The organism is Longimicrobium sp. (assembly GCA_036389135.1).
In the GTDB taxonomy this organism is placed as follows: domain Bacteria; phylum Gemmatimonadota; class Gemmatimonadetes; order Longimicrobiales; family Longimicrobiaceae; genus Longimicrobium.
Map to the genome: position 1 here is coordinate 1 of DASVQP010000117.1, position 114,003 is coordinate 114,003.

109 protein-coding genes, 1 other RNA gene and 1 pseudogene (1 of these 111 only partly in view) are annotated in these 114,003 nt (G+C 70.4%); 52 read left to right on the forward strand and 59 right to left on the reverse strand.

Annotation, left to right across the window (positions count from 1 at the left end):
* Positions 1-514 precede the first annotated feature (514 nt).
* The 29 genes and pseudogenes from era to VF584_23315 all read left to right on the forward strand — a co-directional run bounded on the left by era (position 515) and on the right by VF584_23315 (position 34,232).
* A complete protein-coding gene (gene era, locus VF584_23175) occupies positions 515-1,435 on the forward strand; it encodes a GTPase Era (protein ID HEX8213097.1) in 921 nt (306 codons plus the stop codon).
* Entirely contained in the window at positions 1,432-1,614 is a 183-nt protein-coding gene (locus VF584_23180; protein ID HEX8213098.1) for a Trm112 family protein, read from the forward strand. Before era ends, VF584_23180 begins: the two co-directional genes overlap by 4 nt.
* Before the next feature lie 83 nt (positions 1,615-1,697).
* Positions 1,698-2,636, forward strand: coding sequence for a diguanylate cyclase (locus VF584_23185; protein HEX8213099.1), 939 nt, complete (start codon positions 1,698-1,700; stop codon positions 2,634-2,636).
* Between the two features lie 37 nt (positions 2,637-2,673).
* Positions 2,674-3,213, forward strand: a complete 540-nt coding sequence (locus VF584_23190) for a zinc-ribbon domain-containing protein (protein ID HEX8213100.1) — start codon at positions 2,674-2,676, stop codon at positions 3,211-3,213.
* A 272-nt stretch (positions 3,214-3,485) separates the two neighbouring features.
* Positions 3,486-4,529, forward strand: a pseudogene (gene prfB, locus VF584_23195) (peptide chain release factor 2).
* Complete coding sequence (lysS, locus tag VF584_23200) at positions 4,526-6,067, forward strand: lysine--tRNA ligase (GenBank protein ID HEX8213101.1); 1,542 nt, start codon at positions 4,526-4,528, stop codon at positions 6,065-6,067. Before prfB ends, lysS begins: the two are co-directional and overlap by 4 nt.
* Positions 6,064-7,332: a lipoprotein-releasing ABC transporter permease subunit gene (locus VF584_23205; GenBank protein ID HEX8213102.1), complete on the forward strand. Its 1,269-nt coding sequence runs from the start codon at positions 6,064-6,066 to the stop codon at positions 7,330-7,332. The genes lysS and VF584_23205 overlap by 4 nt, the downstream gene beginning before the upstream one ends.
* On the forward strand, positions 7,325-8,083 hold the full coding sequence (locus tag VF584_23210) for an ABC transporter ATP-binding protein (GenBank protein ID HEX8213103.1): 759 nt from the start codon (positions 7,325-7,327) through the stop codon (positions 8,081-8,083). The genes VF584_23205 and VF584_23210 overlap by 8 nt, the downstream gene beginning before the upstream one ends.
* On the forward strand, positions 8,080-8,592 hold the full coding sequence (locus VF584_23215) for a UvrB/UvrC motif-containing protein (protein ID HEX8213104.1): 513 nt from the start codon (positions 8,080-8,082) through the stop codon (positions 8,590-8,592). The genes VF584_23210 and VF584_23215 overlap by 4 nt, the downstream gene beginning before the upstream one ends.
* 600 nt (positions 8,593-9,192) lie before the next feature.
* A complete protein-coding gene (locus VF584_23220; GenBank protein ID HEX8213105.1) occupies positions 9,193-10,284 on the forward strand; it encodes a protein arginine kinase in 1,092 nt (363 codons plus the stop codon).
* 54 nt (positions 10,285-10,338) lie between these two features.
* A complete protein-coding gene (locus tag VF584_23225) occupies positions 10,339-12,834 on the forward strand; it encodes an ATP-dependent Clp protease ATP-binding subunit (GenBank protein ID HEX8213106.1) in 2,496 nt (831 codons plus the stop codon).
* Between the two features lie 7 nt (positions 12,835-12,841).
* The gene (gene bamA, locus VF584_23230) at positions 12,842-15,316 is read left to right on the forward strand and encodes an outer membrane protein assembly factor BamA (GenBank protein ID HEX8213107.1); all 2,475 of its coding nucleotides are present in this window, start codon (positions 12,842-12,844) and stop codon (positions 15,314-15,316) included.
* 19 nt (positions 15,317-15,335) lie between these two features.
* Positions 15,336-15,908, forward strand: a complete 573-nt coding sequence (locus tag VF584_23235; GenBank protein HEX8213108.1) for an OmpH family outer membrane protein — start codon at positions 15,336-15,338, stop codon at positions 15,906-15,908.
* Between the two features lie 431 nt (positions 15,909-16,339).
* Positions 16,340-17,356: a UDP-3-O-(3-hydroxymyristoyl)glucosamine N-acyltransferase gene (lpxD, locus tag VF584_23240; protein ID HEX8213109.1), complete on the forward strand. Its 1,017-nt coding sequence runs from the start codon at positions 16,340-16,342 to the stop codon at positions 17,354-17,356.
* Positions 17,357-17,428: 72 nt separating this feature from the next.
* Entirely contained in the window at positions 17,429-18,718 is a 1,290-nt protein-coding gene (locus VF584_23245; protein HEX8213110.1) for a bifunctional UDP-3-O-[3-hydroxymyristoyl] N-acetylglucosamine deacetylase/3-hydroxyacyl-ACP dehydratase, read from the forward strand.
* Positions 18,718-19,506, forward strand: a complete 789-nt coding sequence (gene lpxA / locus VF584_23250) for an acyl-ACP--UDP-N-acetylglucosamine O-acyltransferase (protein HEX8213111.1) — start codon at positions 18,718-18,720, stop codon at positions 19,504-19,506. The genes VF584_23245 and lpxA overlap by 1 nt, the downstream gene beginning before the upstream one ends.
* Positions 19,503-20,486 carry a Gfo/Idh/MocA family oxidoreductase gene (locus VF584_23255; protein HEX8213112.1) on the forward strand — a complete coding sequence of 328 codons (984 nt, stop codon included), beginning with the start codon at positions 19,503-19,505 and terminating at the stop codon, positions 20,484-20,486. Before lpxA ends, VF584_23255 begins: the two co-directional genes overlap by 4 nt.
* Positions 20,461-20,619 (forward strand): hypothetical protein, encoded by a 159-nt coding sequence (locus tag VF584_23260; protein HEX8213113.1) that lies wholly within the window; start codon positions 20,461-20,463, stop codon positions 20,617-20,619. The genes VF584_23255 and VF584_23260 overlap by 26 nt, the downstream gene beginning before the upstream one ends.
* A 130-nt stretch (positions 20,620-20,749) precedes the next feature.
* Positions 20,750-21,880, forward strand: coding sequence for a lipid-A-disaccharide synthase (gene lpxB / locus VF584_23265; protein HEX8213114.1), 1,131 nt, complete (start codon positions 20,750-20,752; stop codon positions 21,878-21,880).
* A complete protein-coding gene (locus VF584_23270; protein HEX8213115.1) occupies positions 21,877-22,530 on the forward strand; it encodes a lysophospholipid acyltransferase family protein in 654 nt (217 codons plus the stop codon). Before lpxB ends, VF584_23270 begins: the two co-directional genes overlap by 4 nt.
* Positions 22,531-22,675: 145 nt before the next feature.
* Positions 22,676-23,749 carry a tetraacyldisaccharide 4'-kinase gene (gene lpxK / locus VF584_23275; protein ID HEX8213116.1) on the forward strand — a complete coding sequence of 358 codons (1,074 nt, stop codon included), beginning with the start codon at positions 22,676-22,678 and terminating at the stop codon, positions 23,747-23,749.
* Positions 23,746-25,317 carry an L-aspartate oxidase gene (gene nadB / locus VF584_23280; protein HEX8213117.1) on the forward strand — a complete coding sequence of 524 codons (1,572 nt, stop codon included), beginning with the start codon at positions 23,746-23,748 and terminating at the stop codon, positions 25,315-25,317. The genes lpxK and nadB overlap by 4 nt, the downstream gene beginning before the upstream one ends.
* Positions 25,314-25,793: a 23S rRNA (pseudouridine(1915)-N(3))-methyltransferase RlmH gene (locus VF584_23285; GenBank protein HEX8213118.1), complete on the forward strand. Its 480-nt coding sequence runs from the start codon at positions 25,314-25,316 to the stop codon at positions 25,791-25,793. The genes nadB and VF584_23285 overlap by 4 nt, the downstream gene beginning before the upstream one ends.
* 52 nt (positions 25,794-25,845) lie before the next feature.
* Complete coding sequence (bshC, locus tag VF584_23290; protein HEX8213119.1) at positions 25,846-27,468, forward strand: bacillithiol biosynthesis cysteine-adding enzyme BshC; 1,623 nt, start codon at positions 25,846-25,848, stop codon at positions 27,466-27,468.
* A 24-nt stretch (positions 27,469-27,492) separates the two neighbouring features.
* The gene (gene murJ, locus VF584_23295) at positions 27,493-29,223 is read left to right on the forward strand and encodes a murein biosynthesis integral membrane protein MurJ (GenBank protein HEX8213120.1); all 1,731 of its coding nucleotides are present in this window, start codon (positions 27,493-27,495) and stop codon (positions 29,221-29,223) included.
* A gap of 441 nt (positions 29,224-29,664) precedes the next feature.
* Positions 29,665-31,506, forward strand: coding sequence for an excinuclease ABC subunit UvrC (gene uvrC, locus VF584_23300; GenBank protein ID HEX8213121.1), 1,842 nt, complete (start codon positions 29,665-29,667; stop codon positions 31,504-31,506).
* A gap of 65 nt (positions 31,507-31,571) precedes the next feature.
* Complete coding sequence (locus VF584_23305; GenBank protein ID HEX8213122.1) at positions 31,572-32,567, forward strand: D-alanine--D-alanine ligase; 996 nt, start codon at positions 31,572-31,574, stop codon at positions 32,565-32,567.
* Between the two features lie 97 nt (positions 32,568-32,664).
* Positions 32,665-33,540, forward strand: a complete 876-nt coding sequence (locus VF584_23310) for a rhomboid family intramembrane serine protease (protein ID HEX8213123.1) — start codon at positions 32,665-32,667, stop codon at positions 33,538-33,540.
* Between the two features lie 260 nt (positions 33,541-33,800).
* Positions 33,801-34,232, forward strand: coding sequence for a hypothetical protein (locus VF584_23315; protein HEX8213124.1), 432 nt, complete (start codon positions 33,801-33,803; stop codon positions 34,230-34,232).
* 411 nt (positions 34,233-34,643) lie between these two features.
* Here VF584_23315 and VF584_23320 read toward each other — a convergent pair whose 3' ends face one another.
* Together VF584_23320 and VF584_23325 are read right to left on the reverse strand one after the other, a co-directional pair.
* Positions 34,644-36,437 carry a HEAT repeat domain-containing protein gene (locus VF584_23320; protein HEX8213125.1) on the reverse strand — a complete coding sequence of 598 codons (1,794 nt, stop codon included), beginning with the start codon at positions 36,435-36,437 and terminating at the stop codon, positions 34,644-34,646.
* On the reverse strand, positions 36,434-37,198 hold the full coding sequence (locus VF584_23325) for a polyprenol monophosphomannose synthase (GenBank protein HEX8213126.1): 765 nt from the start codon (positions 37,196-37,198) through the stop codon (positions 36,434-36,436). The genes VF584_23320 and VF584_23325 overlap by 4 nt, the downstream gene beginning before the upstream one ends.
* A gap of 93 nt (positions 37,199-37,291) precedes the next feature.
* On the opposite strand from VF584_23325, the gene VF584_23330 reads away from it, so the two are divergent.
* From VF584_23330 to VF584_23350, 5 genes are all read left to right on the forward strand, one after another.
* Positions 37,292-38,500: a glycosyltransferase gene (locus VF584_23330; GenBank protein ID HEX8213127.1), complete on the forward strand. Its 1,209-nt coding sequence runs from the start codon at positions 37,292-37,294 to the stop codon at positions 38,498-38,500.
* A gap of 289 nt (positions 38,501-38,789) precedes the next feature.
* Entirely contained in the window at positions 38,790-39,995 is a 1,206-nt protein-coding gene (locus VF584_23335; GenBank protein ID HEX8213128.1) for an Ig-like domain-containing protein, read from the forward strand.
* A gap of 134 nt (positions 39,996-40,129) precedes the next feature.
* Positions 40,130-41,275, forward strand: coding sequence for a glycosyltransferase family 4 protein (locus tag VF584_23340; protein HEX8213129.1), 1,146 nt, complete (start codon positions 40,130-40,132; stop codon positions 41,273-41,275).
* Entirely contained in the window at positions 41,272-43,665 is a 2,394-nt protein-coding gene (locus VF584_23345; protein HEX8213130.1) for a YfhO family protein, read from the forward strand. Before VF584_23340 ends, VF584_23345 begins: the two co-directional genes overlap by 4 nt.
* Positions 43,662-44,591, forward strand: a complete 930-nt coding sequence (locus VF584_23350; GenBank protein ID HEX8213131.1) for a lysylphosphatidylglycerol synthase domain-containing protein — start codon at positions 43,662-43,664, stop codon at positions 44,589-44,591. Before VF584_23345 ends, VF584_23350 begins: the two co-directional genes overlap by 4 nt.
* On the opposite strand, the gene VF584_23355 is transcribed toward VF584_23350, so the two are convergent.
* The 3 genes from VF584_23355 to VF584_23365 all read right to left on the reverse strand — a co-directional run bounded on the left by VF584_23355 (position 44,575) and on the right by VF584_23365 (position 46,471).
* Positions 44,575-45,075: a hypothetical protein gene (locus VF584_23355; GenBank protein ID HEX8213132.1), complete on the reverse strand. Its 501-nt coding sequence runs from the start codon at positions 45,073-45,075 to the stop codon at positions 44,575-44,577. The genes VF584_23350 and VF584_23355 overlap by 17 nt on opposite strands.
* A 97-nt stretch (positions 45,076-45,172) precedes the next feature.
* Entirely contained in the window at positions 45,173-45,841 is a 669-nt protein-coding gene (locus VF584_23360) for a class I SAM-dependent methyltransferase (protein ID HEX8213133.1), read from the reverse strand.
* A gap of 18 nt (positions 45,842-45,859) precedes the next feature.
* Entirely contained in the window at positions 45,860-46,471 is a 612-nt protein-coding gene (locus tag VF584_23365; protein HEX8213134.1) for a methyltransferase domain-containing protein, read from the reverse strand.
* Between the two features lie 198 nt (positions 46,472-46,669).
* Here VF584_23365 and greA point away from each other — a divergent pair, with 198 nt between their 5' ends.
* Positions 46,670-47,161, forward strand: coding sequence for a transcription elongation factor GreA (gene greA / locus VF584_23370; GenBank protein ID HEX8213135.1), 492 nt, complete (start codon positions 46,670-46,672; stop codon positions 47,159-47,161).
* A gap of 578 nt (positions 47,162-47,739) precedes the next feature.
* Here greA and VF584_23375 read toward each other — a convergent pair.
* The 12 genes from VF584_23375 to VF584_23430 all read right to left on the reverse strand — a co-directional run bounded on the left by VF584_23375 (position 47,740) and on the right by VF584_23430 (position 61,418).
* On the reverse strand, positions 47,740-48,705 hold the full coding sequence (locus VF584_23375; GenBank protein ID HEX8213136.1) for a glycosyltransferase family 2 protein: 966 nt from the start codon (positions 48,703-48,705) through the stop codon (positions 47,740-47,742).
* Positions 48,706-48,755: 50 nt separating this feature from the next.
* Entirely contained in the window at positions 48,756-50,249 is a 1,494-nt protein-coding gene (gene rpoN, locus VF584_23380) for an RNA polymerase factor sigma-54 (protein ID HEX8213137.1), read from the reverse strand.
* A 145-nt stretch (positions 50,250-50,394) separates the two neighbouring features.
* Positions 50,395-51,789, reverse strand: a complete 1,395-nt coding sequence (lptB, locus tag VF584_23385) for an LPS export ABC transporter ATP-binding protein (protein ID HEX8213138.1) — start codon at positions 51,787-51,789, stop codon at positions 50,395-50,397.
* A complete protein-coding gene (locus VF584_23390; protein ID HEX8213139.1) occupies positions 51,789-53,426 on the reverse strand; it encodes an OstA-like protein in 1,638 nt (545 codons plus the stop codon). Before VF584_23390 ends, lptB begins: the two co-directional genes overlap by 1 nt.
* Complete coding sequence (gene lptC, locus VF584_23395) at positions 53,426-54,007, reverse strand: LPS export ABC transporter periplasmic protein LptC (GenBank protein HEX8213140.1); 582 nt, start codon at positions 54,005-54,007, stop codon at positions 53,426-53,428. Before lptC ends, VF584_23390 begins: the two co-directional genes overlap by 1 nt.
* Positions 54,008-54,081: 74 nt before the next feature.
* Positions 54,082-55,068 carry a KpsF/GutQ family sugar-phosphate isomerase gene (locus VF584_23400; GenBank protein HEX8213141.1) on the reverse strand — a complete coding sequence of 329 codons (987 nt, stop codon included), beginning with the start codon at positions 55,066-55,068 and terminating at the stop codon, positions 54,082-54,084.
* Entirely contained in the window at positions 55,065-55,649 is a 585-nt protein-coding gene (locus VF584_23405) for an HAD hydrolase family protein (GenBank protein ID HEX8213142.1), read from the reverse strand. The genes VF584_23400 and VF584_23405 overlap by 4 nt, the downstream gene beginning before the upstream one ends.
* On the reverse strand, positions 55,646-56,488 hold the full coding sequence (gene kdsA, locus VF584_23410) for a 3-deoxy-8-phosphooctulonate synthase (GenBank protein ID HEX8213143.1): 843 nt from the start codon (positions 56,486-56,488) through the stop codon (positions 55,646-55,648). The genes VF584_23405 and kdsA overlap by 4 nt, the downstream gene beginning before the upstream one ends.
* Positions 56,485-58,158, reverse strand: a complete 1,674-nt coding sequence (locus VF584_23415) for a CTP synthase (protein HEX8213144.1) — start codon at positions 58,156-58,158, stop codon at positions 56,485-56,487. The genes kdsA and VF584_23415 overlap by 4 nt, the downstream gene beginning before the upstream one ends.
* Complete coding sequence (gene kdsB / locus VF584_23420) at positions 58,155-58,937, reverse strand: 3-deoxy-manno-octulosonate cytidylyltransferase (GenBank protein ID HEX8213145.1); 783 nt, start codon at positions 58,935-58,937, stop codon at positions 58,155-58,157. Before kdsB ends, VF584_23415 begins: the two co-directional genes overlap by 4 nt.
* Positions 58,938-59,352: 415 nt before the next feature.
* A complete protein-coding gene (locus VF584_23425) occupies positions 59,353-60,843 on the reverse strand; it encodes a hypothetical protein (GenBank protein ID HEX8213146.1) in 1,491 nt (496 codons plus the stop codon).
* Positions 60,840-61,418 carry an aminodeoxychorismate/anthranilate synthase component II gene (locus VF584_23430; GenBank protein HEX8213147.1) on the reverse strand — a complete coding sequence of 193 codons (579 nt, stop codon included), beginning with the start codon at positions 61,416-61,418 and terminating at the stop codon, positions 60,840-60,842. The genes VF584_23425 and VF584_23430 overlap by 4 nt, the downstream gene beginning before the upstream one ends.
* Positions 61,419-61,612: 194 nt before the next feature.
* Here VF584_23430 and sugE point away from each other — a divergent pair, with 194 nt between their 5' ends.
* Positions 61,613-61,924 (forward strand): quaternary ammonium compound efflux SMR transporter SugE, encoded by a 312-nt coding sequence (sugE, locus tag VF584_23435; protein ID HEX8213148.1) that lies wholly within the window; start codon positions 61,613-61,615, stop codon positions 61,922-61,924.
* A gap of 280 nt (positions 61,925-62,204) precedes the next feature.
* Here the strand turns inward: sugE and xerD are convergent, their stop codons facing one another.
* Genes xerD through ispF form a run of 3 tightly spaced genes read right to left on the reverse strand, consistent with a single transcriptional unit; the run spans position 62,205 to position 64,291 of the window.
* Positions 62,205-63,164 carry a site-specific tyrosine recombinase XerD gene (gene xerD / locus VF584_23440; protein HEX8213149.1) on the reverse strand — a complete coding sequence of 320 codons (960 nt, stop codon included), beginning with the start codon at positions 63,162-63,164 and terminating at the stop codon, positions 62,205-62,207.
* Positions 63,137-63,757 carry a DedA family protein gene (locus tag VF584_23445; GenBank protein ID HEX8213150.1) on the reverse strand — a complete coding sequence of 207 codons (621 nt, stop codon included), beginning with the start codon at positions 63,755-63,757 and terminating at the stop codon, positions 63,137-63,139. The genes xerD and VF584_23445 overlap by 28 nt, the downstream gene beginning before the upstream one ends.
* Before the next feature lie 12 nt (positions 63,758-63,769).
* Complete coding sequence (gene ispF / locus VF584_23450) at positions 63,770-64,291, reverse strand: 2-C-methyl-D-erythritol 2,4-cyclodiphosphate synthase (GenBank protein HEX8213151.1); 522 nt, start codon at positions 64,289-64,291, stop codon at positions 63,770-63,772.
* 176 nt (positions 64,292-64,467) lie between these two features.
* On the opposite strand from ispF, the gene VF584_23455 reads away from it, so the two are divergent.
* Positions 64,468-64,986, forward strand: coding sequence for a protease complex subunit PrcB family protein (locus tag VF584_23455; GenBank protein HEX8213152.1), 519 nt, complete (start codon positions 64,468-64,470; stop codon positions 64,984-64,986).
* A 423-nt stretch (positions 64,987-65,409) separates the two neighbouring features.
* On the opposite strand, the gene fabF is transcribed toward VF584_23455, so the two are convergent.
* The 26 genes from fabF to VF584_23585 form a co-directional block, all read right to left on the reverse strand.
* Positions 65,410-66,657, reverse strand: coding sequence for a beta-ketoacyl-ACP synthase II (gene fabF, locus VF584_23460; GenBank protein HEX8213153.1), 1,248 nt, complete (start codon positions 66,655-66,657; stop codon positions 65,410-65,412).
* A gap of 139 nt (positions 66,658-66,796) precedes the next feature.
* Positions 66,797-67,036, reverse strand: a complete 240-nt coding sequence (locus VF584_23465) for an acyl carrier protein (protein ID HEX8213154.1) — start codon at positions 67,034-67,036, stop codon at positions 66,797-66,799.
* Positions 67,037-67,117: 81 nt separating this feature from the next.
* On the reverse strand, positions 67,118-67,855 hold the full coding sequence (gene fabG / locus VF584_23470; protein HEX8213155.1) for a 3-oxoacyl-ACP reductase FabG: 738 nt from the start codon (positions 67,853-67,855) through the stop codon (positions 67,118-67,120).
* Positions 67,855-68,802: an ACP S-malonyltransferase gene (gene fabD / locus VF584_23475; protein ID HEX8213156.1), complete on the reverse strand. Its 948-nt coding sequence runs from the start codon at positions 68,800-68,802 to the stop codon at positions 67,855-67,857. The genes fabG and fabD overlap by 1 nt, the downstream gene beginning before the upstream one ends.
* Positions 68,799-69,794 carry a beta-ketoacyl-ACP synthase III gene (locus VF584_23480; protein ID HEX8213157.1) on the reverse strand — a complete coding sequence of 332 codons (996 nt, stop codon included), beginning with the start codon at positions 69,792-69,794 and terminating at the stop codon, positions 68,799-68,801. The genes fabD and VF584_23480 overlap by 4 nt, the downstream gene beginning before the upstream one ends.
* Entirely contained in the window at positions 69,794-70,786 is a 993-nt protein-coding gene (gene plsX / locus VF584_23485; GenBank protein HEX8213158.1) for a phosphate acyltransferase PlsX, read from the reverse strand. The genes VF584_23480 and plsX overlap by 1 nt, the downstream gene beginning before the upstream one ends.
* 25 nt (positions 70,787-70,811) lie before the next feature.
* The gene (rpmF, locus tag VF584_23490; GenBank protein ID HEX8213159.1) at positions 70,812-70,994 is read right to left on the reverse strand and encodes a 50S ribosomal protein L32; all 183 of its coding nucleotides are present in this window, start codon (positions 70,992-70,994) and stop codon (positions 70,812-70,814) included.
* Between the two features lie 24 nt (positions 70,995-71,018).
* Positions 71,019-71,528: a DUF177 domain-containing protein gene (locus VF584_23495; GenBank protein HEX8213160.1), complete on the reverse strand. Its 510-nt coding sequence runs from the start codon at positions 71,526-71,528 to the stop codon at positions 71,019-71,021.
* Positions 71,529-71,715: 187 nt separating this feature from the next.
* Complete coding sequence (locus tag VF584_23500) at positions 71,716-72,297, reverse strand: RES family NAD+ phosphorylase (protein ID HEX8213161.1); 582 nt, start codon at positions 72,295-72,297, stop codon at positions 71,716-71,718.
* Between the two features lie 81 nt (positions 72,298-72,378).
* Positions 72,379-73,044: a hypothetical protein gene (locus tag VF584_23505; protein HEX8213162.1), complete on the reverse strand. Its 666-nt coding sequence runs from the start codon at positions 73,042-73,044 to the stop codon at positions 72,379-72,381.
* A 523-nt stretch (positions 73,045-73,567) separates the two neighbouring features.
* Positions 73,568-73,927, reverse strand: a complete 360-nt coding sequence (locus VF584_23510; protein ID HEX8213163.1) for a phage holin family protein — start codon at positions 73,925-73,927, stop codon at positions 73,568-73,570.
* 102 nt (positions 73,928-74,029) lie between these two features.
* Positions 74,030-74,446, reverse strand: a complete 417-nt coding sequence (gene ndk / locus VF584_23515; protein HEX8213164.1) for a nucleoside-diphosphate kinase — start codon at positions 74,444-74,446, stop codon at positions 74,030-74,032.
* A 155-nt stretch (positions 74,447-74,601) separates the two neighbouring features.
* Positions 74,602-75,501 carry a CBS domain-containing protein gene (locus tag VF584_23520; GenBank protein ID HEX8213165.1) on the reverse strand — a complete coding sequence of 300 codons (900 nt, stop codon included), beginning with the start codon at positions 75,499-75,501 and terminating at the stop codon, positions 74,602-74,604.
* A gap of 5 nt (positions 75,502-75,506) precedes the next feature.
* Positions 75,507-76,376, reverse strand: coding sequence for a succinate--CoA ligase subunit alpha (gene sucD, locus VF584_23525; protein ID HEX8213166.1), 870 nt, complete (start codon positions 76,374-76,376; stop codon positions 75,507-75,509).
* Positions 76,373-77,515, reverse strand: a complete 1,143-nt coding sequence (gene sucC / locus VF584_23530; GenBank protein HEX8213167.1) for an ADP-forming succinate--CoA ligase subunit beta — start codon at positions 77,513-77,515, stop codon at positions 76,373-76,375. Before sucC ends, sucD begins: the two co-directional genes overlap by 4 nt.
* A gap of 123 nt (positions 77,516-77,638) precedes the next feature.
* On the reverse strand, positions 77,639-77,827 hold the full coding sequence (locus VF584_23535) for a hypothetical protein (protein ID HEX8213168.1): 189 nt from the start codon (positions 77,825-77,827) through the stop codon (positions 77,639-77,641).
* 177 nt (positions 77,828-78,004) lie between these two features.
* On the reverse strand, positions 78,005-79,390 hold the full coding sequence (locus tag VF584_23540) for a phosphomannomutase/phosphoglucomutase (GenBank protein HEX8213169.1): 1,386 nt from the start codon (positions 79,388-79,390) through the stop codon (positions 78,005-78,007).
* An 8-nt stretch (positions 79,391-79,398) separates the two neighbouring features.
* On the reverse strand, positions 79,399-79,791 hold the full coding sequence (locus VF584_23545) for a RidA family protein (protein ID HEX8213170.1): 393 nt from the start codon (positions 79,789-79,791) through the stop codon (positions 79,399-79,401).
* A gap of 48 nt (positions 79,792-79,839) precedes the next feature.
* Entirely contained in the window at positions 79,840-80,838 is a 999-nt protein-coding gene (locus tag VF584_23550) for a bifunctional ADP-heptose synthase (protein ID HEX8213171.1), read from the reverse strand.
* A gap of 391 nt (positions 80,839-81,229) precedes the next feature.
* Positions 81,230-81,601, reverse strand: coding sequence for a response regulator (locus tag VF584_23555; protein HEX8213172.1), 372 nt, complete (start codon positions 81,599-81,601; stop codon positions 81,230-81,232).
* 82 nt (positions 81,602-81,683) lie between these two features.
* Positions 81,684-82,265, reverse strand: a complete 582-nt coding sequence (locus tag VF584_23560; GenBank protein HEX8213173.1) for a hypothetical protein — start codon at positions 82,263-82,265, stop codon at positions 81,684-81,686.
* Between the two features lie 108 nt (positions 82,266-82,373).
* Positions 82,374-82,895, reverse strand: a complete 522-nt coding sequence (locus tag VF584_23565; GenBank protein ID HEX8213174.1) for an O-acetyl-ADP-ribose deacetylase — start codon at positions 82,893-82,895, stop codon at positions 82,374-82,376.
* Entirely contained in the window at positions 82,892-83,614 is a 723-nt protein-coding gene (locus VF584_23570) for a cysteine hydrolase family protein (protein HEX8213175.1), read from the reverse strand. Before VF584_23570 ends, VF584_23565 begins: the two co-directional genes overlap by 4 nt.
* The gene (gene nadE / locus VF584_23575) at positions 83,611-84,498 is read right to left on the reverse strand and encodes an NAD(+) synthase (GenBank protein ID HEX8213176.1); all 888 of its coding nucleotides are present in this window, start codon (positions 84,496-84,498) and stop codon (positions 83,611-83,613) included. The genes VF584_23570 and nadE overlap by 4 nt, the downstream gene beginning before the upstream one ends.
* A gap of 103 nt (positions 84,499-84,601) precedes the next feature.
* On the reverse strand, positions 84,602-85,804 hold the full coding sequence (locus VF584_23580; protein ID HEX8213177.1) for a hypothetical protein: 1,203 nt from the start codon (positions 85,802-85,804) through the stop codon (positions 84,602-84,604).
* Positions 85,805-85,901: 97 nt separating this feature from the next.
* Positions 85,902-87,077 carry an NUDIX domain-containing protein gene (locus VF584_23585; protein HEX8213178.1) on the reverse strand — a complete coding sequence of 392 codons (1,176 nt, stop codon included), beginning with the start codon at positions 87,075-87,077 and terminating at the stop codon, positions 85,902-85,904.
* A gap of 143 nt (positions 87,078-87,220) precedes the next feature.
* On the opposite strand from VF584_23585, the gene VF584_23590 reads away from it, so the two are divergent.
* The 3 genes from VF584_23590 (at position 87,221) to VF584_23600 (ending at position 89,225) form a co-directional block, all read left to right on the forward strand.
* Entirely contained in the window at positions 87,221-87,535 is a 315-nt protein-coding gene (locus VF584_23590; protein HEX8213179.1) for a hypothetical protein, read from the forward strand.
* Between the two features lie 43 nt (positions 87,536-87,578).
* Positions 87,579-88,046 (forward strand): hypothetical protein, encoded by a 468-nt coding sequence (locus VF584_23595; protein ID HEX8213180.1) that lies wholly within the window; start codon positions 87,579-87,581, stop codon positions 88,044-88,046.
* 141 nt (positions 88,047-88,187) lie between these two features.
* Positions 88,188-89,225: a DUF3667 domain-containing protein gene (locus VF584_23600; GenBank protein ID HEX8213181.1), complete on the forward strand. Its 1,038-nt coding sequence runs from the start codon at positions 88,188-88,190 to the stop codon at positions 89,223-89,225.
* 58 nt (positions 89,226-89,283) lie between these two features.
* On the opposite strand, the gene ssrA is transcribed toward VF584_23600, so the two are convergent.
* From ssrA to dusB, 4 genes are all read right to left on the reverse strand, one after another.
* Positions 89,284-89,659: a transfer-messenger RNA gene (gene ssrA, locus VF584_23605) on the reverse strand.
* A gap of 396 nt (positions 89,660-90,055) precedes the next feature.
* Complete coding sequence (locus VF584_23610) at positions 90,056-91,978, reverse strand: sensor domain-containing diguanylate cyclase (GenBank protein ID HEX8213182.1); 1,923 nt, start codon at positions 91,976-91,978, stop codon at positions 90,056-90,058.
* Positions 91,979-92,004: 26 nt separating this feature from the next.
* Positions 92,005-92,766, reverse strand: a complete 762-nt coding sequence (gene larB, locus VF584_23615) for a nickel pincer cofactor biosynthesis protein LarB (GenBank protein ID HEX8213183.1) — start codon at positions 92,764-92,766, stop codon at positions 92,005-92,007.
* Entirely contained in the window at positions 92,763-93,758 is a 996-nt protein-coding gene (gene dusB / locus VF584_23620) for a tRNA dihydrouridine synthase DusB (protein HEX8213184.1), read from the reverse strand. Before dusB ends, larB begins: the two co-directional genes overlap by 4 nt.
* Before the next feature lie 286 nt (positions 93,759-94,044).
* Here dusB and VF584_23625 point away from each other — a divergent pair, with 286 nt between their 5' ends.
* Entirely contained in the window at positions 94,045-94,434 is a 390-nt protein-coding gene (locus tag VF584_23625; protein HEX8213185.1) for a hypothetical protein, read from the forward strand.
* Positions 94,435-94,738: 304 nt separating this feature from the next.
* On the opposite strand, the gene VF584_23630 is transcribed toward VF584_23625, so the two are convergent.
* Entirely contained in the window at positions 94,739-94,960 is a 222-nt protein-coding gene (locus tag VF584_23630) for a hypothetical protein (protein HEX8213186.1), read from the reverse strand.
* Between the two features lie 13 nt (positions 94,961-94,973).
* On the reverse strand, positions 94,974-96,089 hold the full coding sequence (locus tag VF584_23635; protein ID HEX8213187.1) for a glycosyltransferase: 1,116 nt from the start codon (positions 96,087-96,089) through the stop codon (positions 94,974-94,976).
* 202 nt (positions 96,090-96,291) lie between these two features.
* On the opposite strand from VF584_23635, the gene VF584_23640 reads away from it, so the two are divergent.
* Together VF584_23640 and VF584_23645 are read left to right on the forward strand one after the other, a co-directional pair.
* Positions 96,292-96,993: a hypothetical protein gene (locus VF584_23640; GenBank protein HEX8213188.1), complete on the forward strand. Its 702-nt coding sequence runs from the start codon at positions 96,292-96,294 to the stop codon at positions 96,991-96,993.
* Between the two features lie 4 nt (positions 96,994-96,997).
* Complete coding sequence (locus tag VF584_23645; protein HEX8213189.1) at positions 96,998-98,302, forward strand: hypothetical protein; 1,305 nt, start codon at positions 96,998-97,000, stop codon at positions 98,300-98,302.
* A gap of 97 nt (positions 98,303-98,399) precedes the next feature.
* On the opposite strand, the gene VF584_23650 is transcribed toward VF584_23645, so the two are convergent.
* Entirely contained in the window at positions 98,400-98,735 is a 336-nt protein-coding gene (locus VF584_23650; GenBank protein ID HEX8213190.1) for a hypothetical protein, read from the reverse strand.
* A 123-nt stretch (positions 98,736-98,858) separates the two neighbouring features.
* Here VF584_23650 and VF584_23655 point away from each other — a divergent pair, with 123 nt between their 5' ends.
* Complete coding sequence (locus VF584_23655) at positions 98,859-99,047, forward strand: hypothetical protein (protein HEX8213191.1); 189 nt, start codon at positions 98,859-98,861, stop codon at positions 99,045-99,047.
* A 155-nt stretch (positions 99,048-99,202) separates the two neighbouring features.
* The gene (locus tag VF584_23660; protein ID HEX8213192.1) at positions 99,203-100,252 is read left to right on the forward strand and encodes a trypsin-like peptidase domain-containing protein; all 1,050 of its coding nucleotides are present in this window, start codon (positions 99,203-99,205) and stop codon (positions 100,250-100,252) included.
* Positions 100,253-100,360: 108 nt separating this feature from the next.
* Here VF584_23660 and VF584_23665 read toward each other — a convergent pair whose 3' ends face one another.
* Positions 100,361-100,525, reverse strand: a complete 165-nt coding sequence (locus VF584_23665) for a hypothetical protein (GenBank protein ID HEX8213193.1) — start codon at positions 100,523-100,525, stop codon at positions 100,361-100,363.
* 152 nt (positions 100,526-100,677) lie between these two features.
* Between VF584_23665 and VF584_23670 the strand changes: the two genes are divergently transcribed.
* Positions 100,678-102,036, forward strand: coding sequence for a dipeptidase (locus VF584_23670; GenBank protein ID HEX8213194.1), 1,359 nt, complete (start codon positions 100,678-100,680; stop codon positions 102,034-102,036).
* Positions 102,033-103,649: a M2 family metallopeptidase gene (locus VF584_23675; GenBank protein ID HEX8213195.1), complete on the forward strand. Its 1,617-nt coding sequence runs from the start codon at positions 102,033-102,035 to the stop codon at positions 103,647-103,649. The genes VF584_23670 and VF584_23675 overlap by 4 nt, the downstream gene beginning before the upstream one ends.
* A gap of 130 nt (positions 103,650-103,779) precedes the next feature.
* Here VF584_23675 and VF584_23680 read toward each other — a convergent pair whose 3' ends face one another.
* Entirely contained in the window at positions 103,780-105,369 is a 1,590-nt protein-coding gene (locus VF584_23680; protein ID HEX8213196.1) for an FAD-dependent oxidoreductase, read from the reverse strand.
* 121 nt (positions 105,370-105,490) lie between these two features.
* On the reverse strand, positions 105,491-106,387 hold the full coding sequence (gene asd, locus VF584_23685) for an archaetidylserine decarboxylase (GenBank protein ID HEX8213197.1): 897 nt from the start codon (positions 106,385-106,387) through the stop codon (positions 105,491-105,493).
* 137 nt (positions 106,388-106,524) lie between these two features.
* Between asd and VF584_23690 the strand changes: the two genes are divergently transcribed.
* The gene (locus tag VF584_23690) at positions 106,525-107,832 is read left to right on the forward strand and encodes a pitrilysin family protein (GenBank protein ID HEX8213198.1); all 1,308 of its coding nucleotides are present in this window, start codon (positions 106,525-106,527) and stop codon (positions 107,830-107,832) included.
* Positions 107,822-109,138: a pitrilysin family protein gene (locus VF584_23695; protein ID HEX8213199.1), complete on the forward strand. Its 1,317-nt coding sequence runs from the start codon at positions 107,822-107,824 to the stop codon at positions 109,136-109,138. Before VF584_23690 ends, VF584_23695 begins: the two co-directional genes overlap by 11 nt.
* A gap of 72 nt (positions 109,139-109,210) precedes the next feature.
* Here the strand turns inward: VF584_23695 and VF584_23700 are convergent, their stop codons facing one another.
* Positions 109,211-109,528 carry a hypothetical protein gene (locus tag VF584_23700; protein ID HEX8213200.1) on the reverse strand — a complete coding sequence of 106 codons (318 nt, stop codon included), beginning with the start codon at positions 109,526-109,528 and terminating at the stop codon, positions 109,211-109,213.
* A 198-nt stretch (positions 109,529-109,726) separates the two neighbouring features.
* On the opposite strand from VF584_23700, the gene VF584_23705 reads away from it, so the two are divergent.
* The 3 genes from VF584_23705 to VF584_23715 all read left to right on the forward strand — a co-directional run bounded on the left by VF584_23705 (position 109,727) and on the right by VF584_23715 (position 112,710).
* Entirely contained in the window at positions 109,727-110,782 is a 1,056-nt protein-coding gene (locus VF584_23705) for an L-threonylcarbamoyladenylate synthase (GenBank protein ID HEX8213201.1), read from the forward strand.
* A 104-nt stretch (positions 110,783-110,886) separates the two neighbouring features.
* Entirely contained in the window at positions 110,887-112,227 is a 1,341-nt protein-coding gene (locus tag VF584_23710) for a radical SAM protein (protein ID HEX8213202.1), read from the forward strand.
* Between the two features lie 213 nt (positions 112,228-112,440).
* Positions 112,441-112,710 carry a toxin-antitoxin system HicB family antitoxin gene (locus tag VF584_23715; protein HEX8213203.1) on the forward strand — a complete coding sequence of 90 codons (270 nt, stop codon included), beginning with the start codon at positions 112,441-112,443 and terminating at the stop codon, positions 112,708-112,710.
* A 131-nt stretch (positions 112,711-112,841) separates the two neighbouring features.
* Here VF584_23715 and moaA read toward each other — a convergent pair whose 3' ends face one another.
* Positions 112,842-113,894, reverse strand: coding sequence for a GTP 3',8-cyclase MoaA (gene moaA, locus VF584_23720; protein HEX8213204.1), 1,053 nt, complete (start codon positions 113,892-113,894; stop codon positions 112,842-112,844).
* Positions 113,891-114,003, reverse strand: partial view of a molybdenum cofactor biosynthesis protein MoaE gene (locus tag VF584_23725; protein ID HEX8213205.1) — the 3' end only. The gene runs 325 nt beyond the window's last position; the window shows 113 of its 438 coding nt (coding positions 326-438); its start codon lies off the right edge, out of view; the stop codon is at positions 113,891-113,893. Before VF584_23725 ends, moaA begins: the two co-directional genes overlap by 4 nt.

Consider the following 114,003-nt stretch of genomic DNA (forward strand, 5'->3'; position numbering starts at 1 on the left):
TAAGCCCCACTCGCGCGGATGGTACTGCCGGGGCCACCCGGTGGGAGAGTACGGCGCCGCCGGCCTACGTATCAAGCCCCCCGATGCTCAGCGATGAGCGTCGGGGGGCTTCTGTTCGTGGAACAGCCTCACACAGAGCACACAGAGGGAACTGCAAGCCACGGAGAACCCAATTTCCTGAACGGAGCGCCCCACCCCGTGCACGGCTTCGCGGCGCCAGCCTGCCGGCGCGGAAGTGAAGGAGACGGGCTCTGCCGCGCACCGGGATGGCGCCCATGCTCAGTAGCCCGCGGGTGGCGACCGCCATTCACTTGCACCTGAACATGGGATACGACGGTGCCACACCGCAGAGCCCGTCTCCTTCACTACGCGCCCGGCGATCGTCCTGGCCGCCGGTACGGTGCACGCGCTTCGTTCAGGAAGTAGGGTGCTCTCCTCCGTGTCTCTGTGGCTCCGTGTCTCTGTGTGAGGCCATGCAGTTGCAGCGCCTGCGGGTGCCCACTAGCTTCCGCACATGACCGATACCGAATCGACCGTCGAGACTCGCGCGGGGCTCGTGGCGCTGGTGGGCTTCCCCAACGTCGGCAAGTCGTCGCTGATGAACCGGCTGGTGGAGCAGAAGCTCAGCATCGTAACGCCGTTCGCGCAGACGACGCGCGAGCGGGTGCTGGGGATCGACTCGCGCGACGGCGTGCAGATGGTGTTCGTGGACACGCCCGGCCTCGTGGACCCGCGCTACCTGCTGCACCGGGCCATGATGCACATCGCCCTGGACGTGATCGGCGACTCGGACGTGGTGCTGCTGCTCATCGACGCCTCCGCCGGCGTGCCGGAGTTCGGCGAGGACGTGATGGAGCTGCTGGACCGCGCGCCGCGCCTGCTGGTGGTCAGCAACAAGGTGGACGTGGCGGCCGCGAACCAGCGCGAGCGGGTGCGGGAGTGGAGCCGCGGGCGCTTCAACGTGGAGCCCATCGAGGTCTCCGCCGTAACGGGGGAGGGGACGGAGACGCTGCGCGCCGAGATCGCGCGCCGCCTTCCCGTGTCGGAGTTCCTCTACCCGGAGGAGGACGTCTCGTCGCAGCCGGTGCGATTCTTCGTGGCCGAGCTGATCCGCGAGTCGGTGTTCGAGCTGTACTCGCAGGAGGTGCCGTACAGCGTCGCCACCAAGGTGGAGGAGTTCCGCGAGAGCGGCTCGCCGCTCTACATCCGCGCCGTGGTGTTCGTGGAACGCGCTTCGCAGAAGGCCATCGTGGTGGGGAGCGGGGGGCAGGCGATCAAGAAGCTGGGGCAGGTCTCGAGGGAGAAGATCGAGGAGTTCGTGGGCGCGCCCGTGTACCTGGACCTGTGGGTCAAGGTCCTCCCCCGCTGGCGCAAGGACCCCGTGACGCTGCAGCGCCTCGGGTTCAAACTTCCGGACGCGGAGCAGAGAACGTGATCGAGCCGTGGCTGCTGGAGCTGCTGGTCTGCCCCCGGTGCAAGGGCGAGCTCCGCTACGAGCAGAGCCCCGAGTCGCTGGTGTGCGAGCGCGACCGGCTGCGCTTCGAGGTGCGCGACAACATCCCCATCATGCTGATCGACGAGGCCACTTCCCTGGACGCGCAGCCCGCGCGCTGAAGCGGCGCCGTTTGACACCGCGCCCGGCCCCGGCTACAATCCGCCCCGCACGCCCCTCCTCCCTCCGCGCCTGATCTCCCGGCATGCTTCCACGCGTACTGCTGCACTACTCGCCGCACGGCCGGGCCACGCCCGACCTGGTCCGCGAGTTCGCGTCGGCGCGGGAGTACGGGCTGATCGAGGTCCACTCGCCCACCGAGCTGGAGCAGCGCGCGTCGCACAGCCACGCCGTGGCGCTGATCGTGGACGGCTCCGAGCCCGCGGACGGGGCGCTGGAGCTGTGCCGGGGGATCAAGCGCGAGGTGTTCACCTCCGTGCTCCCCGTCATCATGTACGTGGCCACCGAGGCGGCGGACGACGAGACCGCGTCGCGGGCGCTGGAGGCGGGGGCGGACGAGGTGCTGAACCCGGGCCTCTCCGCGCGCGAGTGCGAGCTGCGGCTGGCGATGGCGCTGCACCGCGCGGATCGCGACGTGGGGGTGCACCCCACCACGCTCCTGCCGGGGACGGTGCAGATCGAGCGCGACATCACGGAGCGGTTGGGGTCGGGGGAGAAGTTCGCGGTGTGCTACGCGGACCTCGACCACTTCAAGGAGTTCAACGACCGCTACGGCTACAACCACGGCGATCGGGTGATCCTGATCCTCTCGCGGATCCTGCGCGAGGTGGTGCGGGCGCGCTCGCCGGGCGCCTTCGTGGGGCACATCGGCGGCGACGACTTCATCTTCATCGCCTCGCTGGCGGACTTCCGCGTCTGCTGCGAGGAGGTGCTCTCGGTGTTCAGCGAGCTGATCGACCTGCAGTACACCGGGGAGGACCGCGCGCGCGGCTTCTTTTTAGGAAAGGACCGGCGCGGCGGCGAGCACCAGGTCCCGCTGATGACGCTCTCCATCGGCGTGGTGACGAACGAGCACCGGAACTTCACGCACACGGCGCAGATCAGCGAGCTGGCCACGGAGATGAAGGCGTACGCCAAGACCTTCTCCGGCTCCATCTACGTGGTCGATCGCCGCTCGGATTAGCCTGCGGCTCACTGCCGAACCTCTCAAGCGGGTATCCATGAACGCCCAGTGTACGCACTGCAACACGATCTTCCGCGTCGATCCGGCCAAGGTGCCGGCGGGCGGGGTGCGCGCTCGCTGCTCCATCTGCCGCAACGTCTTCGAGATCGCCGGTGCGCGGCCCGCGCCTGAGCCCGCCCTCGCCGCCGTCAGCGCGCCCGCTCCCGTGGCAGCGCCCGCACCCGCACCCGCGCCTGCACCGGTCGCCGCGCCGGCTCCTCCGCCACCGCCGGCTCCCACGCCCGCGCCGGCACCTGCGACGACCCCCACCGCCCGCCCGAACCCGTTCGGCGCGAACGATCCGGGGGCAAAGGCGCGGCGGCTGGCGAGGGCGCTCGTGTCGGACATCGTGACGTACCATCCCGAGCGCCGCGACCAGGCCCTCGCGAACGGCACGCTGAAGCGCGAGTTCATGGACGAGATCAAGAAGAGCTGGGAGGAGTACGTCGCGCAGGTCGGCGCCGAGATCTCGCGCGGCACGCCCCACTTCCGCGAAGCGCTCAACGAAATCCTGGCCAAGGGTCAGCCCGTGTTCTAACAGCGGGGCCCACACAGAGACACAGAGGGGTACGGAAAGAACGGCAAGAGAAGTTCTCTGCGCCTTGTAGTTCCCCTCCGCGCCCTCTGTGTGATGGTTTTGCAGTTGGTACCTGGCAGGGTTATATTTCGGGGACGCGAATACCGCGAACCTGGGCCGTCCCAGCCGGACGGCCCTTGTCGTTGCTGTCAGACAGGGGAAGATGACGATGGAAGAGCTGCGTACCGCCCTCGGCGCCCACCGCGACCGGCTCGAAGAGCTATGGGGGTTTCTTTGACATCCCTGCCAAGCAGGAGAAGCTGAACGGCCTCGAAGCCCGCATGGGCGATCCTTCGTTCTGGAACGACCAGATGAAGGCGCGCGAGGTGATCGACGAGGCCAACAAGGTCAAGCAGTGGGTGGCGCCGTGGGCCGGGCTCACCGCCCGCGCGGCCGACGCCGCGGAGATGCTGGACCTGCTGGAAGTGGAAGAGGACCCGGGGATGCTGGCGGAGGTCACCGCCGAGATCGAGCGGATCGGCACCGAGCTGGCCAGCCTGGAGCTGCGAAACATGCTCCAGGGGCCGGACGACCACCGCGACGCCCTGGTGACGCTGCAGTCCGGCGCCGGTGGCACCGAGTCGCAGGACTGGGCGGAGATGCTCCTGCGCATGTACACCCGCTGGGCCGAGCGCCACGGCTTCGACGTGGAGCTCCTCGACCAGCAGGAGGGCGAAGAGGCGGGGATCAAGTCCGCCACGCTGGAGGTGCGCGGCGAGTACGCGTACGGCTACCTGCGCGCCGAGCGCGGCGTGCACCGCCTGGTGCGCATCTCGCCCTTCGACAGCCAGGCGCGGCGGCACACCTCCTTCGCCTCGGTCTTCGTGTACCCGTCGGTCGACGACACCATCGAGATCGAGGTGCGCGAGGAAGACATCGAGATGGACGTCTTCCGCGCGTCGGGCGCGGGCGGGCAGCACGTCAACAAGACGTCGTCCGCGGTGCGGCTGCGGCACCTTCCCAGCGGCATCGTGGTGGAGTGCCAGCAGGAGCGGTCGCAGCACAAGAACCGCGCGACCGCCATGAAGATGCTCAAGGCCCGGCTCTACCAGGCCGCGCTCGAGGCGCAGGAGAAGGAGAAGGCCAAGCTGGAGTCCACCAAGACGGACATCGGCTTCGGGAGCCAGATCCGCTCCTACGTCTTCCAGCCCTACACCATGGTCAACGACCACCGCACGGAGCTCAAGCTGCCGGACGTGGGCAAGGTGATGGACGGCGACGTGGACCCGTTCATCAACGCGTACCTGCGGGAGTTCGGGGGAGAGAAGCAGCTATGAGCGAGCCGGTAGCGCCGGAAGGCGGCGAGCGCATCGTCGCCGAGCGGACGGAAAAGCTCCATGCCTTGCGCGAGCGGGGGGTGGAGCCGTTCGCATACGGGTACGATCCCACGCACTCCGCCACCGACGCCCGCGCGCTCTTCGAGGCGTGGGAAGGGCAGGGCATTGAGGGAGATGGCCCCGCGGAGCCGGTGCGCGTCGCCGGGCGCGTCGTCGCCAAGCGGGTGATGGGGAAGAGCACCTTCGTCCACCTCGCCGACCGCACGGGGCGCATCCAGCTCTACCTGCGCGTCAACGACCTGACGGACACGTACCCGCTCCTCGACCTGATCGACCTCAGCGACTGGCTGGGCGCCGAGGGGACGCTCTTCCGCACGCGCACCGGCGAGGTGTCGCTGCGCGTGACGTCGTTCAGCGTGCTCGCCAAGGCGATCCGTCCGCTGCCGCTGGGGAAGGAGGAGATCGACCCGGAGACGGGGGAGCGGCGCGTGTACTCGGGGTTCAGCGACGTGGAAGCGCGCTACCGCCAGCGCTACGCCGACCTCGCCGTGAACCCGGAGGTGCGCGACGTCTTTGTGCTGCGCGCGCGGGTCAACAGGGCGCTGCGGAGCTTCCTGGACGAGCGCGGTTTCGTGGAGGTGGAGACGCCCGTGCTGCAGCCGCTGTACGGCGGCGCCGCGGCGCGCCCCTTCACCACGCACCACAACACGCTGGACATGCAGCTCTTCCTGCGCATCGCGGTGGAGCTGTACCTCAAGCGGCTGATCGTGGGGGGGATGGAGCGCGTGTACGAGATGTCCAAGAACTTCCGCAACGAGGGGCTGAGCCGGTTCCACAACCCCGAGTTCACCATGCTGGAGTTCTACGCCGCCTACCTCGATTACGAGGGGGTGATGCGCCTCACCGAGGAGATGCTCGTGCACGTGGTGGAGACGGTGACGGGGGGGACGGAAGTACGCTTCCGTGAACACACCATTAGCTTCGCCCCTCCTTACCCAAAACTCACCATGTACGACGCACTCCGCGAGATCGGCGGTGTAGACGTGGAGGCGATGTCCGACGAGCAGATGGCGGAGCGGGTGCGCGCGCAGGGCGTGGCGCCGGCCGAGGTGGCGAAGATGGGGCGCGGCAAGCTGATCGACGAGCTCTTCGGCGAGCTCGTGGAGCCGAAGCTGATCCAGCCCGTCTTCATCACCGACTACCCCCGCGAGATGTCGCCGCTGGCGAAGCCCAAGCGCGGCAACCCGGAGCTGACGGAGCGCTTCGAGCTGATGGTGGCGGGCAAGGAGCTGTGCAACGCTTACAGCGAGCTGAACGACCCCTTCGACCAGCGCGGCCGCTTCGAGGCACAGGAGCGCCTCGCCAGCGCCGGCGACGAGGAGGCGCCGCCGATCGACGACGACTACATCCGCGCGCTGGAGTACGGGATGCCGCCCACCGGCGGCTTCGGGATGGGCGTGGACCGCCTGGTGATGATCCTGGCCGGCCAGCCGTCCATCCGCGACGTGATTCTCTTCCCCACCATGAGGCCGGAGTGAACGAAGCGAAGGGGCGGGGCGGGGCTGGGCTGGACTGGTTCATCGGGCGGCGCTACCTGGCGTCGCGCCGCGGCACCCGCTTCCTCTCGCTGATCACGCTGATCGCCATCGGCGGCGTGTCCGTGGGCGTGATGGCGCTGATCACCGTGATCGCGGTGATGACGGGGCTGCAGAACGACCTGCGCAACAAGATCCTGGGCGTCAATCCGCACATCTGGGTGATGACGTACGGCGAGGCGATGCGGATGGACGAGTGGCCGCAGGTGCTCGCCCGCGTCCGGCGCGTGCCCGACGTGGTGGCCGCCGCCCCCTTCGTGCACACGGAGCTGGGGCTGCGCAACCGCGCCGGCTACTCCGAGGCCGCCATCCTGCGCGGGATCGACCCGGGGACCAGCGGCGCCACGGTGACGGCGATCACCGATTCGTTGCGCAAGGGCGGGCTGCTGTCCAAGCCCACGCGCACGGGGCTGCCGCCGCTGGTGCTGGGCGCGCGGCTGGCGGAGCGCGCCAACATCCTGGAGGGCGACACGGTCACGCTCATCTCCTTTCAGGCCGGCTCGGTGAGCCCCATGGGCGGCCTGATGCCGAAGCTCAAGTATTTCGAGGTGGTGGGGAAGTTCCAGACGGGGATGTACGAGTACGACAACAAGTTCATGTACACCAACATCCGCTCCGCGCAGGAGCTGGCCAACCTGGGCCCCGCCGTCACGGGGATCGAGGTGCGCGTTCCCGATCCCAACGAGGCGACGGAGGTCGGCGGCCAGATCACTCGCGCGTTGGGCGTGCCCTACCGCACGGACGACTGGAAGACGATGAACGGCGCCCTCTTCTCCGCGCTCAAGCTGGAGAAGCTGGCGATGACCATCATCCTCCTCCTGATCGTGGTGGTGGCGGCGTTCAACATCGTCTCCACCCTGGTGATGGTGGTGACGGACAAGACGCGCGAGATCGGCATCCTGAAGAGCATGGGGATGACGGCGCGGCGCATCCTGCGCATCTTCGTGATGCAGGGGCTGGTGATCGGCGTGGTGGGGTCGCTGCTGGGGACGGCGGGCGGGGTGCTGCTGACCTGGATCATCGACCGCTACGAGCTGATCAAGATCCCGGGCGACATCTACTTCGTGAGCAGCCTCCCCGTGGCGTACGACCCGGCGGACCTGGCGACCATCGTGGTGAGCACCATCCTGATCTCCTTCGTGGCCACCATCTACCCGGCGCTGCAGGCGGCCCGGCTGGCCCCGGTGGAGGCGATCCGCCATGAGTAGCCCCGCCGAAGTGTGGGAGCGGCTCCCGCCCGACGCGGCCGAGGTGCCGGCGCTCTCCGCCCGCGGCGTGCACAAGCACTACGTGGGCGGCGACGGCGGGCGCATCTGCGTGCTGGACGGCGTGGATCTTGACGTCAACCGCGGCGAGTCCGTCTCCATCATCGGCGAGAGCGGCACGGGAAAGTCCACCCTGCTGCACGTGCTGGGCGCGCTGGACCGGCCGGAGGCGGGGCAGGTGCGTGTCGGCGGCCAGGAGGTGGGGAAGCTGTCGGAGGACGCGCTGGCCTACCTGCGCAACCGCAGCGTCGGCTTCGTCTTCCAGTTCCACCATCTGCTGCGCGAGTTCACGGCGCTGGAGAACGTGATGATGCCGCAGCAGATCGCAGGCACCTCCCCGCGCGCGGCACGCGACCGCGCCCGCGAACTGCTGGAGTCGGTGGGGCTGGGGGCGCGGCTGGAGCACACGCCCGCCCGCCTTTCCGGCGGCGAGCAGCAGCGCGTGGCGGTGGCGCGCGCGCTGGCCAACCGTCCGCTGGTGCTGCTGGCGGACGAGCCCTCCGGCAACCTGGACCCGGAAACGAGCGAGCGCCTGCACGACCTGCTCTTTGGCGTGAGCGAGGAGCAGGGCGCGGCGATGGTGCTGGTGACGCACGACCTTGGGCTCGCGGCGCGTGCGGGGCGCGTGCTGCGCCTTCACGGCGGCCACCTGGTGCACGCCCGGCCCGATGCCGGCCCCGAACCCGCGGAATGAGCATGCTGTGCGACCGGTGCGCAAAGAACGAGGCTGCGATCCACCTCACGCAGATCGAGGGGACGCAGAGCACTACCCGAAACCTGTGCGAGGGGTGCGCCGAGGCGCTGGGGCTCAACCCCGGCACCTCCGCGCAGCAGGGAAGCGCCCCGCTGGCCGACTTCCTGGCGCAGATGGGGAAGGGCTTCGCGTCTTCCGAAGCCGTGACGACGGTGGGGACGTGCCCGGGGTGCGGCCTGACCATCACCGACTTCAAGAAGACGGGGCGGCTGGGGTGCGCGCGCTGCTGGACGGCGCTGGACAACTCGCTGCGCGGGCTGCTTCGCAAGCTGCACGGCGGCACGCAGCACGCGGGCAAGGTGTACCTGGCCGCCAACCCCGCCGCCAGCGACCGAACCGCGCGGCTGACCTCCCTGCGCCGCTCCCTTGCCAAGGCCATCGAGTCCGAGGACTTCGAGCGCGCCGCCGCGCTTCGGGACCAGATCCGGCGGCTGGAGGCGGCGGGGTAGAACCGCCCCACTTCCTGAACGAAGCGCCCCCGGGGCGGTCGCGTCCGGCCGCTGGCCTTCTGGCGCGCAGTGAAGGAAACGGACTTTGCTGCTCGCGATGATCTATCCCATGTTCGGCCGCACTCGCGGACCGATCGAAGCCACGGGGATTCGGTGGCGAAGCGGCCGCAGAACCCCTGGTACAAAACATGGGACAGTGCGGTGTGTGCGGCAGGGCCCGTCTCCTTCACTACGCGCTCGAGGATTGCGAACACGCGCGGGCTGTGGCGCAGGCGCTCCGTTCAGGAAATGGTGGGGCAGACGTGGTGTTGGTGCGGTGGCAGGGACGCCGTCCAGGAGCGAATGAATTCGCCGCTGGAACCACACGAAGTCCGCCTCCGCCGACTGGCCCGCGAAGCACGAGACCGCTTCAGCGGTCTTCCCGTGGTTCCAGCCGGGGGATTCATCCCCCGGTGCCGCGTGATCCGGCGCGGATCCGGTCCGTTTGCGGCACGGCGACGGGCGACAGGCGATGGAGCGGCGGCGGGCACGGGCGCGATGAATCGCGCCCCTTCGAGGCCCCAGGCAGTTTTGCAGGTTTTCTCGCACGGATATAAGCGAATGCCGCAGCTCCCACACGAATCCGACGCTGGCCTCGGGTGGATCGAGGCGGACGGTCCGCACGCGGACATCGTCCTCTCGACCCGCGTGCGGCTGGCGCGCAACCTACAGGGGTTCCGCTTCGGGACGAGGGCGGACGCGGGGGACCGGCGCGAGGTGCTGCGCCTGGCCCGCGGCGCCGCCGAGGGGTCCGCCGCGCTGGGCACCGGCCGCGCGTACCTGATCCCCGATCTCCCCTCCACCGAGCGCCTCCTGCTGCTGGAGCGGCACCTGGTGTCGCGCGAGCTGGTGTCCGGGCACGGCGGGGAGCCGCCCTCGGACGCGGCGCTGCTCACCGGGAGCACCGAGCCGATCAGCGTCATGGTCAACGAGGAGGACCACCTCCGCCTCCAGACGCTGCTGGGCGGCTTCCGGCTGCACGACGCCTGGCGCTCCATCGACCGGCTGGACGACGAGCTCGGCGGAAAGCTGCCGTACGCGTACCATCCCGAGTTCGGCTACCTGACGTCGTGCCCCACCAACGTGGGGACGGGGCTGCGGGCGTCCGTCCTCATGCACCTGCCGGGGCTCGTGCTGACGCAGGAGATCGGCAAGGTGCTGCAGGGGATCAGCCAGGTGGGGCTCACCTTTCGCGGCCTGTACGGCGAGGGAAGCGAGGTGGTGGGGAACTTCTTTCAGATCTCCAACCAGACCACGCTGGGCAAGACGGAAGAAGATCTGATCGACCACCTGCAAAGAATCGTGCAGCAGGTGGTGCAGTACGAGAGCTCCGCGCGCGACGTGCTCACCCGCGACGCGCCCCTGGTGATCGAGGACAAGGTGTGGCGTGCGTACGGCCTGCTGAGGCACGCGAGGTCCGCCTCGTTCGAGGAGCTGATGAACCTGCTGAGCGGCGTCAGGCTGGGGGTTGGGCTGAAACTAATCCCCCGCGTGAGTGTACACACGCTCAACCGGATCATGATCTTCGCGCAGGCCGCGCACCTCGACCGGGTGGCGGACCAGGCGCTCCCGAAAGGGGACCCGGACGTACGACGCGCAGCCTACGTGAGAGGTGTTCTCGCCGCGGAGGAGTCTGGCTCGTCACATGCGTAATACAGAGGGTAGCAAGCCGGTCCCCGGTCCAGCCCGAACTAAGGTCACGCCACAATGAATTACAACTTCACCGACCGCGTCCGGAAGGTGCTCGCGATGGCCCGTGAGGAGGCCATCCGGCTCCAGCACGACTACGTGGGAACGGAACACATCCTCCTCGGCCTGATCCGCGAGGGCGAGGGCGTGGCCGCCGCCGTGCTCAACAACCTGGCCGTGGACCTGGAGCAGGTCCAGGAGAAGGTGGAAGAGTCCGTGCGCCGCGGGAAAGCCACCATCGCGCTCGGCGAGCTTCCGTATACCTCGCGCGCCAAGAAGGTTCTGGAGTTCGCCATGGCCGAGGCGCGCGAGCTGAACCACTCGTACGTCGGCACCGAGCACCTGCTGCTGGGCCTCCTCCGCGAGGAGAAGGGGATCGCGGCCGAGGTGCTGGGGCAGCTGGGCGTTGGGCTGGAGGACGCCCGCCGCGAGACGCTGAAGCTGCTGGGCTCGGAGCCCAACACGCAGACCACCGCCTCGTCGTCGCTGGGGAGCGGCTCCGGCGCCACGCCGGCCGGCGGCAAGGGCGAGAAGAAGAGCAAGACGCCCGCGCTGGACCACTTCTGCCGCGACCTCACGGAGCTGGCGCGCCAGGGCGAGCTGGACCCCACCATCGGCCGCGCGGAAGAGATCGAGCGGGTGATGGAGATCCTGAGCCGCCGCAAGAAGAACAACCCCGTGCTCATCGGCGAGCCCGGCGTCGGCAAGACGGCGATCGTGGAGGGGCTGGCCCAGCTCATCGCGGACGGCAAGTGCCCGGACAGCCTGCGCGACTTCCGCGTGCTGTCGCTGGACATGGCGGCCGTCATCGCGGGCACCAAGTACCGCGGCCAGTTCGAGGAGCGGCTCAAGGCGGTGATGAACGAGATCTCGCAGAACAAGCAGATCATCCTCTTCATCGACGAGCTGCACACCCTGGTGGGCGCGGGCGCGGCGGAAGGCGCCATCGACGCCAGCAACATGCTGAAGCCGGCGCTGGCCCGCGGCGAGCTCCAGTGCGTGGGCGCCAGCACGCTGAACGAGTACCGCAAGTACATCGAAAAGGATGGCGCCCTCGAGCGCCGCTTCCAGACGGTGTCGGTGGACCCGCCCTCCATCGAGGAGGCGATCCAGATCGTCACGGGGCTGCGCGGCCACTACGAGGACCACCACCGCATCCAGATCTCGGACGAGGTGATCGAGGCCGCGGTGAAGCTGTCGGAGCGCTACATCACCGACCGCTTCCTGCCGGACAAGGCGATCGACGTCATCGACGAGGCCGGCGCGCGCGCCCGCCTGGCCACCCAGGTGCCGCCGCCCGAGGTGAGCGACCTCAAGCGCGACCTGGAGCTGCTGGGCGACAAAAAGGACGAGGCGATCCGCGACCAGGACTTCGAGCGCGCCGCCGAGCTCCGCGACAACGAGCGCGAGCTGCAGCGCAAGATCCAGGAGCGCGAGAAGCTGTGGGAGGAGGAGCGCCGCACCAACCGTCCGGCGCTCACCGAGGAGAACGTGGCGTTCATCGTCAGCCGCTGGACCGGCATTCCCGTCACGCGCCTGAAGCAGGCGGAGACGGCGCGCCTGGTGGGGATGGAGGACGAGCTGCACCAGAAGGTGGTGGGGCAGGACCGTGCGATCACGGCCATCAGCCGCGCCATCCGCCGCAGCCGCGCGGGGCTCAAGGACCCCAAGCGCCCCATCGGCTCCTTCATCTTCGCGGGCCCCACGGGCGTGGGCAAGACGGAGCTGGCGCGCGCCCTGGCGGAGTTCCTCTTCGCGGATCGCAACGCGCTGATCCGCGTGGACATGAGCGAGTACATGGAGAAGTTCTCCGTGTCGCGGCTCATCGGCGCCCCTCCGGGGTACGTGGGCTACGAGGACAGCGGCACGCTCACCAAGGCCGTGCGCCGCAAGCCGTACTCGGTGGTGCTGCTGGACGAGATCGAAAAGGCGCACCCGGACGTCTTCAACATCCTGCTGCAGGTGCTGGACGAAGGGCACCTGACGGACAACTACGGGCGGGTGATCGACTTCAAGAACACGGTCATCATCATGACCTCCAACCTGGGCGCGCGCGACCTGGGGAAGGGAAAGGGGCTCGGCTTCTCCACGGGGACGCAGCAGAGCAACTTCGACCGGATGGAGGAGAAGATCCGCGACGAGATCGAGCGGACCTTCAACCCCGAGTTCATCAACCGTCTCGATGACTCGATCGTGTTCCACCCGCTGACCCGCGAGCAGATCGCCAGCATCATCGGCAACCTGCTGCGCGACGTGGAGGACCGGCTCAAGGAGGAGGAGCTTACGCTTAAGCTCACCGACGACGCCGTGGACTTCATGATCGAGCACGGCTACGACGAGAAGTTCGGCGCGCGTCCCATCAAGCGCGCCATCCAGCGCTACCTGGAGGACCCGCTCTCGGAGAAGATCCTGATGGCGGAGTACTCCCCCGGCGACGAGATCGAGGTGACGGTGGCGGAGGATCGCCAGTCGCTCGCGTTCCGGGCACTTTCCCCCCAGAACACCACGACGTAGGGATCAAGTGCAACCAAAGAACCGGGGGGGACGGGCCGCCGCTGCGGCCCTCCTCCTTCTCGCCTTCGGCGGCGCACTCCCCCGCGCCGCCCACTCCCAGGATCCCACGACGCCGGCTCCCGCGGCCCCCGCCCAGCCGGGGGTTCGCGTGGACACGGTGCTCGTGCGCGGCAACGTGCGCCTCACCGAGGCGCAGGTGCGCGGCGCGGGAGCGATCCACAGCGGCGCGTACATCACGCCCACCCAGATCCCCGCGGCCATCAACCGGCTGATGGCCACGGGGCAGTTCGAGACGGTGGACGTGCTCTTCCGCCCCGTAGCGGCCGACCACGGCGCCATCATCCTGCAGGTTCGCGAGCGCCCGCTGCTGGGCGAGGTGACCTTCCAGGGGCTGAAGAGCGTGAGCGGGGGCACGGTGCGCGACTCGGCCAAGCTCAAGTCCGGCGAGCCGCTCAACCCGCAGCGCGTGCGCGACGCGGAGAAGCTGGTGCGCGACCTGCTGGCCAAAAAGGGCGTGCAGCTCACCTCCATCGACACCACGCTGCGCCCCATGCCCAACGCGGCGCAGGGGGTGCGGCTGACCTTCAACGTGCGCGAGGGCGGCCGCCTGGCGATCGCCGACGTGGACTTCCGCGGCAACCGGGCCTTTGGCGACGACAAGCTGGAAGGCGCCATGGACACCAAGGAGGAAGGCTTCTTCTGGTTCCGCGGCGGGCGGTTCGATCGCGAGGTGTTCAACGCGGACCTGCGCGAGAACCTGCCCGCCTACTACGCGAAGCACGGCTACATCGACTTCGCCGTGGTGCGCGACACGCTGGAGGTGGACCCGTCCACTGGCAAGGCGCGCCTGGTGATCGAGGTGAACGAGGGGCCGCAGTACCGGCTGGCCGAGCTTTCGGTGGTGGGGAACTCCCGCTTCCCGACGGACGACCTGCGCCGCCTGCTGACCACGCAGCGCCGCTCGGTGCTGGGGCTGCCCTTCGGCGGCACGGACACGCAGGAGGCGGGCGAGGTGTTCGACCGCGCCGCGCTGGACGCCGCCGTGCGGCAGGCGCAGCAGCTGTACCGCAACGAGGGCTACCTGTACGCGCAGGTGGAGCCGGTGGTGGAGCGGATTCCGGCGCAGCCGGGGCGCGCCCCCACGGTGAACGTCACCATGGCGGTGAGCGAGCGCAGCCCGTTCTACATCCGCAACATCGCCATCGAGGGGAACACCACCACGCACGAGTCGGTGATCCGCGACCGCCTGTGGCTGCTCCCGGGCGACGTGTACAACGAGGAGCGCGTCCTCCAGAGCTACCAGAGCATCAACGGCCTGGGCTTCTTCGAGAGCCCCATGCCGATGCCGGACATCAACCCGGACCCGGAGACGGGGCAGGTTGACCTGGTGTTCCACGTCAAGGAGAAGCAGACGGGGAACCTGAACTTCGGCACGGTGTTCGGCGGCGGGTACGGCGGCAACTCGGGGCGCGTGGCCGGCTTCATCGGCTATCAGCAGCCCAACCTCTTTGGGCAGGGGAAGCAGGCGGCGCTGCGGGCCGAGTACGGCTACGGGCGCAGCACCTTCGAGGCGAGCTACACGGACCCGGCGCTGGCCGGCACGCGCAACTCGGGGAGCTTCTCGGTCTACCGCCGCGGCGACCGCTACGTGCGCTTCGGCAACGGGCGGCGGCTGGTGACGGGCGGCAGCGTGAACTTCGGCATCCCGGTGCCGGGCTCCACGCGCACCCGCGCCTTTTTGGGCTACTCGCTCTCCAATACGTCGTACAACGCGTCGGACAACGAGGAGTGCGGCGGCGGCGAGAACCAGAGCATCTTCTGCCTTGAAGACGCGCTGGCGAGCCGCCTCTCGGCGTCGCTCACGCGCGACACCAAGAACCACCCGCTCTTCCCCACGCAGGGCGTGCGCGAGTCGATCTCGCTGGAGCAGACGGGCGGCCCGCTGGGCGGCACCGGCAACTACCAGAAGGTGATGGGCGAGGCGGAGTGGTGGGCCCCGGTGGCGGCCATCGGTGGCGGCCCGCGCCCCATCCGCATGGCGCTGGGGGTGCGCGCCAACGCCGGCACCATCTTCGGCGAAGTGGGGCCGTTCCCCTTCGAGCGGTTCTACATCGGCGGCGTGCAGACGAGCCAGCCGCTGCAGCTTCGCGGCTACCAGGAGTTCAGCATCGGGCCGCGCGGCTACGACGTGAACTGCCGCAGCCGCTTCCTGCAGGGGTGCCTGGGCGACTCGTTCCTCACCATGAGCGGCGAGCTGGCGGTGCGGGTGAGCGACATCCTCTCGGTGCACGCGTTCAGCGACGCCGGGAACGTGTACGACGACGTCTCGCAGTTCGACCCCACGCGCCTCTTCCGCAGCGCGGGTGTGGGCGGCACGCTGGTGACCCCGTTCCTGGGCGCCATCGGCGTGGACGCGGCGTACGGGTTCGACCGGGCGCAGCCCGGGTGGCAGGTCCACTTCCGGCTGGGCAACCAGTTCTAACTTTTCTCGGAGCAGTGTGATGCGACGTTTTCTTTCGATCGGTTTCCTGGGCGCCGCCGCGGCGCTCGTGCTGGGTGCGGCGCCTGCTGTGGCGCAGCAGGGTCAGTTCCGGATCGGGGTGGTGAACACCCAGCGCGTGCTGGCCGAGCTCCCCAGCGTGGGTGCCGCGCAGCGCTCGCTGGAGAGCGAGCTGGGCCGCTACCGCACCGAGGTGGACACGCTGGAGCGCTCGCTCCAGCGCCGCCAGGAGGCGCTGCAGGCCAACACCACGCTGACGGCGGCGGCGCGCACGCAGCAGCAGCAGGCGCTGCAGCAGAGCGTGGCGGCGTACCAGCAGCGCGTGGCGCAGCTCAACCAGCTCGCCGAGCAGCGCCAGCAGGCGGTGGTCGCCCCCGTGATGCGCCAGGTGACGGAGGCGATCGAGCGAATCCGGCGCGAGCAGGGCTTCTCGATGATCTGGGACGCCGCGGCGCAGTTCGTGGTGGCGGTGGACCCGGCGTTCGACATCACCGACCGCGTGATCGCGGCGGTGCGTGCGCTCCCGGCTCCGGCGGCCACCCCGGCCCCGGCGGCGCCCGCGCCCCGTCCGTAAAGGCGCGCGCGGCGTTTGCCTCCGGGCGGCGTCTCCCGCTAAACTGAGTGCGCCCGCGGCTTCGGCCGCGGGCGCGCTTGTTTTGGGGGGGCGGATGCCGGCACCGGCGGCGGGCACCGGCGCCGGTGCACCGGGGGATGAATCCCCCGGCTGGAACCACGGGAAGGCGGCTGAAGCCGGCTCGTGCACACCGGCATCGGACCCGGAGTCCGCGCAGGCGGACTTTGTGCGGTTGTTGCCGCGAGTTCACTCGCCGACCCCCTGGGGCCGGTGCGGTGGCGGGCAAGGGCGCGATGAATCGCGCCCCTACAATGGCATCCGCGCGCACGCGTTGTTCTCCCCCTCCCCCACGCTCCCCCGCGTGCGGGGGAGGGGGCCGGGGGGGCCTTGCGAAAACACATGAGACGGGAAGGCGGAACGACATGCCGCACATGACGATCGACGAGATCGCGCGCATCGCGGATGGGGTGGTGGAGGGCGACGGGAGCCGCACGGTGAGCGGGGTGGCGCCGCTGGAGGAGGCGGGGGCGGACCAGATCTCGTTCGTTGCCGAGGCCCGCTACTTTCCCTACATTCAGGCGTCGCAGGCCGCCGCGGTGCTCGTCGCGCGCGACGCAGACGTCCCCCTTCCGGCGCACATGGCCGCGGTGCGGGTGGACGACCCGCGCCGCGCACTTGCGCGCGTCCTTCCCGCGCTGTACCCGGAGCGGGTACCGGCGCCCGGCGTGCATCCCACCGCGGTGATCGGCGAGGGCGCCGAGGTCGCCGCCTCCGCCACCGTCGGCCCCTACGCGGTGATCGGCGAGGGGTCGCGGGTGGGCGAGCGGGCACGGGTGGGGGCGCACACGGTGCTGGGGCGCGGGTGCACGGTGGCGGAGGACGCGGTGCTGCACGCGCACGTCACCCTGTACGACGGTGCGCAGGTGGGCGCCCGCTCCGTGATCCACAGCGGCGCGCGGCTGGGGGCGGACGGCTTCGGCTTCGTGTGGGAAGGCGGCGGGCACCGCAAGGTGCCGCAGGTGGGCGGGTGCCGCATCGAGGCCGACGTGGAGATCGGGTGCAACACCACCATCGACCGCGGCTCCATCGGCGACACCGTGGTGGGGCAGGGGAGCAAGATCGACAACCTGGTGATGATCGGGCACAACTGCCGGATCGGCCGCCACGTCATCATCATCTCCCAGGTGGGGATCAGCGGGAGCACCCGCGTGGGCGACGGCGCCGTCCTTGCCGGGCAGGCGGGAGTGGGCGGCCACCTGGAGATCGGCGCCGGGGCACGCGTCGGAGGGCAGGCGGGGGTCACCGCGAGCGTGGCGGCGGGGGAGACCGTCAGCGGCTACCCGGCCCGGCCGCACCGGGAGGCGATGAGGGCGCAGGCCGCCTTCTTCAAGCTTCCCGAGCTGATGAAGCGGCTGCGCGAGGTGGAGCGCGCCGTGCTGGGGAAGTGACCGCGCCGCCGCCACGCGCGTCGGAAAGCTGAAACGTGAACCGGGCCGGTACGCCGCCCCCCTGACCGATACATGCCGAGCACACCCCGACAGAACACCATCGTCTCCCCCGGCGAGGCGCAGGGCGTGGGGCTCCACACCGGCGAGCCGGTGCGGATGCGCGTCCTTCCCGCCCCCGTGAACACGGGGATCGTCTTCCGCCGCACCGACCTGGAAGGCTCCCCCTCCATTCCCGCCCACGTGAGCCACGTGGTGGGGACGGACCTGGGGACCACCATCGGGCTGGGCGAGGCGCGCGTGCACACGGTGGAGCACTTCCTGGCCGCCGCGGTGGCGCACGGCGTGGACAACGCCGTGGTGGAGCTGGACGCCTCCGAACCCCCCGCCGGCGACGGGAGCGCCCGCATCTTCGACGAGATGCTGGCCGCGTGCGGGGTGGAGGAGCAGGACGCGCCCGCCAAGATCCTCACGGTCGACGCGCCGTTCCAGGTGAGCAAGGGGGTGGCGCAGTACGTGGTGGCGCAGGCCGACGCGCTGCGCGTTTCCACGACCATCGAGTTCGACCATCCGCTGATCGGGCGGCAGTTCGGGTCGTTCGGGCTGGGCGAGGCGCTGCGCCGCGAGGTGCTCACCGCGCGCACCTTTGGCTTCCTGCGCGACGTGGAGGCGATGCGCGGCCGCGGGCTGGCGCAGGGTGGCTCGCCGGACAACGCGGTGGTGCTCACGGAGGACGGGCTGGTGGACGGGACCGAGCTGCGCTTTCCCGACGAGTTCGTGCGCCACAAGACGCTGGACGTGATCGGCGACCTGTCGCTGGTTGGCGCTCGCATCCAGGCGCACATCGTCGCGGAGAAGCCGGGCCATGCCGGGAACGTGGCGCTCGCGCAGCAGCTCATCGCCCGCGCGGAGAAGAAGGCGCTCACGCGGCCGATCCTGAACATCGAGCAGATCATGCACTACCTTCCGCACCGCTACCCCTTCCTCCTGGTGGACCGGGTGGTGGAGTTCGAGGAGCGGAAGCGGATCGTGGGGCTCAAGAACGTGACCATCAACGAGCCCTTCTTCCAGGGCCACTTCCCCGGCCGTCCCGTGATGCCGGGGGTGATGATCATCGAGGCGATGGCCCAGGTGGGCGGGCTCCTGGTGCTGGAGAACGTGGAGAACCTGGAGGACAAGGTGATCTACTTCATGGCGCTCGACAACGTGCGCTGGCGGCGCCCGGTGACCCCCGGCGACCAGATCCGCTTTGAGGTGGAGCTGGTGCAGGTGCGCGGCGCCACGGTCAAGATGCGCGGCACGGGAACCGTCGACGGCCAGCTCGCGGCCGAGGCGGACATGATGGCCCGGGTCGTGGACCGGTAATGGCGACCGTTACCGAGACCCAGGTGCACCCCACCGCGCTGGTGGACGAGTCCGCCGAGCTGGGAGAGGGTGTGGTGGTGGGGCCGTTCTGCATCGTGGGCCCCGGCGTGTCGCTGGGGGCGCGCACGCGGCTGGCCGGGCACGTGGTGATCGAGCGCGACACCGCCGTCGGCGACGATTGCCAGATCTCGTACGGCGCCGTGCTGGGCACCGACCCGCAGGACCTCAAGTACGCCGGCGAGCGCACCTACCTGCGCGTAGGCGACCGCACCGTGGTGCGCGAGTACGCCACCCTCAACCGCGGCACGGCGGCCTCCGGGCTCACGCAGGTGGGGAGCGACTGCATGCTGATGTCGTACGTCCACGTGGCGCACGACTGCCGCCTGGGGAACCACGTGATCCTCTCCAATGCCGTGAACATGGCGGGGCACGTGAGCATCGACGACTGGGCGATCGTGGGCGGGATGACGCCGATCCACCAGTTCGTCCGTATCGGGCAGCACGCCTTCGTGGGCGGGCAGTCGCGCATCTCCAAGGACATCCCGCCCTACGTGAAGGCGGCGGGGATCCCGCTGGAGCTGTACGGGCTGAACTCGGTGGGCCTCCAGCGCCGCGGCTTCAGCAAGGAGGTGCGTGACGAGCTGAAGAAGGCGTACCGCATCTTCTTCGCGTCCAGCCACAACACGACGCAGGCGCTGGCGCGGGCCCGCGAGGAGCTGCGCGCGCTCCCCGAGGTGGAGGTGTTCCTGACCTTCTTCGACGGCTCGGAGCGCGGGGTGAGCTTGTGAAGCCGTTGCGCGTCGGGGTGCTGGGGGTTGGGAGCCTGGGGTTCCACCACGCCCGCATCCTGCGCGACGTGCCGGGGGCGGAGATGGCGGGGGTGTTCGATGCGTCGCCCGAGCGCACGGCGCAGGTCGCGAACGAGCTGGGGGTGCGCGGCTTCGCGTCGCGCGACGAGCTGCTGGCGGAGTGCGACGCGGCGGTGATCGCCGTCCCCACCACGCTGCACGCGGAGGTGGCGATGGCCGCGCTGGATGCCGGCGTCCACCTCCTGATCGAGAAGCCGATCGCCTCCACGCTCGAGGAGGCGGACCGCATCGTGGCGCGCGCGGCGGAGCAGGGCGTGGTGGTGGCGACGGGGCACGTGGAGCGCTTCAACAGCGCGCTGCGTGCCTGCGAGCAGTGGCTTGAGGGGCCGCAGTTCATCGAGAGCCACCGCCTGGCACCCTTTGGCCCGCGCGGGACGGACGTGGCGGTGGTGCTGGACCTGATGATCCACGACATCGACCTGGTGCTGGGGCTCGTCGGTCGGCCGGTGGAGTCGGTGGATGCGGTCGGCGTGGGCGTGCTCTCGTCGAACGTGGACATCGCCAACGCGCGCTTCGTGTTCGAAGGCGGCGTGGTGGCCAACGTCACCGCCAGCCGCGTGTCGCTGGAGCGGATGAGAAAGATCCGCTTCTTTCAGCGCTCCGGCTACATCTCGCTCGACCTGGCCAAGGGGACGGGGGAGTTCCTCCGCCTGCGCAAGGGCGCCACGATGCCGGAGGGGGAGATCAACCCGCTCTCGCTGATGAGCATCGTGGAGCGGATCGAGCTGGCCGGCGACGGGGCGGAGCCGCTGCGCGCCGAGCTGGAGGCGTGGGTCGCCGCCGTGCGCGGCGAAGGACCGCTGGTGGTGAGCGGCAGCGACGGGCGCGACGCGCTCGCCATCGCCCTTCGCGTCATGGACCGGATCGAGCACCATGCGGCCGCTGCCCAACCCGCATAAGCTGCGCGGCTCCACCGACCCGCGCCGTCCCCTCCCGCGCGTGCGGCCGCCGTCGCCGTGGCGGCTTTTCCTGCTGTTGGTGGTGACGCTCGGCGCGATATTCGTGCTGCTGCGGCGGGCTGGGGCGCTGTGATGGAGGCTACCGCAGGGCTCACGCGGAGACGCGGAGACGCAGAGGAACTGCTTGGCTCACACAGAGACACAGAGACACAGAGAGAGGGCTTCTCCGTGGCTTCGTGTCTTTTGTCGTTGGGGAGGGTGGGATGAAGGGGCCGACGATCTTCATCTCGGCGGGGGAGGAGTCGGGGGATCTGCATGGGGGGGCGCTGGCGGCGGCGCTGCGCGAGCGGTTTCCGGATGCGCGGCTGCTGGGGCTGGGTGGGGCGCGCATGGAGGCTGCCGGGGTGGAGCTGATGGCGGGGCTCCAGGAGCTGGCGGTGATGGGGCTGGCGGAGGTGATCCGGCACCTGCCCTTCTTCTACCAGCTGCGCAAGCGCGTGTGGGCGGCGCTGGCGGCGGAGGGGGTGGATCTCGTCATCCCCATCGACTATCCCGGCTTCAACCTGCGCCTTGCACGGCACGCGCGGGAGAGCGGGATTCCCGTGCTGTACTACATCGCGCCGCAAGTGTGGGCGTGGCACAAGAGCCGGGTGCGCGACCTCGCCCGCGACGCGGACCGGGTGGCCGTGGTGCTCCCGTTCGAGGAGGAGTTCCTGCGCGGCGCGGGGGTGAAGGCGAACTTCGTGGGGCATCCGCTCCTCGATCGCGAGCCGCCCGCGCACGATCGCGATGCGCTGGTGCGCGCGGAGGGGCTGGATCCGGCGCGGCCCATCCTGGGGCTCTTTCCCGGCTCGCGCGCGCAGGAGGTGAGGCGGCATCTCGCGCTCTTCTCCGAGGCCGCGCGGCGAGTGGTGGAGCGGCGGCCGGAGGTGCAGCCGGTGATCGGGACGCCGGGGGGGATCAATCCCACGGTGTACGACGGCGCTGCCTGGCCGCGGGTGCAGAGCGCGGGCGGGCTGCTGCGGTACGCGACGGCGGCGCTGGTGAAGAGCGGCACCACCACGCTGGAGGCCGGCATCGCCGCGACGCCGATGGTGGTCGTATACAAGATGAACCCGGCGAGCTACGCCGTCGCCAAGCGGCTGGTCAAGGTGCCGCACATCGCGCTCGCGAACCTGATCGCGGAGGAGCGCGTCGCACCCGAGTTCGTGCAGGACGCGGCCACGCCCGATGCCCTGGCCGATGCGCTGCTCCCGCTGCTCGACGAGCGCTCGCCGGAACGCGTGGTGATGGTGGAAGGGCTGCGCAGGATCCAGGGGAAGCTGGGCGGGGCGGGGGCGTCGCGTCGCGTCGCGGAGATCGCGGGCGAGCTGATCGGGCGGGTGGCGCGGTGAGCGGGACGAGGCTGACGCGGACGCAGGACTTCACCGCGGCGCTGGGCGGCACCGCGCTGGACGCGCTGATGCGCACCACCTCGGTGCGAACCGAGGGCGAGGAGAACTTCCGCCAGTTCTGGCGCGAGAAGCGGCCGGTCGTGTTCACGCTGTGGCACGGGCGGCTGCTCCCCTGTACCTACCACCACCGCCACCAGGACGTCGTCACCCTCGTCAGCCATCACCGCGACGGCGAGTACATCACGCGCCTGGTGCAGAAGTGGGGGTACACGGCGGTGCGCGGCTCCAGCAGCCGCGGCGGGCTGGACGCGCTGCGAGAGCTCGTGCGCCACCTGCGCAACGGCCGCTCGCTCGCCATCACTCCAGACGGCCCGCGAGGACCGCGCGAGAAGCTGAAGCCTGGGCCCCTGCTCGCCGCGCAGCTCACCGGCGCGCCGATCATCCCCGTGGCTTCGGGGGCGAGCCGCGCATCGTACTTCGGCGGATGGGACCGGTTCCTGATTCCGCACCCTTTTGCGCGCCTCCAGATCGCGTACGGCGAGCCCGTCTACGTGCCGCGCCGCGCGGACGAGGCGGAGCTGCAGGCGGTGGCGGACGAGGTGGAGGGGCGGCTGGGGGGGCTGATGCGGCGGGTGGACCAGGCGTGGTGAGGGCCCTCACCCTGGGCCCCCTCTCCCCGGCCCCCTCCCCCGCACGCGGGGGAGCGTGGGGGAGGGGGGGAACTGCATGCGGGGTCCGCCGCTCCCGTCCGCGCAGGCGGACTTTGTGTGGGTCCAGCGGCGAATTTATTCGCTCGTGGACGGACTCCTGGACGGGCTCGTGGACATCGCTCCTCCCACGCTGCTCGGTGCGGCCGTGAGCTTGCGGACGTGGGTGCCGCGGTGGTGGGCGGGGGACGCGGGCGCGGCGGGGGCGGTGCTCAGTGCGGCGCTGCTGCCGGCGGAGGGGGCGTTTCGCGGATTGGCGGCGCTGAGGAATGCGGCGTACGATCGGGCGGTGCTGCGGACCGAGCGGGCGCCGGTGCCGGTGGTGAGTATCGGCAACCTCGCGGTGGGCGGGGCGGGGAAGACTCCCGTTGCCGCCTGGGTGGCGGCGCGGCTGCTGGATGGCGGACGCAGGCCGGGGATCGCGCTGCGGGGGTACGGGGAGGACGAGGTGCTCGTGCATCGCGAGCTCAATCCGGAGGTGCCGGTGTTCGCGGCGGCGCGGAGGATCGAGGCGGCGACGGCGGCGGCGCAGGCAGGGTGCGACGTGGTGGTGCTCGATGACGGGTTTCAGCATCGGGCGCTGGCGCGGGATCTGGACGTGGTGCTGATCGCGGTTGAGGGGTGGCAGGCAAGCCCGCGCGTGCTCCCGCGCGGGCCCTGGCGCGAGGGGCCGGGGGCGTTGGGGCGCGCGGACGTCGTGGTGCTCACGCGCAAGTCCGCGCCGCGCGCGCGGGCGGAGGCGGTCGCGCACGAGGTGGAGCGGTGGGCGGCGGGGAAGACGGTCGCATCGTGCCACCTGGCGCCGGGGAGGCTCGCGGCGCTTCATGGCGAGGGCCATCTTGAGCTGAACGCGCTCGGCGGGCGCGAAGTGCTGGCGGTGGCGGCGCTTGCGGATCCGGCGCCATTCGTGGAGCATCTGCGCGCGGCGGGGGCGACCGTGGAGGAGGCGCTGTTCGGGGACCATCATGCGTTCACGAGCGCGGAGGCGGCGGGGCTGGCGACCCAGGCGGGGGAGCGGGTGGTGGTGATGACGCGCAAGGATGCCGTCAAGCTTCGGGGGCTGCTCCCGGCTGGCGCACTGGCGTACGTGCTGGAGCAGACGGTCCGTTTCGACTGGGGCGAAGAGGCGCTGCTGGCGGCGCTGGAGAGGATGCCGGGATGATGCGCACCGACGTGGTCGTGGTGGGGAGCGGGATCGCGGGGCTCTTCTTCGCCCTCAAGGTGGCGAAGTACGGCACCGTCACGCTCGTCACCAAGAAGAGCCGCCCCGAGTCCAGCACCAATTGGGCGCAGGGCGGTGTTGCGGCCGTCTTCGGCGCGGACGACTCGGTGGATCTGCACGTCGAGGATACGCTCGTCGCCGGCGCGGGGCTCTGCCATCCGGATGCCGTCAACGTGCTGGTGCGCGAGGGGCCGCTGCGGGTTCGCGAGCTGATCGAGCTGGGGGTGCGCTTCACCCAGGAGGGCGAGGACCTCTCGCTGGGGCGCGAGGGCGGGCACTCGCGGCGGCGCATCGTGCGCGCGGCGGACCTCACCGGGCGCGAGATCGAGCGCGGGCTCCTCCACGCCGTCGCCGAGAGCCCCAACATCACCATCCTCGAGAACCACGCCGCCGTCGACCTGCTGACCGCTACCGACCCCGGGACGCTGGGCGAGCGCTGCTGCGGCGTGCTGGTGCTCGACACGGAGGCCGGCGAGCTGAAGCCGTTCCTGGCGCGCGCGGTGATGCTGGCCACCGGCGGCTGCGGCCAGGTCTACCGCCACACCACCAACCCCTCGATCGCGACGGGCGACGGGGTGGCGATGGCGTACAGGGCGGGCGCCAAGGTGGCGAACATGGAGTTCGTCCAGTTCCATCCCACGGCACTGTACCCCGCGCGCGACAAGACTTTCCTGATCTCCGAGGCGGTGCGCGGCGAGGGCGCGGTGCTGCGGCGGAGGGACGGGACGGCGTTCATGGACGGCTACCATCCGCTCGCCTCGCTGGCGCCGCGCGACGTGGTGGCGCGCGCCATCGACAGCGAGATGAAGCGGAGCGGCGACCCCTTCGTCCACCTCGACTGCTCCGCCCTCGCGCCGGATGAGATCCGCGAGCGGTTCCCCAACATCCTGCGCGAGACGGCGGAGCGGGGGATCGACATGCTGCGCGAGCCCATCCCCGTCGTCCCCGCGGCGCACTACCTTTGCGGCGGCGTGCTGACCGACACCGATGGCCGCAGCTCCGTCCCCGGCCTGTACGCGGCGGGGGAGACGGCGTGCACGGGGGTGCACGGCGCCAACCGGCTGGCCTCCAACTCGCTGCTGGAGGCGCTCGTCTTCGCCCACCGCGCCGCCGAGCGCATCGGGCCGCAGCTTGCGGTGACGCGGATGCTGGAGCCGGCCGCGCTCCCCCCGCACCCCGCGGGCGACCCAGCTTCGGTGGAGGGGCTGGATGAGGAGCGCGAGCGGATCCGCGACATCATGTGGGACCTGGTTGGGATCGTGCGCTCCGCCGCGAGGCTGGCCGAGGCGGAGGCGCGCCTTCGCCCCATCTACGCGCTGCTCAACGGGTTGTGGGCGGCGGCGCGTCCCACGGCGGAGCTGGTGGAGGTGCGCAACGTCATTCAGACGGCGCTCCTGATCGTGCGCTGCGCGGCGCAGCGCCACGAGAGCCGCGGGCTGCACTTCGACGAGGATCGCCCCTTCCGCGACAACGAGCACTCGCTCCGCGACACCATCATCGTGCGATGAAGGTCACGGTGGCGGCGGTGGGGAAGGTGCGCGGGATGCTGGCGGATGCCCTCGCCGAGTACGAGACGCGCGCCCGACGCTACTTCGCCTTCGACGCCGCCGAGGTCAAGGAGGAGCCGTACCGCCGCTTGGGCGACGCCGGCCGCGTGCGCGACGAAGAGGGGAAGCGCCTCCTGGCCCGCGTCCCGCAAGGGGCGCAGGTGGTGGCGCTGCACGAGACGGGGAAGCAGTGGACGTCGGTGCAGCTCGCGGAGTACCTGTCGGAGCTGGCGCTGCAGGGGAGCCCGGGGGCCGCGTTCCTGATCGGCGGGGCGTACGGGCTGTCGGACGAGGTGCTGGCGCGCGCGGCGGTGCGGCTTTCGCTCTCGGCGATGACGCTGACGCACGAGCTGGCGCGGCTGGTGCTCATGGAGCAGCTCTATCGCGCCGGGACCATCCAGCGCGGCGAGCCGTACCACAAGGGGCGCGAAGCTTGATGCGGGGCGACCCAGCGGGTCCGCACCGAGTGATTCTCATAGGGAGAGGCCGTTGAGCCTGCGCATCGAAGCCGGGCCCATCCGTGGGTCGCGGCTGGTGGACGACTACCTGGCGGGAGCGCCCGGGATCTCCGCGTTCTACGCCGGGCACCCGCTGGACCCCGCGGCGTACCGCGCAAAGCTGGCGGAGGTGCAGCGCCGCTTCGACCGCCCGGCGCGCGGGCGTACGGCGGCCGCGCTGCGCCCCACGTCGGCTGGCGCGGCGGAGCGGCTGCGGCGCTTCGTGGAAGAGGGCGGGGCGATGGTCACCACGGGCCAGCAGACCGGCCTCTTTACCGGCCCCCTCTACACGATCCACAAGATCCTCTCCGCGATCCGCCTGGCCGAAGCGCTGGAGGCGGAGCTCGGCGTGCTCGTCCTCCCCGTCTTCTGGGCCGCCTCCGAGGACCACGATTTCGCCGAGGTGAACCACGCCTGGGCGGTCGATGGAGCCGGCGAGCTCCACCGTTTCGGCATCCAGGCCACGGACCGGCGCGCCGTGCCGATGAGCGAAATGAGGCTCGGATCGAACGTAGAAAGCGCCTTCGATGGCTTTGCGCAAGCGATTGATCCCGATGGCGATGCGTTACGCGTTCTCACACGTATTCGAGCCGCTTACCAGCCCGGCCGCACGATGGCGGAGGCGTTCCGCGACACGATCGCCGAGCTCTTTTCAGGCTTCGATCTCCTGGTGACGGACGCCGCCGATCCGGCGCTGAAGGCAGCCTCCGCGGAGATCCTCCTGGCCGAAGCGGCGAACGCGGCGGAGCACGAGCGGCTCGTCGCGGAGCAGACTGCAGCGCTCGAAGCCGCTGGCTATCCGTCGCAGGTCGTCGTGGCTGAAGGGGCGACGAACCTCTTCATCCAGGGCGTGGAGGGCGCGCGCGGGCCCGGCGGTCGCGAGCGGCTCCAGCGCGACGGCGACGGCTTCATCGCCTCCGAGATCCGCCGCCGTTTTACCCGCGCCGAGCTGGAATCGCTGCTGCGCGATCAGCCGGGCGCCCTGAGCCCGAACGTCTTCCTGCGCCCCGTGGTGGAATCCGCCGTCTTCCCGACGCTGGCGTACGTCGGGGGCCCGGCGGAGACGGCGTACTTCGCGCAGATCGGCCCGCTGTTCGAGGCGTCAAACATCCGCATGCCGCTCGTCTTCCCACGCTTCGCCGCGCTGATCGCGCCCGCGGAGGCGGAAGAGGCGCGCGCCGCCCTCGCCATCACGGACGAGGAGCTGCGCCTTCCGGAGCACGAGCTAGTCGAGCGTGTCGCGCGGCGCCGCATTCCGCCCGAGGTCGCGGAGCAGCTGCGGGCACTCCGGGGCTCCATCGTAAGCGGCTTCGGGAGCGTGATCGATGCGGCGCACGCCATCGATCCCAACCTGGATCTGGCTATCGGGGCGCGCCGCAACCGGGCGATCATGGAAGTCGCAAAGGCCGAACGAAAGGTTGTCCGTCACGTGAAGCGCAACGACGCGGAGCTGCGGCGCGGGACGAGCCTTGCACGCAACCACCTGCGGCCACGTGGGTTGCCCCAGGAGCGCGTGCTCACCGTCTTCCAGTACCTGATACGCCAGCCGTCGCTCCTGCACGATCTGGCAGCGGCCATGCATGTGCAGCTCCGCCCCGCGGCAGTGCCCGCGTGAAGCGATCCCCAACCTGGTGCGCGCATGAGTGAGAGCGACGACGAGACCCTGCTGTATCCCAAGCGCGACCGCGGCGAGGCGCAGTTCAATCCCGAGCCCGACGATCCCGGCGCCGTAGATCCCGACGCCGTACCGAAGTCGCCACGCGCCGCACCCTCCGGCAACCGCGCGTCGGCGATGATCGCGGCGGGCATCCTGCTGAGCCGCATGGCCGGGCTCCTGCGCGAGGCGGTGAGCGCGCAGTTCCTGGGCACTTCGCTGTACGCCGACGCGTTCCGGGCCGGGATACGCATGCCCAACGTCCTCCAGAACCTGCTGGGGGAGGGGACGCTGAGCGCGTCGTTCATCCCGGTGTACGCGGAGCTGGTACACCAGGGGCGCAAGGAAGAGGCGGGACGCGTTGCCGGCGCCATCTTCGCGCTCCTTTTCGCCGTCGCGGGCGCGCTCGCGCTCTTCGGGTTCCTGCTGGCGCCGGTGCTCACCAGCATCTTCCTCCCCGGCTTCGAAGGGGAGCGGCGTGAGCTGACCATCTCCATTGCCCGCATCATCTTCCCCATGACGGGGGTGCTGGTGCTCTCGGCGTGGTCGCTGGGGATCCTGAACAGCCACCGCAACTTCTTCGTCCCGTACGTCGCGCCGGTGCTGTGGAACGCGTCGATCATCGGCGCGCTCTTCATCTTCGGCGGGCGCGTGCCGCCGGACGAGCTGGTGATCGCGGCGGCGTGGGGCGCACTGCTGGGCGGAGTCCTTCAGTTCGCGATCCAGCTTCCCTTCGTGCTGCGGCTGGAGCGATCGCTCAAGATCCGCTGGGACATGAAGATGGAGGGGGTGCGGACCGCGGTGCGCAACGCCGTCCCGGCGATCATGGGGCGCGGCGTGGTGCAGGTGAGCAGCTACGCGGACATCGTGCTGGCGAGCTTCCTGGCCGCGGGCGCCGTCTCCACCTACACGTACGCGCTGACGCTGTACATCCTCCCGGTGAGCCTCTTCGGGATGTCGGTGGCCGCCGCGGAGCTCCCGGAGCTCTCACGCCAGCGCACCGCCGCCATCGAGGTGCTGCGCGACCGGGCCAAGGCCGGGCTGCAGCGGATCGCGTTCTACGTGGTCCCGTCGTTCGTCGCCTTCATCGCACTGGGCGACGTGGTGGTCGCCACGCTCTACCAGCGCGGCCAGTTCACGCGCAACGACACGCTGGCGGTGTGGGTCACGCTCGCCGGCCTCACCCTCGGCCTCCTGGCGACGACGACCTCGCGCCTCCTTTCGTCCACTTTCTTCGCCCTGCGCGACACCAAGACGCCGGCGCGCATGGCCACCATCCGCGTGGTGCTTTCCATCGTGCTCGCCATCGTGCTGATGCTGAGCTTCGAGCGCATCACCGTGGGCGGGGTGCTGCTTCCGGGCGGGTGGCTGTCGTGGATGACGATCGGCGGGAAGCCGATGGGGACGGTGGGGCTGGCGCTCGCCTCCGGGATCTCCGCATGGGTGGAGTGGGCCCTGCTGAAGCGCGCGCTGCGCAAGCGGATCGGGCCCGTAGGTGCCGGCGCGGGGCCGCTGGCGCGGATGTTCGGGGCGGCGCTGGCGGGGTGCGCCGCGGCGTTCGGCGTGCGCATGCTGGTGGGCGACTGGCACCCGATTCCGCTGGGCGTGGTGGTCGGGGGGACGTTTGGCGCGGTGTACTTCGCCATCACGGCGATGCTGGGGCTGGAACAGTCCGGCGCGCTGTTCAAGCGCTTCGGGCGGATGCTGGGGCGGTAGGGCCCCCACCCCCGCTCGTCACCTCGCGGCCCCTCCCCCAATAACTGCCTGGGGGAGGGGCGTGGGCGTGGATCGGCGCGGGCGGGCCGGGGTGGCGCGGGGGCGGGCACGGGCAGCCACGCGGGGCGGCCCCTACAGGTTTCGTGATGGGCGGTGGTAGAGCCGGGGCGGAGGGTGGGCGCGATGAATCGCGCCCCTACCGGATCGGTGTGGACGGGTGGGCGGCGGAGCGACGTTGGACACGGGCGCGATCAATCGCCCCCCTACGGGCATCGCGACCCGCACGGATCCGTGCGTACGCCCCTCCCCCAGGTTGTTTTGGGGGAGGGGCCGCGAGGTGACGAGCGGGGGAGGGGCCCGGCCGCCCCCCAGGGCTCCCCGCCGCCCTCGCGGTGTATTAACCCGCCGAACCATCCCCGAAGCCCAGAGCAGCCGCGCACGATGTCGATCAGCTCCACCGTTGAAGCAAAGCTCCGCCACCTTCCGGCCAGCCCCGGCGTGTACCTGTACAAGGACGCGGCGGGGGAGATCATCTACGTGGGCAAGGCGAAGTCGCTGCGCTCGCGGGTGAGGTCGTACTTCCAGGCGGGCACCACGCACTCCATCAAGACGCGCGAGCTGGTAAGGCGCGTGGAGGACCTGGAGACGATCGTGGTGGACTCGGAGCCGGAGGCGCTGATCCTGGAGAACAACCTGATCAAGGAGCACCGCCCCCGCTTCAACATCAGCCTGCGCGACGACAAGACCTACCCGTACATCAAGGTCACCGCCGAGCGCTTTCCGCGCGTGTACGTCACGCGGCGGCTGGAAAAGGACGGGTCCCGCTACTTCGGGCCGTACACGGACGTGCGGCGGATGCGGCAGTCGCTGGAGCTGGTGAAGAAGCTGTACACCGTGCGCTCGTGCCGCCACGACCTGCCCAGCGCCCGGGTGGACCGGCCCTGCCTGGACCACGCCATGGGGCTGTGCATGGCGCCGTGTGTGGGGCTCCAGTCACAGGAGGAGTACGGGGCCATGATCGCCGAGATCCTGGACGTGCTCGGCGGGCACACGCGCAGGGCGGCGGCGCGCATCAAGGAAGAGATGGCGGCCGCGGCGGCGGATATGAACTTCGAGAGGGCAGGGGAGCTGCGCGATGCGCTCCAGCGGATGGAGTCGATGGAGCAGCGCCAGCGCGTGCTGGACATGGCGGGCTCGGACCGCGACGTCGTCGGCTTCGCGCGCGACGGGGCGGAGGGGTGCGGCGTCGTGCTGCAGATCAGGGAAGGGAAGCTGCTCGGCCGCGAAGCCCAGTTCCTCGCCAACCTCACCGACGAGAGCGACGAGGCGGCGCTGGGCGCGTTCGTCACCGCGCTCTACGCCGGGCGCGGGCAGCGCGATCCGGAGGGGATCCCGGGCGAGATCCTCCTCCCGGCGGACATCGAGGACCGCGCGGTGCTGGAGGAGTCGCTGCGCAGGCTGTGCGGCCGCGTGGTGAAGGTGAACACCCCCGAGCGCGGCAAGAAGGTCAGCCTCGTGGAGCTCGCCGCCCAGAACGCCCGCCACCTCCTGGAAGAGCGCAAGCTGATCGGCAACCGCGCCGCGGAGCGCGCTCCGGACGCGCTGTACGAGCTGCAGGAGAACCTGCAGCTCCCGCAGGTGCCGCGCACCCTGGTCTGCTTCGACATCTCGCACACGCAGGGGACGGAGACGGTGGCCTCGGCCGTCTTCTTTGAGAACGGGGAGCCGAACAAGGGCGAGTACCGGAAGTTCCGCATCAAGGGCGACTGGGGGAACGACGACTTCGCGTCGATGCACGAGGTGGTCACGCGCTACTTCGGCCGCCGCATCGACGACGGGCGGCCGCTCCCGGACCTGGCGGTGATCGACGGGGGGAAGGGGCAGCTCGGCGCCGCGCTCAAGGCGCTGGCGGAGCTGGGGCTGGACGAGCAGACGGTGATCTCGCTTGCCAAGAAGGAGGAGGAGGTGTTCCTCCCCGGCCGCCCCGACTCCGTGCGCCTGTCCAGACGCGGCCAGGCGCTGCGGCTGCTGCAGCGGGCGCGCGACGAGGCGCACCGCTTCGCCATCAGCTACAACCGCAAGCTGCGGAGCAAGCGCACCATCCGCTCGGAGCTGTCGGAGATCCCGGGCGTGGGGGCGTCGCGGCAGAAGGCGCTGCTGGCTCGGTTCGGGTCGATGCGGGCGGTGGCGGGCGCGTCGGAGGCGGAGATCGCGGCGCTTCCGGGGTTCGGGCCGGCGCTCGCCAGAAAGGTGCTGGAGCACGTGCGCGGGCGGGCGGCGTAGGGCGCGCTTCGTGCGTTGCCCGCGGGCGCACGACGAGCGAACACCGAACCGGATCTGGAGGGGGAATGAAGATAGCCGTGCTGATGGGGGGAACGAGCGCCGAGCGCGAAGTGTCGCTGGCCTCGGGGCTGGCGGTGGTGAAGGCGCTGCGCGAGAGGGGCCACGACGTGCGCGCCGTCGACACGGCACGGGGCTTCATCCCGCAGGACCAGGAGGGCGGCCTCCTTCCCGAAGGCGTGCACTCCGCGCCGCCCACCGAGCTGGGCTCCACGCTGGAGCTGATGGCGCTGGCCAACGTCCCCGAGCTGCGCGACTCCGACGTCGCCTTCCTGGCGCTGCACGGCGGCACCGGCGAGGACGGCACCATCCAGGCGCTGCTGGAGACGGCCGGCGTGCGGTACACGGGCTCGGGTCCGCTGGGCTCGGGGATCGCGATGGACAAGGACATCTCCAAGCGCCTCCTGCGCGACTCGCAGGTGCCGACGCTGCCCTGGCGCGTGGCGCGGGCGCCGGACTTCACCTACGACGCGGACACAATCGAGGACCTGATCGGCTTTCCGCTGATCGTGAAGCCGTCGAAGCAGGGCTCCAGCGTGGGCCTCTTCGTCGTCAACGATCCGGACGAGCTGGCCAGCGCCGTTCGCGAGGCGTCGCAGTTCGACACGGAGGTGATGATCGAGCGCTACGCCAAGGGCCGCGAGCTCACGGTGAGCGTGATCGGCGACCAGGCGCTGCCGCCGGTGGAGATCCGCCCCAAGAAAGGGATCTACGACTACCACTCCAAGTACACGCCGGGGATGACGGAGTACCTCTGCCCGGCGCCGCTTGAGGAGGAGCTCGTGGCGCAGATGCAGGCGTACGCACTGCGCGCCTTCCGAGTGCTGAAGCTGCGCGGCTACGGGCGGATCGACTTCATCCTCGCCAAGGAGCAGCTCTGGTGCCTGGAGGCCAACACCCTTCCGGGGATGACGGCCACCAGCCTCTTCCCCAAAGCCGCCGCCGCGGCGGGGATGGACTTCGGGGAGCTGTGCGAACGGATCGTAACGGCCGCAGCAGGGTAACTCGATAAAGGGGTGCCCGCGCGGCACCCCGAGCGATCCGGCTCCGCCCTGCGGCACTCCGCCGCGGGGCGGCCGTTCCAACCGCGGCGCCGTTCCCATGGCCTACCGTTCTTCGTACGACACGCCCTTTCGGAGCTCCGTCACCCCCTGGGTGGCGAAGCTCCTGATCGCGAACACCGCGATCTTCATCATCGTGCTCCTGCTGAACCAGACGAGCGCGAAGGGAATCGTGGACGAGTACCTCGTGCTCGACCGCGACAACCTCCTGACGCGGCCGTGGACGCCGGTGACCTACGCGTTCACGCACGCGGCGGTCTTCCACTACCTGTTCAACATGCTGGGCCTCTTCTTCCTGGGCCCGCCGCTGGAGGACCGCTGGGGCGGGCACGCCTTCCTGCGCTTCTACCTGGTGGCGGCGCTGGGCGGGGCGGTCTTCTCGCTTTTCATCCCCGGCGGTGTGCTCGGGGCGTCGGCCGCGGTCAACGGCCTGCTGCTGGCGTGGGCGCTGATCTGGCCCGACGCGCAGATCTACCTGTTCGGCATCATCCCGGTGAAGGTGAAGTGGCTCGCGATCGCGCTGGTGGTGTTCAGCCTGATCAACTCCGCGGGCTCCGGCGCCGGCGACGGGGTGGCGCACCTGGCGCACCTGGGCGGCTTCGTGGCGGCCTTCATCTACCTGAAGAGCCCCTGGGCGCCCAGCGAGTGGGGCGAGGTGCCGGCGCGCCCCAGCAAGCGCAAGAAGAAGGAGAACGCGCTGGCGGCGTGGGTGGGGAAGAAGCGCTCCGGCCCGCAGCCGGTCGCCTCCACGCCCGTCACGCCGCACCCCAGCGCCCCCGCACACCGCGCCGAGCGCGAGCTGCTGGACGACGTGGACCGCATCCTCGACAAGATCTCCGCCCAGGGCCTCGGCTCGCTGACGGACGACGAGCGGAAGCGGCTGGACGAGGTGAGCAGGCGGTACCGGACGAACTGAGGGGGGCCCTCTCCCCCAGCGCCGCTCCGCGGCGCTTCCCCCTCCCCCGAAACTGCCCGGGGGAGGGGGTTTGCGCTCTGGCGGCGCGGGCCTCTCCCCGCTCGTTCCTCGCTGCCGCTCCCCAGCCCTTGCATCGATCCGTCCGTTCTGCGAAGGTCACGTAGGGGCGCGATTTATCGCGCCCGTGGCTTGCGTGCGACGGACTCTTCGCCTCGCCGCGGTCCAGCGATGCGGGTCCCCCTCCAGATTGGAGACCAGCCATGACACAACTGCGGATCGTCCTCCTTCTGCTCGTTGGGTTCGTGATGGGGTGCGGCGGAGGAGGCGCAACCGCCGGAGACCAGCCGACCCCCAGGAGCGGCGGGCGGGTCCTCACCGCGCAGGAGATGGAGGGACGTGGACACGGCAACCTCTACGAGGCAGTCAGCACCCTCCGCTCCGCCTGGGTGCGGGGGCGGCCCACCACCGACGTTACGGGTGAGGTCCTGGCCACCCCGCAGGTGTTCGTCGACGGGGTCTACCGAGGCGACATCGAGTACCTCCGGCAAATTCAAGCCAACGATGTCGAATCGGTGCAGTATCTACACGCAGCCGAGGCGGCAGCCGTACTGCCGCCAATGCGCACCATCAGCCCGGCCGTCCTGGTGGTGCTGAAGCGTGGGCCGCGTAAAGGTGCGCTGCAGCCCACGTAGCCGCGCGCGGCCGCGGAGGCCCCAGTCAAGGAGCCCGGCTCCGGCGCCTGACGAGTTGCGGCCGGCCGCTCGATTCGGCGATCGCGCAGGCGCCCCTCCAGGCCACGATCCTCGCGTGAGGCGGCATCCATGCTCCTGCGCGCCGCCCTCGTCGCTTACAGCGCAATTCTGAGGCTGTCCATGACGGAAGATGGTTCCTCGCGCGCGTGAGGCCCATGTGAGCCTGAAAAGCCGCAAATGCCCATTCCCAGCTCGCCCGCTTCCAACTTCGTATAATACATATTATGTAAACCTATTGCGTGGAGAACCGTGGAGAACTCGGTTGAGTTCTCCACTGGGCAGAAATCAAGGGGTTCGATCCCCTGCTCTGGTATGGGGTTGGAGCGGAACGAGCTGACGCGGCGGGAGAAGTCAGCCGAGGGTGGCGAGGACGCGGCGGGCTTCGGCGGCGAGGTCGGCGTCGGAGCCGGTGCTGATGGAGGCGAGGACGTCACGCGCGGCCGGGACGCCGGTGAGGCCGATCGCCTCGATGGCGCCCAGCTTGAGCGCCTTGGCCTTGCGGCCGCCGAAGAGCTGGCGGCGGTTCACGATGGCCAGCAGCGGCGGCAGCGCTTCCGCCGAACCGGTTCGCCCGAGCGCCGCGACGGCGCCGAGCTGGAGGTCGTCGTCGGAGCTGTCGTTGAGGAAGCGCGTGAGGAACGGGATCGCCGCCGGGTCCTTGAGCGATGTCAGACCGTGCAGCGCGGCCCGGCGCACTCCGCGGTCCGCGTCGGCCAGGAGGTCCACCAGGACGCGCAGCCCACCGCGGCCGCCCAGCATCGCGGCCGTGCGCGCGGCATCGGTGCGGACCGCGGCGTCTGCGTGGGCGGCGGCCTCGGCGGTCCAGCGGGCCGCCTGCTCGGCGTCCACTTCCGGGATGGTGACGAGCTCCAGGATGGCTCGCGCGCGGGCCGGTGAGTCGGCGAGGGCGCGGGTGACTGTGGGGCGCCCTGCCCCCGCGCCGCGGATCAGGCGCCGAAAGATCGCCCTGCGCACCTCCGCGTCCGGCGTGCGGAAGAGGTGGTTCTCCAGCAGCGAGACCGCTTCGCCCCCAAGGAAAAAGAGGACATGGAGGACGCGCTCGCGCTCGTGCCCCACGAACTGGAGGAGGTCGATGACGTGCGGGAGGTTCTCCGGGGTGCCGACGCTGCGCAGCGCCTGCTCCGCCGATTCGCGGAAGAGGCGCGTGCGATCGCTCCGCGCCGCCTCGGTGGCGAGCGCTTCGAGGAGGGCGAGGGCCTGGAAGTGGTCGCCGGCGCGCAGGTGGCGAAGGGCGCTGCGGGCGCAGCTCCCGGCCAGGTCGTCGAAGCGCGCCATGTTCTCGGCCTCGTGCAGCCGGTGCGGGAGCGTGTCCGAGTCCTCGTCCGCGCGGTCCGAGCTCGCGCGGAAGATGTGGTACATGTCGTTCGCGCCCGGCTCGTCTGACGGGGGCGGCTCGGACGGGCCCTTCCCCGCCGCGGACGTCGGGGCCAGGACCATCTCGTCCTCGATGATCTCGAACGAGGAGAGCTCCGAGCCGTCGTCCAGCTCCAGCGTGAAGCCAGAGTTCCAGTCGGGCGTGGATGCGTCCGTATGCGCTGTGATGGGTACCGGCGGCGCGTCTTCGACCATGGGCATCTCCGGCATCCCTGGAGCGTCGCCCCACGGTGTTTCCGCAGTGGCGGGCGGCGCGGCAGACGATGCGGGCGGTGCCTGGATCGTCGGCGCAACGGCTTCCTCCACGGGCGCTGCGGGCACCTCGGGTGCTGGAGCCGGCGCGGGCTTGTACACCTGGCCCGTCGAGGTGCTCAGGTAGATGCCGCGCGGGGCGGCGGCGCGGATGGCGCCCACGATCCCTTCGGCGCCCAGCTCGGCCGGCGGGCGGGCGGCGGTTTCAAAGAGCGTGGCGAGGTCCTCCACGCGCGCGTCGGGCGTGAAGCCGACGAGGCTCACGCGGTGCACGATGAGCTGCCCCGCCCCGCGCAGGAACGCCGGCTCCACGGCCCCGATCCGCTCACCCTTGCTCACGAATCCCGTAAACTGCACCTCCAGCACCAGCGAGCGCCGCGACGTCCAGAGCTCCCGCAGCGCCTCGTGGGCGCGCGCGGCGGCCTCGGCGGGCGGGGCATCGCGGAGGATGGCGGCGCAGAGGGTGCGCAGGAAGCGGACGGCGGGGAGCTCGCTCACGCGGCGGGGGGCGGGATGGCGGGAGAACCCTCGCGGGCGGAGCGCAGGCGGCCGAATGCGGAGAGGAAGCGCAGCCGCCAGACGCGCCAGATCGCCTCGCGGAAGATCGCCTTCGACATCTTGCTCTCCCCCAGGTCGCGGTCCACGAACATGATGGGGATCTCGCCGATCCTGAAGCCCAGCTTCCAGGCGCGGAAGCTCATCTCGATCTGGAAGGAGTAGCCGTTGCTCTCCACGCGCGTCAGGTCCAGCGTGGCCAGCACCTGGCGGCGGAAGCACTTGAAGCCGCCCGTCGCGTCGGCCACCGGGAGGCCGGTCACCCAGCGGGCGTAGACGTTGGCGTAGTAGCTGAGGAGGAGGCGCGCGATGGGCCAGTTCACCACCGTCACGCGCCCTTCCAGGTAGCGCGACCCCAGGACCAGGTCGTAGTCCTCGATGGCGTTCAGGAACTGCGGGAGGTGCGCGGGGTCGTGGCTGAAGTCCGCGTCCATCTGCACAAAGACGTCGTAGCCGCGCTCCAGCCCCCATGCGAAGCCGGCCAGGTACGCCGTCCCCAGCCCCAGCTTGCCGGCGCGGTGGATGACGTGCACGCGCCGCTCCGCCGCGGCGATCTCGTCCGCCATGGCGCCCGTGCCGTCCGGCGATCCGTCGTCCACCACCAGGATCTCCAGCCGCGCGTCGCGCGAGAGGATCGAGGGGACGAGCCGCGGGAGGTTCTCTCTCTCGTTGAACGTGGGGACGATGACGAGGGCGCGCTGCAACAAGGGCGGAGCGGAGTTGTGCTTGAAACGGCTGGTGGGAGGCGGTACCTTGGCACGGATGTACAACATACGCCCGCCGGAGACCCCCCACAAGTGAAGGTCCTGTACCTGGTGACGGCCTACGCCCGCCACCCCGACGACGTCATTACCCCCTGGCTCACCGAGACGATCCGGAGGCTGGCGGAGCGCGGCGTGGAGGTGGAGGTCCTCGCCCCGTCGTACCGCGGCCTGGCGTCGCAGACGGTGAAGGGGGTGCGCGTGCACCGCTTCCGCTACGCGCCGCGCGCGTGGGAGACGCTGACGCACGACCAGACGGCGCCCGACCGGATCCGCGAGCGGCCCTGGTTCCTGGCGCTGGTTCCCGGGTACGTGGCGGCCGGCTCACGGGCGGCGGCGCGGCTGGCGCGATCGGGGGAGTTCGACGTGGTGCACGCCTTCTGGCCGATCCCGCAGGGGGTGCTGGGGCTGGCCGCCAAGCGAGCCGCGGGGATCCCCCTCGTCTCCACCTTTTTCGGGGTGGAGCTGACGTGGATGGACCGCCAGTTCCCCTTTCTCGCGCCCATGCTGCGGCGGATCGTGCGCGGCTCCGATGCGGTCACCGCGATATCGACCTACACCGCCGAGCGGCTCCAGCGGGTCGCGCCGGGGGTGCGCACCGAGGTGATCCCCTTCGGCGCGGCGGTGGATGCGGCCCCTTCCCTGCCCCCTCCACGGCCGGCGGGTTCGCGGCCGGAGCTGCTCTTCATGGGGCGGCTGGTGGAGCGAAAGGGTGTGCACCTCCTCCTCGAGGCTCTATCCCTCCTCGCGCGCGAGAGCCGCCCCCTCCTCCACGTCGTCGGCGACGGGCCGGAGCGCGCGCGGCTGCAGGGGCTCGCCGGGGAGCTGCGGCTGGTGGACGACGTCGTCTTCCACGGCTTCGTCTCGTCCGAGGAAAAGGCGGAGCGGCTGGCGGGGTGCGACGCCTTCGTCCTCCCCGCGGTGATCGACTCCAAGGGCGACACGGAAGGCCTGGGCGTGGTGCTGCTGGAGGCGATGACGTACGGCAAGCCCGTGATCGCAAGCGCCGCCGGCGGCATCGTGGACATCGTGCGAGACGGGCGTAACGGTTTCCTCGTCCCGCCGGGCGACGCGAGCGCGCTGGCCGGCGCCATCCGCGCGTGTGTGGAAAAACCCGGGCGCGCGCGGGAACTGGGCGCGCAGGGCCGGATCGACGTGGAGCAGGGTTTCTCGTGGGATGTGATCGCGGATCGGCTGGCAGCGTTGTACACGAGCGTGCAAATCGTGCGGCTTAAACACTCTTAACGAGGTTCGCACCTCCAGCAACCACAACGGTATCAGCAGGTGAGTGGTCGAACAACTTCAACAGGGGGGCGAAGTGTGTGCGCATTCGCTCGCAGGCGCGTGGGGATGGGTTACCGAAGTGTCAGATGCAGGCCCCTCGCGCGTTATTGGAGGTAGGTTCTTGCGCCACCTCGCGGATATGCGGGTTCGCGCCGCGAACCGGCCGGGCTTCACCCGGTGCGCCCAATGCAGTATATTCCGTTGCACCGCAGCTACTTACCGCTTTCTACTCCCTCCAAACGTGATTCAGATGACACGCATTCTCCGCGTCCAGCTCGTGATGGCCGCGTCCATCGCGCTGCTCGGCGCCTGTAATTCGGGGACCGATTCGGAGCCGCCGGGTCCGGCGGCGAAGCTCGTTGCGGTTTCCGATACGGTCGGCACTACAGCGGCGGGTGCAGAGCTCGCCGACTCGCTCGTCGTGCGGGTGCTGGACGCCAACAACCGCGCCGTCGCCGGCGCGACCGTCGACTGGTACACCACCGGCACGAGCGGGACCGTCTCGCCCTCGCGGGCGCTGACGGATGAGAAGGGACGCGCCCGGGCCTTTTGGCGCCCGAACACGCGCCAGGGGACGCAGCGCGTGATCGCGCAGGCGCTCACCGTGGACGGCATGCGGATGGTCGAGTTCCGCTACAACGTGGTCGCTGGGCCCACCGCCATCATCCGCGTCACCCCGGAGGGAGCCTTCCTCGCGGCCGGGGAGACGCGGCAGCTCGCCGCGGTGCGCCTGGATGCGTTCGGCAACCTGGTCACGGGCGGAACCATCGCTTGGACGAGCTCCAACCCCGCCGTGGCGACGGTGAACTCAAACACCGGGCTGGTGACCGGGGTCGCGCCCGGAACCGCGGACGTCACGGCCACCAGCGAGGGGAAGAGCGTGACGGTCCGCATCTTCGTCGGGAGCGGAACCGCTTCCGAAGATCCGTTCAACTCCCCCACCCTGGCGCTCTACACGATCCACTCCGAAGTCCCGGCCCAGTGGACCATCGGCGGCGGCGTGGTGACGGCGTCGGGCGGGGGGAAGCAGAGCCACCTGGTGCGCAACGACGTGGTCTTCCGCGACGGGTGGGTGGAGGCGGAGATGGACCGCGCGGACGAGGGCGGTCTCGTGATCCGCTTCGTGGATCCGAACAACCTCTACCTCCTCGCGATCCGCGACGACGGGAGCCTCCTCGGCTTCCGCAACGTCGAGATCTTCAAGCGGGTCGGGGGACAGTTCCAGGTCCTCACCTTCGGCGTGAACGTCAACTGGCCGCGCGGGACGGTGAAGAGGGTGCGGTTCGAGGCGGTGGGGAGCTCGCTGCGCGGCTACGTGGACGGGGTTCTCGTAATCCAGGCCACCGACATCAGCATCCAGGGGAGCGGCGGGATCGGGATGCGCTACCACGACGTCCCCGAGGACCCGCAGACGGACTTCGCCCGCTACCTCACGCTGCGCTGGAGCGGGTCGTAAGCGCCCGCCGGCGTCATCCCCGCGGCCGGAAGTAGCGGGGGCGGCGCGGGGGGAGTTATCTTGGCGGTCGGGGGTTCCCTGGTGGGGGCCCCCGATTGCGTTTGCCCGTGCGACACAACCCGCTCCGGGGAATCTTGGCAGCCCGCCCGCTTCGCGTCCTCCACTGCATCTACGACGATCCGCGGAACCCCTGGGTGGGCGGCGGCGGGTCGATGCGCGTCTTCGAGATCTATCGGCGGCTCGCCGGGCGCGTGGACGCGACGGTGGCGACGGGGAGCTTTCCCGGCGCGCGCTACGAGGTGGTGGACGGCGTTCGCTACGTGCGGCTGGGCGCGCCGTCGCCCTACCTGCGCAGCCGCTGGAGCTACGCGCGGCTGGCGGAGGCCGCGCTGCGGCGGGGGGAGTACGACGCGGCGGTGTACGACTTCTCCGTATACACCCCCATCCGCGTGCCGCGGGGGCTGCCGGTGGGGCTGGTGGTGCACATGCTCCACGGGCCCACGGCGCGCGAGCGGTGGGGGCGCTTTCCCGGCTTCGGGGTGCGGCGGGCGGAGGGCGCGCTCCTGCGCCGCAGCCGCTGGATCTCCACCACCTCGCGCTGGATGGAGGAGCAGCTACGGCCGATGGTGGGCGCGGACACGAGGATCGTGCGCATCGGGAGCGGGGTGCCCGACGAGTTCTTTCGCGTGGAGCGGCGCGAGGGGCGGCACCTGCTCTGCTACGGGCGCTTCGATCTCTTCCACAAGGGGCTCGACACCGCCCTCGCCGCGTTCCAGCGCGTGGGGGAGCGCTACCCGGAGGTGGAGCTGTGCCTGGCCGGCCGCGGCAAGGACGAGGAGCGGCTCCGGCAGCTCGCGCGCGAGCTGGGGGTGGAGGGGCGTACGCGCATCCTGGCCGGCGTGGGGCGCGCGGAGGTGCTGGCGCTGATGGGCGGGGCGCTCGCCCTGGTGATGCCTTCGCGGCTCGAGGGGCTCCCCATGGTCCCCGCGGAGGCGATGGCGGCGGGGGTGCCGGTGGTGGCCAGCGCGGTCGGCGCCGTTCCCGAGGTGGTCGACCCTCCGCGGGGCGGCATCCTCGTTCCCGCGGACGACGCTGAGGCCACTGCGGCCGCCATCCTCTCCCTGCTCGACGACCCCGCGCGCCGCGAAAGCCTCAGCCGCTCCGCGCGCCGCTCGGCAGAGCGGTTCAGCTGGGACCGCGTGGCGGACGAGCACCTGGGCTACCTACACGACATCGCCGCCGAGGGCGGCGATCCGCAACGGAGACAAGGAACCGGATGAAGACCGCGCGTAACCAGGCTCCGCCGCCGCGGCGGGCCGCCCCCCCGGCGGAACCCGTGGCCGGCGTTTCCCTTCGGGTCGCCGCCGCGATCTACTTCGGGCTGGCGCTGCTCTACTTCTTCCCCGCCTTCCTTCCCGGCCGGCACATCTACGGGACGGACTACCTGGTGGGCAGCTACTTCATGCACGAGTTCATCTCCCAGCGCTTCGCCGCGGGTGAGATGCCGAAGTGGGTGCCGCACCTGTACGGCGGGGTGCCGATCTTCGCGAACCCGGGGAGCACCTTCTACCCCTTCCGCTTCCTGGTGGACGCCGTCTTTCCGGTGTCCAGGATCTTCCCCGCGCTCTTTGTGATCCAGTTCGGCCTCGGGGGGCTGGGGACGTTCCTGCTGGCGCGCGAGCTCCGCATCCGGAGCTGGGTGGCGCTGATCGCGGGGCTGGCGTTCCAGTTCACCGGCATCATCATGTCGTGGGTGCTGGCCGGGCACGACGGGCGCATCATCGTGGCCACCTTTGCGCCGCTCACCTTCTACTTCCTGCACCGCGGCGTGCGCACGGGGGCCGTGGCGCCCTTTGCCGGGATGGCGGCGGCGATCGGCTTCTCGCTGCTCAGCTTCCAGATCCAGAACTCGTACTACCTGCTGCTGGGGGCGCTGATCTGGGGGGTGTTCTGCCTGGTGCACCTGGAGGCGTTCCGCGACCGGCGGCGGCTGGCGCGGGTGCTGGCGCTCTCGGCGGCGGCGGTGGCCATCGCCTTCCTGATGGCGTCCGTGAACTTCATTCCGTTCATGGACTACGTGGACCAGTCGCCGCGCGGAATGTCTGGCGGTCGCGGCTACGAGTACTCGACGTCGTGGTCGCTGCCCACCGCCGAGGTGCTCGCGCTGGCCGTTCCGGAGCTCGCGGGCTACCTGGACACGTACCGCGGCACCAACCCGATGAAGCTGCACACGGAGTACGCGGGCGCGGTGGTGGTGGTGCTGGCGGCGCTCAGCTTCGCGTACTCGCGGCGGAACCGCTACTGGCAGCTCTTCCTGGGGATGTTCATCTTCTTCATGACGGTGTCGCTGGGCGGAAACACCCCTCTGTACCGCATCTACTACGAGGTGCTGCCGGGCACCAAGCGGTTCCGGGCGCCCAACCTGTGCTTCTTCCTGGTGGTGCTGGCGCTGGTGATGATGGCGGCGTTCGCCCTGGAGGCGCTGGCTGCGCGGATGGAGGAGCGGCGCGCCAGGGCCACCGTCCGCGCGGCGTCGGGCCCCGAGGCCGTGGACCCGGCCGCCACGTGGATCCTCGCGGGAGTGGTGGGTTTCGCGGTGGTGCTGGGGGCAGTGGCGCAGGCGGGCTCCACGCCGCAGGGGGTGCCGGGGCCAGGCTCCGCGGCGTTCCGCTTCGCCCTCTTCGCCGCGGCGGCGGCGGGACTCCTCTGGATGTGGATGCGGGGGTCGCTGGGGTCGCGCGCGGCGTTCGGGCTGCTGGCGGCGCTCACCGTGGTGGACCTGTGGATCGTGGACCGCAAGTTCTTTGAGACGGTGCCGCCTCCGGAGGCGATGTTCGCGGCGGACGACGTGGCGGAGTTCCTCCGCGCCCGACCGCAGCGCGACCGCGCGTGGATCCTCCCCTTCCCCGCCGGCGCCGTGTACCGTGGGCAGCCCGGCAACTACTTGATGCGCTTCGACGCCGACATGGCCGGCGGGGAGCACGGCAACCAGCTGCAGCGCTACAACGAGTACGTGGGCGCCGGGAAGGACGTGTACACGGACTGGCACAACCTGCTGGGAAGCCCCGCGTACATGAACGCCGCCAACGTGCGCTACCTGATCACCGGTACCGAGTTCCAGGACCCGCGCCTTCGCGAGGTGCACCGCGGGAGCGCGCTGGTCTACGAGAACACGGGTGCCCTCCCCCGCGCCTTCCTGGTGGGGAACGTGGTGACCACCGCGCAGCCGGATGGCGCCATCGCCCTGATCGGCGGCGCGGGCTTCGACCCGCGGAGCACCGCCGTGGTCAACGCGGAGCAGCCGGTGCGCCTCCCCGCGGGCCCGCTGCAGGGCGCGGCCACGGTCGCCTCGTACGCGCCCGACCGGGTGGTGGTGCGCACGCAGGCGAGCCGCCAGGCGCTTCTGGTGCTGGCCGACAACTTCTACGCGGACTGGCACGCGCGGGTGGACGGCCGCGAAGCCCCCATCCTGCGCACCAACCACACCTTCCGGGGTGTGGTGGTGGGCCCGGGCGCGCACGAGGTGGTCTTCACCTTCGAGCCGCGCTCGATGTACACCGGGCTGTGGATCTCCCTGGCCTGCACGGCGCTGCTGGCGCTGTACGGCGCGTGGCTCGCCTTCGCGGCGTTGCGCGGGCGGCGCCGCGCGGCGGCCCCGGCGCCCGCATGAAGGTGAGCCCGGCATGGCGCCGGGCCGCGTCGGCGCTGCTGGTGGCGGCCGCGGTCGGGTTCCTGGGGAGGGAGATCGTACGCAGCGCGGCCGGGTTGAGGAGCTTCGAGTGGCACGCCCGCCCGGGGCTCCTCGTCCTTTCGGTGCTGGCGCTCTCCGCCGTATTCCTGTGGGGTGTGGCGGTGTGGAGGATGACGCTGGCGGGGTTCGGGGTCGACGCTCCCTTTCGGCCGCTCGCCCGCGCCTGGTTCATCGCCAACCTGGGGCGCTACATCCCCGGCGTGGTGTGGCAGTTCCTCAGCCTGGCGCAGCTCGGCCCCGCCGCGGGGCTCTCCCCCGTGGTCGCGGTGACGTCGCTGCTGGTGCAGATGGGGTTCCTCTTCCTGTCGGCGCTCCTGCTGGGGGTCTACTTCATCCCCCCGGAGGGCGCCGGCTTCCTTGCGCCCGCGCTCCCCGTGCTGCGCTGGACCGCGCCCGCCGCGTTCCTCCTGGTGCACCCGCGCGTCATCCGCACGGTGCTGGAGCTGGTCTCGCGCGTCACCCACCGCCCCATGCTTCCTTGGAACGGAAGCTGGGCGGGCGGCGTGAAGCTCCTCCTGCTGGCGGCGTTGACGTGGGGGATGTACGGGGTGGCGTTCTACCTCTTTCTGCTCGCCTTCGTGGACGTCCCCGCGTCCACCATCCCGGCGCTCACGGCGATGAACGCGCTCGCCTGGGTGGTGGGGTACCTGGTCTTCTTTGCGCCGGGCGGGCTGGGCTACAAGGAGCTGGCGCTGGCCGCCCTCCTGGCGACGGTGGTTCCCCGCCCCGTCGCCTTTGCCCTTGCCGTCGCCGCCCGCCTCTGGACCGTCGCCGCCGAGCTCCTTCCCGCCGCCTTCCTCCTGCGCCGCGGCGCCGGCGCCGAGGACTCTACACGATCGGCATGAATGACTCGATCCGCACCGGTACCCAGCGCGCGCGGAGCACCACTCGCCGTTCTCCCGAGGCCGTGACGATCCGGAGCCGGATGCGTGTCGAGATCTCCTCCCTGGCGCCGTAGTCGATCCTCAGCGCGGGCTCCAGGAGCAGATCGGCCCTGTCGGCGAGCGGAACCTCGAGAGGCCAGCGGAGCGTGTCCGCGAAGACGTGGCGGCGCCCGAGACTCGACGACAGGGCGATCTCCTCGACCATCACGCCGCGCAGATCGGCCGCTGGACGGACGGCCGCGATCAGGAGCTTGTAGGGGGTGCGGTTGATCGTGTCGTTGTCGTAGGTAAACCACTCCATGCAGATCGTCACTTCCCGCAGCACGAACTCCGCGCAACGGTCCTGGAGCTCTTCCTTGCGCCCCCGCGCGACCACCTCCGCCGGTTTGTACGTCTCGACTCGCATGGTGGTCATCTCGTGGAGCACCGCGTAGCAGGTGCCCATGGAGAGTACCAGCGCGACAACCGCCGCCGGGACGAGGGATCGCCGGGAGGACTCCGCCCGGGCCGTTCCGGGCTCCTGACGCGCGGCGGGGTCCACCTCAGGCTGCGGCGCGCCGGAAGGCGAGCATGTTCGCGCTGAACTCCTCGGGGACGGCGCGGAGGCGGCGCGTGGCCTCTTCGTCGCAGACGTAGCCGTGCTCGGCGAACCGGGCGATCCAGTACTCCGGCGGCTGCTCGTTGAAGTGCCCCTGCCCCCCCTGCCCCGGCCGCGCCGCGGAGAGCACCACGTTGTCGCCGTGGTTGGAAAAGGTGCGCATGAGGCTCTGCACGTAGTCCGGGTGGATGTGCTCCACCACCTCGTAGCTCCACACCAGGTCGAACTTCCGCCCCAGCTGCACCTCGTGGTTCAGGTCCACCTGGCGGATCAGCTCCGGGTGCGCGGCCTTGGAGATGGCCAGCTCCGAGCCCTCCAGGCCATACACGTCGATCCCGCGCTCGTGGAAGTACTCCATGGAGCGGCCGGTGCCGCACCCCAGGTCCAGCACGGAGCGGGGCTGGAAGATGCGGATCGCCTCGTCCAGCAGCCCCTGCGGGAAGAGCGAGCACATGTCCATCTCGCTCTCGAAGTTGAAGATGCTGCTCCGCGAGTAGCGCCGGTACAGCGTCCGCGGGTAGAACACGACGGCGGACACGGTGGTCGCGGTGCGCCACACAAGGCTGTCTTTGGACACACGCTTCTTCAGCCAGCGCTTGAACAGGTAGATCATCGAGCCGTTCTCCGAGGTTCAGGAGGGCTTCCGCGCCACCGTGATTGCGTCGTACGAGCCCTCCGGTGGAAGGCGGGTGACGGCGTTCCACATCACGAACACCCCCGAGAGCCGCTGCCAGAAGTGCTTCTCGCGGAACTTGCGCGGGCTCATCCGCTCCAGCCACTGCAGGTCCATGCTCCCCCAGTCGGAGGTCACCACCTCCAGCCCGGAGTCCTCGCAGAGCGCCCTCATCCCCGCGGGGTAGATGCGCCAGCAGTCGATGGGCGACTCGTGGTAGTGCCAGCTCACCGGGTTGATGGTGACGACGTGCCCCCCCGGCCGGCAGATGCGCGCCAGCTCCTTCATCCACACCCAGATGCGGGGAACGTGCTCGATCACGTTGGCCGAAAGGACCACGTCGTACGACGCGTCGGGCACGGGGTAGCTGTACTCCTCCGTGGCCCGGTACGTGAGCGGCACGTCGGTGCGGGAGTGGAAGTCGAGGGTGTCCCACGCCTTCACCTCGTGCCCCACCACCCCGCGGAACGACGACGGGTCGCGGTCGGGCCCGATCTCCAGCACGCGCGTCTCGGGGGTAAAGAGCTCCCGCGCGAAGCGGGCGAAGAGGAGCTTGTCGTTCTTGTTCACGTGTCGAGCTTGCGTGTGGGTCCGTGGGCGGAGGGGCCCTCCTGCCGGTGCGCACAACCTATCCGCCGCCGCCACGCTCTACAAGCGCGCGTCCCCATCGCTGGCGCGATGAGGCCTGGCGCTGTTACATTACGAATTGGTCCCCTTGTGCGCCCCGCATGCTGCGGGGCGCACGCTACGTTTTTCCCAAGTGCGACGATGCTGGAAGAGCTCAAGAACAGGCTGGGCGAAGAGATCGAACGGCTCACGCACGAGCTCCAGGTGACGCTGCCGGAGTCCATCAAGAAGGCGGTGGAGCACGGCGACCTCCGGGAGAACTCGGAGTACAAGTCGGCGCTGGAGCGGCAGCAGTTCGTGCAGGCACGCCTCAACCACCTGACGCGCCGTGCCGGCGAGCTCTCCAAGATCGACATCTCGCAGATTCCCTCGGACCGCATCGGCTTCGGCTCGCGCGTGACCGTCGTGGACATGCGCACGCGCGAGGAGGAGACGTACTCGCTCGTCTTCGGCGACTACATCGACATCGACAGCGGCCAGATCTCGGTGGCATCGCCGCTCGGCCAGGCGCTGATGGGGAAGAAGAAGGGCGAGACGGTGTCGCTGACACTCCCGCGCGGCGAGCGCAAGCTCAAGATCAAGGCGATGACGACGCTCCCGCAGATGGCGGATAGCAAGGAAGACGAGGGCTGAGCCTCGCCTTCGATGCGCGTGGCGGAAAGGCCCCCGGCGATGTGCCGGGGGCCTTTTTGCGGCTGCGGGCCCCCTCCCCCGCTCGTCACCTCGCGGCCCCTCCCCCAAAACAACCTGGGGGAGGGGCGTACGCGTGCGTCTGCCCGCGCGGCAAAAGCCCGGTAGGGGCGCGATTCATCGCGCCCGTGCCTGACCCGGCGCAGCGCCCACGGTGCATGGTGCATCGTGGAGGCGGGCACGGGCAGCCACGTGGGGCGGCCCCTACGGGATCAATCCGTTGGGCAGGGCGAAGGGGCGGGCGCGATGTACGGGATGGATGTGCAGGGCGAGCGGCGGCGGCACCCGTGACACGGGCGCGATAAATCGCGCCCCTACCGGATCTGCGCGCGCACGAAGCAGTTCTCCCCCTCACCCGCCCTGCGCCCCCGCAGGCGGGGGAGGGGGTCGGGGGGAGGGGCCACCTGTGTTGCGCGGATGCCTGTCGAAGCGGGTCCGCCCCCTCTCTTGATAACAGAGGGCGCAGCCCTCTCCTGTTATCGGGAGAGGGGGCAGCGAGGAACGAGCGGGGGTGAGGGCCCTCAGCGCCGCCGCAGCTGGTGCACCTCGGATCGCAGCGTGGCGATCAGCTCGGCCATGAAGCCGAAGCCGAAGAGGACCACGCCCACCGTCTCCAGCAGTCCCACCAGCGTCAGCAGCGGTCGGTAGCCGAAGGGGGGCATCCAGTTGCCGATGCGCAGCACAACCGTGACCAGGCCCACCAGGATGCCGAGGAGGATCAGCGCGAGGCCGCCGCCGCCAAAGAACTGCATCGGCTTTTCGGTGAACTTGAGGTAGAACCAGACGACGACCAGGTCGCCGACGCCCACCAGCACGCGGCCGCGGCCGGAGTACTTGGCCACGCCGGCGCGGCGCGGAAAGAGCTCGATGTCCATCTCGGACACCGAGTAGCCCTGGTCGTGCGCCAGAACCACGAAGAAGCGGTGCCAGTCGTGCCGCAGCGGGATCTCGCGCAGGATCTCGGCGCGGAACGCCTTCATCGAGTTGAGGTCGCGCGCGGGGACCTGGAAGAGGCGCTGCGAGAGGCGGTTGTAGATGGTGCTCACCGCCGCCTTCTCGTAGTTCCCCACCTTGCGCCCGCACACGATGTCCGACCCCGTCTTCGCCAGCTCGGCCAGGAAGCGCGGGATCTCCTCCGTGGAGTGCTGCAGGTCCGCGTCGAAGAGGACGAGGAACTCGGTCTCGGCGGCGAGGGCGCCGGTGACCATCGCCTCCGTCTTCCCCTGGTTGCGCCGGTGCCGCAGCACCTTTACGCGGGGGAAGCCCGCGCTCTCGCGCAGGGCGGCGTCGTACGTGCCGTCGCGCGAGCCGTCGTCCACCAGGATCACTTCGCCGCCCAGCCGATGGCGCGCGAACGTCTCGCGCAGCTCGCGGAAGAGCGCCTCCATGTTCTCCGCCTCGTCGAAGGCGGGCACCAGCACGGCGAAGTCGGTCCGCAGCCGGTCCGGAATCGCCAGCGCGGCGGGTTGCATGGCAGCGGGGGGCATCGTCGCGATGCCCCCCTGTTCCCCCTTCCCCGCTCCCCGTTCGCCGCCGTTCACACGCGCTTGCGCATCCGCGCGGACAGGATGCCGAGCTGGTCGCGGTACTTGGCCACCGTGCGGCGGGCGATCTGGATGCCGTCGTCCTTGAGGATGTTGACGATGGCCTGGTCGGTCAGCGGGTGCGCCGGGTCTTCCTCGCCCACCAGCTTCTCAATCTGCGCCTTGATGCCGCGCGCCGACACGTCCTCGCCGCTGGTGGTCGACAGGCCGGACGAGAAGAAGAACTTCAGCGGGAAGACGCCGCGCGGCGTCTGCACGAACTTCTCGTTCGTCACGCGGCTCACCGTCGACTCGTGCATGTCGATCACCTCGGCCACCTCGCGCAGGGTGAGCGGCTTGAGGTACTGCACGCCCTTGTCGAAGAAGTCGCGCTGCCGGTCGACGATGAAGTTCATCACCTTGAGCATCGTCTGGCGGCGCTGCTCGATCGCCTGGATCATCCAGTTGGCCGAGTTGAGCTTGTTGGAGATGAACTCCTTGTTCTCGCCCACGAACTTCTTCTTGTCCTTGGCGATGTCGCGGTAGGTGCGCGACAGCTTCAGCCGCGGCAGGCTGGTGTCGTTGAGGAAGACGAGGTACTCGCCCTCGATCTTCTCCACGATCAGGTCCGGAATGATGTAGTTGTCGCCGCCGCTGGCGTACTTGAGCCCCGGCTTGGGGTCCAGCTTCGCCACCTCGTCCGCCGCGTTCTGCACGTCGCGCGGGGTGATGGAGAGCTCCTTGGAGATCTCGCTCCAGCGGTGGTTGATGAGCTGGTCGAAGTACTGGTCCACGATGCGGAAGGCCAGGCTCTCCTCCATCCGGCGCCGGATCTCCTCCAGCGGCGGGTCGCCCTCGCCCGTCTCGTGCACCAGCTCCTGCACCACGCTGTCGCGAAGCTGCAGCAGGATGCACTCGCGCAGGTCGCGCGCGGCGATCCCCGGCGGGTCGAAGCCCTGCACCACGCGCAGCATCCCCTCCACTTCCTCCAGGGTGTACCCCTTGGTGGAGCCCCACTCCCCGCTCTCGCGCACGAAGTCGTTCAGCGACTCGACGATGTCGTGCAGCGTGCAGGTGAGGTACCCCTCGTCCGAGATGTTGCCGATGATCTCCTCGCCCAGCAGGAGCTCGCGCTCGGAGAGGCGCAGCAGGGTGAGCTGGTCGTGCAGGTGGTCGCCCAAGTCCTTGGTGTCCACCGACACGGGCTCGTAGTACTCCCGCTCCTCGTACTCCTCGCGGCGGCCGCCGGTCTCGAAGCCGTTCAGGAGGATCTCCTCCCAGTCGATCTCGTCGTCCTCCGTCTTCTTCTCGGCCTCCGGCTCGGGCTCCACCTGGTCCTCGACGTCGCTCTCCACGAGGTCCAGGAACGGGTTGTTGAGCAGCTCCTGCTTGAGGTGCTGCTGGAGGTCCAGGAGCGGCATGTAAAGAAGATCCATCGCCTGGTAAAGGCGAGGGTTGATCTTCATCTCCTGCTTGAGGGTCGTTCCCTGGTAGAGACCGGTCTTCATGCCGCTTCGTCCTGTTGGGGATTCCGTTCGCGTGGAACGCGCTTTTCTCTAGACCTGAGTCCTAAGTCCTAAGTCCTAAGTCCTGAGTCCTGAGTCTGCACGGCTGTTGAGCACTTAGCACTTAGCACTTAGCACTTCCAGTTCCTCACGGCTGCGGCTCGGGGAGCTCTTCGCCCGGCTCGTCCGCGGGTGCTTCGTACGGATTGGGATAGCGCTCGCGCATGCGCGCCGCCAGCGTGGGTCCCAGGTAGAGGTCGGCCACTTCGTCGCTCCACACCAGCTCGCTCACGGTGCCGGAGACCCGCACGCGCCCTTCGTACATGATGTAGGCGCGGTCCACGATGTCCAGCGTCTGCTCCACGTTGTGGTCGGAGATCAGCACCCCGATCCCGCGGCGGCGCAGGTCCGCCACGATCTGCTGGATGTCGTGCACGGCGATGGGGTCCACCCCCGCGAACGGCTCGTCCAGCAGCATGAACTTGGGGTTGCCCACCAGCGCACGCGTGATCTCCAGCCGGCGCCGCTCGCCGCCGGAAAGGGAGTACGCGTACGACTTCCTCACGTGCTTGATGCTCAGCTCGTCCAGCAGCGCCTCCAGCCGGCGCTTCTGCTCCGCCCGCGGGATGCCGAGCGTCTGCAGGATCGCCATGACGTTCTGCTCCACCGTCAGCTTGCGGAAGATGGAGGGCTCCTGCGCCAGGTAACCGATCCCCGCGCGGGCGCGGCGGTACATGGGGACGCCCGTGAGCTTCCGGTCGCCGATGTAGACGTCGCCCCGGTCCGGGCTGATGAGGCCGACCATCATGTAGAACGAGGTGGTCTTCCCCGCCCCGTTGGGCCCCAGCAGTCCCACGATCTCGCCCTGCGTGACCTCGACGTCCACCTCGTTGACGACGCGCCGCTTGCGGTAGCTCTTGACCAGCCCCTTTGCGCGCAGCGTCATCCCGCCCACGATGGGGCCTCTCCGCACCGGCGCGGGGACGGGCTCCGGCTCGGGCATCGCGACGATCTGCACGCGCGGGTAGTCGTAGAAGTCCGCGTCCTCGTGGTGCGCGGCCTCTTCCTGCACGGTGCCGGCGGCTTCGGCCTGCACGGCGGCGGAGTCGTTCTCCTGCCGGGTGAGGATGGCGCCGATGTGGTGGTCGAGCAGGGCCAGAGCCTCGTCGCGGCCGTTCCCCACCTCCGCCAGCACCCAGGGGGAGAGGCGGAGCGCGCTCCACCCCGTGCCGTTCTCGTGCGGCTCCCCTTCCGCGCCCAGCAGCTCCACCACCTCGTTCGCGCGCAGGCGGCTCAGGACCTGCTCGTCCAGGTAGTGCTCCGTCTCCGCGTCCTGAAAGGAGCCGAGCTCGCCGTATGCCTCCGTGTGGCCGCGCGGCGGGCCGTACCAGCGGCGGTACTCCTCGCGCATGCGGGTGTGCCACTCGGGGCGCGCCACCTCGTGCCCGCCGTCGTCGCGCGCCACCAGCGCGCGCAGAGCGATGAGGGTAGATACGTCGGTGGGGGGTACTTCCGCCACCATCCGCGCCAGACGGCCTTGCATCACGGGCGCGCCCCCCCCTGCGGCGTGTTCCCCGGCGTCGCGGGCGCGGGCGCGGCGGGCGCCGCCGGGCGAGCCGTGGGGATGCGCGTGCCGCGGCCCGGCGCACCCGTCGGCGCGGGACGGGGGGTCTGCGCGGCCGTTCCGGTCGCTGCCGCCGGCGTGCCCGGCGCGGGGTCGCGGCCCGGCGTGGGCGTGCGGGCGGCGGTGTTGCCGGCGGCCGGCCGTGCTCCAGCCGCACCCGCCGGGGCGCCTGCTGCGCTGTCCGCGGGCGCCCGCGGCTGGCCGGGGTCCAGGTAGACGCCGCGATGCACGCCACGGGCGCGTGCGTTGTCCACCTCGCCGTCGCGGAACGCCAGGTCCACGTGGTCGGCGTTCAGGTAGTTGATGGCGGGCTTCTGCCCCGCCGGCGCGTCGTCGTTGCGCACGCGGTACACGGAGCGCGCGTTGCCGATGGCCACCAGGCGCTCGATCTCCACCTTGGCGTCCGCGCTGTCGCGGGCGGGGCGGCGCGCGGTGGTGTCGCGCGTGAAGTAGCCGATGATGGTGTCCGCCAGGATCAGGTCGCGGTCCTCCAGCGCGTCCGGCGGGGTGGTCACCCGCTGGCGGTGCGCGGCGGTGTCGCCCGGCGCGCCCACGGCCACGGTGTCCCAAGCCAGCCCGTGCGCGGAGCCGATCGCGTGCACCTCGCGCAGCTCCTGGCCGGGCATGATCGCCTCCAGCGAATCTGCCTCCATCCGGAACCCGCTCGCAAGCGCCACCGACCGCGGAAGCGCCTTCGTGCTGTCGCGCGGCGCCGCCGCCTGCGGCTCCTGGCCGCTGACGACGCGCTGCAGCTTGTCGTTCTCAAAGAACATCAGGAGCTGCGGCCCGTCCACGTCCAGCCGCTCGCTGTCCAGCCGCGCGTTGGTGCGGGCCAGGACGCGGGTCAGCTTGCCGTCGCGCAGGTTGCTCTCAATGTACTCGCCCTGCAGCTCGTACTGCGGGTTGCGCACGCGGGCGGCGGTGCGCAGCTCCATCCGCTCGGCGGTGGCGTCGTAGAAGGCGGTGGCGGCCGTGGATCTCACGTCCTTGCTGACGATCACCACGTTCCCCTCGGCGGTCATGAACTTGTCGCCGGTGCTGGTGATGCGGTCGCCGTCGATCTCCATGGGGTCGCGGCGCTGGCCGCCGCTCCCGCGCGGCACCAGCGTCAGGTGCGGGCGCTGCGTGGCGATGGCCTGCGCGTCGGGGCGCCCCGGCATCGCCTTGAAGTACTCCAGCTCCGGCCCGCGCAGGGTGGAGCCGCGCTGCTTGTCGGTAAAGATGACGTTCCCCTGCGCAAAGAGCCGCCCCGTGCCGGAGTTGTAGATGGCGCGGTCGGCCGTCAGCGTGCGCGTGGGGTCCTGGAAGTCCACCTGCCCAAAGAGGTGCACCTCGTTCATCGCCTGGTAGATCACGGCGCTGTCGGCGCGCAGCTCCTCGCCCCCCGTGCACCTCACCAGCAGCGGCCCATCGGCCGAGATGACGCGGTTGGCGGGGTCGCCCACGGCGGTCCACGGCCCGTTCTGGTCTACCAGGAGGCACGAATTCGCCTGCGCGGCCAGGGCCGCGGGCGTGGCGGCAAGCGCCGCCGCGATTGCGAGAATGAAGTAGCGCATCAGAATCGTATCCCTCCGTCGCCCACCTGCACGGAGCCGGTCCGGGCGTTGGTGCCCTGGACGTTCGTGAACCGGCTGTCCGCGCTGAAGCCCTGCGTGTACAACGTCTTGCCGTCTTCAAGGAGACTCGTCGCCTTTTCGCTCCACACGCGGTCGTTGCGCTGGTCCCAGTGGAGCTCCTCGCTTTTGATGGTGCGCTTCCCCTTCCCCTGCTCGCCGGGGATGATGAGGACCACCTTCCCCCGCGCCACCATCACCTGCGAAGCCGGGTCGTACTCGCCCGTCTTGGATGTAAGCGTACCCTGCTGGCCCGAAGGGGTGCTGAAGAGAAGCCGCACCCCCTTGAGATTCGTGCGCGTCTGGCCGGGCATGGTGACGGCGGTGTCGGCGAAGATGTCGGCCTTGGTGGTGCCTTCCTCCGTCATCTTCATCTTCATCCCGATCGTCACCTGGTTGGCGTCCGCCTCGAACGCCGCGGTGCCGATGGGCGTCGTGCTCCCGCTGCACCCGGCGAGTGCGGCGACTAAAGTCGCGGCAACAACCGCGGGAAGTCCCCCTGCGGGGACTCGTGGGGTCCACACCAGTGCCGGACCCCGAGTCCGCGAAGGCGGACTTTGTGCTGTTGTTGCAGCGAGTTCACTCGCCCGGGATGCCTTCATACCGCCCCCGCCCGCATCAGGTCGTGGAGGTGCACCATCCCCACCACGCGTCCCTCGTCCACCACGGGGAGCGCCATGACACCGTAGCGCTCCATGACGCCCACGGCCGCGGCGGCGAGTTCCCCCGGCTCGACGGTTTTGGGTTCGCGAGTCATGACTTCGGATACGGCGATTCCGTAGAAGTGTTCCTCGCGCTCCATCAGCCGCGTGAGATCCCCAGAGGTTACGACGCCCAGCAGGCGTCCCTCGTCATCCACCACCGCCACCGTCCCGCGGCGCTCGGCCAGCGGCACCAGCGCCTGGCGCATGGTGGCGCCGCGGGGGAGGAGCGGCAGGTCGCTCGTCTCCATCACGTCCTGCACGCGCAGCAGCAGCCGGCGCCCCAGCGCGCCGCCGGGGTGGAAGCGGGCGAAGTCGTCGCGCCCGAAGCCGCGGCGCAGCAGGAGGGCCACCGCCAGCGCGTCACCCATCGCCATGGCGGCGGCGGTGGACGAGGTGGGGGCGAGGTCGTGCGGGCACGCCTCTGCGGCCACCGAGCAGTCCAGCACCCAGTCCGCCTGGCGCGCCAGCGCGGATTCGGGCCGGCCGGTGAGGGCGACGACGCCCACGTCCATCCGCTTCAGGTACTCCAGCAGGCCGCGCAGCTCCTCGCTCTCGCCGCTCTTGGAGAGGAGGATGGCGACGTCGCCGCTCCCCACCAGCCCCAGGTCGCCGTGCAGCGCCTCGACGGGGTGGAGGAAGACGGCCGGGGTGCCGGTGGAGGTGAGGGTGGCGGCGAGCTTGCGGCCCACGATCCCGCTCTTCCCCACGCCGGCCACGATCACCCGCCCGGTCGCCTCCAGCACCGCGTCCACCGCCGCCGCGAACTCCACCCCGATTCGGCTCTCCAGCGCCGCAACGGAAGCGGCCTCGGTGCGGATCACGTGGCGGGCACGCTCCAGCATCTCGTCCGTGCCGATCCCCGCCGGCGCCGCCACCGTCACTGCCCCGCCTCGCGCTGGCGGACGTACGCTTCCACCAGGGCGCTCCACTGGCCGCGCGCGCCCAGCAGCGCCTCCGCGAACTCGCGTACGGCCCCGTAGCCGCCGTGCCGCGTCCCCTGCCAGCGCGCCACCGCACGGACGTCGCCGGCCGCGTTCCCCACCGCCGCGGGGAGCCCCACGCGCCGCATCACGGGGAGGTCGGGAAGGTCGTCGCCCAGGAAGGCGGTCTCCTCCCAGCCGATCCCTAGCCGCTCGAGCATCGCGGTGACGATGCGGAGCTTGGAGGCGGTGCGGTCCTGGTGCACCTCGCGGATCATCAGCTCCTCCGCGCGCATCGTCACCGCCCTCGACTCGCGCCCGGTGACGATGGCGACCCTGATCCCCCCTTCGTGCAGGAGCCGGGTGCCGATCCCGTCCTGGATCTCGAATCGCTTCAGCTCCACCCGCTCGCCCGCGGACGTCGCGCCCAGGTAGATGCCGCCGTCCGTCATCACGCCGTCCACGTCCAGGATGACGAGGCGGATGCGGCGCGCATCATCGCGCGGGATGGCGGCGGGCGGGTCCCCCACGGGCGCCATCATCCGCCGAAGCCGAGCGCGGCGCGCAGTGCGAGCACCTCTTCCACCAGCGGTCGCAGCCGCTCGATGGGGAGCATGTTGGTGGAGTCCGACGGCGCGCTGGCCGGGTCGGGGTGCGTCTCCAGAAAGAGCGCGTCGGCGCCGGCGGCAACCGCTGCGCGCACCAGGTGCGGGATGAAGCGCGGCTCCCCGCCGCTGACGCCCGCGCCCTCGCCGGGGCGCTGTACCGAGTGGGTGCCGTCGAACACGGTGGGAGCGTCGCACGTCTCGCGCATCTGCACGAAGGAGCGCATGTCCACCACCAGGTTGCCGTAGCCGAAGAAGGTACCGCGCTCCGTCACCGCCACGCCGCCGGCGCCGGCGCCCCGCAGCTTGTCCGCGGCGCCGCGCATCTCGTGGGGCCCCATCCACTGCCCCTTCTTCACGTTCACCGGCCGCCCCGTGGCCCCCGCCGCCACCAGCAGATCCGTCTGGCGGCAGAGAAAGGCGGGGATCTGGAGCACGTCCGCCACCTCGGCCACGGCCGCGCACTGCGCGGGCTCGTGCACGTCGGTGATCAGCGGCAGCCCCACCTCGTCCCGCACGCGCGCCAGCTTGCGCAGCCCCTCCTCCATCCCCGGCCCGCGCGGCGAGCCGGCGGAGGAGCGGTTCGCCTTGTCGAACGACGCCTTGAAGAGCAGCGGGAGCGACAGATCGTCCGCCATCCTCGCCAGCGCCTCGGCGATGGAGAGGTTGAGCCGGTCGTCCTCCAGCACGCACGGCCCCGCGATCAGAAAGAACGGCGCACCTACGCGGAAGAGCTCCGCGACGTCGCCGCCGCCGCGCGCGAGCGCCTGGCTCACGACGAAGCCTCCGCCATCAGTTCGGGCTGCTGCTGCGCGGGGGCGTTCTGCCCATCGCGGTACGCCGCCGCCGCCGTCACAAAGGAGGCGAAGAGCGGGTGCGGCTGGTCCGGGCGCGACTTGAGCTCCGGGTGCGCCTGCGTGGCCACGAACCAGGGATGCGACGGCAACTCGATCATTTCCACCAGGTTGCCGTCCGGCGACAGCCCGCTGAACTGCATCCCCTGCTCGCCCAGCGCCTCGCGGTACACGTTGTTGACCTCGTAGCGATGGCGATGGCGCTCGCTGATCTCCAGGGTGCCGTAGATCTCCGCCGCGCGCGAGCCGGGCTGCAGCCGCGCCGTGTACGCGCCCAGCCGCATGGTGCCGCCCAGGTCGGTGATCTGGCGCTGCGAGTCCATCAGGCAGATCACCGGGTCGGCGGTGGCGCGCTCCCACTCGGCCGAGTGCGCCTCCTCGATCCCGCACACGGTGCGCGAGAACTCGATGATCGCCGTCTGCATCCCCAGGCAGATCCCAAAGAACGGGAGGCCGTTCTCGCGCGCCCAGCGGATGGCGGAGAGCATCCCCTCCACCCCGCGCACGCCGAAGCCGCCGGGGATGAGCAGGCCGTGGTAGCCGGCCAGCTTCTCCGCCCCTTCGCCGTTCTCGAAGTCCTCGGAGGAGAGCCACTCGATCTTGACCTTGGCATCCGCCGCGATCCCGCCGTGTATCAGCGCCTCCTGCACCGACTTGTAGGAATCGATCAGCGCCACGTACTTGCCCACGACGGCGATGCGCACGATGCCGTTGCTGGGGTTCTTGAGCCGGCTCACCAGCTCGCGCCACTCGTCCAGATCGGGCTTGGGCGTGGTGAGCCCCAGCTTGTTGACCACCAGCTCGTCCAGGCGCTGCCGGTGGTACTCCAGCGGCACCTCGTAGATGGTCTCCGCGTCGCGCGCCTCGATCACCGACGCCACGTCGACGTTGCAGAAGAGTGCGATCTTGCGGCGCATGTCCGGCTCGATCGCGCGCTCGCTGCGGCAGATCAGCACGTCCGGCTGAATGCCGATCTGCATCAGCTCGCGCACGGAGTGCTGCGTCGGCTTCGTCTTCAGCTCCCCCGCCGCCGCGATGTACGGCAGCAGCGTGAGGTGCACGAAGAGCGTGTGCTCGCGCCCCACCTCCTGCCGGTACTGGCGGATGGCTTCCAGGAAGGGGAGGCTCTCGATGTCGCCCACGGTGCCGCCGATCTCGGTGATGACGACGTCGTGGTTGGGCGCCAGGCGGCGAATCGCCCCCTTGATGGCGTCCGTGATGTGCGGGATCACCTGCACCGTGGCGCCCAGGTACTCGCCGCGCCGCTCGCGGGTGATGACGTCCTGATAGATGCGCCCCGTCGTGATGCTGTTGGACTGCGACAGGCTCTCGCCCACGAAGCGCTCGTAGTGCCCCAGGTCCAGGTCCGTCTCCGCGCCGTCGTCGGTCACGAAGACCTCGCCGTGCTGGAAGGGCGAGAGCGTGCCGGGGTCCACGTTGATGTAGGGATCGAACTTCTGGATCGTCACGCGGAGCCCGCGCTCCACCAGGAGCCGGCCCAGCGACGCGGCCGCGATCCCCTTGCCGAGCGACGAGACGACGCCGCCGGTGACGAAGATGTACTTGGTGGGCGCCGTGTTCAGGGCGGTCATTCGGCTGCTCGCTCCGTGGCGGGAGGTGTGGACTCGTTTCGTAGGAGGCGTTCCGCGCGCTCGGCGTCGGCGGGGGTGTCGATCCCCCCTTCGGCCGGCGGGCCCACGGCCACGCCCATGCGCATCCCCGCCGCCAGCGGGCGGAGCTGCTCCAGCTTCTCGATCTGCTCCAGCCGCCCTTCCGGCAGCGCGACCCAGCGCAGCAGCGCGTCCCGGCGGTAGGCGTAGAGCCCCACGTGGCGCAGATACGTGCCGCTGCTGAACTCAGGCTCCGCGTCGCGCGCGTGCGGCACGGGGGCGCGGGTGAAGAGTAGCGCACCGCCGTCGTCGCCGCGCACCACCTTGACCACGGACGGCTCCAGCCACTCTGCGCGGGTGCGGATGGGCGTCGCCACCGTCCCCAGCTCCCACCCGCCGTCGCGCACCAGCCCGATCGCCGCGCTCGCGTGCTCCGCCAGCAGGAAAGGCTCGTCGCCCTGCACGTTGACGATCACCTCGTACCCTGCGAACTCCGGGTCGCCTGCGACTTCAGCGACGCGGTCGGTGCCGGAGGGGTGCGCCGGATCCGTGAGCCGCACCTCCGCCCCGAAGCCGCGGCACGCCTCCGCGACCTCGGCGGAATCCGTGGCGACCACGACCGCGTCGAACACAGCGAGCCCCATCGCCCGGCGCCAGACCCACTCCAGGAGTGGCCTGCCAGCGATGGGGAAGAGCGGCTTCCGCGGCAAGCGCGAGGAGCCGATGCGTGCCGGAACGACGCCCAGTACGCGGGCGCTCATCGAACCGAAAAATGTGCGGGGATGCCGCGCGCATTTGCAATAATCACGCCACTCAACCTAGCGTCGGCGCGGCGGTTTGTCAAAGCGGCGGCGGGGCGGCTAATGGAGTGCTCACGGGGGCCCTCACCCCCGCTCGTTCCTCGCTGCCCCCCTCTCCCGATAACAGGAGAGGCTGCGCCTCTGGGCTCGGGAGAGGGGGGCGAAATCCGCGAGGAACACACAGATCCGTAGGGGCGCGATTCATCGCGCCCACCCTCGCCCCCACCGCGACCCACGCCCACCGCACCGATACCGTACGGCAGACCTGCGTGTCTGCCACCGCCCGTGCCGTCCGACACCTGCCCCTCCACACCGCAACCTCGTAGGGGCCGCCCCACGTGGCTGCCCGTGCCCGCCCCCGCTCCGAACCCCCGGATTAGAACCGGGGCAGCGAGAACGACCAGTACACCGCCGGGTCCAGGTCGTCCGCCGCGGGGTTCACGACCACGCCGACGCGCGCAAGAAAAAACCGAACGCCCCCCCCCACGTTCTGCACAAAGGCCGGCGCCGAATCCGTCCATGCGGCGCCGGAGGAATGCACCAGCTCCACCGAGGGCTGGCCCAGGTACGGGATCATCAGCTTCGGCGACAAGGGGATCAGGTACTCCGACCCCACGTACACCAGGTGGTCGCCGCGAAAGGCGGAGATCGCGGTGGTGGGCAGCGTGCCCGGACCGCCGAGGTTGCCGAACCGCTGCGGCGGTGCGTCGGAAGCGATGGGGAGCATCGTGCGCGCGTAGACGTGCACCGACTGCTGGCGGAAAGTCAGGGTATAGAAGTCGGCCCAGGCCAGCGCCTGCGTGAACGTCGCGTCGCCGAAACCCTGCTCCACCTGCGCGAAACCCTCCAGCTGCACCGTCTGCCCGCGCCAGCGCAGCGTGGCACCCACGATCCCGGAGACGATCGTCCCCTCCAGCACCGGCGGGTTCTCGCGGAGCAGGCCGTCGCCCAGGAGCGAGGGGAGGTCCGGCTCCGTCTCCAGCGAGCGGGCGCGCTCCACCTGCACGCCGACGCGCGGGCCCAGCCACGACTCCCCCGCGATGATCGGCTTGCCGACGGGGCGCGTGACGAAGACGGAGGCGCGGTCCGCGTCGTAGTAGTCGCGGTAGTCGCGCCCGACCAACGCCGCGGTCACCGAGTTGACGATGTCGCCGTGATGCCAGGCGTCATTGGTGCGCGTCTGGCGCGACAGCTCGGCTTCCAAGCGCAGCGATTGGATGCGCAGCGGGTACTCCACACGCAGCTGGCCACCCAGGTGGTCGTCCTGCTTGTGGCGATACGCCAGGAACCCGCTCGCCAGCCCCGAACCCGGGTCAGGCGAGAAGCGGAACTGCGCGCCCCCCGCCACGGTGGCTCCGTTCACCCGGTCGTACGTCGGCGTCAGGAAGAGGGGTCGGAAGGAGCGCGGCAGCGGCGGCCCAACCACGGTCGCGACCAGCGTGGAGTCCCCTGCCCTCCCCGTCGAATCGCCGCGCACGACTACGGTCGACGGGTGGGATTCCGAGATTGCGCCGTGCTGCGCCTTCGCGGAGCGGTAGACGCCACCATCGATGACCGCGATCTCGCCGCCGACGCGCGAGCCGGGGCGCAGGTAGAGGTGTCCGCCCAGCACCGCCACCGACCCCGCGACGGAGCCCTCCAGCCGCACGTCCGCATCGTAGATGACCAGATCCCCCGGCGCGGAGAACGTCGCGGGGAGGATGGTATCGCGGTCGATGCGCAGGTAGTTGCCACGTGCGAGCACCTCGCGCGCGATCTCGGCGGCGCGGCTCCGGTCGTCGCCGCGCACCGTCACCCCCTGCGCGGCGGCGGGGAGCGCGAATGCCATGAGGAGGAGTGCCGCGAGAAGTGCGGGGCGAAGCTTCATCCGAGCTCCAGAAAGTTGCGAAGCAGCGCGTGCCCGTGCTCGCTGGCGATGGATTCCGGGTGGAACTGGACGCCCCACACCGGGTGCTCGCGGTGGCGGACCGCCTGGATCTCCGTCTCGAACCCTGGCTCGTCCGTCCACGCCACCGCCTCCAGCTCGGCCGGCAGCGACGACGGCTCGATCACCAGCGAATGGTAGCGCGCCACGGTGAACGGCGCCGGGATGCCGCGAAAGATCCCCTCCCCCGTGTGGCGGATCGGCGAGGTCTTGCCGTGCATCGGCTTCGCGGCGCGCACGACCTCGCCGCCGTACGCCTGCCCGATCGACTGGTGGCCCAGGCAGACGCCGAGGATCGGGATTTTTGGCCCAAGCTCGCGGATCGTCTCCACCGACACCCCCGCCTCGGTAGGCGTGCACGGGCCGGGGGAGATGACGATGCGCTCCGGAGCGCGCTCCGCGATCTCGGCGACGGTGAGCTGGTCGTTGCGCACGACCTCCAACTCCGCCCCCAGCTCGCCGAGATACTGGACTAGATTGTACGTGAAGCTGTCGTAGTTATCGATAACCAGGATCATGACTTCCCTGTGATGATCTCGCCTGCTTCCGCGCCGTGTCCACGCATCCCGCAGCGTAACGACCGATGAACGATGGCGCGGGCGGCCCCTCTTTGCAACGGTCGCCGGTGCCCCGAGCCCGCCCCCGTGCTAACTTTGCCCCACGTTCCGCACGACGCGGGGCGGCCGGAGCGGAGCCAGAATGGGAGAGCGGAATGGCGTGGGCGTACCTGTTCGTCGCGGGGCTGCTGGAGGTGGTGTGGGCGATCGGCCTCAAGTACACGGAGGGCTTCACGCGCCTGTGGCCGAGCGTGGGGACGCTGGCCGCGATGGGCGCGAGCTTCTACCTGCTCGCCACGGCGCTGCGCACCATCCCCGTCGGCACCGGCTATGCCGTATGGACTGGCATCGGCGCGGTGGGGGCGAGCTTGCTCGGCATGCTCATCCTCGGCGAGCCGCGCGACGCCGGGCGCCTGCTGGGCATCGCGCTGATCGTGTGCGGGATCGTGGTGCTGCGAGTGGCGTGAGGGCGGAGGCCCTCACCCCCCCGGCCCCCCTCTCCCAAACTGCTGGGAAAGGTGGGAGATTGCGGCCTTCCGCGCGAGCCTTCCGGACCCGGGAACGCGTAGGGGCGCGATTTGTCGCGCCCTCCCCTGCCCGGAATCGACGCCGGCTCGCCGCACCAATTCCCGTAGGGGCTGCCCTACGTGGCTGCCCGTGCCCGCCACCGCACCGCCGCCCGTCCTTTCGCACGGACCCCCGTAGGGCAGACCTGCGTGTCTGCCCTGCCCCGCCGCCGCAACCCCATCATGCACGCGGGTGGAACTGGCGGTGGATCTGCGACAGGTACGTCCGGTCCACGTGCGTATAGATCTGCGTGGTGGAGATGTCCGCGTGGCCCAGCATCTCCTGCACCGCCACCAGGTCGGCGCCCCCCTCCAGCAGGTGCGTGGCGAACGAATGGCGCAGGGTGTGGGGGGTCACCTTCTTTTCGATGCCGGCGGCCTCCACGTGCTGCCGGAGGATCTTCCACACGCCCATGCGAGTCAGCGGCCCGCCGCGGGCGTTGAGGAAGACGCGCCCCTCACCCTTCCCCCGCTCCAGCCGCGGCCTCGTCTCGCGCAGGTAGATGGAGAGCGCGCCGATCGCCCGGCGCCCCACCGGCACCATCCGCTCCTTGGCGCCCTTGCCGAAGACGGACGCGAACTCGTCGTCCAGGTGCAGGTCGCGCACGCGGATGCCGGTGAGCTCGGACACGCGCACCCCGCTGGCGTACGCGAACTCCAGCATCGCCCGGTCACGCCAGGCGAGCGGGTGCATGATGTCCGGCGCCTCGAGCAAGCGCTCGATCTCCGCCACCGTGAGCACGCCCGGGAGCGTCTTCCACGCCGTCGGCGTGTCGATCGCCTCGCTGGGGTCCGCCACCACCTCGTTCTCGCCCAGCAGGAAGCGGAAGTAGGTGCGCAGCGCGGAGATGTTGCGCGCGATGGAGGACGGCGCGAGCCCCAGGTCCTTGAGGAGGAGGACGAAGCGCCGCAGGTCGTCGGTGGTGACCTCGGAAGGGCGGGCGCGCCCCAGCGTCCGCGCGTGCGAGCACATGCGGACCACGTCGCGGCGATAGGCGTCGATGGTCTGCTCGCTCAGGTTGCGCTCGAAGCGGAGGTGGTCGATGAAGCCCTCCACCCCGAACTGCCGCGCCGTGCGGTCCAGCTCCTCCGGCGTGGGCGCTTCGGCGGTGCTCAGGCCGCCTCCCCGCGGCTGCGCCACCACCACCACCCCACGAGCGCGAAGAGGATCACCGCGGCGATCCCCAGCCAGCGCCCCGACGCCTCCACGGCCACGCGGATCTGCTCCCAGTTGCGCCCGGCGGTGGCGCCCAGGTACACGATCATCCCGTACCACAGCCCCGACGCCAGCGCGATCGGCGTGGCGGTTCGCACCCATCCCATCCCGCTCGTTCCCGCGAACACCGGCACCACCGCGCGGAAGCCGGGGAGGAAGCGGCTGAAGAAGATCACCTTGGCGCCGTGCTTCGCGTACAGGCCTGAGAGCCGCGTCATCTGCTGCGGCTGCAGGATCATCCGCCCGACGCGCCCCTGGAAGAACGACGCGCCGTAGCGCCGGCCCACCCAGTACGTCACCAGCGCCGTACCCACGTTGCACCCCCACACCACCAGGAACGCCCCGATCGGCGAGATGGTGCCGCGCCCCGCCAGGAAGCCGCCCGTGAGCGCGATCACGTCCGCCGGCACGGGGGGAAAGATGTTCTCCAGCCCCGCGAAGGCGCCGATCACCACGTACACCAGCGGCCCGGGGAGCCCCTGCATCCATTCGATCAGCCGGTCGATCAGCCCCGACATGCGTCCTCCGCTCTACAGGTGGCTGTCACGCCGGTGGCGCGCGTGGAGCGAGTCGATCCCCTCCAGGTCGTCGATCAGCGCCACGGCAAAGGTGGCGATCCCCTCGCCGCGCCCGATCCACCCCATCCCCTCGTTGGTCTTCCCCTTGATGGAGATGTGGTCCGGCGCGATCCCCAGCACAGACGCCAGCCGCTCCTGCATCGCCGGCACGTGCGGCCCGATCTTCGGCGCCTCGGCCACGACGGTCACGTCCACGTTGACGATCTGGTAGTTGCGCCCCGCAAGCAGCCGCACCGCGTGCGCAAGCAGCCCCAGCGAGTCCGCGTCCTTGTACTGCGGATCGGAGGGCGGAAAGTGCCTCCCGATGTCGCCCAGCCCCGCCGCGCCCAGGATAGCGTCGGTGACGGCGTGCGCCACTGCGTCCGCGTCGGAGTGCCCGGTCAGCCCGCGCTCGAAGGGGATCTCCACCCCGCCCAGGATCAGCCTGCGTCCCTCCGCGAAGCGGTGGGAGTCGTACCCGTGCCCAATCCTCATCCGCTCTTCCCAGTCTTTCGTGAATGCCACGCGCGAGGCGGGGTACAATAGCCGTCCCCGCCGCCAGCGAGCAACCGACCGCGCCGGTGCTGTCACGGAAAACCACCGCGGCGCGTTTTTTCCGGCGGGAGAACGGGACGGGCCCGTGCCCCACCACACGATCCAGGGGTTTTCAAATGTCTCGCATAGCGTCGCTCATGCTGGCCTCGCTACTCCTGACCGCAGCCTGCGGCAAATCCGCCCCGCTGGGCCCTGAAGGCTCGCATTCGACCAGGCCCGCGGACGAGTCTCTTGCCTTCGCCCGGCTGCGGACCGAGCCGTACCCCTTCACCTTCAACAGCGGCCTCACGGACTCCGCGCGCGTGGTCGTTCGCGATGCGCGTGCGTGGGAGGCGATCTGGCGCGACGTCTGGCGCAACCATACCCCCGTGCCGGCGCTCCCGGCCATCGACTTCGAGCGAGAGATGGTCGTCGTCGCGGCGCTGGGTTCCCGCCGCTCCGGCGGCTACGGCATCCTCGTGGAGGGCGCCACCCGCACCGCGGAGGGGGTGGAAGTGTCGATCCTGAAGCAATCCCCCGGCTCGCGCTGCGGCAACACCGCCGCGATTACCACGCCCGTCGACATCGCGCGCCTCCGCCGCGTGGACGGCGCCGTGCGCTTCCGCGAGCGCAACGAGGTGCGCGAGTGCAGGTAGGCGCGGGTGGTGGGGCGCGAGGGATGATGCCCCCGCTGGCGCGGGCCGCGAGGGGCTAAAGCCCCCCGCTGGAACTACGGGAAGCCCACTGAAGGGGCTCGCGTGCCGCGGGCCCTCTTCCTTGTTGCCACAGGACGGCGCATGCCCGGAGCACGGGCCGCCAGGCGGGGCTGTCCCTACGTGGTTCCAGGCGCGGGAGCGGGGGCCAGGACGCGTGAGAATGGCGGCAGAGCAGCGCCCGGCACGGGCGCGATGAATCGCGCCCCTACAGGATTGCGCAACTGGCGCAGATCCATGCAGACGCCCCTCTCCCGGCCGTTTGGGAGAGGGGCGGCGAGGAACGACCGGGGTGAGGGCCCTACGCCCCTCCCCCAGGTAGTTATTGGGGAGGGGCCGCGAGGTGACGAGCGGGGGAGGGGGCCTTCAGTCCTCGTACCGCCGCACCGCCAGGCACACGTTGTGGCCGCCGAAGCCGAACGAGTTGCTCAGCGCCAGACCCACCGGCCGCTCCGTCACGCCGCCGGTCCCGTAGTTCAGGTCACAGTCGGGGTCGGGCGTGGTGTAGTTGATGGTGGGGGGGATCTTCCCCTCCCGGCACGCCAGCGCGCAGATCACGCCCTCGATGGCACCGGCCGCGCCCAGCGTGTGGCCCGTCATGCTCTTGGTGGAGCCGACCACCACCTCATGCGCGCGGTCGCCCAGCACCGTCCGGATCGCGGCGGACTCGTTGCGGTCGTTGGCCGGGGTGGAGGTGCCGTGCGCGTTGACGTAGTCCACTTCGGACGCGTCGGCGCCGGCTTCCTTGAGCGCGAGCTTCATCGCGCGTACGGCGCCCTCACCGCCTTCGGACGGCGCGGTGATGTGGTAGGCGTCCGCCGTCTGGCCGAAGCCGACGATCTCGGCGATGATGGTGGCGCCGCGGGCACGGGCGTGCTCCAGCTCCTCCAGCACCACCATCCCCGAGCCCTCACCCAGCACGAAGCCGTCGCGCGTGGCGTCGAAGGGGCGGCTGGCGGTTTCGGGGGAGTCGTTGCGCTCCGAGAGCGCCTTCATCGCCGCGAAGCCGGCCACCGTCTGCGCGGAAACGGTCGCCTCCGTGCCGCCGGCGATCATCAGGTCCGCCTCGTCCCACTTGATGCTGCGGAAGGCGTTCCCCAGCGCGTGCGCGCTGCTGGCGCAGGCGGAGACGGTGCAGTAGTTGGGACCCTTGGCGCCGTAGCGGATCGACACCAGCCCCGCCGCGATGTCCGAGATGAACATCGGGACGAAGAAGGGCGACACGCGGTCCGGGCCTCTCTGGATCAGCTTGGAGTGCTGCTCCTCGAACGTGTGGATGCCGCCGATGCCGCTGCCGATCACGACGCCGAAGCGCTCGTGGTCGATCCCGTCGCGCTCCTCGTCGAGGCCCGCGTGCCTCATGGCCTGCACGGCCGAGGCGATCGCGAAGTGGGAGAAGCGGTCGGTGCGCTTCACCTCCTTGCGGTCGATGTACAGCGTGGGGTCGAACCCCTTCACCTCGCAGGCAAAGCGCACGGCGTGGTTGGAGGCGTCGAATTGGGTGATCGGGCCGGCGCCGCTGCGCCCCGCGAGCAGGCCCGCCCAGCTCTCCTGGAGGTCCAGCCCCACGGGCGTGACGAGCCCCGCCCCCGTGATCACGACTCGGCGATTCATCACCGCTCCGGTCATACTGGGATAGTGGAAGGGCGGACACCCGCGGGGCGCCCGCCGCTCGGAAAGTCAGCTCCGCCGCACGGGCGGAAAGCGAGCGCCGCGAGCCCCACAGTGGGCCCGCGGCGCTCCGGAACAGCGGTCAGGACGGATTGTTGTTCTGGATGTAGCTGATCGCGTCGCCGACGGTCTGCAGCTTCTCGGCGTCCTCGTCCGGGATCTCCATCCCGAACTCTTCCTCGAACGCCATGACGAGCTCGACGGTGTCCAGCGAGTCCGCGCCCAGATCGTCCACGAAGCGGGCCTCGGGAGTGACCTTCTCGGCCTCCACGCCCAGCTCGTTGATGATGATGTCCTTGACCTTCTGTTCGACGTCGGCCATTGCTCGGCTCTCCAGGTTGGGTTTCCACGATCTGGGGCGGCGGGCGCGCAGGCCGCGCGCGTCGGCGCCACCCCGCCGGTCCTACATCACCATCCCGCCGTCCACCACCACCACCTGCCCGGTGATGTACGATGCGCCCGGCCCCGCCAGGAAGCGTACCACCGGCGCGATGTCCTCCGGCCGGCCCAGCCGCTCCAGCGCGATCTGCGAGGAGAGCGCGGTGCGCGCCGCTTCGGGCAGGTCGGAGGTCATGTCCGTCTCAATGTACCCCGGCGCGACGGCGTTGACCAGAACCCCGCGCGATCCGAGCTCCTTGGCCACCGACTTGGTGAGCCCGATGAGCCCGGCCTTGGAGGCGGCGTAGTTGGCCTGCCCCTTGTTGCCCGTGATCCCCACCACGCTGCTGATGTTCACGATCCGCCCCGAGCGGCGCTTCATCATCCCGCGCGACGCGGCGCGAATGAGGTTGAAGGCACCCCGCAGGTTGGTGTCCATCACCGCGGTCCAATCGTCGTCCTTGATGCGCATCAGGAGGTTGTCGCGCGTAACGCCGGCGTTGTTCACCAGCACGTCCAGCGGTCCCAGCTCCTCTTCCACGCGCTTGACCAGCGCGGCGGTCGCCTCCGGGTCGGCCACGTCGCAGCCGTAGCCGCGGTGCCCCTCGCCCGGCAGCTCGGCCGCCACCGCCTCGGCGCGGGCGCCGTCGCGCGCCACCACCGCCACGCGCGCGCCGGCATCCGCCAGCTCGCGCGCGATCCCCAGCCCGATCCCGCGCGATCCGCCGGTGACCAGCGCCACCTGCCCCTGAAGCTCCGCCATCACGCCCCCGTGCCCAGGTAAGCCTCAATCTGATCGGCGGTCCCCAGGGCGGTCCCCCGCCCCGACGCCGCCGGATCGATCCGCTTCAGCATCCCGGTGAGCACCTTGCCGGTGCCCACCTCCAGGAACTGCGTCACGCCCAGCCCCAGCATCGTGCGCACGCACTGCGTCCAGCGCACCGAAGAGGTGAGCTGCCTCACCAGCAGCGCGCGCGCCTCCACCGGGTCCGTGACCGGCGTGGCGTCGACGTTGGAGGCCACCGGGAAGGTTGGGGCGCCGAACTCCGCCGCCTCCAGCTGCTCGGTAAGCCCCGCCTCGGCGGGCGCCATCAGCGGCGAGTGGAAGGCGCCGCTCACGTTGAGCGCGGCCACCTTCTTCGCCCCGGCGGCCACCAGCATGGGCGACACGCGCTCCACCGCCGCCACGTCGCCCGAGACCACCACCTGGCCCGGCGCGTTGAAGTTGGCGGCCACAACCACGCTGCCCTCGCTGCTCGCCTCGCGGCAGACCCCTTCCACGATCTCGTCGTCCAGCCCCAGCACGGCCGCCATCGTCCCCGGCCGCGCCTGCCCGGCTTCGTACATCAGCTCGCCGCGCCTGCGCACGGCGCGCACCGCATCCGCAAAGGAGAGCGAGCCCGCGGCGTGGTAGGCGCTGAACTCGCCCAGCGAGTGGCCGGCGGCGCACACCGCCTCCACACCCTGCGCGCGGAGCACGGCCCACACGGCCGCGCTGTGCGTCAGCAGGGCGGGCTGCGTGTTGCGCGTGAGAGTCAGCTCCTCGTCCGGCCCTTCCCACATCACCCGCGTCAGCGCGAAGCCGAGGGCCTCATCCGCTTCCTGGAAGATGGCGCGCGCCTCGGGAAAGCGCTCCGCCAGGTCGCGCCCCATCCCCACCGCCTGCGACCCCTGGCCGGGGAAGAGGAGGCCGATGCGCTCGCCCGTCACAGGCGCACCACGTTGGCGGCCCAGGTGAAGCCGGCGCCGAACGCCACCATCAGCACCAGCGACCCCGGCCCGGCGCGCCCCTGCTCCACCGCCTCGTCCAGCGCGACCGGAATCGACGCGGAGCTCATGTTGCCGTAGCGGTCCACGTTCACGAACACCTTGTCCATCGGGATGCCGGCGTACTTGGCCGTCGCCTCGATGATGCGCATGTTCGCCTGGTGCGGGACCATGAGGTCGATCTCCTCGGCCGTCACCCCGGCGCGGTTCAGCGCCGTTTCGGCGGCCTCGCACATGGCGCGCACGGCGGACTTGAACACCTCCGGCCCCGCCATCTTCACGTAGTGCGAGCGCTCGTCCAGCACCATGGCGTCCAGCGGTACGCGCGAGCCGCCACCCGGGCGCCACAGCAGCTCGGCCAGCGTGCCGTCGCTCTTCATGTAGCCGCTGAGGATGCCGCGCCCGTCGTCGTTCGCACGCTGCACCACCGCCGCCCCGGCGCCGTCGCCAAAGAGCACGCAGGTGGTGCGGTCCGTCCAGTCGATGATGGACGACATCTTCTCCGTGGCCAGCACCAGCACCGTCTCCGCCTGCCCGGCGGTGATGTGCGCGTCCGCCATGGAGAGCCCGTACAGGAAACCCGAGCACGCCGTGGCGAAGTCGTACGAGCCGGCGTTGCGCGCACCCAGCAGCGCCTGCACGTCGCACGCGGTGGAGGGGAGGAGCCGGTCCGGGGTGGCGGTGGAGAGGAGGATCAGGTCCACGTCCGTCGCCTCCAGCCCGGCGCGCTCCAGTGCGACGCGCGACGCGGCCGCGGCCATGGTGGAGGCGTGGGTCTCCTTGTCGGCGATGCGCCGCTCCCGGATCCCGGTGCGGGAGCGGATCCACTCGTCGTTCGTGTCGACGAGCGACTCCATCTCCTGGTTGGTCATCACGCGGTCGGGGTTGAACCGTCCCGTGGAGACCAGGCGCGAGCGCGGCTTGGTTTCTGTCATTATGCAGGTGTGGCCTCCGCCAGCCGGTTGAGGCGCCCCGCGATGTGCTCCACCATCCCGCTCTCCACGCAGGAGGCGGCGGCGCGGAGCGCATTGCGAAGCGCGATGGGCGGCGACCCGCCGTGGCAGATGATGGTGACGCCGTTGACGCCCAGCAGGGGAGCTCCCCCCCACTGGGTGTAGTCCAGCGTACGGAAGAGAAGCTCGAGGTCGAGCTGCACGCCCTGCTCCTGGATCGCCGAGCGCAGGAAGCCGCTCATGAACCCCGACATCGACTCGTAGAACTTGAGGAGGACGTTGCCCACGAAGCCGTCGCACACCAGCACGTCGCACTTGCCGCGGATGATGTCGCGCCCCTCGACGTTCCCCACGAAGTCCAGGTTGGGGTCGCCCTTGAGCAGCTGGAAGGCCTCCACCGTCTGCTCGTTCCCCTTCTCCTCTTCCTCGCCGATGTTGAGGAGCCCCACGCGCGGGCTGGCGATCCCCATCAGGTCCTGGGCATAGATGTGCCCCAGGTGGGCGAACTGCAGCAGGTGCTGCGGCTTCACGTCCACGTTGGCGCCCATGTCCAGCAGCAGGAAGCGCCCGCTGGTGGAGGGCAGGTCCGCGCCGATCGCCGGGCGGTCCACCCCGGATAGGGGGCGCAGGATGAAGAGCGAGGCCGCCATCACCGCGCCGGTGGAGCCGGCGCTGACGAAGGCGTCCACCTCGCCGTCCTTGTGCAGCCGCGTGCCCACGACGATGGAGGAGTCCTGCTTGCGCCGCACCGCCTGCGCGGGCGAGTCCCCCATCTCGATGACCTCGGTGGTGTGCACGACGGACACCCGGTCGCGCGGGGCGTCCGGGTGGCGCGCGAGCTCGGCCTCTATGAGCCCGCGGTCGCCCACGAGCACCACGTGCAGGTCGGTACGCTCAAGCAAAGCTCCGACCGCGCCCTCGACCTCTACGGCCGGGGCACGATCGGAGCCCATCGCGTCCAGCGCGATCCGCATATATGTCGGAGCTCTCGGGCGGGGCCTAGAACTCTTCCACTTCGATTCGCTGCTCGTTGCGGTAGTAGCCGCAGTTCGAGCAGACGCGGTGCGGCAGGTGCGGATCGCCGCACTGCGGGCATGCGTTGAAGGAAGGCATGGAGGCCTTCACGTGGGTGCGGCGCTTGCGCTGGCGCTGCTTGGACTGGCGCCTCTTGGGTACGGCCATCGGAGCCCTCTCGGAGTGCTGGGTTTAGTCGAACTTTACCTGCTTCAACGCGTCCCACGGGCTCGGGGCCACTTCGGAAACGCAGTCGCACGTCGCTTCGTTGAGGTTGGTGCCGCACTGCGGGCAGAGCCCGCGGCACTCCTCGCTGCAGACGACGTACTGTGGGGCACGCAGGAGGAGCTGCTCACGGACCGCTTCGGTCACGTCCAGCTCCTGCCCGCGCGCCGGCATGGGGTAGATCTCGCCCCCCAGCTCGTCTTCGTCCTCGCCGATGGGGGCGAAGAACAGGTCCACCGTGTCGTCCACCGGCTGGCGGACGGCAGTGAGGCAGCGGCGGCATTCGCGCTCCACCACCGCCTGGATGCGACCGCGGAGCAGAACGCCGTCGTCGCCCACGGAGCGGGCGGTGAGGTCCACTCGCAGAGGCTCCACCAGGCGCACATCCGACCCTTCCCACATGGGATCATCGGCCGCCACCTGCTCGTGGATCTCCACTTCTTCGCGGTCCACCGCCGCCAGGTTCAGCTTCAACATAAACCGTAAAAGTATCCCAAAGTCCGTGCGCTGTCAAGCAAACGCCCGGTTTCCGGCACGTGCAAGAACCGCGCGTCACACAGAGACACGGAGGAACAGAGAGGGCACCGAGGAACACGGCCGATGGATGCCGATCCTTCTCGTCGCCGCCGTGTCTCTGTCTGTGCCCCACCCGCGCCCGAAAACACTACCAAGCGGAGGGGGCGAGCCGCTGCGAGAGCTTCCCTGTGGTGTCGTACGCCCGGACGCGGTCGTCCACCCGCACGCGGTCTGGGAAGATGACCAGGCATCGCCCCCCCTCCCACCGCGCGGACGGGTAGAGGATGCCGCTCACGGCTCCAGACAGGTGTGCAGCCTCCGCGATACGCTGCGTAAGAGGCATGGGGCCCTTGCTGCCTAGATACGCGAGCATGGCCGGCTCCCATTCCGCAAGGATCTGGCGCTTGCTCACACGCAACTGACGCCGGACCTCCGGATTCGTGAGGTCAAGCACACCCCCGAGATCGACTTCGACGTACACCAGTGTGACCGGATCACGCGGAGTCAACGGGAGCGCGCGTTCTCCTGGTCCCTGCAACAGATCGCGGATTTCGGCGAATGCGGTGGATGGATCGGTGGCTAGATACAATCCGGCGGGACCTGCTGGCGGCGTGTAGCGCCTTCCCTCCAGCGACCCCTCATAGTACAGGGGTTGGGGCGGATCTCTCCGGAGATGGATCTCGCGAATGGCGCGGCACAGCGTCGCCTCGATCTCTTCGAGCGGGGGCACGTGCGATCCGACGAGCCAGGGTCCGCTGCGCCCGCTGCTCCGGCGTCAGCGGTCCGGCGGGAGGCCCGCCGCCGGGTGGCATCAGTCAGGGCTCCCGTCCCGCGCGCTCTCCACACTGAGGAGCACCAGCTCCGCCTCACCCGCTTCCACGGCTTGAATCGGGCTCCGGTCTCCAAAGCGAGGATGCGGGGTTTGCAACCAGACGCGTTTGTGCTCGGGCACGAATAGCTGATTCAGAACGCTCGAGAGCCGCGCGACCGGCAGCAGGCCCGCCTGTGCAGCGGGTGAGTCCGGCTTCGACGAAAGCGCCTGCTGCGACACGCCTGCTGCGCGCGCCAGCGCGGCGATGGACATCTCCATGTCTTCGGCGATTTTGCGGGCGTCCAACCTGCCAGACTGCACGTCGCGGAACTCGGGGGTTATCACCTTCAGCAGGTCCGCGGCATGCGCGCGCCGCTCTTCCGCATGCGGCAGAGAGGCTACCGCCGCATCGATGGCCGCGTCTGCTTCGCGGATCCGGGCCGCGCTCAGCCGCGCCGATCTACGCACCGCCAGGGGGCGAACGGTCTGCGGCGTCTCTGGTGCCGAAGGCTGGTCGGAGGCGAACACACGGGCCAGGAGCGTCGCGTTGTGCAAGCGCCAGAAAACAGCCTCGACGTTCTTGATCTCGTCCGCTCCTATGAAGTCGAATGCTCCCGCTACGCGAGCGGCGCGCACAGCCTCCGCATCCTCCTCGTCGAGCAGCACGACCACGCTCCGCTCCGGCTTCTGGGTACGGGCTTTGTGGACCAGCCGCGACACCTCCCCTGGTGTGGTGCTTCCTTCTCCCTTTAGAGTGTTCACGAGTACGACCAGGTCCAGGTCGAATCCAGGCCATGGAGACGAAATGAATACGCCCTGGCCGAAATCGCTTTGTGCTTGCGGAGACTGGTCTGACCTCGGCTTGCGCACCGGCGGGGCAGATGTGCCTGCTTTCAGTCGTGACCGGATTTCGCTTACGAGCTCCTCGATCTCTGGCGTTCGTACACCAACCACCGGGAGTTCGTGGACGGCTGGCGCGGACATATGCACACCGTAGTTATCGTGGGCTGGCAGTTACAAGGAGCACACAACCACTCTACAACCAATATACCAGCGCGCCCTCGGAGTGCCAAACAAGAGGGCTGAGCCACGCAGACCGTGGTCCCAGCCCTCATTTGTGAGTCTTCGTCCCTGCCATGAGCCAGGGTCCGTGCGCCTGCACCTGTTGTCCGAGCCAGTGAGGCGCGGTTCAGTCGTCGTCCGTCAGGAACATCGAGAGGACCCAGCTCACCAGGCTGATGACGATGGAGCCGACGATCGCCGGGACGAAGCCGTCGACGTAGAAGCCGTAGCCGAAGTGCTGCGCCGCCAGCGAGGTGAGCCAGAGCATGGCGGCGTTGATGACGAAGAGGAAGAGGCCCAGCGTGAGCACGATCAGGCCGCACGCCAGCCCCTTGACGATGGGGCGCGCAACGGCGTTGGCGATGCCCAGGATCAGCGCCACCACGAAGTACGTCTGGAGCCCGCCGGTCACGCGGATTCCCGGGACGAAGTACGCCGCGGCCGCCACTGCCAGTGCGGACGCGATCCAGCGCAGGAGGAGGTTCATCGATTCGTGCCGGTGGATGGGTGACGGTTGAGCTGCCTCCCTAAATGCGGATGTGCCCCCCGCTTGCGCAAGGGGCACATCCACTGGGCACGGTGGCGCGCCTCAGCCGACCAGCTCGGTGCCCGCGAAGAAGAAGGCGATCTCGGCGGCGGCCGTGTCGTCGGCGTCGCTGCCGTGGACGGCGTTGCGGCCCTTGCTCTCCGCGTAGAGCTTGCGGATGGTGCCGTCGGCGGCCTCGGCGGGGTCGGTGGAGCCGATGGTGTCGCGCCACTTCTGCACCGCGTTCTCGGCGTCGAGCGCCAGCACCACGGAGGGGCCGCTGCTCATGAACTCGACCAGCTCGCCGTAGAACGGGCGGCCGGCGTGGACCTCGTAGAAGCGCTGCGCCTGCTGCAGGCTGATCTGCATCAGCTTCATCCCCACGATCCGGAACCCGGCCGTCTGGATGTGTGCGACGATGTTCCCGACGTTGCCGGCCTGGACGGCGTCGGGCTTGATCATGGCAAAGGTACGGGGCATGGCGGTTCGATATCCGTGAAGGTGAAAGGTCGGTTTGGGAAAGTGCTAAGTGCTAAGTGCTAAGTGCTAAGTGCTAAGTGCTAAGTGCCAAGTGCCAAGTGCCAGGTGCTGGGTAGTGCAGTTCAGGACTTAGCACTTAGCACTTAGCACTTCTGTCAGAACGCGAACAGCTTGCGAAGTATATCCCCCCGCGTCAGAAAGCCCGTCAGCTTGCCTTCATTCGTCACCGGCAGGCGCTCCAGGTCCTTGGAGACCATGATGGAGGTGACTTCGGCGAGGGCCTGGTCCTCGGAGACGCAGATCACGGAACGCGACATCACGTCGCGGACGCGGAGGGTGCGGATCTCCTCCGGGGAGGGGCTCACGGCGCGGCTCTGCACGCCCGGGAGGAAGTGGCGCAGGAGGTCGCGGTCGGTGACCATCCCCAGCACTTCCCTGCCCTCCCCCACCACCGGGATCGCGCGGAGGTGGTGCTGGCGGACCAGGGCCAGCACGTCCTGCACGCTGTCGTCCGGCGAGACGCGGTAGACGCGCTGCGTCATCACGTCCTTTACCGTCAGGCGCGGCTGGATGGTGATGGCGAGGATCTCGGGGATCGCCAGCACCTCCTCCGCGCTGCGCGCCGCCACCAGGTGGTCCACCGTGGCGTCGTCGCGAAGGGCGCGAGCCAGCGCGGCCACCGTCTGGAGGTACGGGTCCGCGGCGGCGGGCGGGGCGAGGACCAGCACCATCACCTGCGCGTCGCCGCTGGGGTCGTCGGCGCTGGTGCGCAGCGGCTTCGGGGCCACCCCCAGCGCCACAACCAGCCGCTCCACCGCCTCCGTGCGCAGGTGCGGCAGCAGCACCCGCCCGCCGATGTGGATCAGGTCCCGCACGTGCTGGTCGGTGAAGAGGCGCTCCAATCGCTCCGGCTGCGCCACGTCCCCCGTTTCGATCAGGCGGCGCGCGAGCTGGGATACCGCCTCGTGCACCGTGGAGGCCGCAAGAGGGGCGACGACGTGCGCGGGGCGGAGGATCTCCGTCAGCCGCACCTCGCGCCCCCCTTCACGAGCCATGGGGCTCAGAGTACCTCCTGGATCAGCCCCACGACGTCCACGGGGCGCTTGGCCACGCCGATGCCGTTGTCGCGGAACGCCTGGATCTTCTCCTCGGCGGTCCCGGCCGAGCCGGAGATGATGGCCCCGGCGTGCCCCATGCGCCGCCCCGGAGGCGCCGTCTGCCCGGCGATGAAGCCCACCACCGGCTTGGTGACGTTGGCCTTGATGTAGGCGGCCGCTTCCTGCTCGTCCGTCCCGCCGATCTCGCCCAGCATCACGATCGCCGTCGTCTCCGGGTCTGCCTCGAACGCCGCGATGCAGTCGATGAACGAGGTGCCGTTGATGGGGTCGCCGCCGATGCCCACGCACGTCGTGGTGCCGATCCCCGCGCCCTTGAGCTTGTACACCACCTCGTAGGTCAGCGTCCCGCTCTTGGACACTAGGCCGACCGGGCCCGGCTGCGTGATGTGGCCCGGGATGATCCCCACCTTGCTCTTGCCGGCCGAGAGGAGGCCGGGGCAGTTGGGGCCCAGGAGCCGCGCCCCCTTTTCCAGCACGTAGGGCCGCACGCGCGTCATGTCCAGCACCGGCACGCCCTCGGTGATGCAGACGATGAAGTCGATCCCCGCGTCGGCGGCCTCGAACATCGCGTCCGCGGCGAAGGCCGGGGGCACGTAGATGACGGAGGTGTTCGCGCCGCCTTCCTTCACCGCCTCGGCGACGGTGTTGAAGATGGGCACCTGCCCCTCGAACTTCTGCCCGCCCTTGCCCGGGGTCACGCCGGCCACGACCCTGGTGCCGTACTCCATCATCTGCTTGGTGTGGAACGAGCCGTCACGGCCCGTGATCCCCTGCACCACCAGGCGCGTGTCGTTGTCGATGAAGATGCTCACTGGGCCTCCCCGTTGGCCAAAGCGACGGCCTTCTGCACGGCGTCGTCCATGTCGGTAAGCGCGGTGAACCCGGCTTCGTTCAGGATCTTGATGGCGATCTCTTCGTTGGTGCCGGTCAGGCGGATGACGATGGGGATGTCCATGTTCAGCTGCCGCGTGGCCGTCACGATCCCGTTCGCCACGTCGTCCGTCCGGGTGATGCCGCCGAAGATGTTGAACAGGATGACCTTGACCGCCGGGTCGGTGGTGATGATGCGGAGGGCGTTGACCACCTTTTCCGGGTTCGACGAGCCGCCGATGTCCAGGAAGTTGGCCGGGTCGCCGCCGTAGTACTTCACCAGGTCCATGGTGGCCATGGCCAGCCCGGCGCCGTTCACCACGCAGCCGACGTTGCCGTCCAGCTTGATGAAGGTCAGCCCCGCCTCGCGCGCCTGCACCTCGGCCGGCGCCTCGGACGATTCGTCGCGCAGCGCCTCGATGGCCGGCAGGCGGAAGAGCTCGTTGTCGTCGATGTTGAACTTGGCGTCGATCGCCTTGACCTCGCCCGAGGGCGTGGTGATCAGCGGGTTGATCTCGACCAGCGAGCCGCCCGCCTCCATGAACGCCTTGTAGAGCTGCTGGATGATCTTGGCCGCCGCGCGCTGCTGCTTCACGTCCGTATACAGCTTCGTGGCCAGCTCGTACGCCTGGTGCGGAAGCAGGCCGTAGCGCGGGTCCACCGGCAGCTTGATGATGGCTTCGGGGTTGGTGTGCGCCACCTCTTCGATGTCCACGCCGCCCGCCGCCGACACCATGAACACGGGCGCATGGCTGGCGCGGTCCAGGATGATGCCGACGTACGCCTCGCTCGCGATGTCCTCGGCCGGGGCGACGAGCACCTTTTGCACCGGGAGGTCCTTGATGGTCAGCTTGAGGATGGCCTCGGCCTTCTCGCGCGCCTCTTCCGGCGTGCTGGCGAGCTTGACGCCGCCCGCCTTGCCGCGCCCGCCGGCGTGCACCTGGGCCTTGATCACCACGGCCCCGCCCAGGCGGCGCGCGATTTCTTCGGCCTGCTCCGGCGTGGTCGCCACCTCGCCCATGGGGACGGGGATCCCCTGCGCGGCCAGGAGCTCTTTGGCCTGGTATTCGTGGATGTTCACCGGGACAGTTCCGGTTCGGGTGATGAAAAAGAGTGCGTGCCGCGCACTCCGGACTTCCGCCGAAAAGGCGCAGCATGATAGCGGGCGGATGTATTCGCGGCAACGTCTTGCGAACGCCGGGTGTTACGCGGACCGCTTCCGCATCAGCCACACCGCCACCCCCAGCAGCACCAGCCCGATGGCGAACACGATCAGCGACGTCGCGAGCGGATCGCTGTACATCACCGTCATCCCCCCGAACGCCATCACCGCCCCGCCGGCGAGCAGCAGCACGAGCGCGAGCAGGATGCGGAGGATGCGGAGCGGAGTCATTGGGAGAAAAGCATCACACAGAGACGCAGAGGGAAAGGCAAGGGCACAGAGAAGCCCTTCGTTGTTCTTGTAGTGCCCCTCTGTGGCTCTGTGTGAGGCCATCTGTTCTCTTCCGCAACGACGCGCCGCCCCTGAATGCGGGACGGCGCGTGCGTTGAAGGCGAGGCGAACGAGCGCTCAGTGGCCGACGGAGGGGCCACCGATGCCCTCGCCGGCGAGCCAGCCTTCCATCTCGGAGCGGATCTCCTCCAGGCGCTCGTCGGTCTTGGCCTCGTAGCGCGCCACCAGCACCGGCTCCGTGTTGGAGGCGCGGATCAGCCCCCAGCCGTCGCCGAAGAGAACGCGGGCGCCGTCCACGTCGATCACCTCGTGGTCCTTGCGGAAGTGCGCCGTGGCGCGCTCCACGATGGCGAACTTGGTCTCCTCGGTGGCCGGGTAGCGCAGCTCGGCGGTGGAGACGAAGACGGGGAACTCGGCGATCCACTCGCTGAGCGGACGCCCCTGCCGCGCCACGATGTCGATCAGCAGGACGGCGCCATAGAGGGCGTCGTCGTAGCCAAAGTAGTTGTCGCCGAACATGATGTGGCCCGAGAGCTCGCCCGAGAGCAGCGACCCCTCCTCCTTCATCCGCTTCTTGATCAGCGAGTGGCCGGTGGCGTTCATCACCGGCACGCCGCCCACCTTCTCCAGCATCTCGGGAAGGAGCTGCGAGCACTTCACGTCGAACACCACCTTCTGCCCCGGCCCGCGGCGCTGGATCAGGTCCAGGCCGTACAGCAGGAGGAGGGTGTCGCCGCGCACGATCTCGCCGCGGTCGTCGATGGCGCCGATGCGGTCCGCGTCGCCGTCGAAGGCCACGCCCAGGTCCGCGCCCTCCGCCTTCACGCGGGCGATGATGTCCACCAGGTTCTTGTCCACCACCGGGTCCGGGTGGTGGTTGGGAAAGGTGCCGTCCGACTCGCAGAAGATGGGGATCACCTCCACGTTGTCGCCAAGCGCCGTCAGCAGGCGCTCGGCCACGATGGAGCCGGTACCGTTGCCGCAGTCCACCACCACCTTGAGCTTGCGGCCGATGGTGAAGCGCTCCGCGATGTAGCGGACGTAGTCGTCCATCACGTCACGCTCCTCGACGCTTCCTTCCCCGCTCTCGTAGTCGCTCTCGTCGATCATGCGGCGCACCTCCTGGATGGAGTCGCCGTAGATGGAGCCGCCGAGCGTCATTTTGAAGCCGTTGTACTGCGGCGGGTTGTGCGATCCCGTCACCTGCAGCCCGCCGTCCAGCTCGCCGTGGTACACCGCGAAGGAATGCACGGGGGTGGGCACGAGGCCCACGTCCACCACGTGCACGCCGGCGGCCACCATCCCGCGGCGCACGCCGGCGGCGAGGTCCGGAGAGGTGAGGCGGTTGTCGCGCCCCAGCGCCAGCGTCGGCCGGGGCTTGCCCAGCCGGCGGATGGCGAGCGTGGCGAAGGCGCGGCCGATCTGCTCGGCCACCTCCACGGTGACGTCGGGTCCTACGACGCCGCGGATGTCGTACTGACGGAAGATGTGCGGATTGGCCATGTCTCTCCTCAGGCTTCGAGCACCAGCGCCACGCATTCGATCTCCACGGCGCAGTTGCGCGGGAGGCCGGCGGCCTGCACGCTCGACCGCGCCGGGGCATGGTCGCCGAAGTGGCGGCCGTACACCTCGTTCATGGCCGTGAAGTCGTTCATGTCGCGCAGGAACACCGTCGTCTTGACCACCGCAGACAGGTCTGAGCCGGCCTCCTGCAGCACGGCGCGCAGGTTCTTCATCACCTGCTCCGTCTGCGCCACCACGTCGCCCTCGATGAGCTGCATGCTCACCGGGTCAAGCGCGATCTGCCCGGCGGTGAAGACGAAGCCGCGGGCCACGATGGCCTGGCTGTACGGGCCGATGGCGGCGGGCGCCTGGTCGGTGTGGACCTTTTGAAGAGACGTCATAGCCTTGGAAGTGCGTTGGTGCGTGAGTGCGTGAGTGCGCCTTCGGGGTCAGGCTTCCGCGCGGTCGGCGAGCATCGCCCGCAGTTCGTCCGGGGCGACGGTGGCGACGCCGGGTTTCCCCACCTCGATTCCCGCGGCAAGGTTGGCGAGGACGGCGGCCTCCTCGATGGTCGCGCCGGCGGCCAGGGCGACGGCCAGGAACGCCGTCACCGTGTCGCCCGCGCCGGAAACGTCGTAGACCTCCCGCGCCTGCGTGGGGATGCGGAACGAGCTGCCGCCCTCCGAGCGCAGCGCCATCCCGTCCTCGCCCAGCGTCAGGAGGAGGTGGCGGGCGCCGGTCTGGGTGCGCGCGTTCTCCAGCCACTCGTCGTCGCCGGCGCGCACGGGGCTGGCCATGGCCGTGCCCAGTTCCACCGCGTTGGGCTTGAAGACGGTGGCGCCGCCGAACGCAAAGAAGTTGCGGAACTTGGGGTCCACCACGCTGGGGATCCCCGCCGCCTCCGCCGCGTCCAGCGCCGTGCGGATCACAGACGGCACCAGGACGCCCTTGTTGTAGTCCTCCAGCACCAGCGCGTCGCACGCGGCGACGGCGGCGCGGACGTGCTCGCACAGCTCGGCGGCGCAGTCGTCCGGGAGGTCGTCGTCGCGCTCGCGGTCGAAGCGCACCACCTGCTGCTGCCGCGCCACCACGCGCGTCTTGGTGGTGGTGGGGCGGTCGGGGCGCTCCACCAGCCGCGCGTGCACCTTGCCGCCGTCCAGCTCCGCCAGCTCGCGGCGGATCTGCGCCCCGGCGGCGTCCATCCCCACGTAGCCCACCACCTCGCACGCGGCGCCCAGCGCGGCGACGTTGGCGGCCACGTTGGCGGCTCCGCCCAGCGCCGTCCGCTCCTCGGTGACGTGCACCACCGGCACCGGCGCCTCGGGCGAGATGCGCGACACGGCGCCCACGAGGTACACGTCCAGCATCAGGTCGCCGACGACCACCACGCGAAGGCCGCGCCCGCGCTCCAGGATCTCGTCCAGCCGCGCCCGCGTGAGCCGCTCCATCCGCCCCAGACGTTCAGTGCACGCTTCCGGGCCCCGGGGCCGGGAAAAGGAGCGCCAATGTAGGCGGGCGGTGGGGGGGAGACAAGACGGCGCGGGCCCCTCCCCGCTCGTTCCTCGCTGCCCCTCCCCCAAAACAACCTGGGGGAGGGGCGCACGCCGGCATCTGCCCGTTGCCCGCAGGTCCGTAGGGGCGCGATTCATCGCGCCCGTGCCCGATGCTGATCCGCGCCCCTCGCGCACACCGATGCCCTCGTAGGGGCGGCCCCGTGTGGCCGCCCGTGCCCGCCCCCGCCCCGATGCCGGCCACCCGCGCGAATCCATGCAAAGGCCCCTCCCCCAGGTAGTTATCGGGGGAGGGGCCGCGAGTTGACGAGCGGGGGTAGGGGCCTCCTCACCACCCCAGCACCTCCTCGATCTGCCGCGCGAGCTCCATCGGATCGAACGGCTTGGTGAGGACGCCGCTGACACCCAGGTCCTGGAAGCGCGTGCGATCCGAGGCCTGCACCTTGGCCGTCAGGAGGATCACGGGGATCTCCGCGGTGGCCGGTTGCGCCCGCAACGCGCGAAAGGTGGAGGGGCCGTCCATCTCCGGCATCATCACGTCCAAGAGGATCGCGTCGGGCACGCGCTCCGCGGCGACGCGGAGGCCCTCGGCGCCGGAGCTGGCGCTGAACACCTCCCAGCCGGCGACCGCCTCCAGCGCGAGCTGCGCCACCTCGCGGATGTCGTCCTCGTCGTCGATCACCAGAACACGTCTGCTCATCAGGGGTGCGGCGGGGTCAGGGGAAGAAGACGCGCTCCGGCCAGTGACGAGGCCGGAGCGCGTTCGAGTGCATGGCGCCGCGCTATTCCTCGTCGCCCGCGCCGTTGGAGCCGCCCGCGGACCCGAGGCGCGCCTGCACGTGCTCCACGCCTTCCTGCGTGATGGCGTATTGCTTCCGCGCCTGCCGCGTGGTTCCCATCTTCTTCTTCTGCGTCATCAGCGGCGGGCGCGAGCGCAGGTTCGACTCGATGGCGCGCGTGATGTTGGGAACCGGCAGGCCGTTGCGCTTCAGCTCGGCGTTGATCGCCTGGCTGGTGACGGTGCGGTCCGGACGGCCCTTGGAGAGCACGTACGCGCCCAGCAGCGCGCGCTCCGCCATCGTCTCCGGACGCCACTGCTCCACCAGCGCGCCCACCTGCGCCACCGGCCGCCGCGGACCGGTTCCCGAGCCCTTGGGACGGCCGGGACGGCGCTTGACGGGCTCTTCGGTGGCCGTGCTTTCCTCGGTGGAGGCGCCCGCGGAGGCAGCGGACGAGCGGCCTCCGCCCTGGAAGGCGCGCTGCAGGAGGATGTCGCGCGCGTGCTCCTTGAGCACGGGGTCGTAGCTGGAAATCGCCGCGTTGATCTCGTCGAGCAGCGCTCTGACTTCACGCAGGTCGGTCATAGGGTGTCATGTTCTGGGGCTTTCGCGCGCACGGTCGTGCGGGCGGAGCTCCACGTTGCGGGCCGGGTTGCGGTCGTGTGGACGCGCAATGTTGCCGGTACGCAACATTTAATCCGCGGCGGCGAGTGCCGTCAAGTAGTGCTGGTATGCCTCGTCCCCGAAGCACACCACCGTGACCTCTTCCGGAAGCTCGTTCTCGCGAAAGTGTGTGAGCGCGGTGGCGATTGCGATGCGCGCCGCTCGGGCCAGCGGGAAGCGATAGGCCCCGGTGCTGATCGACGGGAATGCAATGGTGCGCAGCCCGTGCTCCGTCGCGATCGCGAGCGAATTGCGCCACGCGGAGGCCAATAGTTCGTCCTCTCCATGGCTACCGTCCTGCCATACCGGCCCCACCGTGTGGATCACCCAGCGCGCCGGCAACCTGTAGCCGCGCGTGATCTTGGCCTCGCCGGTGCGGCAGCCGCCCAGCATGCGGCACTCGGCGACGAGCTCGGGCCCTGCCGCGCGGTGAATGGCGCCGTCCACCCCGCCGCCGCCGAGCAGAGAGGTGTTGGCGGCGTTCACGATGGCGTCCACGTCCGCCTTTGTGATGTCGCCGTTGGTGATGCGGATGCGCTCCTGGGGCGTCATGAGTCGCGCATGGCGAGTCCCGCCGTGGTCATGAGGGCCGCTCCGGAGGCGAGCCAGCGCGCCAGGCTCTCCTCCTCCTTTTCGATCCCCAGCCCCCACGTCGCGTCGCTGATCAGGGTCACGGGGAGCGCCCGTTGAGGCGCCAGCATTCCCTCCACCGCCTGCTTGACGCACACGTCGCGCGCCACGCCGGCCACGAACACCTCCACCGGCTTCCTTAGCTCTTCGCGAAGGGCGCGCAGCAGGTCGTCGGTAGCGCGGTTGCCCTCGAACACGTCGAACTTGCTTTTGTGGATGAAGACGGGCCTGCGTGTCGCTACCGCGCGGCGCGCGGCGGCGCGGGCGTCCTCGGGGGTGGCGGCGCGGGAGAGGACGATGGGGTCCTCGGGGCGGATGGAGGCCAGTATCTGCGCGCCCTCCCGTTCGGCCGCGTCGTCCGAGAGGCCCATGCAGTGCGGCGGATAGGTGCCGCGCGACGGGTCGGGCGCCGCGGCGTCGATCTCCTCGTCCGCGTACGAGTGCCAGTCGCCCGTGTAGACCATGACGTCGCAGCGCGCGCGCATCCACTCCACCGCCCGCTCGATGGCGGGGATCGCCTGCGTGGCGCCCGCGTCCTCTCCGTTGTCGAAAAGGTCGTGGACGTACAGGCGCCCTCCCTGCTCCGGCGGCAGGAGGAAATCGTTCTGCGCGTCCACCACCCAGCCGATGCGGGCCTTCATCGCGCGCTCCGGCCCGGGTATACGGGCTTGGCGGCGCGCTTCCACGCGGTGGCGTCCACGCGTGCCAGCACCGCCGCGACGACGGACTCGGGGATCCCCTCGGGCAGGCTCTCGCCGCGCGCGCGGGCGGCGCCGAAGGCCGGCCAGTAGTGCGCGAGCACCTGATCCGCCTCGCCATAGGTGAAGCCGAGTTCGCTCTCGTCCGTCTGCCCCGGCCACAGGTCCGCGGAGGGCGCCTTGTCGATCACCACGGACGGGACGCCGGACGCCTCCGCGAGCTGCCACACCTCCGTCTTGAGAAAGGGCGAGAGCACTTCCAGGTCGCTCGCCGCGTCGCCGTGGACGGTGAAGTAGCCCAGGAGGTTCTCGGTGCGGTTCTCGGTGCCCAGGACGAGCGTGTCGCCCGCCATGTTGGCGAACGTGTAGAGGGTGACGGCGCGATGGCGGGCCTTGAGGTTCCCCAGCGCGAGCACCGCGCGCACGTTGGACGGATCGGCCGCGAGCACGTCGTGCAGCCCCGACGCCGCGGCAGACGCGTCCACCGACGCCGCGATGTCGATCGTCCGCCACTCCGCCTCTGGCAGGCGCTCGGCCACGGCGCGCGCGTCATTGAGCGACGCCGGCGCCGATGCCGCGTGGCGTCCGCTGCCGTACGGCATCGAGAGGAGGACGACGTTCTCCGGGCCGAGCGCGCGCGCCGCCACCATGGCCGCAACGGCGCTGTCCACGCCGCCCGAAAGCCCCATCACCACCCGCCGCATCCCCGCCCCGCGCACCACGCCGGCCAGCCACTCCGCCATCGCCGCCAGCTCCGCCTCCGCGTCGATGCGGAGGGTCGCGGGGATCTCCCGGCGGCTCGTGGAGGTTGCGCTCGCTGTGGTCATATCGCTCTCCCGTGGTCCAGAGGGATGTTCATCGTCGTTGCGAACTGCACTTCGCACTCTATTTCACTCCAAGCACTTAGCACCTAGCACTTAGCACTTCCGTTCACCCCGCCCGCGCCCAATCCAGCCTCACCAGCCGCGGATTGGACCGGAAGCTCCTCCCCACCTTCCCCGCCTCGGCGCCGTCCAGCCGCACCACGTCCGCGGTGAAGTCGAAGTCGCTGAGGAGGCCGCCGGTGCCGTCGCTGTGGCCCAGCAGGCTGCTCCCCACGCCGTACGCGGCGACGGGGACCTGCTGCGCCTCGAACTGGCGGATCTTGTTCGGTTTGAAGCCGCCGCTCACCACGATGCCGACCTCCGGGAAGCCCTCCGCGTCGAGCGTCGCGCGCATCTTTCGCACGAGGTGCGCGTTGACGCCGGTGAGGGAGGCGCGCCCCCAGACCTCCGGGTCGCCGATCAGCGAGTCGTCGATCAGCCGCTCGCTGGTGTCCACGCGCACGGCGGCCAGCGAGCCGGGGCCGAACTCCGCGCGCATCGCCCGCGCCACCTCCAGCGCGGTGCGGACGGAGTTGTTCTCGTAGTCCACCAGGCTCATCACCTGCACCTCCGGCTCCTCCGCGCGCAGGTAGCGGGCGAAGGCGAGCGTGGCGGCCACGGTGTCGCCGCCAAAGGTGGCGATCATGGCGTGCGGCATCGTCCCCACCCCCGGCGATCCCCACCAGGAACCGGCCGCGTCGCTGGACACGCTGCGTGCGCCGCCGATCTGCGCCGCGTAGCCGTCCGGCGTCTGCACGCGCCAATCGTCGTGGCGCGGGGCCATGAAGATGACGGGCTTCCCCGCCGCCGCCTCTACCACGGCACGCGTGTTTGTGGCGACGAGCGAGCGCCGCGCCAGCACCCCCAGCAGCGGCGTCTCCAGGTGCCCGAACGCGCGGTACGGCCCGGTGATGTGCATCACCGTCTCCCACGATTCCGAGCCCTCGGCGTTGATGGAGTCGCCTTCCAGCAGGGTGTCGACGGTGAGGCGGGTGTGGTCACAGCCCTCCGCGAGCTGCGTCTGGAGTAGCCGGAGCGCCTCGTAGACGCCGGCCAGGACGCCGCCCTTCTTGGCGAAGACCTGGAGCGTGACCTCCGGATCGATCCCCGCGTGGCGCAACGTGGCCGTGGTTCGCACGAAGTAGCGGTCGGAGAGCCAGCCCGAGGCCATTCGCGGGTCGAACTGGAAGAGCCGGGCCGGGAAGCGCGCGAGCCCCTCGTGAAGCTCCGCCTGGCGATCCGCGTCCCCCGCGGGTGATTGCGATGTCATGGTATCGGCCGTGTGTCTCGTGATGAGAACGAATGTACCTAAAAAAGCGAGCGTCACAACGTTCTTAAAACGAGAATAATACTCGCGCTGCGCACTGTCAAGCTTCCCGCGCGGCGGCGGACGCCTCTTCCCCGCCCTCCAGCGGGAGCCACGGCAGCCGGATGGAGGTCTCCAGGCGCGCGCGCAGCGTGTCTTCGCGGAAGCGGAAGAGTTCCGGTGGCACGCCTGGCCCGCCGGTGTCGCGCGTGCGCCGCTTCCCCGTGCCGTGCACGATGCGGGGGGCGCGCGTGGCGCGGTGATCCTTGGCGGCGGCCACCGCGCGCCGGAAGTTGGCGCGGTGCAACGGCCTGCCCGCGATCACCTCGCACCCGGCCTGCAGCTCGTCCAGCGTGAACTCGGCGCCCAGGAGCGCCATCAGCGCCGCTGGGAGGTACTTGATCTTGCCGCGCAGACGGCCCAGCGCGTCGGCCATGATCTCCCGGTGGTCGAACGCCATCGGCCGCCCGAACGCCTTTGCGCCGTCACCGGTGACGCGCCCCCAGGTGTCGCGATGCGCCTCCTCCACCAGCCCCGCCTCCCGCAGCAGGGCGAAGCGCTCGGAGACGCGCTCCTCGTTCCACTCGCGCAGCCCGAATCCCCAGGCGAACTCCACCCGCTCCGCTCGGTCCCCGCCCTGGCCGCGCGCCCAATCATCGAGCGCGCGCAAAGCGGATTGCGCCGCCGCACGCCCGTCCGCGGAGCGCAGGTCTTCCCAGGGGAAGTACGTGTAGACGTCCTCCCAGCGCGCGTCAGTGGCGTCGTCGCCGTGCTGGGGGTCGAAGCCGCCGCCCTCGCGCCGCACCAGCATCAGGTAGGCGTTAGTGGTGACGCGGGAGCCGCGCGAGACCCACTCACCCGTCCCGGGATCGCGCGCGCCGGCGAACTGGCGCGGGTCGCGGCCGTTGGTGCTGTAGCTGCCGAGCGGCTCCACGTGCTCGGGCGCGGGGCACCCGGTCTCCTCGCGCAGCTCGCGCAGGGCGGCCTCGCGCGAGTCGCGGTCCCCGGCCCAGTCCATGAAGCCGCCGGGCCACGCGTCGAGCCCGGCGAACGGCTCGCCGCCGCGCACCACCACGAGCGCCTGGAGCTGCGTGGCGCCTCCTTCGCGGCCCAGCGCGAGGGCGACCGCGTCACCCGTAACGGCGTGGCGCGGATATTCGCGCGCATCGTACTCCAGCGCCCACTCCGGCGGGTCGCCTCCCGGGTTCACCCCACGCACCTCCGCACCATCCTCCATCGCTCCCCCTTGCTGACCGGAATCATTGCGCGGCACGTTGAGCACGCTGCGGGCCAGCCGGCAAGGGGTCGGGGTTCACATGACGTCTGTCATAAGTCGTGACGGCCGGGAATGGCGCGCGGACGCCGGCGGGCGCCGCCGTGGTGGACGCGACCGGCAAGACGCTCCTCGCCGGCCTGATAGACCCGCACACGCACAGCTGCGGCGACGCGCTGCGCGAGGCGGTCGTTTTCGGCGTGACCACCGGGCTGGACATGTTCACCGACCCACCGCATGGCCGCCACTGCCCGCGCGGAGCAGGCGTCCGGAAGTGCCTGGCGAACGCGTGCGCCAGGTCCTGCGCCTCGCCGCCAACGGGGCCGCCGGCGCGGCCGGTGGCGCGGGAGAAGGGCTGGCTGAAGTGGAAGGAGGTTCGGGCAACAAGATCATTGTATAAGGGCACACACGAGGTAGATTGACCGTGGCAGTTCCTGCGTCATCCCACCCGTTCCCCGAGGTCTGATGCGAAACTCTTTTGTAATTCTCCTCCCCCTGGCCATGGCGTGCGCCCCCGCGGCGACGACCACGACCGACGGTCCGGCACCCGCGCCGCAGCCCACCGCGGCCGCGCCCGCAACGTGGAGGACGGGCAACCTGACGGCGACCCTCACCGCCGCCGAATTCCCCGCCGGCGTGCCGCAGGAAGCGCGGGCACAGATGGCCGGCGCGTGGGAGATCCAGTTCCACCAGGGCAATCACTACGTTGGAATGCACAACGGCAGGCAGGTCGTGGAGGGTAACTACCGGATCGAGGGAAACCAGCTCACGTTCACGGGCCGCGAATCCGGCCCGATGGCCTGCCCCACCCCGGCCACCTACACCTGGCAGGTCACCAACGGCCAGGCGAGGTTCACGCTGGTGGGCGACGAACCATGCCGTGGCCGAGCCGCTGTGCTGACGGCGCGCCCGTTCGCCTTCCAACCCGCATGATCGAGGCGGTACGCTGAAAACGGAGGCCCGGCCGGCTTCGCGCTGGCCGGGCCTTCGTGCGTCCGCCATCCACGGGGGGCGGAATACTTGCAGGACGGTTCCCCACGAGCCGAGCAGCCTCCGCCCCCGGATCCCCGGCACATGCCCGATCCACCCGTCCCATCCGGCAGCGCCGTCGCCGATCGCCCGGGCGCGCGCGGCGACCCGACGGCCGCGCCGAAGCGGAAGGCGCGGTGGTGGTCGCCGGAGACGCGCCGCACCCCGGCCCGGCCCTGCCTCAACTGCGGCGACCCCACCGTGAGCGCCTTCTGCCCCACCTGCGGGCAGCGCAAGGTGGAGGTGAGGATCTCGTTGCGGAGGATGCTGCTCGAGCTGCTGGAGGACCAGCTCGCGCTCAACGCGACGCTGCCCCGCACCGTCGGGGCGCTCCTCTTCCGCCCCGGCCACCTCACCTCCGAGTACGTGAAGGGGCGGATCGTGCGATACGTGCCGCCGTTCCGGCTGTACCTGGTCACCTCCGTCCTCTTCTTCGTCCTCCTCCCGCTCGCCGCCGACGCCAACATCATCGCGGACCAGGTCGCCCGCGACGACGCCGCGCAGGTGAGGCGCGTGTCCGCCCCGGCGGCCGCGAACCCGGGCGGGCTCCCTGCTCCGCCCCCGCCTCCCGCGCGGCCCCGCGAAGAGATGGACATCAACATCGCCTGGAAGGACACGGCGGCGGTGCCCGGCTGGCTGAAGCCGCTGAACCGCCGCCTCACCCGCACCGGGGAGCGCCTCAAGAGGATGCCCCCCGGCGAGGCGCTGCGGGCGCTGATCGTGGCGATGGAGGAGAACGCGCCCAAGGGCGTGTTCCTCATGATGCCGCTCTTCGCGTTCTTTCTGAAGGTGCTGTACTTCCGCCAGAGGCGTTACTTCGTGGAGCACTTCGTCTTCGCGCTGCACGTGCACTCGCTGGCGTTCGTGCTCTCCACCGTCGGGATGCTCTTCCAGTTCCCGCTGCTCCTGGGGACGCTCGGGCTCTGGCAGCTCGTCTACGTATTCGTGGCGATGAAGCGGGTTTACGGACAGGGGATCGTCCGCACCTTTGCGAAGTACCTCGCGCTGGGCTTCGCGTACGTCGTCTTCGGCGTGGGGCTCGGCGCCGCGGCGACGATGCTGCTGGCGGCGATCACCATGTAGCGGGTCCGGTATACGCGAAAAAACCGCTCCGGCATGTGCCGGAGCGGCTTTTTCGAATCAGTGGAGATGCCGGGAATCGAACCCGGGTCCGCCTGCAGATCCCCCACGACTTCTACGTGCGTATTCCACTGTTCTTTTCTCCTCGCCCGGTCATCGGCCAGTGGAAGGCCCATCCCAGACCAGTCGTGTAATCTCGCTTACCCTACCACGACGCTCGGGCAAGCCAGCTTGAATTTGCGACAACTGCTGACCCGGCTCAAGCGGGTCTGATCAGCAGAAGGGCGGTAAGGATTTCCCCGAGGGGAACTCTACTTACGCAGCCAGGGCGAAGTTATCGTTCGCAGTTACAGGTTTTACCGCTTATTTAACGAGGCACTCGGAGACCTCGGCACGCAGCCATGGCTTCACCACACACGTCGAAGCCAGTCATCCCCAGACCCGAATTGTCAACGCAGGTAATCTAACCGGCTTGGCGGAGAGTGTCAATCCCGTTGCGGGGCAAGGGGTTAGGGGGTCTGCGCATCGGTCCGGCGCACGTGCCCCCCTCCCCCCGGCCCCCTCCCCCGCCTGCGGGGGCGCAGGGCGGGCGAGGGGGAGAACTCCGCTCGCCGCGCGCAGATCCGGTAGGGGCGCGATTCATCGCGCCCACCCCCGCCCCCGCCTCGACCGCTGCCCAGCCCACAGATCCTGTAGGGGCCGCCCCACGTGGCTGCCCGTGCCCGTCCCCGGCGCCGGCCCGGGCACCCCGCACCCACGCCCGCCAAACGCCCCTCCCCCAGGTAGTTATTGGGGGAGGGGCCGCGAGGTGACGAGCGGGGGAGGGGGCCCGCTCAGATCTCCACTTCCGGCGCGCGCCCCGCTTTCGGCGCCAGCATCACGCGGTTGCGGCCGCCGGCCTTGGCGCGGTACAGCGCCTCGTCGGCCAGCTTCAGGAGGTCGGCGGCGGTGGGGGTGCACTCGGGGCATGCGGCCACGCCCACCGAGGCCGTGATTCGCAGCGGCTGCCCGCCGAAGATCAGGGGGCGCGCCTCGATGCTGCGGCGGATGCGCTCGGCGGCGTCGCCCGCCTGCCGCAGCGACGTCTCCGGCATCAGCACCACGAACTCCTCGCCGCCGAGACGCGCAGGAAGGTCCACGTCGCGCACGCCGGCGCGCAGCAGGTCGGCGACGTGCTTCAGGACGCGGTCGCCAACCTCGTGGCCGTGCGTGTCGTTGAACTTCTTGAAGAAGTCCACGTCCAGCATCAGCATGCTGAACGGACGCGCGTAGCGGTCGAAGTACGCGGCCGCGGTGGAGGCGCGGCTCTCGAATGTGGAGCGGTTCGCCAGGCCGGTGAGCGAATCGGTGGCGGCGAGCTGCTCCACCCGGTCCAGCTTCAGCCCGCCGCGAAGAGGTGGAGGCGCGATGGAGCGCAGGTCGCGCAGGAGCTCCATCTCCTTGGGCCCGAAGCGCGCCGGGTCCGGATGCCACGCGACGACGGCGCCGAGGGGCTCCCCGTCCGCCACCAGCGGGATGACGGCGGCGGAGCGCGGCGGCGACACCCACATCTCGCCCGGCGCCAGGAGCGGCAGCAGCTCGCTCTCGCCGCGCAGGTCGCGGTACGACAGGTCAACCCCGTGCTTGATGCTGAGCGCCACCCGCGAATCCCCGTCCCCGAACTCGGCGGCGGCGCGCGGGGCGCGGCCCGTCTCCGCCGCGATGTGCAGGATGCGCCCGAACGGCCCGCTCACGCCGGGAGCCAGCGCCACGGCGGCGCCCTCCGCACCCAGTCCGGCGCGCACCGCTTCGGCCAGCTGCCGCGCGAACGGCTCCAGCTCCAGCTCCCCCGGGAGCGCCAGTACGGCGGTCCTCAACGCGGCCGTGCGCGCCTCGGAGCGCGATGAGTCGGCGCGCATGCGCAGGAGCGAGACGAGGGCGGAGAGGTGCTTCGCCGCCGCCAGCGCGGTCGCCTCGGCGCCGGGGGGGACGACGCCGGGATAGGCGAGCGCCAGGACGCCCAGCGGGAGCTCCACGGGGACGAGGAGCATCTCCGCGGCCCACGGCGACGGCAGGTCGCGCCGTCCTCGCTGGAGGTGCACCGGCATCTGCTCGTCGATCGCCCAGCGGAAGGGATGCCCTTCCAGCGAGACGCGCGGCTCGGGCTCGGCGACACCGTCGGGAGCGGCGCGGGCGCGGAGCTGCGCCGTTCCTTCGTCCGCATCCATCTTCCAGAGCGCGGCCTCCTGCGCGTCCGTGGCGCGGCGCACCAGCTCCATCGCCGCCTCCGTCAGCTCCGCGTCCGAAACGGCGGCCTCGGTGCGCGCAGCCTTGCGGGCGGGCGCCTCCGGGTCCGCGAGAGTGCGGCGCGCGGGCACGGAGACGAGCGCGAGCGCCGCTCCGGCACCCATCGCCAGCGCGTGGCGAAGGAGATCCATCCACTCCACCGTTCCCCCGAACAGCCACACCACGAGCGGTACCAGGAGCGCGGCGACGGCGGCCGCGGGGCGCGTCCACGGCTCCCGCTCGCGCAGCAGGAGGTACGCCCAGACGCCCGCCAGCGCGATCAGCGGCGACGCGAGCGAGCCCGTGGCGAGCAGCAGAAGGTGGATCGCGGGCCAGGCGGCGAGGACCGCCAGGGCGCGGGGCGAGCGGGTGTACGCCCAGGCCGCGAGCCCGGCCAGCACGGGCACCGCGGCCCACGCGCCCCATTCCGGACGCCAGCGCGGGGCCAGGAGCGCGGCCACGTAGGCCACGCCCGCCACGAGGAGCAGCACCGGGAAGCGGGAGGCGCTGGAGATCGTCAGGAGGAGGTCAGAAGGTTGATCCGCGCGGCCGCGACCGCCGCGCCGAACCCGTTGTCGATGTTCACCACCGTCACGCCCGACGCGCAGGAGTTGAGCATCCCGAGCAGCGCAGCCAGCCCGCCGAACGCCGCGCCATATCCCACGCTCGTCGGCACCGCGATCACCGGCGCGGACACCAGCCCGCCGACCACGGAGGGAAGCGCGCCCTCCATCCCCGCGATCACGATGACGACGGCCGCGCGCTGCAGGACTTCGCCGGCGGAAAGGATGCGGTGCAGCCCGGCCACGCCGACGTCGGTCAGCCGCTCCACGGGGCTGCCGAAGGCGCGGAGGGTGTCCGCCGCCTCCTCGGCCACGGGAAGATCGCTCGTGCCGGCCGTAACGATCAGCACGGGGCCGCGCGTGCGACGCCCCGCAGGGATCGCGGGCGGCAGGTAGGCGGTGCGGCCCAGCGCGTTGATCTCCACGCCCGGGAGCACGGCCGCGAGCCGCTCGGCGCCCTCGGGGCTCACGCGCGTCGCCAGCAGCCCGTCGCCGCGGACGGCGATGCGCTCCGCGATGCCGGCGAGCTGGTCGGGGGTCTTGCCCGCCCCAAAGATCACCTCCGGAAAGCCGTGGCGCAGCGCTCGGTGATGGTCCACCGTGGCGAAGCCCAGCTCCTCGGCGGGGGTCCAGCGCAGCCGCTGCTCCGCGACGTCCGGCGCCGTCTCCCCCCGCGCGACCTCGTTCAGGAGCGCGCGCAGGCGCTCCGGCGTCACGCCGCTACCTCCTGCGTCTGCTGCAGGTAGCCTTCCAGGAGCCGCTCCGCCTCCTCGATCCGCGTGACGGCGAAGAGCTCCTGGCGAAGGAGGCGCCCGTTCGGCAACCCCTTGGTGTACCACCCCAGGTGCTTGCGGAACTCCACCATCGCCTTCTCCTCGTCGCTCTCCCACGCGATCGCCAGGCGCGCGTGCTCGATGACGATGCCGAAGCGCTCCACCGGGTCCGGATCGGCGGGGACGGGGCGGCCCTCCAGCGCCGCGCGCGCCTGCCCAAAGATCCACGGCGCCCCGTGCGAGCCGCGGGCGATCATGATGCCGTCGCACTTCGTGTGATCGTGCATGCGCCGTGCGTCCTCGCCCGTCCACACGTCGCCGTTGCCGATGACCGGGATGTCGAGCGCCGCTTTGACCGCGGCGATCTCGTCCCAGTTGGCCGTACCGCTGTACATCTGGGTGCGGCTGCGGGCGTGCAGGGTCAGCGCCATGGCGCCCGCGTCCTGGCAGCGCAGCGCGATCTCAACGGGGTTGCGCGTATCCTCGCTCCACCCGCTGCGGATCTTGACCGTGGTGGGGATGGAGATGGCGGCGCGTACGGCGCGGATGATCGCCTGCACCAGGTCGAGGTCGCGCAGGCAGCCGGAGCCGCCGTTGCGGGTCACCACCTTTTTGACCGGGCAGCCGAAGTTGATGTCCAGGAAGTCCGGCTCGTACACCTCCTCCACCAGCGCCGCGGCCTCGGCCATGGCCTGGGGATCGCCGCCGAAGATCTGGATGCCGATGGGGCGCTCTTCGTCGTTGAAACGCAGGTAGCCGTGCGTGCGCCGGTCGTGCCGCCGGATCCCCTCGGCGGAGACGAACTCGGACACGACGACGTCCGCCCCGAAGCGGCGGCAGAGCCGGCGGAAAGGGGACTCGCTGACGCCTGCCTGGGGCGCAAGGTAGAGCGGGACGGTGCCGCTTGCCAGAAGGTCGAGCGCATTCGATTTCATGCGGGTAAACTACTTGAGTCCAATGGTTTTCTCAACCCGATTCGCGGGTCTGGCGCCAGGCGCAGTCCATTCGTGCACGTCTTTGCTGCAATGTCGTGAAAGAGCGTTCGCGTGCTCATTGCGCCAATCGCCGGACGGTACGTTCGCGACGTGGGCCGTTCTCAGCGCTTCCGTTACTTTGCGCGCCATCGGTCGCGTTCTTTGGGCAGATGGCGGCGAATTCGATCCAACGCCGCGTGCGGCGGGCTCTTGCGCTGAACGGAGTTTTCTGTAATATAGTTGTCCCATGCCGAATACATTAAACGAAAAACAGACCGACCTGCTGCGCTACCTTTCGCGGCAGACCGGCCCCGTTCCGGTGGACCACCTGGACGGGCGCGTGGTGAGGGCTCTCAAGTCGCGCGCGCTCATCGACGAGCGCAATGGCTGGGTGTCCGTGAGCAACCAGGGACGCGACGAGTTCGAGACCAAGGTCCGCCGCCGCCGTGCCTTCAGCCCCCACTCGGGCGACTCCGGCGCCCGCAATGCCCGCGCGGAGTCCATCAAGCGCGCCATCGACGCGCTGGAGCTGGCCCTCCCCAAGGACGCCGAGGTCATGATCGGCGAGATGCCGGCCTACGCGGACGACGTCATGGAAGGGTTGCGGGTTTTCGCGCGGCGGCTGGCGCGCACGTGATCGGCTGAGGACGACTGGAGGACCCGGGCGAGGCATCGTCCGGGTCCTTTTTGTGTGGCGGGGGGTTCCAGGTAGTCCGAGCTGTGCCGGCTGGTCCGGCGGTTGAATTGAAACCGCTGCAACAACCGCGGGAAACCTGCCTTCGCAGGTTGCGGGGGCGGGATCGGTGCCGGTTCGCCGGGGGCTGAAGCCCCCGGCTGGAACCACGGGAAGCCCACTGAAGTGGGCTCGAGAAGCACGGCGTCGGACCCGGAGTCCGCGGAGGCGGACTTTGTGCTGTTGTTGCAGCGAGTTCACTCGCCGGCTACCCCCCCGTCCACGCCGTAAGCCGGTGGAGCAGCGCCTCGACACGGGCGCGGAGGTCCACGTCGTCTACGAAGGGGGCGGCGGCGCGCAGGTAGGTGATCAGGAGGCCGATCTCGCCCTGGGCGAGCTCTTCCACGAAGAGGGCCGGATCGAGGCCGAGGTCGTGCGCGGCGGTGGTGACGGCGCGGACGGAGAGCTCCGTGAAGTCGTCTTCGGGCACGTGATTGCTCCTGTCAGGGCTTCCAGTGGAAGCGAGGGCGGCTTCCCCACACCGCCATCGCGGTCAGGTAGAACGGTTGCGCGAGGAACCAGAGCGGAAGCCAGCGCAGCAGCCCGGTGCGGCCGAAGCGGCGCGCCGCCGTTCCGTACACCAGGAGGTCCGCGGCCAGCTTGGCGAGCACGCCCGCGATCCATCCCGCCCACGTCAGGTACCCCGACCACACGAAGAGCGGCCCGCACAGCACGAAGACGTTGGCGTAGAGCGATGCCGCTCCGTACGCCAGCACCCGCACGTCCGCGCGAAAGTGGTGCATCCCGCTGGACGCCCAGCGCGCCCGCTGGTTGCGGAAGTCGCGTAGGGTGGGGACGGGCTGCGTCCGTACGAGCGTCTCCGGGCCGTCCGCCCAGCCGATGCGGCCCAGCTCGGGCGCGGAGCGGATCAGGTAGAGCATGAGCATGTCGTCGCCGGCGATGCGGCCGAGGCCGGAGCGGTAGCCTCCCACGCGCTCGAAGGCGGCGCGCCGGTAGGCCAGGTTGTGCCCCGACGCGCCCAGCGGCATGCCCAGACGGGCGCTCGCGAGCATCGTAGTGGTCAGCGTGAGGAAGTCGAACGCCTGGAATCGTTCGAACCAGGGGCCCTCGGAGGCGTATTCGGAGCATCCCAGCACCATCGCGACGTCAGGCTGAAAGGAGCGCACCAACCCCGCCACCCAGGTGCAGGGAACGCGGCAGTCGGCGTCAGTGAGGAGCAGGATCTCGCCGCGGCTGGCTTCGACGCCGCGCTGAAGGGCAAGCTTCTTCGGCGACAGGCCCGGCGGGACCTCCGTCTGACGAACCAGGCGAAAGCGACCCGGTTGCCGCGCGGCGGCATCTTCTACGAGCTCCGCCGTTTCATCGGTGGAGCGGTCGTCCACGATCAGCGCCTCGAAGGCCGGGTACGTCTGCGCGGCGAGGTCGGCGAGGAGCGCGGGGAGACTGGCTGCTTCGTTGCGCGCGGCCACCACCACGCTGACGAAAGGCGTCGCGTCTCTCGGCGGCGGCGAGGGACGGCGCAGCGCCCACCACGCCGCGGCCGATGACGCGAGGTACAGGCCGAGCGCGGCGACCGTCAGGACGTCAAAGAACGACAACGCGATCGGAGCGGAGGTCGAGAGAAACGGGCTTTGGGCGGGCGGTCGCCACTTCGCGTTCCGTGCCAGCGAAATCGAAACAGGTGACTCAGGGGGGCGCACTCCTTACATTGGTAGCGCGCATCCCGCCGGAAACCGGAAGTCTCCCTCCCCCGTACATGGCGTCGGCCGCACGCACCGCGCGGCCCGACTGCACCCGAGCATGAGCTTCTACCTTTTTTCGCTGATCCTTGGAGCGCTGGGCCTCCTCGCCATGGCCGCGTCCGGCCTGAGCCACGGGCACGGGCACGGCGGCCACGACGTGTCGCACGGGGGCGGCCACGGGCACGGCGGCCACATAGGGCACGACCTGGGCGGCCACCACGGCGGGCACGATGTCGCCGCGCACCACGGCGACGGCGACCAGGGGCACCACGGCGGCGGCAAGAGCGGCCACTCGTGGGCCTGGCAGATCCTGTCGCCGCGCGTGCTGTTCAGCGTGCTGGTGGGGCTGGGCGCCACGGGGCTCGCGGGGGAGCCGTACCTGGGCGGGGTGCTTCTGCTGCTGCTGGCGCTCGCCGGGGGGATCGTCTTCGAGCTGGTGGCGGTGAGGCCGGTGTGGAACTTCTTCTTCCGCTTCGCCTCCGTGCCCGCGCTGACGCTGGAGAGCGCGCTGTACGACACCGGGACGGCGGTGACGAGGTTCGACGAGAGCGGAAGCGGGCTGATCGCGCTCGAGGTGGACGGGCAGGTGCTGCAGGTGCTCGCCACCCTTCGCCCCGCGGACGTCGGCAAGGGCCTGCGGATACGCGCGGGTGACCGGGTGATGGTGGAGGAGGTGGACGGCGCGCGGAACCGCTGCGTCGTGTCGAGGGCCGCGCCGGATCATCCGGCTGGCGGCGTGAAATCATTAGAGGAGAGCTAGGACGATGAACCTTGCAGGAATCGCGGTCATCCTGATCGGCGTTCTGATCGTCATCCCGCTGGTCGTCAACTCATTCCTGCGCAGCGTGGGGGCGGGCTCCATCCGCATGGTGAGCTGGCTCAACGGGCGCACGGCCATCTACCGCGGCCCCGGCAAGTCGTGGGAGATCCCGCTCTTCACCACGGGCACCACGCTTTCCAGCAAGGCCATCAACGTCGACCTGGACATCACCGACCAGACGGCGGACCTGGACCAGACGGGGACGCCGCAGCCGATCAAGGTGCAGGTGCTGGCGAGCGCCATCGTGTCGGTGGGCGACACGGACACGATGATCAAGACGGCGGCGAACCGCTTCTTCTCCAAGCCGGAGGCGGAGCAGCTCAACATCCTGATCGACCTCCTCTCCAGCTCGGGGCGGCGGGCGATCAACCTGCTGACGCACGACCAGCTCTTCTCGGCCAAGACGGCGCCCCGGCTGCCGGTGGGGATGACGGGGACGGCGCTGGCGGAGCACACGCCGGTGGAGCTTCCGGTCTCGCGCGCGGTGGACGCGGCGGAGGACGACGACGATCCGCTCGCCATCATCATCCGCAAGGCGTGCTCGCGCGAGCTCACGGACCTGGGGCTGGCGTTCAACTCGCTGAACATCAAGGTGGTGCAGAGCGAGGTGGCCGAGGCGCGGCGCCGCATGTCCGCCGCCGAGGCGCAGGCCAACGCGGACATCGTGAGCGCGCAGCAGTCGCGCCGGTCCAAGGAGGCGGAGCTGGAGGCGGAGCGCGAGATCAGCAACAAGCAGCGCGAGCTGGAGCAGACGCGCGCGGCCAACGCGGCGCTGATCGCGCAGGCCGAGGTGGCGCGCCAGGAAGCGCTCGGCCACCAGCGCATCGCCGAGCTTGAGGCGACGCAGCTGGCACAGGCGCGCGCGGATGCCGAGCGGGTCAAGATCCAGGCGCTCGCCACGGCCGAGGCGGAGGCCATCCGCATCAGCACCGTGGCCGAGGCGACGGCGGAGAGCATCCGCAAGGTGAACGAGGCGATCCAGCGCGGCGGCGAGAGCTACTTCCGCTACCGCCAGATCGAGATGCTCCCGCAGATCGCGCCGTCGATCGCGGACGCGCTGGGCAAGGCGCGGCTGGTGACGATCACGAGCGGCTCGGACGTGGGCGCGCCGGAGGCGACCACCAACAACATCACCGGCGTGATCCAGACGGTGCTCGCGGCGCAGCTCGTGGGCCGCAGCGGCATGCTGGGCGACAGCGCGGAGGTGCCGGTGGCGGCTGGGGACGGCAACGGGCGCGGCGTGCTGTAAAAACAGCCTCACACAGAGACACAGAGGGGACTGCAAGAACAGCAGAAGAAGTTCTCTGCGGCTTGCGGTTCCCTTTGTGTTCTCTGTGTGAGGTTTTTTAGTTGCGGACTTCGAGGAGGAGCACGGGGCGCGCGTCCTCGGCGAGCCAGAGGGAGGCGGCGTAGCCGTAGCCGGTGCCGGGGAGGAGGGGGGTGCCGGGCGGGATGAGGCGGGGGGCCGCTTCGTGGGCCCAGAAGGCGCGCGCCTGGCCCGCCGGGAACCAACGCAGCGGCTCGCCCAGCTCGGCGACGGCGAGGCGGGCGAGGCTGATCTGCTCCGCCGCGTCGTCTTCGTACAGCGTGCGGGCGCGGGCGTGGGGGAGGAAACCGTGCTCGTCCCACAGCCGCGCGAGCGGGAGGTGGGTGACGACGCGGCGTGCGAGCGGGCCGGTCACGTCCGCGGCTCCTTGTGCGTGTGGGTCGTTGAGGGTTGCGGGAAGCTACGCGCCGGGCGGGGATTTTGCACGCCGGGCTCGCGAGCGGATTTTCCACTACCTGCCCCGGCGGAGGCGCCCCGAATGGCCGCGAAGGACAAGAAAGACGAGCCGCGGAAGCGCGTCTCGAAGACCAACATGATGATCGGTGCCGCGGGCCTGTTCCTGTTCATCGTGGGGGTGAAGCGTGGCCTCCGGGTGGACGTGCCCGGCGTGACCGAGGGCGTGCCGCTGGATGTGGAGCCCGACGAGGAGGAGGACGGCTCCGCCTGAGGCACGGCGGGAGTTGTGAGGGGACGCGGGAGGGCGCTGATGCGCTATCCCGCGTCTTTGCTTTCTGGGGGGATCGTGAGGCTCGGGGTGCACGGAAGATGCAGCGCGTCCTGGACGCTGGAGGCATCGATCACCCGGACCGGAAACGGGGGCAAGTGAGCAGCTTCATCAAAGTGACCGCCGCCGCGCTCGCGGTGGGGTTGGGGATTGGGGTGGGACAGGGGATGGTCAGCCGCGCCGCGCCCAACGGGCTCCTGGACGCGCAGCCGCAGCAGACCATCGCGGCGCTCCCCCCGCAGGAGGACAACATCGCGGTGCGCGTCGCGCGGCAGGCGACGCCTGCGGTGGTGAGCATCGCGACCGAGGGCGGATCGGGCTCGGGGGTGATCGTCAACCGCAACGGCACGATCATCACCAACGCCCACGTGGTGGGCAACAGCCAGACGGTGCGGGTGGGGCTGCAGAACGGGCAGATGCTGCTGGGAACCGTGCGCGGCCGCGACCCCAGCGTGGACATCGCGGTCGTGCAGATCCCGGGCTCCAACTTCCCCAGCGCGCCGCTCGGCGACTCGGACCGGCTGGCGGTGGGGCAGACCGCGGTGGCCATCGGCAACCCGTTCGGGCTGGAGCGCACGGTGACGACGGGGGTGGTGTCGGCCATCAATCGCAGCATCGACGAGCAGTTCGAGCCCCTGATCCAGACCGACGCCGCCATCAACCCCGGCAACTCGGGCGGGCCGCTGCTGGACTCGCGCGGCCAGGTGATCGGCATCAACACCGTGGTGCTGCGCGACCCCACCAGCGGCGGCACGGCGAGCGGGCTCGGCTTCGCCATCCCCATCAACCTGGCCAACGAGATCGCCCGCCAGATCGTGGCGACGGGGCGGGTGCGCCGCGCGTACATCGGCGTGGTGCCGGCGGACGTCACGCCGGAGATCGCAGCGCAGTTCGGTCTGCCGGTGCAGCGCGGCATCATCCTGCGCGGCGTGGGGCGCGGCACTCCCGCGGCCGAGGCCGGGCTGCAGGTGGCGGACATCATCACCCAGATCAACGGCGTGGCGATCAACTCGTCCGGTGACCTGCGCCGCTTCCTGCGCGCGCAGCAGGCCGGGACGACCGCGACGCTCACCGTGCTGCGCCCCGGCCCGGACGGCGCGGCGCAGCGGCTCCAGATCCGCCTGCGCCTGAGCGAGATCAGCACCTGAACAGACCTCACACAGAGCCACGGAGATACACAGCAAGAAGGGCAGGAGGAATAGCTTGTTCTTCTCCCTTCTTTCTGTTCCCCTCCGTGGCTCTGTGTGAGGCTGTTGTCAGAAGATCAGGACCGCCGCCACGAAGGCTAGGATGAGCAGGGCGATCACCGTGATCGCCGTGCTGGAGAGGCCCAGGCGCGAGGTTTTGGGGTCGCCCACGCCGCCGTTGGTGGCCTGGGGGTCTGTTTCGGTCCAGCGGTTGGGATCGGGGCCTGCCGCCATCGCGCACCTCCGGTGATTGGGAACGGTGCCGGCGGTGCAAGCCACGCGCCCGCCGGGTGCCGGTGGCGAAGCAGCGCGCGGGCACTATATTCGCCGTCCGCGGGCGCCTCCGCCCGAGGGAGCAACCCGAACCGCAGCCGAGCGCATCGACGATGGCCGTTTCCGACTACCTGCAGCGCAACCGCGAGCGCAGCCTCGAAGAGCTGATCGATTGGCTCCGCATCCCCAGCATCAGCGCCAAGACCGAGCACCGCGAAGACACCGCCCGCGCCGCGGAGTGGCTCGCCGGCCGCATGCGCGAGGTGGGGCTGCAGACGGTGGACGTCGTAGCGACCGCCGGCAACCCCGTCGTCGTGGGCGAGTGGCGTGGGGCCGAGGGCGCACCCACGCTGCTGGTCTACGGCCACTACGACGTGCAGCCTCCCGAGCCGCTCGACGAGTGGAAGTCGCCCCCGTTCGAGCCGGTGGTGACGGACGGGCGCATCTACGCGCGCGGCTCGGTGGACGACAAGGGGCAGGTGTACCTCCACCTCAAGGCCGTGGAGGCGCACCTGGCGGAGAATGGCTCGCTGCCGGTGAACGTCGTCTTCCTGGTGGAGGGCGAGGAAGAGGTCGGCTCGCCGAACCTGGGCGCCTTTCTCAAGGAGCACGTGGAGCGGTTGCGCTGCGACGCGGTGATGATCTCGGACACGACGATGTTCGCGCCGGGCCTGCCGTCGATCACGGTGGGGCTGCGCGGGCTGGCGTACATGGAGGTGCGCGTGCAGGGGCCGTCGGTGGACCTGCACTCCGGCGCGTACGGCGGCGCGGTGGTGAACCCGGCGCTCGTCCTGGCGCGCATCCTCTCGCAGCTCCACGACGAGCAGGGGCGCATCACCATCCCCGGCTTCTACGACCGCGTGCGTGAGCTGACGGCGGAGCAGCGCGCCGCCATCGCCGCGCTGCCGTTCGAGGAGGAAGGCCTGCGCGAGGAGGTCGGCGCGCCGGCGCTGGGCGGCGAGGCGGGGTACGGCTCGGTGGAGCGCATCTGGGCGCGGCCCACGCTGGACGTCAACGGCCTCCTCTCCGGCTACACGGGTGAAGGCGCCAAGACGGTGCTCCCCGCGCGCGCCATGGCCAAGGTCTCCATGCGCCTGGTGCCGGACCAGGACTACAAGGAGATCGAGCGCATCTTCATCGACCACATCAGGTCGCTGGCGCCGGAAGGGGTCACGGTGCAGGTGGAGGCGCTGCACGGCGGGCAACCCTGGTTCGCGGAGCCGGAGGGGAAGGTGTTCGACGCGGCCAAGCGCGCCCTGGCCCGCGCCTACGGCAAGGACCCGGTGATGATCCGCGAGGGCGGCTCCATCCCCATCGTGCAGTCGTTCCAGGAGACGCTGAACGCGCCGGTGGTCCTGATCGGCTTCGGGCTGCCCGGCGAGAACGCGCACGCGCCCAACGAGTGGATGTCGGTGGAGAACTTCCACGTGGGCGCGGAGGCGATCGCCGCGCTGTACGAGGAGCTCCGGTGATCTCACCGGGCGCGACGACGGCTGAGGCGGAGGTCCGCGCCTTCATCGACGGGCACGTGGAGCGGATCGCGCCGCTGATGCGCGAGTCGAACCTGGCGGCGTGGGACGCGGCCACCGGCGCGGACCCGCAGGCGCACGAGCGCTCCGCCCGCGCCCGCGCCGCGTACAAGACGGTGTACGCGGACGCGACCAACGCGCGCCTGGTGCGCACCTGGCTCGCCAGCGAGGACGTGCGCGATCCCCTGCTCCGCCGCCAGCTCGTGCTGCTGGACAACGAGTACACGGGCAACCAGCTCCCGCCCGAGACCATCGAGGACCTGGTGCGCCGCGCCACGGAGCTGGAGCAGACCTTCACCGAGTTCCGCGCCACCTTTGCCGGCGAGCGCGCCACCAACAACCAGCTCCTGGACGTCCTGCGCGACGAGCGCGACGTGGCCACCCGGCGCGAGGCGTGGGAGGCGAGCAAGCAGATCGGACGCGAGGTGGCCGAGCCGCTGCGCGAGCTGGTGCGGCGCAGGAACGCCGCGGCGCGCTCGCTCGGCTTTCCCGACTACTACGTGATGGAGCTGCGCCTGCAGGAGCTGGACGAGGAGCGGCTCTTTGCCATCCTGGACGAGTTCCGCGACCGCACGGACGCACCCTATCGCCGCTTCCGCGACGAGCTGGACGCGCGCCTCGCCGCCCGCTTCGGCGTCGCCGCCGAGGCGCTCCGCCCCTGGCACTGGGAAGACCCTTTCGGCCAGGAAGCGCCCGGCGTAGGCACCGTGGAGCTGGACGACGTCTTCCGCGACCACGACTCGGTGAGGATCGCCGCCGACTTCTTTCGCGGCATCGGCCTCCCCGCGGACGACGTGCTCGCGCGCAGCGACCTGTACGAGCGCGAGGGCAAGGACCAGCACGCCTTCTGCATCGACGTGGACCGCGAGGGCGACGTGCGCATCCTGTGCAACATGCGCCCCAACGAGAAGTGGATGGGCACCCTCCTCCACGAGCTGGGCCACGCGGTGTACGACAGCTACGTGCCGCGCGACCTTCCCTTCATCGTCCGCGGCCCCGCGCACATTCTGACGACCGAGGCGGTCGCCATGTACATGGGCCGCCTCACGCGCGACCCCTCCTGGTTGCGCGAGGTGATGGGCGCCGGCCTGGGCGACGACGAGGCGGACGACGTGCGCGCGCAGCTCCGCGCCGCAATGCTGGTGGCCGCGCGCTGGATGCTGGTGATGGCGTACTTCGAGCGCGAGCTGTACCGCGACCCGGACCGCCCCGACCTGAACGCGCTCTGGTGGGACCTGGTGGAGCGCCTCCAGATGGTGCGCCGCCCCGACGGCCGAGACGAGCCGGACTGGGCCTCCAAGATCCACCTCAGCGGCGCCCCGGTCTACTACCACAACTACCTGCTGGGCGAGCTGATGGCGTCACAGATGTCCGCCGCCGCGCGCCGCGGCATCCCGCGCGGCCGCAGCATCGCGGGGGAGGAGCCGGTGGGCCGCTTCTTTCGCGAGCGCATCTTTCGCCCCGGCGCCTCGCTGGACTGGAACGAGCTCCTGGTGCACGCAACCGGCGAAGGCCTGTCGCCGCGGTTCTTCGTGGAGGAGTTCGTGGAGGGGTAGGAAGGGCCCTCTCCCCCAGCGTCGCCCCGCGACACATCCCCCTCCCCCGATACTGCCCGGGGGAGGGGGTGTTGGCGTGTATGGGTGCGGGGGGACGGCGATGAAGCTTTCTCGCTGCTTCCGTGCGAGGTCAGAGGGGTGCGAGGCCGAGCTTCGCGAGCATCATGTCCGCCGTCTGCAGCGCGCCTTCCACCCACCCCTGCGCGTCGGAGTAGGCCTCGCCGCAGATGTAGAGCGCGCGGCCGTCGAAGGGCTGGACGATCCGCTCCTTCACGTCCCAGCTCTGTACGCCGATGTTCCAGCTGTTCCACCCGCCGCCGAAGGGGTCGTCCCCCCAGTCGCGGAACGCGGCGTTGCGCACGTCGGGGGTGTAGCTGAGCCCGTGGATGATGCCGAGCTGGCGCGCCACCTCCTTCACCATCCGGCGCGGGGCCTTGTACTGGCACCACGCCAGGTCGGGGTGCCCCTCGCAGTCGTCGCCCAGGTGGGGCTCTTCCACGTCCGCCACCTCCTTCCCCTCCTGCCAGGCCTGCCGGCGGCGCGGACGGAAGCCGTCCCAGTAGCCGATGTTCGTTCCGTCGTCGTAGCTGGCCATCAGCATCGCCGGTCCTTCCGTCGCGGGCGTGCCGTCGTCGTTCGGCCAGTAGTAGGTCTGGCGCACGGGGAGGTCCGTGACGGAGCGGCCGGACTCCACGGGTATGAACTTGCCGTCGGGCCCGGCGGACCCCGCGGATCGCCACCACGGGTTGCTGTAGGTGGTGAAGAGCTTGAACAGCGGCCGGGGCGTGACGCTCGAGATGAGCTCCCGGATCTCCTGGAGCGGCGGGCTCGCCGGCGCCAGCAGGTCGAGCGACCGGCGCGGCATGGCCAGGATGAGCGTTCCCGCCCGCACCGTCTTCCCGCCCACCCGCAGCTCGAACCCGTCGCCCGCCGCGTCGAAGCCGTCCACCCGCGTGTCCAGGCGGATGCCGTCGGGGCCGAAGAGCTGCGCGAGCGAAAGGGGGACCTGCTGGAAGCCCTGCTTGAAGCCCTTGTACCGGGCGTCCACACCGAAGTCGGAGAGGTACCAGGGGATCGCGTCGGCGGCGTTCCAGTTGAAGAGGGTGGAGTTGTAGCCCCCCGCGTCCACCCCCAGCTCGTACCCCTCGCAGCTGATGACGCGCAGCAGCACGTTCCAGAAGCCCTGCTGGTAGAGCGGGAGCCCGGCGAAGGTGGCGCCCTTCACCATCTCGCGGCGTTGCTGCTCGCTTAGCCCCGGGCTGGTGATCCCCGGGACGATCTGCTCGATGGCGTTGATGATGATGCTGCCGGCCGTACCGCCCCGCTCCAGGAAGCTGAGGTGGTACGGCACCTTGCGCGGGTTGGTGGTGAAGTCGGAGTTCCGCAGGTGCACGCCGCGCAGGTAGGCGATGTTCTGCGGCTTGTCCACCGGGAAGTCGTAGGTCTCGATCTGCTGCCCCGCCGGCAACTCGTCGTTCAGCGCCTGGAGGAGCTTCCTGATGAGGGGCTGCACCGCCGGGAGGATGCGCATCCCGCCCAGCTCCGCGACCATGTCCTTGATGTCCGGCGGGCGCACCGAGAGCAGCCGCCCCCCGACGTGGTTGCCGCCCTCGAAGACGACGATCCTGCGGCTCGGGTCGGCCCGCTTGAGGCGCCAGGCGCTGTAGACGCCCGAGACGCCGGCTCCGACGATCGCGACATCGACCTCTTCGTCTGCCATGTTTCACCAAACCTGTTTTGGGGAGCGTGTAAATGGGCGGGATCCGGAGTACGGCACGGCCGTGCGGGAGCACCGGTGCGCCAGCGATGCCCCTCACGGATAGTCCCGGATCAAGCGCGAGTCAAGCTTGGCCGATCGCGCTCCCCAGCCGCACCGGCGCACCCGCCACGCTCCCCTCCGCCAGCTCCACGCGGCCGGGCTCGAACACCAGCACTACGGTGGAGCCCAGGTGAAAGGTCATGATCTCGTCGCCCTGCGCGATGGGGACGGGCGGGTCGTAGCTCTTGGTGGCCGCCGCGAGGCCGCGGCGGTTGGTGACCCACGACGATGAGCCGGCCGGAGCGTTCCAGGCCGGGTCGAAGGCGGCGGAGATGCGGCCGACGTTGTAGGCGCCCACCGCCACCATCGCCACGCGGCCGAGGGGGCCGTCGATGTAAGCCAACAGGCGCTCGTTGCGGGCGAAGAGGTCGGGGAGGTGCGCCACGGCGGGGGCGTTCACCGGGAGGAGCGCGCCGGGAATGTGGCGCGCGCGCGGCACCACGCCCCCGCACGGCGAGTGGATGCGGTGGTAGTCCCGCGGGCTCAGGTAGATGGTGGCGAAGGCGCCGCCCTCGAAGCGCTCCCACTCCGCGCCGTCGTCCAGCAGGCCGGCCAGCGTGTACTGGCGCCCCTTGGCCTGGATCAGCTTCCCCTCCGCCACCCGCCCCACCTGCCCGAACACGCCGTCCACCGGGGAGGCGGCGACGCGCGGGTCTGCGGGCCAGGTGCGCGCGCCGTCCCTGAGCTTGCGCACGAAGAAGCGGTTCAGCGACGGGTACTCCTCCAGGGGCAGCTCGCACTCGCTGACGTCGGCGCCCACGGCGCGGGCGAAGGCGCCCAGGACGGGGCGGCGCAGCGGGCGCGGGAGGGGCGCGTCCGCGATGCGGCCGAAGGCGCGGGAGAGCGCGCCCTGCGGGAGGCGCCCCAGGACGCGGAGCAGCGCCCGCGCTCGGGCGGACGGAAGGTCGGTCTGGCTCATGGCATGCGGCGGATGAAGATTGCGCGCCGCCTGTTGCGCGGCGCGGGAGCGGAACGGGCCCCGAAGTGTTAGATTCGGCCCCTTCGCACAGGGCGCGCCGTGCGCCGGCGAAGCGAGCAACCCGGAGACGAACCGACGTGCAGGATACCCACGACACCCCGTTCCGCATCGAGTCGCGCACGCACGTCCTGCGCAACGGGATGCGGATCGTGGCCCACGAAGACCGCACCGCGCCGCTGGTGGCCGTGCACCTCATGTACCGCGTAGGGTCGCGTGACGAGCGGCCGGGGCGCACGGGACTGGCCCACCTGCTGGAGCACCTGATGTTCGAGGGCTCGCAGCACGCCCCCAAGGGCGACTTCGACGACCTGCTGGAGCGGGTGGGCGGCACCAACAACGGCTCCACCTGGCTCGACCGCACCAACTACTACGAGACGGTCCCCTCGCACGCCGTGGAGCTTCCGCTCTGGCTGGAGCGCGACCGGATGGCCTTCTTCCTCCCCACGCTCACCGAGGAAACGCTAGAGGTGCAGCGCGGGGTGGTGATCAACGAGCGCCGCCAGACGTTCGAGAACCGCCCGTACGGCCTGGCCGACGAGCGGCTGCACGAGCTCCTCTTCCCAGGCGGGCACCCGTACTCCTGGCCCACCATCGGCTACACGCCGGACCTGGAGGCGACGACGCTGGAGGACGCGCGCACATTCTATTCGACGTACTACACCGCCGGCAACGCGGTGCTGGTGTTCGCGGGCGACATCTCGGCCCAGGATGCCTTCGCGCTGGCCGAGCGCTACTTCGGCGACCTGCCGGCCGGCCCCGAGCTTCCAGATGCGCCGCGGACCGACGCACTCCCGGCCGTCGGGGTGCGCGAGACGATGGAGGACGCCGTCTCCTTTCCGCGGACGTACCGCGCGTGGGCGGTGCCCGGCTACGGGACGCGCGACTGGGTGGCGCTCGACGTCCTCGCCTACCTGCTGGCGGACGGCGAGAGCTCGCGGCTGCAGCGGGCGCTGGTACGCGAGGGGCAGCTCGCGCAGGACGTGGACACCTATCTGTACCCGACTGCGCTGTGCGGCATCTTCGGCATCGTCTCCACCGCACGGTCGGGGGTGGACGTGGACACCGTGGACGCCGCCATCCGCCACGCGCTGGACCAGGTTGCCCGCGGCGACGTGGGGGACGACGAGGTGGTGGGCGCCGTGCGCCGGGTGCGGCGCGACCACGTGGGGCAGCTCGCCACGGTGGAGGAGCGGGCCGACGCGCTGGCCTACGCCGCCACCGTGCTCGGTGACGCGGAAGCCCTCAACCGCGTCTCCGCACTGTACGACACGATCACGGCGGACGACGTGGAGCGCGTGGCGGCGCAGTACCTCGATGAAATGCGCGGCGTCACGCTCCTGGTGTTGTCGGACGAGGCCGACGAGGAGGTCCAGGATGCCGCCTAGCCCCGCCTTCCTCCCCGCGCCATCCATCGGCGCGCCGCCCGCGCCCCGCGTTCCGCGTCCGGAGCGATATACGCTGTCGAACGGGCTGCGCGTGATCGCGGCGCGCATGGGCGAGATCCCGCAGGTGGTGCTGCGCCTGGCGATCCCGGCCGGCTCCGCCGCGGAGCCGCGCGAGCGCCCCGGGACGGCCGCGCTGGTCGGACACCTCCTCACCGAGGGCACGGAGCTCCAGACCGCGCAGGAGCTCAACGCCCGCGTGGACTATCTGGGCGCCCTCCTGCACGCCAACGTCGGCCACGACTACGCCGAAGCCGAGGCGGTGCTCCTCCACGAGACGCTGGAGGAAGGGATCCAGCTGCTCGCCGAGATCATCACCCGCCCCTCCTTTCCTGACGCGGAGGTGGAGCGGATCAGGAACGAGTCGCTGGACGCCCTCGTCGCCCGCGAGGACGAGCCCGGGAACGTGGCCGACGACCGCGTGTCGCTGGAAGTCTTCGGAGCCGATCATCCGTACGGCCGTCCCTCCTTCGGCACGGCGGAGGGAATCGCCGGGGTGACGAGGGACGAGCTGGTGGACTTCCACGCGCGCCACTACCGCCCCGCCGGCGCATACCTCGTGGCCGCAGGCGACTTCGAGCCGGGCGCATTGCGCGAGATGCTCGAAGCGGCGTTCGCGGGGTGGATGGGGGAGGCGCCGCCGGTCGCGTACCCCGCCGAGGACGGCGACACGCCGGCGGCCGCGGGCCAGCTGGTCGCGGTGCCGTGGGACGACGCGGCGCAGTCGGAGATCCGCATCGCGGGGCGCGGCATCGACCGCCGCTCGCCGGACTGGGTGCGCGGCGCGGTCGCCAACTACATCCTGGGCGGCAGCACCATAACCGGCCGTCTGGGGGCCAACCTCCGCGAGGAGAAGGGGTGGACCTACGGCGCCAATTCCGCGTTCTCGGCCGGCATCGCGCGGGGCGGCTGGACGGCGCACACCGCCGTGGACGTGGAGGTGACCGCCGGAGCCGTGGAGGAGATGCTCCGCGAGATGCGGCGGATGGCCGATGAGCCGGTGGACGAGGACGAGCTGCGGCGCGCCCGCGACGCCATGGTCCTCTCCCTCCCCCGGGCCTTCGAGACGCCGGGCCAGGTGGCGAGCCGGCTCGGGACGCTGGAGGCGTACGGGCTGCCGCACGACTACTGGGACCGCTACCCCGCCGCCGTGCAGGCGGTGACGGCGGAGGACGTGCAGCGCATCGCCCGCGAGCGCTTCCACCCGGACCGCGTGGTACGCGTGGTGGTGGGGGACGGCGTGGCGTGACGAGGGAACGGAAAACGCGGGTGGAGCGGCCGTTTGCCAGTTCCACCCGCGTCTTCCAGACCTCGCCCGGGGTTAGCGCAGCGGGTTGTCTCGCTGCTCGCCGCGCCACACGGCGTCATCGTCCGCCTCGTCGGCCTCCGCGCGCACCAGCTCCAGGCTGGGTACGGGCTGCGGATGCAGGTGGTTGCGAGTGGTTCCTTCCCAGCCGCAGGCGATGCACCAGCGCTGGCTGAGGAAGCGGCGCACCGGCTGCAGCATCTTGGAGCGGATCGACAGCGTCTCGCCGCCGCAGCGGGGGCAATCGCGCCCGGCGGGAAGCAGCGCGACGAGCAGTACGACGGGTGCCACGAACATCACGATCCAGAGCCCGGCCATGAACATCACGAACATCGGTCCCTCCTTTTGCGCTGTGCGTCTCCGCCGGTCTTTCGGGTTGCTGAGCGTCGCGTCTGGAGGTGTCCCGGGGTCGCGCACGCGCCTTCGGGGAGCCGCACATCGGCCGACGTTCTCCACGGTTTCGACAGGCAAAGCGCATGCCGGACGGGGCGCATCCCGCACGGCTCAACGGGCACCGTAATCTTTGGCTGAATGAAGATCTTATCGATCGATCCAGGCGCTCCGGACGCGGCCGATCTGGAGCCCGCGGCGGAGGCGCTGCGGGGCGGCGGGCTCGTCGCTTTCCCTACCGAGACGGTGTACGGGCTGGGCGCCAACGCGCTCGATCCCGATGCGGTGGCGCGCATCTTCGCCGCCAAGGGGCGCCCCGACTACAACCCGCTGATCGTCCACGCCGCCGACGCGGAGGCGGCGCGCGCGCTGGCCGCGGAGTGGCCGGTCGCGGCGGAGCGCCTGGCGGCTGCTTTCTGGCCCGGCCCGCTCACCCTGGTCGTCCCCAGGGCCGCGCACGTGCCGGACGCGGTGACGGCGGGGCTCCCCAACGTGGCCCTCCGCGTGCCGGGGCACCCGGTGGCGCATGCGCTGCTGGCCGCCGCGGGCATCCCCGTCGCCGCGCCGAGCGCGAACCGCTCCGGCGAGGTCTCCCCCACCACCGCCGGCCACGTGGTGCGCAGCCTGGGCGACGCGGTGGACGTGGTGGTGGACGGCGGCCCGTGCACGCTGGGCATTGAGTCCACGGTAGTTTCGCTGGCATCCCCAACACCGACCATCCTGCGCCCCGGCACCGTGACGCAGGAGGAGCTCTCGGAGGTGCTCGGCGTGGTGCTGATCGCGGGCGGGCCAAAGGAGCAGCCGGGCGCCGCCCTTCCCTCCCCCGGCCGCATGGACCGGCACTACGCCCCGCGCGCCCAGCTCCGCCTGATCGACCCCGAGCCGACGGGCCTGGTGGCGCTGGTGGCGGCCGGGCCAGGCGTGGAGGCCTTCCTCCCCATGCGCATCGACAGCCGCACCTACGGCGAGCGCACGGCCGTCCTCTCGTACAGCGGCGCGGAGTACCCCGGCGCCCGCGTCATCCGCATGCGCCCGGACCCGGCCGGCTACGCCGCCCGCCTCTACGCCACGCTGCACGAACTCGACGCAGAGGGGTACGAAAGAATCCTGGTGGAGCGCGTGCCGGACGAGCAGGAATGGGCGGGAGTGCGGGATCGCCTTCTGCGCGCGTCGCATCCGGGAAACGAAGTGCGTTAGCGCGTGATGTGCGTAAGTGCGTTGGGAATCAGCGGTTCGCGCACACTGATGCACTAACGCACCAACGCACCTGTTTCTGCCATTCGGTCCTACACGGAACCCTGATGAATACACGTACCGAGCAGGTAGAAGGACTGATCGCCCGCTTTCCGCACATTCCGCGGGAGGCGGTGCTCAAGGAAGACCTCCTGCGCACGGGGATCGCGTTCGACGACTCGGCGCTCAGCGACAACCTGGAGGGCGAGGTCAAGCCGAAGTCGTACTTCATCTTCTCCTTCGACCAGAAGCCGCTGAAGGAGCTGGGCACCGCCGCCATCCGCCGCCCCCCCGAAGAGGTCGCGCTCACCGGCGGCCCGTGGGAGCTGCGCCGCACCATCGTCTCGGTGCGCACCAACCCGGACTCGCCGTACCGCATCACGCGCGGCGAATCGGGGACGCTGCAGATGTGGCTCGACGGCCGCGTCATCGCCGACGTCGCGCTGCCGCCGATGCCGGAGTACTACCGCCACGACCTCGCCAACGGCAAAACGGTGATGGAGACGGCGCCCACCATCCAGTGGGGCTACCTGATCTACCTGACGGTGCTGCGGCTCTGCCAGTACTTTGGCGCCAAGGAGGAGTGCCAGTACTGCGACATCAACCACAACTGGCGCCAGCACAAGCAGGAAGGCCGCCCCTACACCGGCGTCAAGCCCGTGGACGACGTGCTGGAGGCGCTCGCCATCATCGACCGCTACGACACCGCGCGCGTCTCGCAGGCCTACACCCTCACGGGCGGCTCGGTGACGTCGAAGGTGGACGGCCTGGCCGAGGCCGACTTCTACGGCCGCTACGCGCAGGCAATCGAGGAGCGCTTCCCCGGCCGGTGGATCGGCAAGGTGGTGGCGCAGGCGCTGCCGCGTGAGGACGTGCAGCGCTACTTCGACTACGGCATCCGCATCTACCACCCCAACTACGAGGTGTGGGACAAGCGGCTGTTCGAGATCATCTGCCCGGGCAAGGAGCGCTACGTGGGCCGCGAGGAGTGGCACCGGCGAATCTTCGACGCGGCGGAGGTGTTCGGGCCGCGCTACGTGATCCCCAACTTCGTCGCCGGGGTGGAGATGGCGAAGCCGTTCGGGTTCGCCACCATCGACGAAGCGATCGCCTCCACGGCGGAGGGCCTCGACCACTTCATGTCGCGCGGGATCACGCCGCGCTTCACCACCTGGTGCCCGGAGCCTTCCACCCCGCTCGGCAAAGACAACCCGGAGGGCGCCCCGCTCGAGTACCACATCCGCCTCCTGGAGGTCTACCGCGAGACGCTGGAGAAGCACGGCCTGAAGCCGCCCCCGGGCTACGGCGTCGCCGGCCCCGGCAACGCCGTCTTCTCCGTCAGCTCCTTCATGGACACCCTGTCCCCCGAAGCGGTGACGGCGGAGGAAGCCGTCGGCGCGGGGGCGTGATCCGCGGCAGTGCCGCTAATTGGAGAAGCGCCCGCTTATGGCGGGCGCTTCTCCGTTGACCTCACGCATTGTCTCGCCTACGATGTCGCATGCCTCCGCCGCAGATCGTCATCGACACGAACATCCTTGTTGCGGGGGCTGCGCTCCCGCAACGGTATCGCGTTCCTGCTACTGTCGCTCATCGGCGTTCCTGAAGAAAATCGGAGAGCTAAAATGACCACGCTGAGCCTGCGGCTCCCCGAGTCGCTCCATAAGCAGGTCCGCGAGCTTGCTTCACGAGAGGGAATCTCGATCGATCAGTTCATCGCCACCGCCGTCGCCGAGAAGATGTCTGCGCTGATGACGGAGGATTACCTTGCCGCGCGCGCAGCTCGGGGCGACCGCGCGAGCTACGATGCCGCGCTGGCACGGGTACCTGACGCGCCACCCAAAGAACGGGACCGGGCTCCGGGCTGGGGACTCGGGGGGGAAAATTCGTTGTAGGGGCGCGATTCATCGCGCCCGCCCTCTCCCCCACCTCGACCCCCGCCCTTCGCACCGGAACATCGTAGGGGCCGCCCCATGTGGCTGCCCGTGCCCGCCTCCGCGCCGCCGTCCGCGTTACGCGCCGTCCCCTACCCCCCCACCTGACTCAGCGCCCGCAGCCCGCCGCTCCCCTCGTCGCTGCCCTGCACCAGCCAGTGGCGCTCGGGCTTGATGCGCAGGGTGTGGCGGATCAGCGGCTCCAGGGGCTCGCCGCGGCGGAGCGGATCGCGGAGGGCGGTGTGGAGATCGCCAAAGAGGCAGGGGCGGAGCTGGCCGTCGGCGGTGAGGCGCATGCGGTTGCAGGTGCCGCAGTAGTTGTGGCTCATCGGCGTGATGACGCCCACCGTTCCCGCCGCGCCGTCGAAGGCGTAGTACTTCGCGGGCCCGTTGCCGCGCGGCCCCGCCACCGGCCGCAGGTCGCCGATGCGGGCGATCCGCCCCAGCGTCTCCTCCGACGACACGTACTCGTCCTGCGACACGCCCAGGTTGTCGCCGGTGGGCATCACCTCGATGAAGCGGACGTGCCAGGGCCGCTCGCGCGTGATGGCGGCGAACGCCTCCACCTCGTCGTCGTTCCTCCCGCGCATCACCACGCAGTTGACCTTGATGGGGAAGAACCCGGCTCGCTCCGCCGCCTCCAGCCCGTCCAGAATCGCCCGCGCGGAGCCCGCACGCCGCGAGATGGCGTCGATGCGCTCGGGGATCAGCGAGTCGAGCGAGACGTTGACGCGGTCCAGCCCCGCGGAGCGCAGCGCGTCCGCGTGCTCGCCCAGGAGGACGGCGTTGGTGGAAAGGGCGATGTCCTCGATGCCGGAGATCGCACGGAGGATGCGCACCAGCGACGGGAGGTCGCGGCGTACGAGCGGCTCGCCCCCGGTGATGCGGACGCGGCGCAGCCCCAGCCCGGCCATCGTCCGCACGATCTCGCCGATCTCCTCGTACGAGAGGAGCTCGTCGCGGCGCAGCCAGGGGAGGCCTTCCTCCGGCATGCAGTAGACGCAGCGGAGGTTGCACTTGTCCGTCACCGAAATGCGGAGGTACTCGATGCGGCGGCCGAAGCCGTCCGTCATCGGCCCGTGCTCCGGGATGGCGTTCTCGGCCACCACCGGCAGGACGCCGCCGAGCTGCACCAGGCGCGTCATCCGGCCGCCGGGGTGAAGCCGGGGACCCACTCGTGCGCCCCCTCCGCGTACCCCTCGCGCTTCCACACGGGCACGCGCTGCTTTACCTGCTCGATGACGTAGCGGCTGG

Excerpts from the sequence above, each read along its gene's own strand:
- era (HEX8213097.1), top strand. The coding sequence starts at position 515 with ATGACCGATACCGAATCGACCGTCGAGACTCGCGCGGGGCTCGTGGCG.
- VF584_23185 (HEX8213099.1), top strand. The coding sequence starts at position 1,698 with ATGCTTCCACGCGTACTGCTGCACTACTCGCCGCACGGCCGGGCCACG.
- VF584_23190 (HEX8213100.1), top strand. The coding sequence starts at position 2,674 with ATGAACGCCCAGTGTACGCACTGCAACACGATCTTCCGCGTCGATCCG.
- lysS (HEX8213101.1), top strand. The coding sequence starts at position 4,526 with ATGAGCGAGCCGGTAGCGCCGGAAGGCGGCGAGCGCATCGTCGCCGAG.
- VF584_23210 (HEX8213103.1), top strand. The coding sequence starts at position 7,325 with ATGAGTAGCCCCGCCGAAGTGTGGGAGCGGCTCCCGCCCGACGCGGCC.
- VF584_23215 (HEX8213104.1), top strand. The coding sequence starts at position 8,080 with ATGAGCATGCTGTGCGACCGGTGCGCAAAGAACGAGGCTGCGATCCAC.
- VF584_23220 (HEX8213105.1), top strand. The coding sequence starts at position 9,193 with ATGCCGCAGCTCCCACACGAATCCGACGCTGGCCTCGGGTGGATCGAG.
- VF584_23225 (HEX8213106.1), top strand. The coding sequence starts at position 10,339 with ATGAATTACAACTTCACCGACCGCGTCCGGAAGGTGCTCGCGATGGCC.
- VF584_23235 (HEX8213108.1), top strand. The coding sequence starts at position 15,336 with ATGCGACGTTTTCTTTCGATCGGTTTCCTGGGCGCCGCCGCGGCGCTC.
- lpxD (HEX8213109.1), top strand. The coding sequence starts at position 16,340 with ATGACGATCGACGAGATCGCGCGCATCGCGGATGGGGTGGTGGAGGGC.
- VF584_23245 (HEX8213110.1), top strand. The coding sequence starts at position 17,429 with ATGCCGAGCACACCCCGACAGAACACCATCGTCTCCCCCGGCGAGGCG.
- lpxA (HEX8213111.1), top strand. The coding sequence starts at position 18,718 with ATGGCGACCGTTACCGAGACCCAGGTGCACCCCACCGCGCTGGTGGAC.
- VF584_23260 (HEX8213113.1), top strand. The coding sequence starts at position 20,461 with ATGCGGCCGCTGCCCAACCCGCATAAGCTGCGCGGCTCCACCGACCCG.
- lpxB (HEX8213114.1), top strand. The coding sequence starts at position 20,750 with ATGAAGGGGCCGACGATCTTCATCTCGGCGGGGGAGGAGTCGGGGGAT.
- nadB (HEX8213117.1), top strand. The coding sequence starts at position 23,746 with ATGATGCGCACCGACGTGGTCGTGGTGGGGAGCGGGATCGCGGGGCTC.
- VF584_23285 (HEX8213118.1), top strand. The coding sequence starts at position 25,314 with ATGAAGGTCACGGTGGCGGCGGTGGGGAAGGTGCGCGGGATGCTGGCG.
- murJ (HEX8213120.1), top strand. The coding sequence starts at position 27,493 with ATGAGTGAGAGCGACGACGAGACCCTGCTGTATCCCAAGCGCGACCGC.
- uvrC (HEX8213121.1), top strand. The coding sequence starts at position 29,665 with ATGTCGATCAGCTCCACCGTTGAAGCAAAGCTCCGCCACCTTCCGGCC.
- VF584_23305 (HEX8213122.1), top strand. The coding sequence starts at position 31,572 with ATGAAGATAGCCGTGCTGATGGGGGGAACGAGCGCCGAGCGCGAAGTG.
- VF584_23310 (HEX8213123.1), top strand. The coding sequence starts at position 32,665 with ATGGCCTACCGTTCTTCGTACGACACGCCCTTTCGGAGCTCCGTCACC.
- VF584_23315 (HEX8213124.1), top strand. The coding sequence starts at position 33,801 with ATGACACAACTGCGGATCGTCCTCCTTCTGCTCGTTGGGTTCGTGATG.
- VF584_23335 (HEX8213128.1), top strand. The coding sequence starts at position 38,790 with ATGACACGCATTCTCCGCGTCCAGCTCGTGATGGCCGCGTCCATCGCG.
- VF584_23345 (HEX8213130.1), top strand. The coding sequence starts at position 41,272 with ATGAAGACCGCGCGTAACCAGGCTCCGCCGCCGCGGCGGGCCGCCCCC.
- VF584_23350 (HEX8213131.1), top strand. The coding sequence starts at position 43,662 with ATGAAGGTGAGCCCGGCATGGCGCCGGGCCGCGTCGGCGCTGCTGGTG.
- VF584_23355 (HEX8213132.1), bottom strand. The coding sequence starts at position 45,075 with ATGGGCACCTGCTACGCGGTGCTCCACGAGATGACCACCATGCGAGTC.
- VF584_23360 (HEX8213133.1), bottom strand. The coding sequence starts at position 45,841 with ATGATCTACCTGTTCAAGCGCTGGCTGAAGAAGCGTGTGTCCAAAGAC.
- greA (HEX8213135.1), top strand. The coding sequence starts at position 46,670 with ATGCTGGAAGAGCTCAAGAACAGGCTGGGCGAAGAGATCGAACGGCTC.
- VF584_23375 (HEX8213136.1), bottom strand. The coding sequence starts at position 48,705 with ATGCCCCCCGCTGCCATGCAACCCGCCGCGCTGGCGATTCCGGACCGG.
- rpoN (HEX8213137.1), bottom strand. The coding sequence starts at position 50,249 with ATGAAGACCGGTCTCTACCAGGGAACGACCCTCAAGCAGGAGATGAAG.
- lptB (HEX8213138.1), bottom strand. The coding sequence starts at position 51,789 with ATGCAAGGCCGTCTGGCGCGGATGGTGGCGGAAGTACCCCCCACCGAC.
- VF584_23390 (HEX8213139.1), bottom strand. The coding sequence starts at position 53,426 with ATGCGCTACTTCATTCTCGCAATCGCGGCGGCGCTTGCCGCCACGCCC.
- VF584_23405 (HEX8213142.1), bottom strand. The coding sequence starts at position 55,649 with ATGATGGCGCCCGTGGGGGACCCGCCCGCCGCCATCCCGCGCGATGAT.
- VF584_23415 (HEX8213144.1), bottom strand. The coding sequence starts at position 58,158 with ATGACCGCCCTGAACACGGCGCCCACCAAGTACATCTTCGTCACCGGC.
- kdsB (HEX8213145.1), bottom strand. The coding sequence starts at position 58,937 with ATGAGCGCCCGCGTACTGGGCGTCGTTCCGGCACGCATCGGCTCCTCG.
- VF584_23425 (HEX8213146.1), bottom strand. The coding sequence starts at position 60,843 with ATGAAGCTTCGCCCCGCACTTCTCGCGGCACTCCTCCTCATGGCATTC.
- VF584_23430 (HEX8213147.1), bottom strand. The coding sequence starts at position 61,418 with ATGATCCTGGTTATCGATAACTACGACAGCTTCACGTACAATCTAGTC.
- sugE (HEX8213148.1), top strand. The coding sequence starts at position 61,613 with ATGGCGTGGGCGTACCTGTTCGTCGCGGGGCTGCTGGAGGTGGTGTGG.
- VF584_23445 (HEX8213150.1), bottom strand. The coding sequence starts at position 63,757 with ATGTCGGGGCTGATCGACCGGCTGATCGAATGGATGCAGGGGCTCCCC.
- ispF (HEX8213151.1), bottom strand. The coding sequence starts at position 64,291 with ATGAGGATTGGGCACGGGTACGACTCCCACCGCTTCGCGGAGGGACGC.
- VF584_23455 (HEX8213152.1), top strand. The coding sequence starts at position 64,468 with ATGTCTCGCATAGCGTCGCTCATGCTGGCCTCGCTACTCCTGACCGCA.
- fabF (HEX8213153.1), bottom strand. The coding sequence starts at position 66,657 with ATGAATCGCCGAGTCGTGATCACGGGGGCGGGGCTCGTCACGCCCGTG.
- VF584_23465 (HEX8213154.1), bottom strand. The coding sequence starts at position 67,036 with ATGGCCGACGTCGAACAGAAGGTCAAGGACATCATCATCAACGAGCTG.
- fabG (HEX8213155.1), bottom strand. The coding sequence starts at position 67,855 with ATGGCGGAGCTTCAGGGGCAGGTGGCGCTGGTCACCGGCGGATCGCGC.
- VF584_23480 (HEX8213157.1), bottom strand. The coding sequence starts at position 69,794 with ATGACAGAAACCAAGCCGCGCTCGCGCCTGGTCTCCACGGGACGGTTC.
- plsX (HEX8213158.1), bottom strand. The coding sequence starts at position 70,786 with ATGCGGATCGCGCTGGACGCGATGGGCTCCGATCGTGCCCCGGCCGTA.
- rpmF (HEX8213159.1), bottom strand. The coding sequence starts at position 70,994 with ATGGCCGTACCCAAGAGGCGCCAGTCCAAGCAGCGCCAGCGCAAGCGC.
- VF584_23495 (HEX8213160.1), bottom strand. The coding sequence starts at position 71,528 with ATGTTGAAGCTGAACCTGGCGGCGGTGGACCGCGAAGAAGTGGAGATC.
- VF584_23510 (HEX8213163.1), bottom strand. The coding sequence starts at position 73,927 with ATGAACCTCCTCCTGCGCTGGATCGCGTCCGCACTGGCAGTGGCGGCC.
- ndk (HEX8213164.1), bottom strand. The coding sequence starts at position 74,446 with ATGCCCCGTACCTTTGCCATGATCAAGCCCGACGCCGTCCAGGCCGGC.
- VF584_23520 (HEX8213165.1), bottom strand. The coding sequence starts at position 75,501 with ATGGCTCGTGAAGGGGGGCGCGAGGTGCGGCTGACGGAGATCCTCCGC.
- VF584_23535 (HEX8213168.1), bottom strand. The coding sequence starts at position 77,827 with ATGACTCCGCTCCGCATCCTCCGCATCCTGCTCGCGCTCGTGCTGCTG.
- VF584_23540 (HEX8213169.1), bottom strand. The coding sequence starts at position 79,390 with ATGGCCAATCCGCACATCTTCCGTCAGTACGACATCCGCGGCGTCGTA.
- VF584_23545 (HEX8213170.1), bottom strand. The coding sequence starts at position 79,791 with ATGACGTCTCTTCAAAAGGTCCACACCGACCAGGCGCCCGCCGCCATC.
- VF584_23550 (HEX8213171.1), bottom strand. The coding sequence starts at position 80,838 with ATGGAGCGGCTCACGCGGGCGCGGCTGGACGAGATCCTGGAGCGCGGG.
- VF584_23555 (HEX8213172.1), bottom strand. The coding sequence starts at position 81,601 with ATGAGCAGACGTGTTCTGGTGATCGACGACGAGGACGACATCCGCGAG.
- VF584_23560 (HEX8213173.1), bottom strand. The coding sequence starts at position 82,265 with ATGACCGACCTGCGTGAAGTCAGAGCGCTGCTCGACGAGATCAACGCG.
- VF584_23565 (HEX8213174.1), bottom strand. The coding sequence starts at position 82,895 with ATGACGCCCCAGGAGCGCATCCGCATCACCAACGGCGACATCACAAAG.
- VF584_23570 (HEX8213175.1), bottom strand. The coding sequence starts at position 83,614 with ATGAAGGCCCGCATCGGCTGGGTGGTGGACGCGCAGAACGATTTCCTC.
- nadE (HEX8213176.1), bottom strand. The coding sequence starts at position 84,498 with ATGACCACAGCGAGCGCAACCTCCACGAGCCGCCGGGAGATCCCCGCG.
- VF584_23580 (HEX8213177.1), bottom strand. The coding sequence starts at position 85,804 with ATGACATCGCAATCACCCGCGGGGGACGCGGATCGCCAGGCGGAGCTT.
- VF584_23585 (HEX8213178.1), bottom strand. The coding sequence starts at position 87,077 with ATGGAGGATGGTGCGGAGGTGCGTGGGGTGAACCCGGGAGGCGACCCG.
- VF584_23595 (HEX8213180.1), top strand. The coding sequence starts at position 87,579 with ATGCGAAACTCTTTTGTAATTCTCCTCCCCCTGGCCATGGCGTGCGCC.
- VF584_23600 (HEX8213181.1), top strand. The coding sequence starts at position 88,188 with ATGCCCGATCCACCCGTCCCATCCGGCAGCGCCGTCGCCGATCGCCCG.
- dusB (HEX8213184.1), bottom strand. The coding sequence starts at position 93,758 with ATGAAATCGAATGCGCTCGACCTTCTGGCAAGCGGCACCGTCCCGCTC.
- VF584_23625 (HEX8213185.1), top strand. The coding sequence starts at position 94,045 with ATGCCGAATACATTAAACGAAAAACAGACCGACCTGCTGCGCTACCTT.
- VF584_23640 (HEX8213188.1), top strand. The coding sequence starts at position 96,292 with ATGAGCTTCTACCTTTTTTCGCTGATCCTTGGAGCGCTGGGCCTCCTC.
- VF584_23645 (HEX8213189.1), top strand. The coding sequence starts at position 96,998 with ATGAACCTTGCAGGAATCGCGGTCATCCTGATCGGCGTTCTGATCGTC.
- VF584_23655 (HEX8213191.1), top strand. The coding sequence starts at position 98,859 with ATGGCCGCGAAGGACAAGAAAGACGAGCCGCGGAAGCGCGTCTCGAAG.
- VF584_23665 (HEX8213193.1), bottom strand. The coding sequence starts at position 100,525 with ATGGCGGCAGGCCCCGATCCCAACCGCTGGACCGAAACAGACCCCCAG.
- VF584_23670 (HEX8213194.1), top strand. The coding sequence starts at position 100,678 with ATGGCCGTTTCCGACTACCTGCAGCGCAACCGCGAGCGCAGCCTCGAA.
- VF584_23680 (HEX8213196.1), bottom strand. The coding sequence starts at position 105,369 with ATGGCAGACGAAGAGGTCGATGTCGCGATCGTCGGAGCCGGCGTCTCG.
- asd (HEX8213197.1), bottom strand. The coding sequence starts at position 106,387 with ATGAGCCAGACCGACCTTCCGTCCGCCCGAGCGCGGGCGCTGCTCCGC.
- VF584_23695 (HEX8213199.1), top strand. The coding sequence starts at position 107,822 with ATGCCGCCTAGCCCCGCCTTCCTCCCCGCGCCATCCATCGGCGCGCCG.
- VF584_23700 (HEX8213200.1), bottom strand. The coding sequence starts at position 109,528 with ATGTTCGTGATGTTCATGGCCGGGCTCTGGATCGTGATGTTCGTGGCA.
- VF584_23705 (HEX8213201.1), top strand. The coding sequence starts at position 109,727 with ATGAAGATCTTATCGATCGATCCAGGCGCTCCGGACGCGGCCGATCTG.
- VF584_23710 (HEX8213202.1), top strand. The coding sequence starts at position 110,887 with ATGAATACACGTACCGAGCAGGTAGAAGGACTGATCGCCCGCTTTCCG.
- VF584_23715 (HEX8213203.1), top strand. The coding sequence starts at position 112,441 with ATGACCACGCTGAGCCTGCGGCTCCCCGAGTCGCTCCATAAGCAGGTC.
- moaA (HEX8213204.1), bottom strand. The coding sequence starts at position 113,894 with ATGACGCGCCTGGTGCAGCTCGGCGGCGTCCTGCCGGTGGTGGCCGAG.